Origin of the sequence: Fibrobacter sp. (assembly GCA_024399065.1) — a bacterium.
GTDB lineage: Bacteria > Fibrobacterota > Fibrobacteria > Fibrobacterales > Fibrobacteraceae > Fibrobacter.
In genome coordinates this window covers 1-114890 of record JAKSIB010000010.1, presented here as the reverse complement: position 1 = coordinate 114890, position 114890 = coordinate 1, and the positions used below count along the sequence as shown (strand labels likewise).

Here is a 114890-nt window from a genome sequence, read left to right as displayed (position 1 = left end):
CACGACCGCATGACTCAGGCCGTGTTCGCAGACCAGGCTTCCCTGGACGTTCTCTTCAGCAAGGAAGAACCGCGCCCCCTGAACATTATTCCGGTCCTTACCGAAGGCCGCGAAGCTCTCGTCAAGGCAGACAAGGCCATGGGCCTCGCTCTTTCCGCCGACGAAATCGACTACCTGGTCAACAACTTTACCGCTCTCAAGCGTAACCCCACCGACGTGGAACTGTACATGTTTGCTCAGGCCAACTCCGAACATTGCCGCCACAAGGTATTCGGTGCCGAATGGACCATCGACGGTGTCAAGCAGGACAAGTCCCTGTTCCAGATGATCAAGAACACCTACGCTCTGCACAACACCAACATCTTCAGCGCCTATAAGGATAACGCCGCTGTGATGAAGGGTGCTACCGCAGGTCGTTTCTACGCTGACCCCCGCACCAACAAGTATGATTTCCACAACGAAGAAGTGGACATCTTGATGAAGGTGGAAACCCATAACCATCCCACTGCAATTTCTCCGTTCCCGGGTGCCGCTACTGGTAGTGGTGGTGAAATTCGTGACGAAGGTGCAACGGGTAAGGGTTCCAAGCCGAAGGCCGGTCTCACTGGCTTCAGCGTTTCCAACCTCAAGCTGCCGGGTGCAGTTCAGCCTTGGGAAAAGGATTTTGGCAGTCCCAGCCGTATCGCTTCCGCTTTGGACATCATGATCGATGGTCCTCTTGGCGGTGCAGCTTTCAACAACGAGTACGGCCGTCCCAACATCCTGGGTTACTTCCGTACTTTCGAACAGGAAGTTTCTGCTGAAAAGGGTAACGAAGTTCGTGGTTACCACAAGCCCATTATGCTGGCTGGTGGTCTCGGCAACATCAAGCACGACCACATCGAAAAGGGCCACATCGACCCGGGTGATCACCTGGTAGTTCTGGGCGGTCCGGCAATGCTTATCGGCCTTGGTGGCGGTGCAGCAAGCTCTGTGGCCAACGGTGCCGGTAACGAATCTCTGGACTTTGCTTCTGTGCAGCGTGAAAACCCGGAAATGGAACGTCGTTGCCAGGAAGTGATTGACCGTTGCTGGGCAATGGACGAAGAAAACCCCATTACCTTCATCCACGACGTTGGTGCAGGTGGACTTTCTAACGCCTTCCCGGAACTCGTCAACGATGGCGGTCTCGGTGGTAAGTTTGAACTCCGTAACGTTCCTAACGACGAACCGGGCATGAGCCCCTTCGAAATCTGGAGTAACGAATCCCAGGAACGTTATGTGATTGCCGTTGCCGGTAACAAGCTGGACGTGTTCGACGCTATCTGTAAGCGTGAACGTTGCCCGTATGCCGTGGTGGGCGAGGCTATTCCTGAAAAGCACCTCACTCTTACCGACAAACACTTCGGTTCTACTCCCATCGACATGCCGTTGGAAGTTCTCCTGGGCAAGCCGCCTCGCATGATCCGTAACGAAAAGAGCCAGAAGCGTCCGCTTACGTCCCAGGTGGTTCCCGCTGATGCTACCATCAAGGATATTGCACACCGCGTTCTCGCTAACCCGACCGTTGCTGATAAGACCTTCTTGATCTCCATCGGTGACCGTTCCGTGACCGGTATGATCTGCCGCGACCAGATGGTGGGCCCCTGGCAGGTTCCTGTGGCTGACTGCGCCGTCACAAGCGCAACTCTCGACACCTACGAAGGTGAAGCCATGTCCATGGGTGAACGCGCTCCGATCGCTCTTATCTCTCCGGCTGCTGCAGCCCGCATGACTGTTGCTGAATCCCTCACCAACATGGCTGCCGCTTACGTTCCGGATATGGGCCGCGTAAACCTTTCCGCAAACTGGATGGCAACTCCTAACTACGAAGGTGATGGTGCCGACCTGTACGAAGCTGTAAAGGCAATCGGTATGGAACTCTGCCCGGAACTGGGCATCACCATTCCGGTGGGTAAGGACTCCATGTCCATGAGCACTGTATGGCAGGACGAAAAGGGTAGCCACCGCGTGACTGCTCCCATCTCTCTGGTCATCAGCGCCTTCTCTCCCTGCGCAGACGTTCGCAAGACTATGACCCCGCAGCTCATCCAGAACAAGGAAACTACCTTGATGCTTGTTGACTTGGCTCGCGGTAAGAACCGTATGGGCGCTTCCATTGCAGCCCAGGTTTACAACATGCTTGGCGATAAGGCTCCGGACGTTGATTCCGCTAAGGAACTCCGCGCCTTCTTCGAAACCATCCAGAAACTCAATGCCGACGGCAAGATCATGGCTTACCATGATAAGTCTGATGGCGGTCTCTATACCACCGTTACCGAAATGGCTTTCGCAGGCCACGTTGGTGTTACTTTGGATGTAAACGCTCTCCAGGGCAACGTCATCGACGCACTCTTCAACGAAGAACTGGGCGCTGTGCTTCAGGTTGCAAATGCAGACGTTGCCGCTGTTAAGGCTGCATTCGCCGCTGCAGGCCTGGGCGATACCGTTTCTGAAATCGGTAAACTGAACGATACTTACAACCTGGTTATCGGTGACTACGCAGAAGGCCTCTCTGACCTTCGCGCTATCTGGTCCGATACTACCCGCCGCATCGCAGCTCTCCGCGACAATCCGGCTTGCGCTGAAAGCGAATACCAGCTGAAGTTGGAACAGGATGATCCGGGTATCACTCCGAAGGTCACCTTCGACTTGGTCGCTAGTGCCAAGGTGATTAAGGACTTTGAAAGCCGTCCGAAGATGGCTATCCTCCGCGAACAGGGCGTTAACGGTGAACTTGAAATGGCCGCTGCATTTGCCAAGGCTGGTTTCGAATCCATCGACGTTCACATGACCGACATCTTGAGCGGTCGCGTTAGCCTGAAGGACTTCAACGGTCTCGTGGCTTGCGGTGGCTTCAGCTATGGTGACGTTCTTGGCGCTGGCGAAGGCTGGGCAAAGAGCATCTTGTTCAACCCCAAGGCTCGTGCTGAATTCGAAGCTTACTTCAACCGTAAGGATACCTTCACTCTGGGTGTCTGCAACGGCTGCCAGATGGTTTCCAACCTGAAGGATTTGATCCCGGGTGCAAAGCATTGGCCGCGCTTCGTTCAGAACCTCTCTGAACGCTTCGAAGCTCGTTACTGCTCTCTGAAGGTTGAAGATACCCCGGCCGTCCTCTTGAAGGGTATGGCTGGCTCTGTGCTGCCTATCGCAGTGGCTCACGGTGAAGGCCGCGCAGAATTCGCTTCCCGGGTCGCTGCAGAAGAATGTCTGAAGACTGGCCTCGTAGCCCTCCGCTACGTGGATGGCAAGCACGAATACACCGAACGCTACCCGCTGAACCCCAACGGTTCTCCCTTCGCCATCAACGGCCTCTGCTCTGAAGACGGTCGTGCTCTCGTCATGATGCCGCACCCGGAACGTGTGTTCCGTACTTGCCAGTACTCCTGGCATCCGGCTGAATGGGGCGAAGACGGTCCGTGGATGCAGCTGTTCCGCAACGGCCGTATTTTTGTAGGCTAATCCGCGCCGCCAGTTCTGCGTGTCATCCTGGAGGGCTCAAAGCGTCCGATAGGATCCAAAACATCCGCTTCCTGCAACACCTGCAGGGGCGGATATTTTTTTTGTATACAAAAATTTATACGCGTTTCGTGAATTAATGCTGTTTACAGAAGCCCGCATGTAACTCTGTTTTGACAAAGCTATATTTGCATCATTAAGAAAAGGCTTAGTGCCATTTAAGGGTTTTGAAATGAAAAGAGTTTCTACTGCATTGGCCCTCCTTCTGGGCGCATTTACGACTTTTAGTTCCGCAGCACAAGTGAATGGTTTTGTCTCGGGATTCGTTCCTGGAAAAGTTGATGAAAAGAAGATTGCAAAAGGTGTTGAAACAAATACCTCTCTGCATTCCGACTTGATGTGGAGCTTGGGTGCTGAATTCTTGGCTTTCCCTGTGGGTCCTCTCATGGCTGGCGGTGGCGTAGGCTTTATCAGCTTGCAGAAAGATGGCTCCGATTACGTTATGATGCCTGCCGTGCCCGTATGGGGTTCTGTTGGTGTGATTGCTCCTGCAACATTGGTTGCTCGTCCGTACTTTGAAGCTCGAGTCGGTTATGCAATTCCTGCTTCCCGTCTCAAAACTTGGTGGAATAAGCCGCTGAACCTTTTTGTGGAAGGCAGTGTTGGTGCCCAGTTGCCGTATCATATGGGTGTTGAACTCAACTGCACCTACTTGACCATGGACAAGTACTTTAAGCTGTCTGATGTGGAATACCGCCTGAGTTCCTTGAAGTTCGGTGGATCCATTACCGTTCATTTTGATCTGTTCGGTGGCGCAGCTGAATCGAATAACGCTTCTGCTGTAAAGCAGGAATTTGTCGTTGAACCTGCGGTTCAAGACAACTCTGGAGAAAGTTCTTCTCCTGAAGTAAGCGAAAATTCTGAAACTCCGGCTTACGAAGATCCGTATTCTGTTTATGGCGATACGTCTGCTGAACAGCCTGCAGAAGAAACTGTAGCTGAAGAAACCTCTGCAGAACCTGCCGAAGAATCAGCTCCTGAAGAAGCCGCTGCAGAAGAAGCTCCTGCAGAAGAGTCTGCTTCTGAAGAGGAAGCTTCCGCTGCAGAAGAAGCCACGGAAGATGCTCCTGCAGAAGAAGCTGTAGCAGAACCTGAGGCTCCTGCAGAAGAGCCTGCTGCCGCACCGGCTCCAGAACCGGCCCCGGCACCGAAGGCCGCCGCCAAGAAGGCTCCTGCCAAGAAGAAGGCTGCCAAGAAGGCTGTTAAGAAGGCTCCTGCCAAGAAGGCTGCCAAGAAGACAACAAAGAAGCCTGTGGCGAAGGGCAAAAAAAAGAAGTAATTCTTTATTAATTCAAAGAATAGGGGTGCCGCGTAAAGCGGCATTTCTTGTTTAAAGAGATATGGTAAATTTGATGTAAGTGTGTTATTTTATTTGTGCTGTGATTTTTAAGGTAGACTATGGATTTTGCACAATATTTACCGGTGGTTTATGGTATAGGCATTCCGTTCCTGGGAACGGTTCTTGGGGCTGCCTGCGTATTTTTCGTGAAGGGAAGCTTGCCGCCCAAGGTGCAGCGTGGGATGATGGCCTTTGCTGCAGGCGTGATGGTGGCAGCTTCTGTGTGGAGCCTGCTGCTGCCTTCCATTGAGTCCTCTGGAAATTACGGTAAGCTTGCCTTTGTTCCGCCGGTGGCTGGTTTCTGGGCTGGCATTCTTTTGCTCTTTTTAATTGACAAGCTTACGCCTCATTTGCACTTGGGCAGTGACGAACCCGAAGGTCCCCAGGTGAAGATGAAACGCACCACCATGCTTGCGCTGGCTGTAACCATCCATAATATTCCTGAAGGTATGGCCATTGGTGTTGTATTTGCTGGATGGCTTGCAGGTGCGGGCGCCCTTGTGGATGGTGCCGCGGGAGCAGCTGCTGGCGCGGTAGAGAATGCCGCAGGGATTGTATCCTTGGCGTCTGCGGTGGCGGTTTCCATTGGTATGGCTTTGCAGAACTTCCCGGAAGGAGCGATTATTTCTTTACCGCTACGTGCTGAAGGCGAAACCCGGCTTAAGTCATTTTGGCTTGGTGTTGTTTCTGCCATAGCAGAAGCGGGTGCTGCCATCATTACCATTTTCCTTGCTAGCGCTTTGTTGCCGGTGATGCCTTATTTGCTTAGCATTGCGGCGGGTGCAATGATCTACGTGGTGGTGGAGGAACTTTTGCCCGAGGCCAGCGAAGGAATTCATTTCGATGGGGTGACCTTGCTGTTTGCTTTGGGCTTCTCCTTGATGATGGTACTGGATACCGCGCTTTAATTAGCTGCAAATTTGATCTGTGAAATTTCTAGATTTGAAGTATGTCCGAACAGATTTTAACTCGTGAATCCTTGGTAGAATTCTTCGGCGCCGAAGAATACACCAGGCTGTGCCGCCATGAAGCAGGCCATGCCCTCATTGCGTTTTTGTTCAAGCGTCCTCTGGAATATGTGAAGATGACCAATTCCAAGGAACGTCCGGGCATTACCCGTATTAGCGGTAGTGAACTGGATGGCTCCGCTCATATTGCCATTGCGGGGCACATTTCCGAGTTTATCATCCGCAAGACTTTTGCTTGCGATCTAGACACAGTGCTGCGAGAACTGCCTGCGGAACTGTACAAGAGCGATGCGGACTACCAGAGTTTTCAGGCTGCCTGCTATTACTTCCAGATGTCCGAAGTCAACGTGGTGGAACAGTGTTACAACGTGCTTATGGCCTGTCAAAAACCTTTGATGGCTATTGTTGACGGCCTAGAACAGCACACTTACCTGAGCCGGGTCGATATTGAAAATTTGCTTAAGGCTTAACACATCCTTAACACGAAATTGTTCTGAATCTTGGAAACAGCTCTTTTCATGAAAAACAGATTGGTCTAAATTGCCTTTTGAGGTGCTTTATGATCGGGATGTTTTGGCGTTGGGTGGTTGTTTTTGTATGGTGTGGCTTGATGATTGCTTGTGGAGAAAACTCCGCAAGTCCAGAAAATATTGCAAACCCTGAAAATGTTGCAAGTCCAGAAAATATTGCAACCCCCGAAAATGTTACAAGTCCAGAGACTGGTGATGAAACGACTTTTGAGGAAAGCTCCAGTTCTGTGTCTGCCCCCCTGCCGAATAACGGCATTCCTTATATTCGCATTACAGTTCCCGATAGTGTCGCACTAAATGATACAACGGAAAATGGCGAGGCAATTTATAGTGAGGCTGTTATTGAGATTGCGGGAAATGGCTTGTATGGGGATGTGAAGGCTGCGGGGAAGGTGCGCTACCGCGGAAATTCTACTCGCCTGTGGTATCCTAAGAAACCGTACCGCATCAAGTTTAATGAGAAGGTGGAAGTACTGGGCCTCGCCGCAAATAAGGACTGGGTGTTGCTGGCCAATTACCGCGATCAGAGCAAGTTCATGAACGCAGTTGTTTTCGACATGGCCCGCAACATGGGAAACTTCAAGTTCGTGAATGCCAACCGTTTTGTAGAAGTAGAAGTGAATGGGGATTACAAGGGAATCTACCAGCTGACGGAACAGATTGAGCAGGCCGCCAGCCGCGTGAACATTGACAAGGCCACAGGTGTGCTGTTCAATATGGATAAGGACGATGGTCCGGAATTGAACACTTGGGAACACAATAATTTCTGGAGTAGCGTTTACAAGTTGCCCCTGGCCGTGAAGTACCCTAAGGATGTTACGGCTACCGCTTTGGAATCCATCCAGGCGGATTTCTCCAAGGTGGAGCAGGCCGTTGCAGATGGCGATTTCGCAACGTTCTCTGCCCTGATGGATGTTGCTACTTTCATGGACTACTTGATTATTCAGGAAGTGACCCGCAATGTGGAATTGGAGGCTCCCCGCAGTACTTACCTCTATAAGGAAAGCGCCGAGGGAAAATATGCCTTCGGTCCTATTTGGGATTACGATGGAGGCTTTGGCTACAGCTGGAATGAGGAAACCTTTGAATACTTCGGCGAGAATTCCTGGATCTTAAGTAGCGGCAATCCTAGCAAGAGCCCTTTCAACTGCGTTGCCGAAAACATGGGCATGTGGGGTGGGTGCAACACTGCAAATAATGGGGCAGGAGGCCGCGGCGGTATGGGGGGATTCGGCGGTTTTGCTCCGGGCGGTTCTGCTGCCGCATGGGATGGTTACGGCGAAAGCGGTTTCTTTACCAATATGTTCCGTAACGAAGAATTCCTTGCTGCCTATAAGGCCCGCTGGAACGAACTGAAGGATGTTCTCTATGATTACGCCACCGCTAATCTGGATAGCTATTTGGCGCTGTGTAAAAATGCTCTGGAAAACGATGCCGCCCGCTGGCAACCCAAGCGCAGCTACGTCGTGGATGTCGTAGCCCTCAAAAGCTGGCTGCAAAAAAGAATTGCGGATTATACGAGTGTAGTCGCCACGTATTAATTCGAAGTTTGTTTGGATAAAATTTGTTAGGGTAAAAAAAGACCAGCCTCAAAATGAGAACTGGTCTTTTTCGCATTGTTATGCTCGAATTACTTAAGCGCAGCAATGATAGCGTCGCCCATGCCGGTGGTACCAACCTTAGTGCAGCCTTCCTGGTAGATGTCGCCAGTGCGGTAGCCCTGAGAAATTACCTTTTCGCAAGCAGCTTCGATTGCGCGAGCAGCTTCTTCTTCCTTGAAGGTGTAGCGCAGCATCAAAGCGGTGGAGAGGATCTGTGCCAACGGGTTAGCGATGCCCTTGCCTGCGATGTCCGGAGCGGAACCACCTGCCGGTTCATAGAGACCGAAGGAACCTTCAGCAATAGAAGCGGAGGGGAGGAGACCCATGGAACCGGTGAGCATTGCGCATTCGTCGGTCAGGATGTCGCCGAACAGGTTCGGACAGAGCATCACGTCGAAGTCGCGGGGGCGCTTCAGGAGCTGCATAGCAGCGTTGTCCACGTAGAGGTGTTCGAGAGTCAGTTCCGGATAATCCTTGATGACTTCGTTCACAACTTCGCGCCACAGAACGGAAGTGGTCAGAACGTTAGCCTTGTCGATGGAGGCAACCTTCTTGTTGCGGAGCATGGCAGCGTCGAAAGCGAAGCGAGCGATGCGTTCCACTTCGTAGCGGCTGTACTTCATGGTGTCGAAACCGATTTCTTCCTTGGAGCCCGGAACGCCTTCGCGGCCCTTGGGCTGACCGAAGTAAACGTCACCAGTCAGTTCGCGGACGGTGAGGATATTGAAGCCGTCGCCGACGATGTCGGAGCGGAGCGGGCAAGCACCAGCAAGTTCCTTATAGACGCGAGCCGGGCGGAGGTTGCAGAAAAGCTTGAAGTGCTTACGGAGCGGGAGGAGAGCACCGCGTTCCGGCTGCAGGTTAGGAGGAAGGTGTTCCCACTTGGGGCCGCCCACAGAACCGAAAAGAATACAGTCAGAAGCTTCACCCAGCTTGAGGGTGGATTCCGGCAGTGGAGAACCGCTTTCGTCGTAAGCAGCGCCACCGACGTTGGCCCATTCTGCGTTCACGTCGAAACCGAACTTCTTGGAAACAACGTCCAGAACGCGGACAGCTTCCTTCATCACTTCCGGACCGATACCGTCGCCCGGGAGAACTGCAATCTTGTAATTCTTGCTCATTATTGAGTCCTTGGTTAAAATTTGAACGAGTCAAATGTAGTAAAATTATTTCCGGCCTAATTCTCGCGGATGGAAACTCTTGTGCTCCTGCTTGATGAATTCCTTGTCCACGTGGGTGTAGATTTGGGTGGTGCTGATGTCGGCGTGGCCCAGAAGTTCCTGCAATACGCGAAGGTCCATGCCTGCCTCTAGACAGTGGGTTGCGAAACTGTGTCTAAAGGTGTGTGGCGAAACTTGCTTGGTCAGGTGGAGCGTATGCTGTTGCACAATTTTCCAGGCCCCCATGCGACTCATGGGTTTTCCGCGAGAATTCAGTATTACGTTGTCTGTTTCCGGATGGGTGAGGGGGCGGCCTCGCTCGATCCACTCGCGTAGGTTTTCCTTGGCCTTGCTGCCTAGAGGGATCAAACGTTGCTTGTTTCCCTTGCCGATGGGCGTGAGCCATTCGTTGTCCAAATCCAGTTGTGCCAACTTGATGTTCAATGTTTCCGAAATACGGAGGCCAGCGCTGTACATCAATTCGAAAAGGGCTGTGTCTCGTAGCGGGTTCTTGCCGCGGGCGGCGCTCTCGAAAACGCTGTCAATCTCATCTCGGGTCAGGTACTGGGGGAGGTAGTGGCCGAGGCGCGGTGTGGCCAGCATGCTTTCGGTGCTGAAATCGTACTCGCCCTGGTTCTGCATGTACTTCAGGAACCCGCGAAGGCTGGAAAAATGCCTTGCGATGCTGGTGGCTGCATAAACTGCAGCGTCGTCGTTGCCGGCGGATTTGCCGTCGTTGCCTGCGCTTACCTGGCTTGCTGCCGCGGTCAGAAATTCGTCCAACTTCTGGGGTGTCAATTCCTTTAGATCAATTCCATTGACGTCTAGCCATGCGATAAAATGACGCAGATCCTCCTGGTAGCTCTGGATGGTCATGGGCGAAAGGTTTCGCTCCACTCCCAAAAAGGCCATGTAGGCGTCTAGACGATTAGAGTTGTTGCTCAAAGGATAAATCCGGTTATGAGTTGCGAATTGCAAGTTGCGAGATGTGCCGAATATATAAATGTTTACCGGTTTTTGCGTCGGTCCCTACCTGCAAATCGTGTAATTAGTAATTCATAATTCATAATTGCAAAAAATTTTCAAAAATTTTTGCTTTTCCCCTTGCCAAGTGTTCTGAATAATTCTAATATTGAGCCCGTCCTAAGCGACTATGGATGATTAGCTCAGTTGGTAGAGCAGCTGACTCTTAATCAGCGGGTCGCAGGTTCGACCCCTGCATCATCCACTAACCTCGAAAGAGGATACATACAAAAGCGACAGACAAAGCTAAGCGTTCTTCGGAAAGCGAAAGCAGACTGGCCTACGAACTTTGAAACTTCGACTTTTGATTTTTACGACCTTTATGGATGATTAGCTCAGTTGGTAGAGCAGCTGACTCTTAATCAGCGGGTCGCAGGTTCGACCCCTGCATCATCCACGAAACTCTCTCAGAAATGAGAGAGTTTTTTTTGCTTTTAGACTTTGTATTTTGTATACTACCCGTATAAAGTGCTATCTTTGTAAGACTATTACAAATTTTGTTTTTTTGGTTTTTAGATGAAAATTGTATTGCCCGTTGCTGGAAATGGTCTGCGTTTGCGCCCTTATACCGAAAATGTGCCGAAGTGCTTACTTCCGGTGGCCGGTAAGACCATTTTGGACTGGATTGTCGAAGATTCCCTTTCTTTGAAGCCGTCTGAAACCATCTTCATTACGGGCTACAAGGCCGACGTTGTCGACCAGTTCTTGACCAAGCGTCCGGCTTGGGGGGCTACCCGCACTGTGGTGCAGAGCAATCCTCAGGGTCTGGGTGAAGCAATCAGCCTTTCCTTGCCCTTTGTGAACGACGACGAACCGCTCCTGATCATTTTGGGCGATACCCTGTTCGAAGCCGACCTTTCCATTTTGAACAACGCTCAGGAAAACATCCTTTATACATTCAAGGTTGAAGACCCGAAGCGCTTTGGTGTAGCTGTAACTGACGCCAATGGTCGTATTGAACGTTTGGTTGAAAAACCCCAGGAATTCGTTTCCGACGAAGCTATCGTGGGCATCTATTACATCAAGGATGTGAAGGTTCTCAAGGAAAGCTTGAAGTACTTGATGGACAATAACATCCGTACCAAGAATGAATTCCAGCTGACCGACGCTCTGGAAATGATGCTTGAAAAGGGCTGCAAGTTCAGCACTGCTCCGGTACAGAAATGGCTGGATTGCGGCTTGGCTGAAACCCTTCTTGAAACCAACGCCCATGTGCTGAAGCGAAACGACAACTCTGCCAGTGTTTCTGCTGATGGTTGTAAGATTATCGCTCCCTGCTATATTGGCAAGAACGTGCAACTTGTGAACTGCACCATCGGTCCTAATGTTGCCATTGGTGATGGTGCCGTCATTGAAAACTGCACCCTAAAGGATGTGGTGGTCTGGGATGGCGTCAAGGTTTCTGATAAGGCCTTGAATAACGTAATCGTTCACGAATAAATAAAAAAAGAGCCCTTTCAAAAGGCTCTTTTTTTGGTCCTATCGGTAGCGCTCAGCTCCCTCCAGGATGACTCTTACTGTACGTCCAGTTGGACCTTATATGCAGGTTTGCCTTTATGCTTGGCTAGCTCGCTACGAGGTGCAGTGGTGATGGTGACGTTCTTCTTGGTCACGCCCTTTTGCTGCTGCAATGTCTTCAGAAGTTCCTGGTTGCGCTTGTTTGCCTTTTCCAGAAGTTCCTTTTCAAGAGTCTTGCGATCCAGTGCTGCGGCATGTTCCTTGGCGTAGGCAACGTAGAGGCTGTCGTCATCCTTGATTTCGATGATGCTCTTTTCATCAAGTTCGTTCAAGGTTTTCTTGCCGCTGGTGGACATGTAGTAGTCAGTCTTCAACTTGCGGGTCTTGTAGGCTTCCACAGTCTTCTTCAGCGGGAAGGACTGCACAAAGTTCAGCTTCAGCTTGGGATCCTTGACTACGGCTTCGGTCATCTTGATGGCCTTGGCGTACTGTTCGCTTTCCAGAATGTTGCTTAGCGGATCGATAACCACTTCGTCGTTCTTGCCCAGGTCCATGCCCAAGGCGTTTGCGCCGGAGGCGGCCAGGTTGCCCACCAGCTTCAGCGGGGAGAGAGCCACCTTGATAAGCAGGTTCATGACGGTTTTCCAGATAATCTTTCCGTAGGAGAATTCCGGATCCTGGACGTTACCCTTTACCGGAACGTCGAACTGGATCTTTTCATCTTTGTCCTTCAGAATGTACAGGCCAATCTTCATGGGAACGTTGAATTCCGGTTCGGAGTTGGGATCCTTGTCGCCCACGTCGATGTTGTAAATGTCGATGGTGTTCTTGCTGTCGATGTCCCACTTGTTCAGCTTGTTTTCGCTGGCGAAGGCCAAGGTGCCGGAGCTGATGGGATAGCCGGTAAAGTGGTAGCTGTAGGGGGAGAAGTGGCTCAGGGCCAGGTTCTTTACGCTGAGGTAAATGTCCATGGTGCTGATGTCAGAAAGGGCGCCCTTGTACTTGAGGGAGAGGGTGCCACCACCTGGGAAGGATGCGCCTACATTCACGGTGCAGGGGGTGTTGAAATTGATGTTGCTGCCGTTGACGTTGATGTTGCTGACGGTGTAGGAGAATGGCTTCTTGATGGTCTGGTCGTTGGCGGAAACGCTGGTGTTCTTGACCTGCAATTTCTTCAGCACGAACTTCATGGGCTTTTCTTTTTCAGCGGGCTTCTGTTCGGCCGGTGCTGCGGCCTGGGCGGAGGAGTCGGCCGGTGCGTCGGGAACAATCACCGTCGTTGTATCCAGAACCGTTGCACTTACGGTTGCACTATCTGCTGCGGTTGTGTCTGCGGCGGCTCCCTTGGGGTTCAGCAAAATATCGATGTTGGTCTTTCCGCCCTTAAGCAAATCCAGATGCGCGAAAGCGCCGTCCACTACGACGGAGTCCACGTTGAAATCATTTTCGTTGAGGTTGGCCTTTGCGATACCTACGTCTACGCGGTTTACGCCGATGGTCTTGCCGGAGGTTTCCGTAAGGACGATGTCTGAAAGGTTTACGTTACCGCTGACGTTGGAAGAGAGAACGTCGTTCACGTTACCCTGAACGTCCAGATGGATATTGAGGGCTCCACTGAAATCCTTGTAGTTGATGAAGTCCTTCAGGTAGGGCTTGATGCAAGCGAGAGCAAACTGGTTCAAACCAACGGAAACATTGAAACTCTGAGTTTCCATATTGAAGAGGACTTTTACGTTCAGGTCGCCGCCGTCGGCAAACTTGAGGGTGACGCCGATGTCGGTGTCCTGGTTGGCGAAGTAGACTGCGGGAATTTCTACGGAGAAGTCCTGAAGGTGGAACTTGGAGCCGACCTTCTGGTCCTGATAAATGATGTTGCCCTTTTCGAGAACGATGTTCTCTACGGCGATGCTTAAACCGCCCAATGCTTCAGACGGGTTCAGGTTCATGGCTTGGGCTGAGTCGGCGGCTGTGTTGTCGGCGGAAGAATCTGCGACGCTTGCGGTAGTGTCGACTGCCGAGGAGCCTGCGTCGCCACCTTCGGCTAGTTTGTCCAAGATGTCGCTGAAGTTAAAACGTTCCCCGTTCTGGATGACTCTGGTGTAGAGCCCCTTCAGGTAAATTTCGCTGACGCTGATTTCCTTGGCCAGGAGGCGTGTGGGATTCACGTTGATGCGGAACTTTTCGAAGGCTACGAAAGGCGTGGTTCCGTCCGGTTCAAGAATGGCGAAACTGTCCACTTCCACGGTGAAGGTGGTGGGGGAGAAGTTCACGCTTGCAATGTTCATCTTGCGGCCGATCAACTCTTCGGAGTGACTGACCACATAGTTCTTTGCAATGGTAGGGCCAATTTTCAACGCTGCAAGGAGGAGAATGAACAATGCAGCCAGGACTATCAGGACAATGTAACGCTTCTTCATGGTTTTAATTATAGCAAGATTGTTTTTTTATTTATTTGTAATGTCGATTAACTAGCCCGTCTCTTTGATTATTATATTTTGCTTACATTTTTTAGGAGATTTGGTTTTGAAACGTTTGCTTCCCTTGCTTCTGATTCCCGCTGCTGTTTTTGCCGGGGAATTCAGCTATTCTTTGACAACGGCTGCTGCCGATTATCTGGAACGTGAAATTGAACCTGGCGAAGACCACTTTGCTTCTGTGGCTGGCCCCTTCAATGGCGCGAAGGCCGCTACGACTTTTAACGCAAAATATACCATACCCACACCTCTTGGAACCCACTGGTTGGTGAAGGACGCCACCGTGGATTTGACCGGTAGTTTTGAACTTTCCCCCTTGTCCATTCGTCCTCAGTTGAAGGCTGAGTTTACTCCTGTGCCGTTCCTTGTGTTCAGCGCTGGAGGATCTATTGGTACGGGCTGGAATCCGTTGGGCTTTGACGGAATGAGCATCTATAATTTTAAGAAGCAGGAATACGAGGCCTTGACCCCGTTTGCTCATTACTACTATGACTTCTGGGCTTCTGCTACGTTCCAGTTTGATACAGGTGCCTTGATTGAAGGTGACTGGACCCATGTGGTGATGCTTGCCACCTACCAGTGGATCTACAAGGGCATTACCGGCGTTGACGATGGCGATATTTGGGAATGGCAGGTGATTCCTGGCGAAGCTAACGGTTGGCAGTATTATTTCACTGGAGTGCTTGGCTATAAGATGCCCTTGACCTTACAGATGGTTGGATTCATGGCAGAATTGTATGGCCACTTTGATCGCTCCGACTTTGATAAGGGTATTCGCAAAACTGGAAAAACCTTTGATGGCGAATTCATGTGGATTGACTTGAGTCTGCTTCTCGATTTCAAGTTGAACGACAAGAATGGACTTAAGGCTTTGTTCACTATCGAAGGCGATCGTAGCTTCGCAACACCTCATGAAAAATCTGATGAAGAACCGCTGCTGCTGAAGACTGGCCGCGAATGGTCCTTCTACAGAATCGCCTTGATTTGGGAACATAAGTTCTAGTTTGAAGAACGCCACGATTTGATGGCGCCTGTGGAAACTGAAGCCTCGCCTAAGGGCGAGGTTTTCTATTTTATATGCCAATGGATCAATTGAATGTTTTAATTCTTGCCGCAGGTTTGGGAACCCGACTTCGCCCGCTCACAAGCGATGTGCCGAAGCCCTTGGTTCCTGTAGTGGACAAGAGCATTTTGGAACAGCAGGCTATAAAGGCTCGTGCTATTGGCAACGTTCGTCTTCACGCCAATGCCCATTACCTTGCGGACCAGATTGTGGCCGAAGGGGAACGCCTGGGTTTTGAAAAGGTCTGGGTGGAACCTGAAATCTTGGGAACTGCCGGCCCGCTGAAACGCATTTGGCGGGAAGGTTATCGCGGTGGATTGTTGATCATGAATGGCGACGCTTATTGTGGTTTTGACCTGAAGGCTTTCGTAGAAAATGCAAAGGCCGCATTTGCTGCTGGTGCGCAGAATGGTGCTGCCCCGGGTGTGGCTTTGCTTGCCGTTGATTTCCCCAAGGTGAATACTTTCCGCGTAGGGAAGGATGGTCGCCTGAACGGTGTAGCTGGTCGCTTCGGTTTGGATGAAGGCCGTGCTGCCACATTCTCCGGCGTATCTTATTACAGCGATGAAGCGTTGGCTCACATCAAGGATGGCGAGTTCGATATTCGTGAATTCTGGAAGCAGGAAATTGCCGCGGGCCGCCCGCCCTATGTGGACATGAGCCAGCTGAATGCCACCTGGATTGACATGGGCTCTCCCGAAGGTTTGAAGGATGCCTGTGACGCCCGCCTGAAGGAGCTTGATGTGGATTCCTGGATTCATCCGGAATGCTCCAAGAGGTATCCCTTGATGTTCCTCGATGTTCCTTTCGGGAAGGGTCTGAAGATGATGCATTCCGTGATTGGAGCAAACGTGATGATTCCTGCAGGTGTTTCGCTGAACAATACGTTACTTTTTGATGGTGCAGAACTTGCACCTGGCGAAACTGTGGAAAATGAAATCCGCGGTAAGGGATTTAGCTGGAAGATTTAAGTAAACAGTGATTAGTGGTTAGTAAGCAGAAATGTTGATAGAATTCATTTTATTTTTCCTAACCACTAACCACCAACCACTAACCACTATTAGTTATGCGAAAATTTAGAGTAGTACTTGTTGAACCGGAACATCCTCACAACGTGGGCTTCGTTGCCCGCGCCATGCACTGCTACGCCTTGCCGGAACTTTGCATTGTGTACCCCAAGCGCAACGAAGTGATGGAAAAGTCCTACCACACTGCAGCCAACAGCCACGACATTCTGGACAATGCAAAGATTGTGCATACCTTCCAGGAAGCTATTGGTGACTGTGCTTGCGCTATCGCTTTTAGCCGCCGTATTTTTGGCAGTGCCATCAAGCATTGCATGGTGCAGAACCTTTCCGAAATGCTTCCTGAAGACGGAACCATCGCTCTGGTGTTCGGTCGTGAATCCTGTGGTCTCGCTCTTGAAGAAGTGAACGCTTGCACCTACCAGTGCGAAATTCCGGTACCGGGCCTCATGAGTTTGAACTTGGGTCAGGCAGTTTCCATTTCCCTTTATGAACTTTGCCGTTCTGGCGCCTTGGCTAATGGCGAAGGCCGTGCAAAGCGCGGTTCCAAGGGTGCCTGCGAAACTGCTCCCGCAACCATCGACCAGATTAATGGATTCAAGAAGTTCTTGGATCGTTATTTGACTGGTCAGTATCACGATCAGGCTTGGCGCGATAACTTCCTGAACACCTTGCTCCAGAGACTGCATCCCACCCGTAACGAACTTTCTGCTTTGTTTGGTTTGCTCCGCAATGTGGCTGGTAAGCCCGCTCGTTTGGAACAGGCTGAAGACCGTGCTGCAAAGGCTGCAGCCGCCAAGGCCGCAGAGGCTGCTGATTCTGCTGATGCAGCGAACAACGCCTCCGAAGAGAAAAAATAGAAAATCAGTTCAAGAAACGATGAAATATGGCGGAATGGGGTACTAGAGTTGTGAGAAACTGTTTTTAGTACCTTGATTTGTGAACAAAGTAATCGTTTTTTGAAGGCTTGTCGGTGATTCCGGGTACCGAATCGTGAAAATTAGCAGGGTTGGTACCCTAGTGGAATGTAGATTAGGTTCAATAAACAAGATTTTTTTTAGAATAAAGTAAAAATTGGGGTACTAAATTGCAAATAAAAAGCGTGTTGGTACCCTAAAAATGCAAAAAGGCTTCTTATGACAATGAAAATCACCATTCAATATCTCGACGATTCCATTCCTCGTTTGGAATACATCGGCGGAAAGTCCGATTGGATTGACCTTAGCGCTGCAGAAACTGTGACCTTGAAGAAGGGCGAATTCAAGCTGATTCACCTGGGCGTTGCCATGAAGTTGCCGGAAGGCTACGAAGCTCATCTGGCTCCCCGCAGCTCCACTTTCAAGAACTTCAAGATCCTCCAGACCAATTCTGTTGGCGTCGTTGATTCCAGCTACTGTGGCAAGGGCGACTGGTGGAAAATGCCGGTCTACGCCACCGAAGATGTAACCATTGAAAAAGGTTCCCGTATCGCACAGTTCCGCATTATGGAAATCCAGCCTACGCTGGAATTTGAAGAAGGCGAGTTAGCCGACAAGGATCGCGGTGGCTTCGGCAGCACTGGCGTGAAATAATAACAGCACCGGCTCAAATAAACTCTGCGATTGGATAAAAAAAGATCTCGTCTTGTGTGACGAGATCTTTTGTGTTTTTGAAACCTTTGGGGATAATGCGGGAACGAAACTGGACTGCGGTTCTGTTGCAGAAGCTTGTGCCGAAATCAAGAAACGCATGATTTCCATGCGGGTGGAAACGGTCGTCATTGAAAAATTGAAGGTGAAGGCCAATAGGGTAGGGATCCCATATCAGACCCTGGCGGCAAGTGTCCTGAAACGCTACGCGGAAGGTAATTTGGATATCGAACCCGCTTGATGACTGCAGGTGTGGCGGGATCTCGGTGAAAACTGGAAAAAACCCAAAAAATGACCAAAACACTGTTTTACGGAAAATGTAAAACAAAAAGTGTAAAAATGGTAATTTTTACATAAAGTGTAAAGAAAATGGTCGAAAATGGTGTTTTCTATCCAAAAATTGACAAAAAACTTGTGGTTTTGTTTTTCACTCTTTGTTATTTTTCAAGCGCAAAAATTAAAATAAACGATAAAAAAGCCTCTCTATAAGGACTTATTATGGCAAAAATCGCTATTCTCGGTTATGGTAACTTGGGCCGCGGCATCGAATGCGCAGTCAAGAAGACCAAGGACATGGAACTGGTTGCAGTGTTCACTCGTCGTGATCCGGCTACTGTCAAGATTCAGACCCCGAACATTCCCGTTCTCAACGTCTCTGAAATCGAAAAGTGGGCTGACAAGATTGACATGCTGGTCATCTGTGGCGGTAGCGCTACTGACCTTCCGAAGATGACTCCGGAAATGGCTGCAAAGTTCAACGTGATCGATACTTTCGACACCCACGCAAACATTCCGACCCACTTCGCAAACGTTGATGCCGCTGCTAAGGCTGCAGGCAAAATCGCCATGATCTCCGTGGGTTGGGATCCGGGTATGTTCTCCCTGAACCGCGTCTATGCAAATGCAATCCTTCCGGATGGCAAGGACTATACCTTCTGGGGCAAGGGCGTTTCTCAGGGTCACTCTGACGCTGTCCGCCGCATCAAGGGCGTGAAGAATGCTAAGCAGTACACCTGCCCGGTTCCCGAAGCTCTGGACGCTGTCCGCAGCGGTTCTATGCCGGAACTGACCACCCGTCAGAAGCACACTCGTCTCTGCTACGTGGTTCTCGAAGAAGGTGCAGATGCAGCATACGTCGAAAATGAAATCAAGACCATGAAGAACTACTTCGATGAATACGACACCACCGTCAACTTCATCAGCGAAGAAGAATTCAATGCAAACCATAGCGGTCTTGCTCACGGTGGTTTCGTGATTCGTACCGGCAAGACTGGCATGAACAACGAACACACTCATGTGATCGAATACAGCCTCAAGTTGGACTCCAATCCGGAATTCACTACCGCTGCAGTGATCGCATTTGCCCGCGCAGCACTTCGCATGAAGGCTGAAGGCAAGACCGGTTGCTTCACTGTTCTCGATGTTCCTCCTGCATACTTGAGCGAACAGAGCGGCGAAGAACTCCGCGCACACTTGCTTTAAGATTTCCGCGCGGTTCATCCCGCGCAACTCTCGAAAAAAATTTCAAAAAGAAAGACCTGGGTTTTTGCCCAGGTCTTTTTCTTGCGGTTCTATAAAATTAACGAACTAACGGAGCGTCGGGTTCCCACTTGGAGCAGGTGTAGTCCTCTTCGGTTCCGTCGCAGTGGTAGCCGAGATAGCCTGTCTTTAAGCCTTTGACAGGGACGAAGGATCTTTCATTGTTTTCATTGACGATGATAGCGACACCTGCAAGGTAGTTAGGCCAATGCCTGAACACGCCCTGGTTCCAGTCGTTATCGTAACCATTTTTCTTCACATATTCGTAGGCCTCAAAGCCGATTTTGCGGTCGGTCAAGGAAATGAGGAATGGCGTAATAAATTTATCGTGAGTTGCGACTACGGTGACATTTTGGATGTCGTCATACATGAAGTGCTTATCTATGAATTCCTTTGACTTTGCATCAACATTGTAGAAATCGTTGGAGCAGGCAGTGGTGTCGTAGGCGAATATGGAAAAGATAGCCCAGCTCGTTACACCTTTGCATTCTCCAGGAGTGCTGTTCTTCACGAACCATTTTTCTGTGTAGTCTTCACTTTTCATAAAGTGATAGCTACTGTCTTTACTGAAAACAGTGGCGCTATCTAAGAAGGTCTCGCCCTTGCCCTTAGAGATGTAAACATCGGTATTGAGGGTTCGGTAAGACTTTGTACTGATGTAATAGAATTCTTCAGAACTTTTGGCACCCATTTTTTTGCCAAGATAGGAGGACTGATCCTTACCTTGTGCGTTCAAATCGCCTGTTGTTCCCGAATCCTCTTTTTTGCGTTCGCCATGTCGAATAACGAAAACCACTTTTTCTTTAGGTAGAACGCAGTCAAATACATCTTCCAACGGGATGAACTTGTCTTGGGTGCTGCGCATTTCCAAACATTCTTCGCTGAGGGTCGGTTCCGGTTCCTCGGAACTGGAAGATTCAATTTCTTCAGAACTAGAAGAGACTGTTTCTTCGGAGCTAGAAGACTCCGATTCTTCGCTAGAACTGGATTCGTTTTGCTCTTCGCTGGAACTGGAAATTTCTTTGGCAGTGCTGCTGGAGTTTGCTGAGCTTGCCTTGACGGAAGAAGAACTTTTTGCTTCGAGGCTGCTAGAAGAAATTTCTTCGGAATCGTCTTGCTTAGGTTCGGTTGCGTTAGATGATTCGCCGCATGCGGTAATTAGCATTGCACTGATGGCGGCAAGAAATAAAAAACGGTTCATTGTTTCCTCCTTTATCAAAAATACCATAAATTTTTGAAAGTTGGAGCGGTAACGGCGAACAAAGTGTTGTTATTTTTTCCATGAATGAACAACATAAATTTGTATCGTGAAGCTATTGCGGCGCTGGACTGGGGCTCGGCTCGTTTAAACGATGGTTGCCCGGCAATTGTTATCGGCCACAAGAATCCTGACGGGGATTCGGTTATGGCCGCTATGGCGTATGCCCACCTGATGCGTGAACTGGGTTATAATGCGGTTGCGAAAATTGCTGGCCCTGCCAATAAGGAGACTGTTTTTGCTGCAAAAACTTTTGGCTTTGAATTACCTGAAGTTTTGACGTCCGTGGGGGAGGATGCTCGCCTGATTCTCGTGGACCATTCTGACTATGCCCAGGCGGTGGATGGCGCCCGTGATGCCCGAATTCTCCAGGTTGTAGATCACCACGGAATTGGCGATATAACTGAGTCGAAATTACTTTATGCGAAATATATGCCTGTGGGTTCCACCTGCAGCATCGTATATACCAGCTATTGCGAACTTGGTGTGAAAATTACGCCCGAGGTGGCCAAGGTTCTTCTGACGGGTATCTTGACGGACACCTTGAACTTGGTTAAGGTGACTTGTACTGAGGTTGATCGGAAAATTTATAGTGAACTTGTTCGTGTTCTTGCTGAATCGGAAACGAAAACCTACGAAGATAAGTTTGCTGGAATCCAGAAAATCTACAAGGGAATGTCCGAGGCGGCAAAGAATTTTGACGGCATGACTGACTTGGAAATATTCAATGCCGACGCCAAGGATTATGATATCGGGGGAGTGAAGTTCCGCTTGGGAAGTATGGACTGGGATCATCCGGAATCCATTGAAAATTTCCTGGATAGAATGCTTGCGGTGATGAAAAGTCAGGTAAGGGGAATTTCATTTTGCCGTGTGGGCTTTATGGGACATTCCTACATCCTCTATAATGGCGCCCAAACACTCGCGGAATCCGCATTTGGCACCTCTCTTCGCCCAGGAATAGTTTATTGTGAACGTCGCCTGAGCCGTAAGCTGGATGTCGTCCCTATGCTGACCGCAAAAATCGCCCTTTGTAAAGATAAATTAGAAGACAGTCTCATCTTATAAATGTAAATTCACATATATGAATTTCACTTTGAAAAAGTTTGCCTTGGTTTCCCTTTTGGCAGTAACCTCCTTTGCTGCTGAATCGGGTAGGCGTGAATATTTTGACTGCTGGCTTGAAAAGGCCTCCCGTTTGGTTCCTTCCGAAAAAGCAAGATTGGAAGCTACCGACAACGATGCAATTTGTGGCTGCTTCAAGGCTGTGGATAATGGCCCTATCACGAAGGTGTTCGGAATTCCTAGACCTCACGTGTTGCCGTGTCCCAATGGATCTTGCATGCAGGGTAGTGCCATGGAGCAGTGTACGGATAATATCCGCCAGGCAACCATGTCGCTCTCTGATTTTGTTGACGGTCATCCCATGGCTGACGCTGTTCCCCTTGGCTTTGACGAAGGCTGGGAAATGACTCCGTTTGGTGAATATTTCAACCAGCGTAGCGACCGCGCCAAGGATGTGACTTGCTTCTTGAATGTACACGAACGCCCCTGGGCTCCGAAGAAGAAGGACGCAACCGTGTTCCGCATTTCTGGACTGCCCAAGAAATTGCTCCCCGAAGCAGAACTTCGTTTTACCGACTATAGCGATATCCGCTGCCTTGATAACGGCGTCTTGACTGGTTTTGCTTTTAACGGTTATATCGAAAACGTTCGCCATGTGGACGCCGAAGGCCTTATGCAGGGCGAAGAAGTGGGCTACATGAACGATCCTTCTTATCCTGCCCGTCAGGATGACAAGTGGGGTAAGGTTCTTTGGACTGCAAACTACAAGAATGGTATGCGCGAAGGCAATGCCTACTTCTACAAGTCCAGTGTTTTTGACCGCGTTCCCGCTGGCCAGAAGGAATACTACTTCAAGCATCTTGAAGTTCCCTACAAGCAGGGTTTTGCTAACGGTACCGCACGTATGTTCAGCGAAAGTGGCTTTGTTATGGCAGACATGCCTGTGAAACGCGGTGAACTTTTCGGCAGAACCATTATTAACAACCCCTTTAAGAAAAAGAAGGTCAACCTGACTTTCAACGCAGGCAACTTGGAAGGCTTTGTGGACTTTGGTGACTTCGGTGGTGTTTTCCACGAAGGCTTGCCCAATGGTCTTATCACTTTCTGGTCTGTGAAGGATACTTGCTACGAATGGAAGCCTAATTCTCTGGTTTGCTACACAGAACGTTTGAAGAAGAAGCAGTGGGGTACCTACAAGATGGGTAAGTTCCATGGCAAGATGGAATGCTACAATGGCAAGAAGGGTGATGTCAACTTGGTTTGCTCCGACCCGATCCAGGATTCCATTAATGCAGACCCCCATGTTATTGCAAAGAAGGCTCGCGCTGCCGCAGAACTTGCTAAGTCTAAGGTTCAGCAGGCTAAGGAAGCTGTGGCTCAGGCTCAGGCAGATTTGAAGCGCGCCGAAGCCGTAGCCGATTCTATGGAAAAGATTGCTGTTAAGGCTGAAGATGCCATTAAGCCGCCTGAACCGAACTGCGATTCCTTGCTGGCTACTATCGCTGCTGACTCTGCCAACGCTGCTGCACCTGTAGTGGCTCCCGCAGACTCTGCCGCACCGGCCGATTCTATGGCTGCTGTGATTGCAAGGTGCCGCGAAAAGGTTGCTGCCGCTGCTGATTCCGCTGTTAGTGCATCTGCTGCTCCAGCAGCATCCGCCGCAAAGGCTCCAGCACGTCGCCCTGTTGACGACTGGGAAGATTAAGTCTACTGCGATTCAATTCGCCGCGGTGTCTGCCGCAAAAAATCAAAAAAGAAAAGCGAGGTTAAAACCTCGCTTTTTTTTTCGTAGAATTTTATAATCCCTCAAAAAATGTTCTTACCTGCTTGCACGTGGCCGGGCGGGGGAGGGGCGCAGGGCGAGGGGGCTGACGGCCTTCGTAACTTCGAGTGCGGGCCCCCTCCCCGCATTGAAAATTACAAAGTACAATTCTATCCAAGATTTTTAATCGTGGATCGAATTCTTGAGGCTTTCGATCAAACGTGCAAAGCTGGGATCTGTTTCCATCTCCTTCTTGATGCTCTTGATGGCGTGAACCACGGTGGAGTGGTCCTTGCCTTAAATTTGGAATCCCCCCCAAAAAAAGTGCTTGATTTTTTTGTGTTTTAAATCAATTTGCTTACTTGCAAGGTCCTGTGATGTTTATCTTAAAACGTTGCTCCAAGAAGTAGGGCTCCGCATTGTTGCAGGTAAATCCTGTCTCTAGAAATACTTGGAAGTTCTTTTTGTATAGTTTCTTTACAAAGTCGTTTCCGTGCATGTCGAGATAATTTTGAGGTATCTTGTATTCTTTGGGTATTTCAAACTTGTAAGTGGCTGGAATCATTTGCGCTTTCTTTGTCGCGCAAGATTTTCGTGCATAAAAAGATGAATCTTCTGTGCAATTTAGGGAGGCCCCTGGCTTTATTGGCAAGTCAAAGCTCGCACGCGATTGCTTTGAATAGCAAGAACATTCAATGGAGTCTGTTTCGGAAAGATAAATGACTGGGGTATCTTGGTTAATTTTACTTAATTTCAATTTTGGCTGATTGCCATGATCAACACAGTAGTTTGCTACAATTGGGGCTGACTCGAAAGCGTCATCTAAACCGTCGCACAATGATAATGAGAAAATACAAAGAATTAGCAAAATGATTTTCTTTAAATTCATATAAATGTTTACTCTTTGTTTGAACAAATTCCGGTTACTTTTACGTAAAAAGTAGTCCGAAAGTTCGTGTAAAAACCATTACAAAAAACGTACCTGTATTTTTCATGAGCGAAAGTCTTTCCGATTATATTATGGGGGAAGGAACTCATACATGCCAAATAATGTGGAATTGCTTTTAATTCATTCTGTTCAACAGATAAGTCATATCTTGATGGATAGCTACAATGATTGGAGTCATGAGATGTTTTTGAAGAATCTAAACTTGAGTGAATTGCGCAATGTATGGTGGTTGTTACTTTTTTTTCTGGGGATACATAGCGTTGTTCGCAGTGCGTTTTACGGTGGTTTTTGCGTTTGCTGATGTAATTTTCGTAATGAGCGATGCTTATTTGTGGGGTACAGCAAATGGTGCTGTTTCTTGACAACCAATAAGAATATGTGTTAGATTCTTTTTCTATTACGACGGTAGAATCAGACATGTTTACGCAGACATTAACCACCAGTGATGAATCTAAATCGGGAATGTCCAAAGATTCTACCTTTGGTTCGGATAGTTTTGACGTGCCTAGGGAGTAGACTCCTTCGCAATTATGGCTAAAACAATATGATATTGCCGTTAAAAGGGTAATGCAAAGATGTTGTTTCATCGAACTTCCCTTTTTACTCTGTTTGACAATTTTTTGAGTCAAATGCAGACTTCATTTCAGCTATTGTTTCTTGCAAGGGTATCCTGTCCCTGCATTCATTTTTGTCGTCATTATCATCAATTTTATTTTGCTCGTTTATCAGTGCTGTCAATAAATTTCGAATGCTAGGCCAAATGTACAACTTTACTTCATTACACGCTTCCATGTATGATATTCCTGCATCTAGATTATACCATTCTTCAAACACTTTCTCATTATATTTCATATATGTGTTGTAATGCTTCATTTCATGCTTTTGGAGATCTTCGTTTGAATAATTTGGTTTTTTATCTATGCTTGTAGTGAATGTTGCCGTTACTTCAGCTTTGGTGGAGCAGTTTTCTCGCTCTGTTAAGCTCATATTCAGGATGATATCATGCTTGGCAGACACATAACCTGAATTTGTTTGCAATTTTAGCATAAAACCCATGCTTGTAATGTTGTCGGTTGTTTTTTCTAAATAAGGCTTGTGATTAACATTTTTTTCATACACTCTACGCCATTTAACATTTTTTCTTATATTTCGTCCTTTTGCGTCAAAAAATTGTGATGGCTTAATGAAATCAATACTATAGGACTCGTTTGTAGAATTTGACCATTTGTAATTGGTTGTTTCTTTTGTTTGTTTTAGCAAAGCATATGGCTGATCTGTACAATTATCGCCATTTTGTGGAAGTCCTGTTTTACAATCCACTTCTATATATGTCCATGAATCATTATTGAATCCGTTAATCCAAATCCAATTTTGATTACAATCAACATTGGCTGAATTACATTTGTAACATGAACCATTTACCGCTATACATTCAGAATATGGGTTGTTGGGAATAGAATTCATAGGATATTCATAGCACTTACCAATTTTGTTGATTATTTCTTCTCCTGTTTGGCAGTCTACGGTTCTCCACCACCATGAGTCCTGGGCATTTGTACCGATAGCCCAACCGTATACACGTTCTCTTTCTGGATTAAGAGAATAACATTTTCCTTCCTCCATGTTTTGAAGTCCTTCACTAAAGATTTGTGTGGGAGTGTATTCCTGGTCTGGACCGGTGATAAAAGGTTCTGTTTTCTGTTCGGAGGAACTGCTTGCAGAAAAAAAATCTATGGAAGAAGAACTTTCCACGGAAGAACTAGAACTTTCTGTTGAACTTGAATAAGGATTTGCAGCTTCGCATTCTCCAACAACGCACCATCCACGATTGGACAAGTTTGTCTCGTAATGAGATATGCCGTATGTTATTGCACAACTATTGGCTAAATCTTTCAGAACCTCTTTTGCTTCTAATTCTGTGCCAAAACAGTCTTCGTCATGAGGAATCCACTCGTTATTACAATAAGCGACAAGCTTGTTCATGTCGGGGAATGCGGGAAGTGACTTTAGAATCGCATTTTCAAGATCCTGACGGGTTATATTTGCTGGAAATAGATGATGCATGGCGAAATAATTTGACCGATAAACTATATCATTTTCTGTTAGAGTGAGTATGACGATCATGTATCCATCTTCTATAGCAAGAAGTTGGCTACTGTCCCAAAAAGATTCTGCCCACCATGATCCATCTTGGCCGGAGTCGTCTTTGTAGTAGATTCTGAGTATTTTTCCTTGAGCGTCACAAGCTCCGTTTTCGATGCCATCACACCAATATCCTTCTGAATAACCGCATATTGGCATATCGTATGGAATATAGCCTTGCACTAGTTCCACGTTTTGTAAATCGCAAGCAACATAGCGTGAAGATTTACAGCTACAGTTTACAAGATTTATGTTTTCGGGATTTAACATGTAGGGAAGTCTGTTGTAGACATTTACATGGACATTTTTAAGATTGGAGATGGCGTCTCTATAATCGCCTCCAATTTCGCAATAACCAAAGGTTTTTTCCCCTGGATTTATTGGACCGCCACAATGGTCTCCACCTTCACCACAATCGTTGCTTTCGGAACTGTCAATATATTCTTCGCTAGAGGAAGAATCGATATATTCAGAACTCGATGATTCACTGTCAACGTTTTCTGATGATGAACTCTCTGCTACGGAAGAACTGCTTTGCGCTTCTGATGAAGATGATTCAACTGAAATTGAAGAACTTGAAACAGTACAGTTTGGTAGAGGATTCCCGCATACTTCGCCATGAGGATTTTTCTTTTTTAGTTCACCGCCCCAGAGATTTGGATAAGCTGGAGGATTGCAAACGTAATTGCTAGTCAAACAGTCTTCACGACATGAGTTTTCGATATTCTCCAATTCAAGGTTTACCCAGTCAGAAGTACAAATGTTACAAGTGAATGATTCCTTTATAAAACCTCGTTTTGATGAACTTTCACCTCCGCAACTTGAAACCCATTCAACTGAAAAGTGAAAGTCGGCTCCTTCACCTTCATTTTGACATTCGTTGTTATAATGATGGTAATCTTCAGTTTCAATCGTTTTTAATATTGATTCGATGCCCTGATTGAACATAGCCTCGTCAAGTTGATCAAGGTTAAAGCAATCTATATATGCGTGTGATATTGAGGCGATTAAAAGTAATAAAAAGGATTTTTTCATTATTCGCCCCTTTTCAAAGAATCAAGATGTCTTCTTAAAAAAGGTTTTGTCGATGGACAACCACCTTCAGGATTGTTGGTCCATGAACAATCTCTGTTTTTTCTTTTGATTTCTAGTTGTTCTTCATTGTTAATTAAACTATCAAGAATGTTGTTCTGCACAAGGCTATCAAGAATATGTTTAACGTCATTTTTGTAGGCGACAGAGTCTGTTCTGCTTGCGCATTGCCTTTCGTTGCGACAAATTCTATTTACAATTCGTAACAGTAAACTTGTATTGACAATTTTTAGACTTTGCGCTTTGAAATCTTCTGCGGCAAGTTCAAATGCGTTTATTCCGGTTCGAATAGAATCTGGTATTTCTTGGCTAATTAAAACATGGTTGTCTTGTTCATTGATTATGTTAGGTGTATCTTCTTGTTTTTTTGTACACCCAACAACAGCAACTACGCTAAAGGTAATTGCAAAAATAGCCTTAGCTCTCATATAACCCCTTTTTATTCTTTATTTAAATATAATAAAAAAAGTGGAGTTAGTGACACTTTGGCTCCAATTGCGCAAAATTTATTCTATATGAGATCCCCGTACTTAGCAACGGAAATGACCGATGTTTTGGATCAAGCTGTGATCAAATCTTTAAATAAAACGCGATACTAATCGTGGATGCTGTTCTTCAAGCTTTCGATCAAACGTGCAAAGCTGGGATCTGTTTCCATCTCCTTCTTGATGCTCTTGATGGCGTGAACCACGGTGGAGTGGTCCTTGCCGCCAAAGCGGGAGCCGATGCTCTGAAGGCTGATGGGGGAGCATTCGCGCATAAGGTACATGGCGACCTGACGGGCCTTGGAAATTTCCTTGGTGCCGCGGCCAGATTCGATAAGCTTTGCTTCGGGCACTTCGTAGTGCTTGGAAACGGTGTGGAGCACGGCGTCCAGGCTTACGCGGCGGCGGAGGGTCGGAGCGATTTCGGCAACAACCTTCTGGGCGATGCTCATGTCGATATCGTGGCTCATGAGGCTGGACTGCAAAGTCAGCTTGATGATGGCGCTTTCCAGGCAACGGACGTTGCTTGCGATGCTTTCGGCCAAGTAGTGCAGAACTTCGTCGCTGATTTCCAGGTGACGTTCCTCGGCCTTCTTGTGGAGAATGGCTTCGCGGGTTTCGACGTCAGGCGGCTGAATGTCGACGGTGAGGCCCCAGGCGAAACGGCTGACGAGACGGTCGGAAAGGTTCTTGACTTCGGCGGCGGGTGCGTCGGAGGTAAGCACGATCTGCTTGCCTGCCTGATGCAAGGCGTTAAAGATCAGGAAGAATTCGTTCTGGGTTTCGTTCTTGCCGGTCCAGTTCTGAATATCGTCCACCAGCAAGATATCAACTTCGTTACGGTAGAAGTCGCTCATTTCGGTGATGCGCTGTTCGCGCAGGCACTTCATGTACTGCTGGGAAAAATCTTCGGAAGTCAAATAGCAAACGCGCTTGGTGGGGTCTTCTTCCAGGATGTAGTTACCGATAGCCTGAAGCAAGTGGGTCTTGCCGAGGCCGGAAGAACCGTAGATGAACAGCGGGTTGTACTGAGTTCCATCGGGGTTGCGAGCTACTGCGAGAGCTGCGTTGAATGCCAGCTGGGCCTTGTCGCCCGGCACGAAGTTTTCGAAACGGAAACTGCCGGAAAGGGGAACGCTGGGCTTTACAAAATCCTTGAAGGTGTTCTGGGAGGAAGCCTGCTGAACAACAACTTCCTGCTGGGGCTGGAATTCGAATTCCATGGCGGAATCGTCGTGGGTGACTTCCTTCCAAGCCAAGTTGATCAAAGCCTTGTAGGCGGTGTAGACGGAAGCGTCCAGTCCGGAGGGAATGGAAATAACGGCATGACCGGTGGTCTGACTAACCAGTTTGGTCTGTGCGAAGTAGGTCTTGAAAACCGTGTCGGACAGCATACCGCGGAGGTAGTTTAAGCATCTTTCCCATTCAACTTGCATCTTCACATCCTTGCCAACGAAGTGGCATCACTAAGTCTATCAACAATTAGGCTACCAAATATAGAAAATTTAGCTTAATTGTTGATAAGTTTGTTCCAAAAGGGTTAAAAGTTTGTGTAAAAGAAAAGTTTACATTCTTCGTAACTAGTTGAATATCAATGGGTTAAAAAAGGACATTTGTTCAAAATTGCCGATTTTGGCTCATTAGGGGCAATTTGGGGGTTAAAACCAAATTGTTGATAAGTGGCCTTTTACGTTTTTTCTAAATTTGGCCCATATGGATATTTTCGCAAGTTTGGATTACTGGTTTTGGGTTCCTGTTTTATTTTGGATAGGCTTGTTTTTTTGGTTCTATAGGGTTTCTTATCCCACTTACCTGAAAAAATTGCTCAAAAAAGGTCAAAAATGGGTCTTTATCCCCAAATCCAAGGGGTATTGGCTCCTTGGCGACGTGACTTTTTCCCTGATCGTGGCCGTTTCTTCCGTTTTGCCTTCCATCTGGGCTTTCAATAAGTGGAACGTTCTGCCTTTGGAATACGCTCTAGCCGAAATTCCCCTGTTCCTGGTTTTGACCTTGGTGCTGAGCAGCGTGGCGAAGAAGAAAACCGTTGCCTTGTACCGTTCCGCCTATTTTTTAGCTTACCGTAAGGTTCGTTACGAATCTGATATCAAGGGTAACTTCAGAAACGAGGCCGACATTCAAAACAGGACCGTTTGGTATTTTGCAAAGAACTTGAAAAATGCCGAAGCCCACGGTCGCCTGTGGAAGTACGTGAATGCCATGGCCAAGACAAAGAAGATTCCACCCGACATTTATGCGGAGACAATGTATGGCTAATATTTTGGACCAGGTTGGGATGGGCGAGGCAGTTCTCGAAGGCAAGAAGGCTTGGACTTATGCCGAAGAGATTTTGCTTCAGGTCTCCAGAACTTTTGCGCTTAACATCAACGTGCTGAAGGGTAAACTGCACAAGAGCATTTTGCTCGCCTACTTGTATCTGCGAATTGCAGATACAGTGGAAGACGATCCGGATATGAAGGCTTCTGAGAAGGAAGTGGTTCTGGATAAGTTTGCCGAGATTTTCAGGACTGCGGAACTCCGCGACGAGGCGGTGGAAGCCTTTGAAAATTCCCTGCCCGAAAGCTGGCGCAAGTCCGAACATCCTTATATGAATTTGTGCTTGCACACCCATGTGGTGGTTCCGCTGTTGAAGGAATTGCCGGAGGTGTATGCGGCTCCTGTTCGTGACGTGACGGTTGAAATGTGCGGCGGCATGGCGAAGTTTGCTCTCCGTCAGGAAACGGCATTGAGCAGTGGCTGGTTCACTCTGGAATCGGTAGCTGACTTGGACGAATACTGCTACTATGTGGCTGGCATCGTGGGGAAACTTTTGACTCACCTTTTTGCCGCAGACACTTGCTTTATCGGTGCTGCCCGCAAGGCTGAAATGCAGAAACTTGATGTGAGCTTCGGTCTGGCCCTTCAGGTGGCTAACATCGTGAAGGACTGCCGCGAAGATTCCGAACGCCGCGTGTGCTTTATTCCCGAAGAAATTTGCAGACGCCACGGTTTTGAACATTCCTATGATATGTTCAAGCCTGCAGAAGAATTGCCTGGGGAAGGTTCTGCAGAACGGGCCGACTTCGATAAGCGTCGCGCCGCTGTAATGAACGAACTGGTGCAGAAGACTTGGAATCATCTGGCCGATGCAATCGCCTACACCAAGCTTGTTCCCAACATCAAGATGCGCACCCGCCTGTTCTGCCTGTGGCCGCTGTTCATGGCTGCCGAGAACATGAAGCTCATCGGCGACGGTTCCTCCATTTTCGCTTCTGATAAGAAGGTGAAGATTACCCGCGACACCGTGAAGAAGATTGTGAAATCTACCATGGCTCATTTCTACAGCGACAAGTGGATTGACAAGAAATTTGAAGAGGTTCGACCCTAATGAAGTTTTATAATAAATTGCCCTTTCACATTGCGATCATCGTTTTCAGCATTGTCTCTGACCAGCTTACAAAGCTTTGGGCCTTGGCTCGTTTCACCAACGATACCGGTGCACAGAATCACGAAGTCATCAATGTGGTCGGTGAATTGGTCCGTTTCCAGTTGGTGTTCAACAAGGGTGCCGCCTTCAGTAGCCGTCCCCAGGACCTGATGCCATTCTTGCCGGCATGGGTTTTCTTCCTGCTGATTTCCATTGTGGCTGCAGTGGTGTTGTTCTGGTTCTATAAGAGCATCGACAAACGTGATTACTTGAGCCGCCTTGGCATTGTGATGATTTTTGGCGGCGCCATCGGTAACTTTATTGACCGCATGCGCATGCAGATGGTGGTAGACTTTATCGATTGTGATTTCCCTGACTTTATCATGACCCGTTTTCCCACCTTCAACGTGGCGGATTCCTTTGTGACCGTGGGCGTTGCCCTGGTGATTCTTTCTCCCGTGATCCTGAAGAAACTGCATAAGCAAATCAAGGAAGAAGAAGCCGCAAAGAAGGCTGAAAAGGACGCTGCGAAGAGTGCAGCTGACGAATCTGAAAAAGTCGCCGAAGAAGCCGAGGCTGAAAAGACTGAATCCAAATAACCTTAGAGCGAAATAAACTCGAAGCTATTATGAATTTTATCGTAGACGAAAAGAAGAATGGTGAACGCATCGACAAGTTCCTTGTTGGCGTTCTTGAAAATGTTTCCCGTACCGACGTGCAGAAGATGATCGCTGCCGGCGAAGTGAAGGTGGGTGGTATTCCTACTCCCAAGAACTTCCGTGTGGAAACAGGCATGGTGGTGGTGGCCGGCGAAATTCCTGAAAAGGAAGCTAGCACCTTGGAACCTCAGGATATTCCTCTGGACATCGTTTACGAAGACGATGACATCGTGGTCATCAACAAGCCCCGCAACTTGGTGGTACATCCGGGTAACGGCGTGAAGGACGGTACCTTGGCCAATGGCCTTCTGTACCACTTCAAGGAAAATCTTTCTACGGTGAACGGCGCTCTCCGTCCGGGTATTGTCCATCGTCTGGACAAGGATACTCCGGGCTTGATGGTGGTGGCAAAGAACGATAACGCACACCGTCACCTGGCACATCAGTTGGAAACCCGTACTCTGCACCGTACTTACAATGCTCTGGTGTGGGGTCACGTTCGCGACTTGGAAGGTACTATTGATGCGCCCATCGGTCGTAACCCGAAGAACCGTTTGAAAATGGCTGTGGTGAACGGCGGCAAGGAAAGCCGTACTCATTACACCGCCAAGAAGTTCTTTAACTTCGCTACTTTGCTGGAACTTCAGTTGGAATCTGGCCGTACTCACCAGATCCGTGTTCATAGCCGCTACATGGGCCACCCGGTGGTGGGCGATCCTTTGTACGATGGTCGCGAAGGCTGCTTGAACCGCGTATCGCCCTTGATGCGTGAATATGCAGAAAAGGCTTTGGAAATTGCTCCGGCCCAGCTCTTGCAGGCTGTAAAGATTGAACTCATCCACCCCACAACGGGCAAGAAGATGAAGTTCAAGGTTCCTCTGGAAAAGTCTTTTGACAAGGTGCTGAAGCTCTTGAAGAAGGAATGCCCGGAAGACGCTCCGAAGTTCGATGACGATGAAACCGCATTCCATGAACTGGATCCGGAAATGCGTTATTACGACGAAGGCGACGACTTCGATGACGAATATGAAAGCGACGAAGTCCTGGCCCTTATGCCGGAAGAGGCTTGCCCCTACAAGGAACGTAAGACTCGTGCTGAACGTTTGGCTGAACGCAAGGAACGTGCTGCCGCCCGCAAGGCCAAGGCTGCCGAACGCAAGCTCATCAAGCAGATGAAAGCTGCCCGCCGTAAGGGTGTCGCCAAGGAAGACTTCGTGGAACCCGGTTACGAACCAACCATCGACCCGGACTTGCTTTAATTTTTGAAAGGCGCAGGAGTCGTCAAATTATGGAATCTTATTTCTTTATCGGTGTAGCTGGTGTTGGCATGAGTGCCATTGCCCAGTACTTGTCTGGCCGCGGTGTTGAAGTTCGCGGTTCCGACCGTCAGTTTGGTGAATTCCTGGCAGGCAATTGTGAAAAGCCTCGCGTCATGGAGCAACTGGAAGAATGTGGCGTCAAGTGCTTTGCCCAGGATGGTTCCGGAGTTTCCGCAGATTTGACCGCCGTGGTGGTCAGTACCGCCATCGAAGATACTAATCCGGATTTGAAGCGTGCCAAGGAACTTGGTGTTGCCGTAATGCACCGCAGTGAAATGCTGGCTAAGATTTCTAAGGAAGCAAAGACTATTGCTGTGAGCGGTACCAGCGGAAAGTCCACTGTGACTGCCATGATTTATCACATTCTGCAGTACGCCGGTTTGCAGCCTTCTGTCATGACTGGCGCTGGCCTTGTGAATTTGCAGAAGGAAGGCAAGATTGGTAACGCTGTCAGCGGCTCCGGCGAATGGCTGGTGGTTGAAGCTGACGAAAGCGATGGAACTTTGGTCCGTTACGAACCTGAAGTAGGCCTCATTCTGAATGTGGACAAGGACCACAAGGAAATGAGCGAATTGCAGGAAATCTTCGGCAAGTTCCGCAGCAACATTTTGAATAACGGCAAGACTTTGATTGTGAATGATGCCCACCCGCTGGCAAAGCCTTTCAGCCAGGATCGTCATAACGATTTTGGTACTGAAAGCTATGTGGGCGTTCAGGGCATTGACTTCCGCACCGAAGGCCCATCCATCATTTTCCGCTGCCGCCACAATAATGAACTGGTGAAGTTTACGGTGCCGCTGCCGGGCCGCCACAATATGGAAAATGCCCTGGCTGCAACCGCTGCCGCGTTGCAGGCCGGCGTAAGTCTTAGGACTTGCGCGGACGCCCTCAGCTCTTTCCCGGGTGTGTTCCGCCGTCATCAGATTCTCGGCACCTTCAATGGTGTGACCTTGGTGGATGACTTCGCACACAATCCCGCAAAGATTTCTGCCAGCATCAAGAGTGCCCAGAGCTTTACCGCTGGCCGCGTTCTCGCCTGGTTCCAGCCTCATGGTTTTGGCCCTACCCGTTTCCTCCGTAACGACCTGGTGGAATTCATCAACAAGGCTCTGCGCAATCCCTCCGCTGCAGCTGCCGGCGCACAGTCCGCAGCAGAAAATGGCGCCGCCGATTCCATGTACTTCAGCGAAATCTATTACGCTGGCGGTACTGTGGTTCGTGACATCTCCGCCGGAGATCTGGCCAACGACCTGGTGGCCCTTGGCTCAGATGCCCGCTACATTGAAAATCGAGATGAATGCGCCAAGGCCATGGTCGCCGACGCCAAGGCCGGTGACACAATCCTCCTGATGGGCGCCCGCGACCCCAGTCTGGAGAAGTTCGCCCAGAGCGTCCAAAAACTCTTGGAAAACAAGTGATTTACACGAAAAACCCCGCTATTAACACGCAAATGGCGGGGTTTCGTCTACCCAGATTTGTTTTATTGAATGCTGGAATTTATATTAATTACAAATATATTGGCGGATGATATGGAAAGTTCTTTGACAAGCATTTTTATTGCAGATGGGTTTGGTGTAGTACTGGTTGCCGTGCTTTTGGCTGGCAATCGCTGGTTGTTGCGCTCCAGATCCATTGAAAATAGAGCTTTGCTTGCCATGGTCATCCTCACGATGATCAGCTGCGCCATTGACCCGCTCCTCTTTGCCATTGACGGAATCAATAATTCCGCTCTCAGAATTTTGGCCATTGCCGGAGATAGCTGGCTCTACGTTTCCAACCTGCTTTGCGCATTCCTTTGGCTGTTCTTCTTGACCAAGTATGCCTGCGGCGGAATTTCCAAGGGACATCTGAATTTTCTTTTGGCCGTGGTGGGCTTGGGTCTTGTGGGTATTGTTGTCAATTTGTTCTACCCGTTCATTTTCAGTATCAGTGAAGAAAACCTTTACCATCGTTATGGAGGCTACTGGATTTACACCAGTGTGGATTACTTGATTACCTTGGATAGCATCGTTGTTTACCTCTGGAAGAAATCCAAGAATGGCGTGCTGAGAATTTTCCCCATTGGAGTTTACCTGTTCCCTTTGATGATTGGCACTTTCGCCCAGACCATGTTCTACGGCGTTTCCACTATCGCAGCAAGCCTTGCTATTTCTATGGCTGGTGTGCTGACCACCTTGCAGAACGACTTGATTTTCAAGGATGGATTGACGGGTCTTTTCAACCGAATTTATCTGGACCATCATTTGAAATCCGTGGCCCAGGGCCGAGATTCCGTAATCAATGCCTTGATGTTGAACATGAAGGGCCTTAAGGTGATTAATGAAAGGTTTGGCCATGCCGTTGGTGACGAAGCCCTGAAAAACTTGGCCAAGGTTCTGCAGAAATCCATGGGTGACGTGGGTGTTCCCCTCCGTTATTCCGGTGACGAATTTATTGTGCTGCTCAAAACTCAGAACAATGCGGAAATGAATTCCTGCATTCAGGCTATTGAAATCAGTCTTGAAAAGTTCAACACCAAGTCTAATGCACCTTATGAATTGGCTGTGGCTATTGGTTCTGCCCAGCAGGATTTGCGCGTGCATGGCGTCGATGGCTTCATCAACACCATCCATACCAAAATGCGTGAAAACAAGGGTAAGGTTCCCTAGTCGGATTTAAGACTGCGACGAAGAATTTTCGCAAACGTTTATAAAAAAAGCCTCTCTTTCGAGAGGTCTTTTTTTATTTGCTTTCGTGCTTGCTCATGCAGTGCAGGCTGCCGCCTTCCTCAATCACGGTACGGCAATCAATGCCGATAACCTTCAACTTGGGGAATACGCTTTCGAAATACTTCTGTGCGATGGCGTCCTTCGGGCTTTTGTACTTGGGGAAAATGAGAGCGCCGTTGGCATGAATGTAGTTCATGTAGCTGGCGGGGAGGATTTGGCCGTCGTCAAGAACGCGCTGGGGCGGGAGAGGCAAGGTGTCCACCTTGGCCTTCTTGCCGTAGTGAGCCTTCATGAATTCTTCGATGAGGAGCTTTGCTTCGGCGAGGATCGGAGTGTTGGGACTCTTCTTGGAATCTTCCCAGCACATGACCACGCGATCCTTGGCAACGAAACGTGCGACGTTGTCGATGTGGCCGTCGGTGTGGTCGCCGTGGAGACCGTGGGGGAGGACCAGCAAAGATCTGAGGCCGAATGCGTTGCAGATAGCCTTGATGACCTTGGAAAGATCCTTGTCTGCGTTACGGTTCTTGCCGATAAGGCAATCCAGAGTGGTAATGCCGAGACCGTCACCATTCACTTCAATAGCGCCGCCTTCAAAGATATAGGGAACGCTCTTGTCCATCTTGTAGCCGAAAGCGTCGGCGATGGTTTCAGGAATCTTGTCGTCGTGGTTCCACGGCGGGAACTTGGCACCCCAGGCGTTGAACTGGGTTTGGGAAATCACAGTCTTGTCGCCCTTCTTCAGGAAGAACGGACCGTAGTCACGAATCCAGATGTCGTTGGTCTTGATAAAGATGACGCTCACCGGGAAGGGACGGTCTGCGATAGCGAACTTTTCTTCGAAGGTCAGGAAGTTCTTGCTGGGAACCAGGACGTTCACCGGCTGGAATTCACTGATGGTGCGGATGAGGTTGATGTAGAACTTGCGAATGTTTACGCCACGTTCGCCGTACCAGTTCTTCTTATTGTGGGGGAAGGCCAGCCAAGTGGCTTCCTGTTCTTCCCATTCTGCGGGATAACGAATAGATGTTGCCATAAAAAACACCAGGTTTAATTATGAGTTATGAAGTATGAATTATGAGACATATAATCGCGCCTATTCCACAAAGTGGATAACGGCAACTAAGAAACAAAGTTTCAAGTTTTGTATAGGCGCCTAATTAATTTCGTAATTCATAATTCGTAAATAGTAATTGGCGAAGCCTAGTCGCACCAAACTTTCAAGATGTCGCCGTAAAGGTCTACGCGGCGATCGCGGAAGTGCGGCCACCAGCGACGATTGAATTCAGTTTCACCCAAGTCAATTTCAACAATGGATGCGCCCAGAAAATCGGTGTCGCATTTCTTGATGAGGTAGCCATCCGGTGCTGCAACAAAGCTTGTGCCCCAGAAGGTGAGTTCGCCTTCGGTACCGATGCGGTTGGCGGAAAGCACGAAGGTGCGGTTGGCGATTGCGTGGCCGCGCATGACGGTGGTCCAGCTATCCTGCTGACGGGGGTAAAGTTCTGCAGGTTCAGATTTCATCCAGCCGATAGCGGTGGGGTAGATCAAAAGGTCTGCACCCTTCAGGCTCATGATGCGGGCTGCTTCGGGGAACCACTGATCCCAGCAAATGAGAACGCCAATTTTACCTGCGGAGGTCTTGATGGGCTCAAAACCGGTGTCGCCGGGGATGAAGTAATACTTTTCGTAGAAGGCGGGATCGTCGGGAATGTGGCTCTTGCGGTAGAGACCTGCAATGCTTCCGTCACGTTCAAAGACGAAGGCGGAGTTGTGGTAGATTCCGCGGGCGCGTTTTTCAAAGAAGGGGAAAACTACAACCGCATTCAATTCCTTGGCGATTGCCTGCCATTCCTTGACGATAACGTCATCTTTTTCGATGGCCATGTCAAAGAAATCAGCGTTTTCTTCAAACGGGAAGTAGGGCGTGTGGAACATTTCCGGGAGAACGAGGATGTCGATTCCCTGGCCCTTGAGCTTGAGAGCTTCGGCCTTGTACCATTCATTATTGGACTTGGTATCTCCAGTCCACTTTCCTTGGAGAGTAGCGGTCTTAATTTTCTTCATGGTATATAATTTAGAAAACCTGCGCGGAACTTCGGCGCAGGCTTTACTGAAAATGTCCTTATCTTAAGGAGTCTCTGACGAAGCCCTTTACGGGCATTCCCTCAAGAACTTCAAAGGCGCTGGCTCCTACGACGGCGCCGTTCTTGTAGGCGGTTTCCACGCGGTACTTTCCGGGAGGAACGTTCCGCTTGTTGGAGTAGATTCTGAAGCCAGATTCACGACCGCCGTTCATTACCATACGTCCGGACGATATTTTGTCTGTAAGCTTGTACTTGCCGGTAGTGGGATCCTGGTAGTACCAGCGGAATTCTAGGCCTGCCTTAAGCTTTGCTGGAGCAAAGACGGAAGAGAGGAAATAGACTTCGTTTCCGTCAACCCTGTGGACCGTCGGAATTTCCAGGTTGAGCCTCTGGAAAATAGTGGGATAGTCTACGTCGCAGGAATAGTTCTTTTTGTCAAAGTTCTGGCAGACCATCTGCTGCTTGAGAACCAGAGGCACGGGCGGAACCCAGTTCATCAAGTAAGCCACGGTCAAAAGGATGCTAATCAAAACAGGAACCACCATCATGCGCTTGGGACGGCGTGCAATTTTCCATACCAGGAAACAGATTCCCAGGGAAACCACAGTGCTGAGGAAGAACCATCTGAAACCGATGCCATGAACAAAGTAGGGTATGGTGAAGTTCAGCACCATGGTGCCCAAAAGGCAGAACAAAGCTAGGTTCAATGCGAAACTTTCATAACGCTTCTGGAGAAATTCGTTTCCTACCAGAAGGGCTGCCAGCAAAAGCACAAGAATGAAGGATGCCAGGGAACCACTGCTCTTGAAGTAGCAGACCACTAGGGCGCTGAACATACCGCCGAAGAGGAATTGCAAAACCCAGGTGAATCGGGCTTTCCACACATCGCTCCATTCGCGGTCCAGCAACTTGTTGCGTGCTGCGATGGCGTTGCGTGCAAGGAATTTTCTTTGAGGTTCGGCAGGTTCCTCCGCGACTTGCACGATGCGGGCCGACAGGAGGATAATGAAAATCAATGCCCCGATATAGTAGGCCACCAGAAAGGCCAGGTCGGAGTCGTTGATGGACATGCCCAAGGTGATGGAATCCCAGGCAAAACCGCCCAAAAAGGCTACGGCCGGGATAAATTTCTCGATTTTCTGAACAGCAGGTTTAGCGCGAAGGTTATCAACAAATTCCATGTGTTGAAAAATACAAAAAAGGGGTTGAAAAACAGCACCTTCGGTAAAAAAGGCTGCTGTAAAATTGCTAATTTGTAGCCCGTAAATTTGTCTTATAATCCACTGGATTAAAGGAATATCATGAAACTCTCTAAGTACTTCTATGTCACGCTCCGCGAAACGCCCAGCGACGCTACCATGCCCAGCCACATCTTCTTGATGCGTGGCGGTTATATCAAGCCCGTTTCTACCGGTATCTACTCCATGATGCCTATCGGCTACCGCGTGATCCAGAAGATCACCAACATCGTTCGTGAAGAAATGAACAAGATCGGCGGTATCGAAGTGGACCTCCCGGTGGTTCAGACTGCTGACCTCTGGAGCGAATCTGGCCGTTACCAGGCCATCGGCGAAGAACTCCTCCGCTTCAAGGACCGTAACAACCACAACATGGTGCTGGCCATGACTCACGAAGAAGCCATGACCGATATGGCCCGCTACGTTCTGAACAGCTACAAGCAGCTTCCGTTCATGCTGTACCAGTTCAAGACCAAGTACCGTGACGAAGCTCGTGCCCGCGGCGGTTTGATCCGCGTTCGCGAATTCCTTATGAAGGACGCCTACAGCTTCCATTCTTCTCAGGAAGACCTGGACAAGCATTACCAGGAAGAATATGATGCATACCTCCGTATTTACCGCCGCGTCGGTATTGAACCGGTGGTGGTGCAGAGCGATACCGGCATTATGGGCGGTAAGATTGCCCACGAATTCATGCTGGACACTCCCAACGGCGAAGACTACCTGATTCTCTGTAAGAAGTGCGGCTACCAGGCTAACCGCGAAATTGCAAAGTTCACTCGCGAAACCTACAAGGGCGATGCAAACAGCGCAAGCGCCATGCCCGAAAAGGTTGAAACACCCCACTGCCCGTCTATTGAAGAACTGAGCGCATTCCTGAAGATCGACCCGAAGTCCACCGCCAAGTGCGTGTTCTTCGACTTCGAAGGCAAGCTCATTACCGTTATGGTTCCGGGCAACCTGGACGTTTCCGAAATTAAGCTCCATAACCTCCTGAAGGCCAAGGAACTTTATCCGGCAGACGACGCTCTCATCAAGTCCTGCGGCATGGTGCCGGGCTTTGCAAGCCCCATCGGCGCACACGACACCCGCATCATCGTGGATGAAGCTCTTGCCGACGCTTGTGACCTCGTTATGGGCGCAAACGAAGAAAACTATCACCTCATGCACTGCACCCCGAAGCGCGACTTCCCGGCATTCGAAGTGGCCGACATCGCTGAAGCACAGGGCGGCTGCAAGTGTCCGAACTGCGGCGAAGAACTTTCTGAAACCCGCGGTATCGAACTGGGTAACATCTTCAAGCTGGGCACCAAGTTCTCTGAATCCATGGGTGCCAAGTACCTCACTGCCGAAAAGACCACCGCTCCTGCAATCATGGGTTGCTACGGTATCGGTATTGGCCGCTTGATGGCTTCCGTTGTTGAAAACAGCCACGACGACTTCGGCCCCATTTGGCCCAAGTCCATCGCTCCGTTCCAGGTGGAAATCGTTCCCATCGGCAAGGAACCGGAACTCATGGAACTTGCAGAAAAGTTCGAAAAGGAACTTGAAGCTGCAGGCATCGACGTCCTTGTGGACGACCGTGACGAACGTCCGGGCGTTAAGTTCAAGGATGCTGACCTCTGGGGTTCTCCGGTCCGTATCGCTATCGGCAAGAAGGGTCTTGCAAACGGCGAAGTGGAATGGAAGTTCCGTAACGAAAAGGAATTCTCCATGGTCAAGGTCGAAGAAGTTGTTGCCAAGGCTCAGGCTTACTTCGCAGAATAAGTTTTATTGAAATTAGGAGATTACAAATGAAGAAGAATAAGATTGCTCTTGCTGCAGCACTTGCTTTTGCTGCTTGTAGCCAGTTGGATTCTACTCCGAAGCCGGCTGCTATTAATGCTCAGTCCACAGACGAACAGAAGTTTGCTTACATGATGGGCGCTCAGTTTGGTTCTCAGAACTTTGAAGCTATTCCTCGCCAGATGGGTGAACAGCTCCATGTTGACGTTGTTGTTCAGGCTATTCGTGATAATGCCAAGGCAGTCAAGGATACTAACAACAAGCTTCAGTTGACCACTGAACAGCTTCAGGAAATCGGTGGCAAGTATTCCAAGATCGCCCGTGACCGCATTGAATCCATGCGTCCGGATAGCGCAACCCAGGCTTCCTTTGCAGGCGATGGCGCTAAGTATGGCGCTTACATGGACTCTGTGATGAAGTCTCAGACCATTACCGAGGCTCCGAAGGCTACAGGCGCTGCTGTTGCCTTGAATGCAGAATCTGCTGATATAGTCAAGTTCTCTTACTTGATCGGTTTGCAGTTCAGCTCCAACTTCAATGCCCTCAGCAATCAGTTTGGCGCCGCTTTGGATGAAGAATACTTCGTTCTCGGTGTGAAGGAATCTGATGCGAAAATTCGTGATACCACCTTCGCAATGCAGATGCCGAAGGATTCCGTGGAAGCTGTCAGCCAGCGTTTCCAGCAGAAGCTTCAGGAAAAACGTGAAGAAGCAGCAAAGAAGTTCGAAGAAGAACAGCAGAAGCTCAAGGAAGAAGTTGCTGCCCTCAAGGGAGACACTTTGGGCAATGGCATGCCGAAGCTTATGAACTTCAAGGTGAAGGCAACTGGCATCACCGTGAAGGGTGAAGATTTGTCCGCATTCGCAGGCAAGAAGCTTCTTATGTTCTACTTCTCTGCAACTTGCGGTCACTGCGCCCATGCAGCTCCGCAGATTCTCGAAATGGCCAAGGAATTCGCTAAGGATGGCTTGACCACTCTCGCTGTTGCTAGCGGTGGAAACAACAAGTCCGGCATTCGTAAGTTCATGGACAACGCAAAGTGGGATGAAACCATCAACGTGATGTGGGATGAATCCCGCCAGTTCGGTGAACTTTACAGCGATGGCTATGTTCCCAAGGTTTATGTTGTGAACCCGGATGGTACCTATAAGCAGTATGCTGCCTTCGAAAGTGAAAAGGAAGACATGAAGAAGGACATTGCTGCTTTGCTGAAGGGTGAAAACGTTGTTTGGAATCCGGAAGCTCCGAAGACTGAAGAAGCCCCGGCTGCAGCTAAGTAACGAATGATTCTTTAGGCGCGCCTCTGTGATGATGGCGCGCCTTGTTTTTGAAACTGTTGTCTGTTTGAGTGTGTTATGAGTGCGATTCTTGCGGAATATGATGTAGTTGTCATCGGTGGCGGCCACGCCGGTATCGAAGCGACTCATGCTGCCTGGAAGCTGGGTGTGAAAACGGCTATGTTGACTATGGATATCAATGCCATCGGTCGCATGTCCTGTAATCCTGCTGTGGGTGGTGTTGCCAAGGGTCAGATCGTTCGCGATATTGATGCGTTGGGCGGTTTGATGGGTCTTTTGACCGATAAGGCTGGCATTCAGTTCCGCATGTTGAACATGAGTAAGGGTCCTGCTGTTTGGGGTCCTCGCGCTCAATGCGACATGAAGTTCTATAGCGAAGTTGCCCGCGAAGTGATTACCTCTCTTCCGGGACTTTCTGTAATTCAGGGCGAACTTGCAAGTTTTGAACGCATGCTTGACGGCCGTCTTGAATTGACCCTTTTGAACGGCGACCGTTATATCACCAAGTCCATTGTGGTGACCAGCGGAACCTTCCTTGCATCCAAGATGTTTACAGGCTTGGATACAAGTGTTGGTGGCCGTGTGGGCGAGCCTAGTTCCGATAAGTTGTCTGAATGTTTGGCTCGTGAAGGTGTGCAATTGCGCCGCCTTAAAACAGGTACACCTAGCCGCCTTGACCCGGAATCCATTGATTTCAATGAATGCGAAGTTCAGCGTGGCGATGATGTTCCGTGGCCCATGAGTGACCGCCATCTGGACAATACGGTTCCTGGTTTTGATGCCAACTATTTCTGGGGTGATCAGCAGAACAAGTTTGTCCGTAATGATTGCGTTTGCTGGATTACCCGCACCAACATCAAGACCCACGACATTTTGCGTAGCGGCTTCAAGGACAGCCCCATGTTCAGTGGTAGAATCCACGGCAAGGGACCTCGTTACTGCCCCAGTATCGAAGACAAGATTAACCGTTTTGGCGATCGTGATGGTCACCAGTTGTTCCTTGAACCGGAACAGGCGGACATTGGTCGCGTTTATATCAACGGCTTTAGCAGTAGCTTGCCGGCTGATATCCAATTGGCCGCAATCCATACCATTCCTGGTTTGACTCGCGCCCGAGTTCTCCAGATTGGTTATGCGGTGGAATACGATTCTGTGGATGCCACCCAGCTGTATCCTACCTTCGAATGCAAGAACGTTCCGGGCTTGTATTTTGCAGGCCAGGTTTGCGGTACCAGCGGTTACGAAGAAGCGGCTGGTCAGGGCCTTATGGCAGGTATCAATGCTGCCCTGAAGGTAAAGGGGGAGGCTCCTCTGATTCTTGGACGTTCCGAAAGCTACTTGGGCGTCATGGTGGATGACTTGGTCAATGTCCTTTTGGATGAACCGTACCGTATGTTCACCAGCCGTGCGGAATACCGTTTGTTCCTCCGTAGCGACAACGCGGAAGCCCGTCTCAAGGAAAAGGCTCACCAGATTGGTATGATTTCTGATGCGGATTACGCTGATTGGAAGCGTCGTCAGCAGCAGATGGCTGATGCCAAGACTCGTTTTGCGGAAGTTTCTGCTACACCGGATGAGGCCAATAAGGTTCTCGAGGCTGGTGGCCAGGCTCTTGCCACGGAACGCACCCGCTGGATTAACGTCCTCCGTCGTCCGGGGATTGACCCTGAAGTGTTCTTCAAGGTTGCCCTTCCGGCAGAAACGGTTCCTGAATTGCAATTGACCCGCCGCGATCAGTGGTATATGTATGCCGAAGAAATCTATGCAGGATTCTTTGACCGCCAGGCCCGTGAAATCGATGACCAGAAGAAGATGGAGGCTGTAAAGCTGTCCCCGGATCTGGATTATATGCAGATTACCGCCATCAGTATTGAAAGTCGCCAGCGTCTGAACGCACAAAAACCGCTGACTTTGGGCCAGGCTAGCCGTATTCCTGGGGTTCGTCCTGCCGATATTACGGTTTTGGCCCACTGGTTGGAGAACCGCTCATAGACAGCAATGTTAGATTTTATTATCTTTGCGCCGTCAAAAAATTCACAATTTTCCAAAGAGGTATATTATGGCAGAAGAAGTTAAAGAAGAAGTTAAGGCAGAAGAAGTGAAGACTGAAGTTAAGCCTCAGGAAGCCAAGTCCGAAAAGAAAGCTCCCGCTAAGAAGGGTGGCAAGCGTCCGTTCAACAAGCGTGGCCCGAAGGGTGGCAAGTTTGCTCCTGCTGCTGCAAAGAAGCCGGCTGTGTTCAGCGACTCTCTGGAAGATCGTTTCCCCGCTCTCGCAGCTAAGCTGAAGAAGCACATCGAAGACGGCATCAAGCAGAAGATCAAGGATGCTCAGAAGGACCCGAACGTGAAGAAGGCCTCTGAAAAGTTCGGTGCAAAGTAAGCCGACAACTTCTACTGGAATTTTGAACACCCTGGGTAAACCGGGGTGTTTTTTTTTAACAACACTTTTTTGTGATACCCATCACGAAATTTTGAAATTTTTCTAAACTTGTGTAAGTAGAATGTAACAAAAAGAACGAACCACCCATTCTTTAGGAGGATATTATGAAAAAGTTCTTGATGTTCTTGATGTGCGCTGCTGCATTCACTTTTGCACAGACCGAAGAAGAAACCGAATACCAGGAAGAAGAATCTACCCAGGTTGAACAGGCTGAAGAAGCTGGAGAAGCTGAAGAAACTTCTTCTGTAGCTCAGTCCGAAGCTGTAGATTACTATGCTGTTGACAGCCTTCAGGTTTACAACGATTTGGTCGAAAAGTTCGAACGTCGTGGCAACAAGATTCGTCGTCCGGGTAATCCGCTGATTATCGCTGGTAGCATCGCCCTCGGTGTTGGCCTTGTGATGGAAATTGCTGGTGCTACCGATATGTATTGTGATTCTTATGGTGAGAACTGTGTTGGCGACGGCACAACCCTTTATGCTCTTGGTTACCTTACTGCCGTGGCTGGTGGTTTGAGCCTTGCAACTGGTATTACCCTGAAGATTGTTGGTGGTACCCAGTTGAAGCGCGCAAGAATGTATCGCAAGAAGGCTGAAGATTATGCCGCTCGCAAGGATGCTGCATTCCTGCATGTTGTCCCGACAATCGACCCGATCAATGGTCGTTTTGGCACCTTGGCCTTGCTCGACTTCTAATAGTTGAAAAAAAGCTTAAAGAAAAAACGTCGGGGCGAAAGCCTCGGCGTTTTTTAGTTTTTGCGGTTGTGCGGAACATGAATCGCGCGACATGAACCGCGCGATTTGCTACGAATTAAGCCTGGGGTTCTGCGGCAGGTTCGTCCACAATGCCCATGAGCTTTTTGTGGATTGCTGTAGCAGCCTGACGACCAGTCTTCATAGCCATCACGACGGTAAGCGGGCCGTGCATGGAGTCGCCTGCGGTGTAAACCTTTTCAACAGAGGTTTCGCCGGTAGTAGCATCCTTCACCACGATGGTGCCGTTCTTGTTGGTTTCGAGACCCGGGATGCCTTCTGCTGCAACAGGGGAAACCTTGCTGCCGATGGCGATCACTGCGGTGTCGCAGACGATGGTTGCACCGTCGCCCTTCACGCGGATCGGGCGGGGACGGCCGTTTTCGTCAAGTTCGCCAAGTTCGAACATACCGAGCTTTGCCATGCAGATCTTGCCTTCTTCGTCGGCAATGAATGCTTCCGGAGTGTGGAGTTCCATGACCTTGACGCCTTCGTCCAGAACTTCCTTCAGTTCGGCCTTGCAAGCGGGCATTTCGTTCATGGTTCTGCGGTAAACGATACGGACGGATTCTGCACCCAGGCGGAATGCCATGCGGGCTGCGTCCATGGCCACGTTGCCACCGCCAGCGACGATGACGTGCTTACCGGAGTACATTTCCTCGCCCAGGTTGCCCTTGCGGAGGTATTCTTCAGCAGTGTAGACGCCCTGAAGATCTTCGCCCGGAATGCCGAGCTTCATAGGAATTGCTGCACCGATGCCGACGAATACGGCGTCGAAGCCCTGCTTCCAGAGGTAGTCGATGGTCACGTCCTTGAAGACGCGGATGCCGGTGCGGCATTCAATGCCCATCTTTTCGACGATGGAAATTTCGTAGTCCAGGATTTCCTTGGGGAGGCGGAATTCAGGAATGCCATAGCGGAGCACGCCGCCAAGCTTGGGCTGGCTTTCGAAAATCACCACTTCGTGACCCTTGGAGCGGAGGTCGATGGCGGCGCTGAGGCCTGCAGGACCGGAACCGATCACGGCAATCTTCTTGCCGGTTGCGGGTGCTACTTCAGGAACCTTCTTGCCACCCAGGTTCAAACGTTCGTAGTCTGCAACGAAGCGTTCCATGAGACCCAGCTGGAGGCCCTTCTTCGGGTCCTTGAGGCTCTTGCCCATGGCGCAGTTGGACTGGCACTGTCTTTCGTGGGGGCAGACGCGGCTGCAGATGGAGGGAATCAAGGAAGTGCCGCGGATGATGTCGATTGCACCCTGGAAGTCGCCTGCGGCAACCTTTTCGAGGTACTGGGGAATGGGCATTCCGATGGGGCATGCGGCGGTGCAGAACGGCTTCTTGCACTTCATGCAACGATTTGCTTCAACCTTGGCTTGAGCTTCGGTGAGACCAAGGCAGGTTTCTGCCATGGTGGGGCGACGTTCAATGGGGTCCAGCTCTGCGGCTTCCTGAGGCTGAATGGACAGCTTGTCCTTCAGGGTGATGGTGGGAAGGGCTGCAAGGCGTTCCAGTTCCTTTTCTGCGGCCTGGTTCAGTTCAGCTGAATCATGCATAAAATTACCTCGTTGATTCTTGTCGTAAAACACAACTAATTTGCGAGGCGCAATATAGTATTTTTACAGGTTCGGTAAAAGGTTCAAAGTTTGGTTGTACGTAAGATTTTTGTATTTTTGACCCATGGCTGAAATTAACTCTGAAGAATTCCAACTGGAAATTGCTGCCCGTCTCCTAGCCGAGGAGGACCAGCGCTTTATGCGCATGGCTATTCGTGAAGCAGAAAAGGCCTTTGAGGAAAAGGAAATCCCCATCGGTTGCGTTATCGTAAAAGACGGCGTGGTCATTGGCCGCGGACACAACCAGATTGAAATGCTGAAGGATGCCACCGCCCATGCAGAAATTCTTGCCATCGGTACCGCTGCCGCCACCTTGAACAATTGGCGTCTGGACGGTTGTACTTTGTATGTAACGCTGGAACCTTGTCCCATGTGTGCCGGCGCTATTCTCAATAGCCGTGTGGATCGCGTGGTCTACGGCTCCAAGGATACCCGCTTTGGCGGTTGCGGAACCACCATCGATGTCATTACCGGAAACGCCTTGAGAAGGACAGTTCCTGTCACTGGTGGAATCTTTGCCGAAGAATGCGTTGGTCTTCTGAAACGCTTTTTCCAGCAGATGCGTTTGGAAAAGGGCGATAGCGGTGCAAAACCTCCCCAGACCTAGTTGAAATAAGGTGCTGTTATGGTGCAAAACCCGTTTTGATTTACTGAATCAACGGGTTCTTTTTTCTATTATTCACACCATGAATTTCTTTAAATTTTGCGCCAGCTCTGCTGCTCTTTTAGTTTTGTGTGCCTGCGAAGGAAATGATTACGTTCTCTCTTTCAATACCCAGAACGTTCCTTCCCAGACCTATTCCCTCGAATCTTCCATGAATGCCATTTTGCCGATGGATACCGTGTCCGGAACTCCCGAAGCAATGAATACTCGTCTTTTTGTGCGTGCCACCAATAATTTGCTGACCGCATACGACAATGGCACCGCCAAGTTCGAAATGAAGATTGACTCCGTGGACTACAAGTCCGACAAGCGCTCTGTGGAAGAATTCCGCAGCATGGAACGCTACATGTCCACTGAACATTTCCAGTTCAAGATGGCTAAGGACGGTGTGGTCAGCGATCCGGTGATGGAAGATTCCGTCATGCTGGGTACCGAGGCCCTGGACTTGGTCCGCCTCTTCTTGAAAATCCAGCCCATCCTTCCGGGTAAGGGCGTTGCCTTGGGTGAAACCTGGGAACGTTCTGTCGAAATTCCGGGCAACGGTGGTAACACTGTGGTCTACAAGTCCTTCACCCTGCAGGACCAGTACGCACACGATGGCGTGCAGATGGCAAAGATCGGCATGAACATCAAGTACAAGGAAGCTGGCGACACCTCTTCCGACCTTCGCATGGAAAGCAAGGGCTTCATCGTTGGTACCGGTACCATCTTGTTCGACATGACTCACGGTGTGATTTCCAATGTCTCTATGGAAATTACCGGCGACCTGAGTGTTAATGACCTGGTTGCTGACAACGTCATTCCCGACATGCACGTAATCCAGAAGATCAAGTTGAAAGGTGAAATTTAATGATCGCTAAAATTCGTAGCATCATTGCCATGGCCGCCCTGGTCGCTGCAGGTTCCGCAGTGGCTGGTGAGTTGCCTTTCCCGGCAATCGAAAATGGCAAGGTCAAACTTGTCGAAGCAGATAGTCCGTACATCCTGGAACAGGGTATGGTCTTCTCTGCAAATGATACCTTGGTGGTTGAACCTGGTGTTACGGTGCTGATGGGCGAATACGCCAAGCTTATGCTCCGTGGCACGGTCAAGATTTCCGGCTCTGAAGCGAAACCTGTGGTTTTCCGCAGCGCAGATTCCAGTGGCAGCTGGAATGGCCTGCATTTTGTTTCTTCCAACCGTCCGTTTGAAATCAAGCACCTGGTGGTGGAAAACGCTTTCCGCAATACAGTTTTCCGTTCCAAGGGTATTTTCGAAAACGTGAAGTTCGTGAACAACTACTACGGACTTTGGGTGGACGACGTTCCTGAAATTTTCTTGTCCCGTTGCGAATTCGTGCGCAACCGCTTTGCCCTTTCTATTCGTGCTGGCCATGTTCTTTCTTCTGAAACGAAAATGTCCAATAACGTTTACGGCCTGTATCTGGAAGCCGGTGGCAAGTTCGATGGTGACCAGAGTTTGATTAAGAATAATCTTGAAGCAGACGTCCGTAAGGAATCTGAAGACATGGCCAAGAGCGGTAAGCGCGTGACACGTAACGTGTGGCAGCGTATCGAAACTGGTTTCTAAGAGGTTTTGGTGCAAGAGAATTTTCGCAGATCCATTCGTAAGATGACGGGCAACAGTGTCCGTCTCTCGGTGCGCCCTAACAGGTCGTCCATGGTTGCGAATTTGTCCCAGTCCATGATGGTCACCTGGTCCATTGTTCTTTACGAACATTTGGATGCCATGTTGAACGACCCTTCTGTGAACGTGGGCTCTTCGGAATTGATTTCCTATAGCGAAACGGCGTGGAAACTTGCCGACGCCAGCTTCCCTCAGATCATCGCCGACGCCAACAAGTTGTACGACGAATTCCGCGCCAAGTGGATGCAGCGTTTCTCTACAGAAGAAGTGATGCGCCTGCTCCTGGAAAGTGGCGAGTTCATGCAGCACGACGAGGAAAAGGGTTGGCTTCTCAACGTGAAGAACAACAAGCAGGACATTAACGCCTTCTATTCTGCAACTATCCATTTGCTGGTCAGCGATGCTGAACCGCTGTTTGTGAGAATGCACGGCCGCGTGATGCAGTTGCAGGAAAAGCTTTGCAAGTATTGGCACTCTGAAAGTGCAGTGGACGCCGTGTCCAAGTTGCTCCCCAGTTTGGAAGCATCCTTGCGCGACAAGGAGAACGCTATGATCGTGTCTCTCCGTAGCTCCTTGAATGTTCTGGCTAAGAAGCGCTTTGCCGCCGCCTTTGCTTCCAAGAATCCGCCCCGCTACTACAGCTCCGCTGCTAGCTGCGCACGCAATGTAGGCCGTTTCTGGAATCCCCACTACGCTTACGAAAACGGCTTCCTGGCCTTTACAGATGATTTTTGTGATTATGCCCGCGGTCTTACCATCCAGATTATTGAATGGTACCAGAGCAAGTGGGCTTTGTTCCTCCGCGGGTTCTCTCGCGGTCAGTTGAATTTGTTTGAAACCACGGCCGACCATAAGGCCTAAAATAAAACAGGTATAAAATGAAAAATGCTTTCACGACCACTTTGTTGCTCACCATCGCAGGCTTTGCGGTTCTCGTAGCCGGAGCTTGCTACTTTGGTGCTCCGCTTTTCGGCTGGGTGATTCTGTGCGCCATCTTCGCTGTGTTCTTGATTGAACAGGTGGTGGCTCTCAAGAAGTTGAAGCAGATCTCCGCTGAAACGGAAGTCCTTGATGCTTGCGAAAGCCGCGGTTCCTTTAGCGTGTCTGGTGACGGTGTGGTTGCAAAGCGTATCGCTCTTGCCCGCCAGCTGGTTTCCAAGAAGATCCGCCTGGATTCTCCCATCGCTTACGAAGTGTTGAACAGCAACGTGGGAATCTCCGTTCCCCGCAGCGCCGGTAGCACCGTGATTCTTCTGGGCCTCATGGGAACCTTCTTCGGCTTGATGTACTCCGTTGCTACAGCCGGTGGCGCCATCGACAATTCTACCACCCAGGGAACCTTGGATACCATCCAACTTCTCTTCCAGGGTATGAAGGGAATCTTCGGAACATCTCTTTGCGGTTTGTTCGCTGCCTTGATTTTGAATGCTAGCCGTACTTTGCTGAACGCAAGCCTTAACGGTTTCATGGCTCGCCTTGATGCATTGACCTTGAACCTCCAGGGTTCTGACGATGAAGTGGAACAGAGCAAGGATGAACTTGGCCGCCTCTTTGATTCCGTCGAAGAAAACTTGGCAAAGGTTGCTTCCGCTGTGCAGGAGGGCCTCAGCGGCGTAGTGGCAATGGTGGGCGAGGAACTCACTTCTGCTACTGCAAAGATTTCTGCTGAAATGTCCAATACCACAAAGTCCTTCAGCGATTCTCTCGCAACTGTGGTGAGCGGCATGAACGGTGCTGTCCAGAATCTTGGCGATTCCGTCAGTTCTTCTCTTAATGGCGCCTTTGCTCCTATGGAACAGAGCGTGAAGGCTTTGTCCACTTCTGTGGAATCCATCCCGGCAAAGCTGGACGACAAGCTGAACGGTTTGTCTTCTGCTTTGAACGCTGGCCTCGGCGATATCGCTGGTGGCGTGAAGGAAGGCCTGCAGGGCGTTTCCGGCAATGTGGAAAATGCCTTGGCTAAGGTTGCTTCCGATGTGAAGGCTGGCCTTGATGGTGTTGCATCTGCTTCCGCTGCAGCAATGTCCGGCACTACTGAAACCATCGGCGCTTCCGTTGCCGATCAGGTCAAGCAGTCCAACGTTCAGTGGAACGAATTCATGCAGCGTCTTGAAGAAAAGACTACTGCCAATGTGGATGCCCAGCGCGAAGGTCTGGAAACTCTCAAGAACGTTGCCCTTCAGGTTGCAGAAAAGGCTCAGGCCGGTTCTGCAGAACTTTCTGCTTCCGTGTCCGAAAAGCTTGGAACTCTTTCCAACGATATTCTGGCAGCTTTCCAGAAACTTTCCGAAACATCCGCGGTGCTGCTTGAAGCCCAGAAGGCTCTCACTGAAAGCATCGACAACCGCGTGGTCAAGGAAAAGGAAGCTACCGACGCTCTTGGCGGAAACATCGTGGAAACCGCAGAACTTATGCGCGTGAACCAGTCCGAACTTAGCGCCAACCTTGAAATGCTTCGCGCCGGTCTGGAAACCATTCTTGAAAAGCTCAGCGGCGATACTGCTGAACACGAAGAAGAAGAAAACTTTGTGGAACACCTCAACCAGTCTCTGGAAGCCTTCCACGAACGCGCCAGCGAAGTGCTTATGGAAAACGCCGTCAAGACCCAGGAAATCCTCCTGGAAGTCCTGGAACAGACTCAGCGCGGTACCGCCATGGCTCCGGCCGCATCCGCAGACAAGGTGGAGGGATAATCCATGCGGTTCCGCAAGGACGAAAACAACAATCCTTGGATGGCCTACACGGACCTTGGCATCGCATTGGTGTCATTGTTCATCTTGGCGTTTGTCGCCATGGCTACCCTCAAGGAACAGAAGGCCGAAGACCTTACCCGTACCGAAGAAGAAGTGCTGAGCTGTCAGGAAGAAATGCGCAAGATTGCCGCAGAGCGAAACGCCCTTCTCTCCAAGAGCTTGCAGACTTCCATCGAAGCAGGCCTTATTGCCTTGGAAGATGGCAAGATCCAGATCCAGGCAAGTTTCCTTTTCCCCATTAACGGAGCCGACTTGACTCCCGAAGGCGTCGGTGTTATCAGGGGCATCAGCAAGGGCTTGCTTGAAGCCTTGGATTCTACCGACGTAATCATGGTCAGTGGCTTTACCGATGATACTCCGGTGAAGTCCAAGACATATACCAACTGGAACCTTTCTACGGAACGTGCAGTGAACGTGGTGAAGACCTTGATCAAGGAAGGTTTCCCGCCGGAACGTCTTTTTGCTGCTGGTTTTGGCGAACATCAGCCCAAGTATCCCAACGACAGCGAAGAACACCGTCGTTTGAACCGTCGCGTGGAAATCGGTGTGACCCCGCTCCAGATGAAGGACAAGAAATAGTAGGGCTGTCATTGCGAGCAACGCGTGGCAATCGAAGCAGAGTTAAACTGAAGGTTATAAAATGCAGGAACGTTTAGAAAATCTTCGCCAGAATATCGACGCTATCCGTAAGACCGGAAAGCTGCCGCACTGGCGTATGGTCTATGCGGACAACCTGCTGAACCGCGCCGGCGAATATGTGGCTGTGGACCGTTTGCCCGAAGCTGGCATGGTGGCTGATAAGCTTGATCGCTGGATTGCAACTCACACGCCTAAGGCCGACGATTCTAGCCGCTTTGCAGAAAATCCCATGGTGTTCTGGAATGAACAAATCCTGGGTGGAATTTCTGAACAGATCAAGAAGACTCTTGCTGATAAGCGAATGCTTATTCCTAATACAGAAAGGGACACCATTCTCCGTCGCTTGAATGTGGTTGAATCCTGGGTCAAGGATGGTAACGCCATTGCCGCCCACGAAGAATTGCTTTCTTTGCGTGGCGCCTTGATTGCTCGACTCCGCCGTAGTTATCGTGCCCGCCAGGCTGCAGTAACCGCATACCAGCAGGGGGGCTTTACCCAGCCCGAAGGTACCTTGGTGGGTCCCTATAACGCACGCCACACTTTGGAAGAAACCTTCCATGTGGTGGGCGAACGCGACCCCATTTGGATCGAAGACTTCCTGGAAATCTATAATGATCTGTTCCGCATTGTGGAACGCCTCGTACCCCAAGACAAGAAATAAAAAAAGAACCGCAACCTTGAGGCTGCGGTTTCTTTTTTGTTCAAATTTCGAGGAATGTCATTGCGAGGCCCAAAGGGCCGTGGCAATCTAAGCATCCTCTATAGAAGTTACTTCTTAACGACCTTGAACTTTTTCAAGAGAGCTTCGGCCTTACCGAACTGTTGCTTTACAGACTTAGGACCGGTACCGCCTTCGATGTTACGGCGACCAACGCTGTATTCGAAAGTCAGGGTCTTCTTCATCTTCTGCACATCGGGAACGCCGGCGGCTGCCCAAGCTTCGTCGGACAGGTCGGTGAATTCCTTACCGCTGCGAGCGGCTTCGCCAACCAGGCTACCCACAACGTGGTGAGCATCGCGGAAGGGAACGCCAGCTTCCACCAGAAGGTCGGCCAGGTCAGTTGCCAACAGGGCCGGCAACATCTTTGCTTCCATCTTGTCAAAGTTGAAACGTGCAGTTTCCAGAGCTTCCTTCATGACGCGGAGGATGACCTTCACGTTGTGAACGCTGTCGAATACCGGTTCCTTGTCTTCCTGCAGGTCGCGGCTGTAGGAGAGGGGAGCGCCCTTCACCAAAGTGTACATAGCGCTGAAGTTACCCAGCATACGGCCAGACTTGCCGCGGATGAGTTCCATGGAGTCCGGGTTCTTCTTCTGGGGCATCATGGAGGAACCGCTGCTGAAGGCATCGTGCAAGGTGAGGAATCCGAATTCGCTGGTGCTCCAGTTCACGAAATCTTCGGCGTAACGGCTCATGGTGTTTGCGATGATGGCGAGGTCGGCGTTGAATTCCAGCATCATGTCGCGGTGGCTCACGGCGTCGATGGAGTTGGGGCTCACGTCCTTGAAGCCGAGTTCTGCAGCAACCAGGGCGCGCTGGTAGGGGAATGCAGAACCAGCCATAGCGCCGCTACCAAGAGGCAGCTGAGAGTGGAGTTCCAGGAAGTTGTCCAGACGCTTCACGTCGCGGCTCACTGCGAAGAACATGCTCATGAGGTAGTGGCTGAAGTAGATGGGCTGTGCCTGCTGCAGGTGGGTGTAGCCCGGCATCAGCTTGCCGAAGTACTTCTTGGAAAGGTCCAGGACCACTTCCATCAATTCAATTTCAAGAGCGCGGATTTCTGCTGCGCGGTGACGCATGTAAAGCTTGAAGTCGGTGCAGACCTGGTCATTGCGGCTACGGCCTGTGTGGATCTTCTTGCCCAAAGCGCCGATGCGTTCGGTAAGCACGCGTTCTACGGCCATGTGGATGTCTTCGTCGGAAGGCTGCCACAGGTTCTTGCCTGCATGGTAATCGTCGAGAATGGTCTTGAGACCGTCGCAAATCTTCTTGTATTCTGCCTTGGTCAAGACGCCGGATTCTACCAGGCCCTTGCCGTGACCGATGCTGCCTTCGATATCTTCTTCGATGAGTTCAGAGTCGAAGTGAAGGCTGAAGGAGAGGTCCACCATGGACTGAGCCATACCGCTAGCGAAACGGCCGGTCCACATGTTGGTCTGGGTACCGGACTTGCCGGCGGATTTCTTTTCAGCCTTTGCGGCGGGAACGGTCTTGCTAGCCTTAGCTGCAGCCTTAACGGTCTTGGTATTCTTGGACATATTAACCTCAAAAATTACTTGGCTCTATTCTTTTCGTTAGCGTGAATGTTCATGCATTTTTCCAAAGTGGTTCTCATCTGCTTACCCTTGATCATGCAGGCGGTCTTGACTTCTTCGCCCTTTACAAACTTGGTCTTGGCAAGCATCTCGTTGTTTGAGTAGAAATTGAACTGACCGTGTCTGCGACCTGCATGGCAGCGACCATCAACATGGATTTTCATGCCGTAGTCATCCACGAAATCCCACTTAGCGTTCTTCATATGAAGACCTTCGCAGACGAAAGGCTGACTCATTTGTTCTACGGTTTGGTGGTTGCTGTAGCTACCTCCGCAAGCAGAGAAAAAAGCTGCAACGCTAGAGATGGCGATAAGAATAAAAGTCTTTTTCATGCTATTCAATTTAACTATTTAGATGCTTTTGTTCAAGGACGTTTTTCATTGCGTCTGTCAATAGAATTGCACTTTTTGATGCGGGCATGTTCAAGTACTCCGCTACGGAAATCTGGGGGAGTACCTCCAACTCGTATATGTACGGATTCGTGGGATTATGGGATAGCATCTTGTCGTACTTTCTAAGACCAATTTTTTCGTTGCCACCAAAATAAACCGGCACCACGTCGCTCTTGGTGTAGATGGCAAAACGTGCGGCACCTTTCTTGAAATGCCATGGCTCTCCAGTTCTTGAACGAGTTCCCTCGGGGAAGATGATCAAGTTGTTGCCCTCGGCCATGGATTTTGCTGCCATCTCCAACTGTTCCTCAAAGGGCAACGTATTGGGTATGTACAGGTTTCGTATGATTGCTGAGATAAACTTATTGTCAATTAAGGCTCCCTTGACGATGCAGTCTGCATTGGGCACAAGGGAAATCAAAATCACCACATCCAAAAGGGATGGATGGTTTGCGATGATGACCTTGGACTTGGCTCCTTTTAAAAGATCTCGTTCCTGGACGGAAACCTTGATTGTCCCAACGAACTCCATGTACTTGACAAAAACCACAAAGGATCTTGAAATAAACTTTCGGGTAATGCGGCGGAAGCGAACTGCTGAAAAACCGGAAATCAAGTGAAGGACTGGAAAAATCGTCGAACCAAGAATGAAACTTCCTATGCCAAAAACAGCAAAGGAACTGAGTTTGCCGACGATTCTCCAAATATACTTGATTTTTGCGAAAATCATAACTCGAGAACGGACATGATAAATGCCAGGGCCTGGTCGGAAGCGGTGTTGAAATTAGCTTGCAAAAACTTGAGGTTTTGCAAAGCTAGGTTCAAATCGAAATCCTTGTAGCGCTTGTCTGCCTTGGATTCGTCCTTGGTAAGGCGAAGGGCTACGGCGCAGACTACGTTGGGGTAGGGAACTCCAGCGATGGGTGCGTACTTTTCTGGAATGAGTTCTTCGGCAAAAATAAAACTGCGATCTTCGGCGGACTCGATTTCCATGGCGGCGAGACAATCGGCAAGACCGTCGGAAAAAGCGTTCTTGCCACCGTAAACAGCGGAGTATCCGGCGGTATTCTTTTCGAGAATTGTTGCGTTTGCCACCGGGGTGTTGAATACAGACGAACTAAAATGGGATGGAGAAACCTTGCCTGTGTCAATCAGAATTTCTGCAATCTTCAGCTGTTGCGTAATTTCGCCATACTGGGATGCAAATGTAATTTTGCAGGGGGGAAGGACGTTGCCGTTTTCGTCCTTGGAAATCTTTTCGCTAGTGTAGACCACCATACGGGACAGGTTGCTTAGACGTCTGCGGGTAAGCATGGGTACGAAGGAAACGTCCGGCTTGGGCATCGCCTCGGTTGGCACGAAACTTGCGAATCGTTCTATATAAACTTTTTCCATAAACTGCGATGGGGCTGTTCTTACTTTGTGCGGAAACGCAGCAGGGAGTAGCTGTTGATGCCTACATTGTGGTGGGCTTCCTTCAGCTCGAAGCCTGCAATTTCGATTGCCTTCTTCAGTTCTTCGAAACGGTACATCTTGCTGTTACCGTTGGCAATGCAGGTAAAGTACAAAGAGGTTGCCTGCAGGGAGTAGGCGGCGGCTTCGAAACGTTGCTTGTCCCACAGGGGTTCAAGAACGTACACGTCGGTTTCGGGGGAGGCTGCAGTACGGATCTTGGTCAAAATTTTTGTGATTTCTTCCAGGGAGAAGCAGTCCAGGAACTGGCTCATCCAAACAGCGTTGGCTCCTTCCGGGAAACTGGTGGTTTCGTCTAGCACATTGCAGGGAATAGTGTCGATGCGATCTGCGAAACCGGCAGCGGCAGCGTTCTTTTCGGCAACGGCAGTCTGGCCCGGCAGGTCGATGATGGAAACCTTTACGTTGGGATTGTACTTGCAGCAGGCGATGGCCCACTTTGCAGTGTTGCCGCCAATGTCAAAGAGGCGACCTACGGACTTTTCGAAAACGATAGGCAGTGCTTCGGGGAAGGCCAGGTCGGAATAGAAATGGTCAAAGCCGAACCAGCTCTTCTTCTGCTGGTCGGTAAGCTGGGACAATCCTTGGTAAACGGTTTTCCAGTTGCCCAGATGGGGGAGACCGGCGGGCTTTCCTTCGCGGATGGATTCTTCGAGGTTCTCGGCACCGCGGTAGCAGATGTCCTGGGAAAAGTCCATGTTCACCTGGGTCATTTCGTCTTTCAGAAGGAAGAAGCCTACCTTGCCGAGAGTCAGGCGGAGGTCGTCTTCGGCAGAATCCGGATGAACCTTAAGGGCGCCCATGCCAAGACCCATTTCAGTAAGGACGCCTACGCCGTACAGGGAAATATTCAACTTCTTGGAAATTTCGGAGATGGTGATGCCCTTTTTGCGGGATTCGCTGATCAGTTCAAGAATGCCCATGTCGCGAAGAGCGCGGGCTGCCTGAAAACTGAGGGGGGCGAAGGCTATCTTCTGGGCTTCGAATTTGGCGTCAATAGCGGAAATATTGTCGTTGATATAAAAGTCGAACATGAAAGACTCTGGTTAAATTTTGGTGAAAATATAGTTTTTTATATCCGTCCAAAACGCAAGAATTTAGGGGTTCCTTTACAATAAAGGGAGATTTTGTTATTTTTTTGTAAAACAGTTTGTAAAGGTATATAATGTCCGATTTGAATAACAAGATTAAAGAACTTTTGATTAAGTCTTTGGAACTGGAAGATATCACCCCCGCTGATATCATTGATGATGCACCTATTTTCGGTACAAATGCTCAGGGTGAAGGTCTGGGTCTCGATTCCATCGACGCACTGGAACTTGGCATTGCCATCAAGGATGCCTTTGGCGTATCCTTTGCCGTGCAGAACGAAGAAACCAAGAAACATTTTGCCTCTGTAAGCGCCCTCGCTGCCTACGTTGCCGCTAATCAAAAGTAAATCGGGTTATTTGGAACATTACCATGGATAAACAGCAAATTTTTGAAAAGATGAAGTCTGCCTTGGTGGAAGACTTCGAAATGGACGAAGCCAAGATCACCCCCGAAGCCCGTCTTTACGAAGATCTGGAACTGGATAGCATTGACGCTGTCGACTTGATTGTGAAGCTGAAGTCTATTCTTCCCCGTAACATCGATCCTGAGGTTTTCAAGACCGTCCGCACCATGCAGGACGTGGTAGATGCTATCTACAACCTCATCCAGGATTCGGAAGCTAAGTAAGAGTCCTATGGCGGGAAAGGTTTTCTTTACCGCGCTGAGCGTACTTTATCCGGTTCTTGTATATTGTGGTCTCACCATGTGGGACCTTTCGCCTAGGCGCCTGAGCATTTTGCTTTTGGCGCTTGCTTTTTATCAGTTCCTGAATTTCACTCGCTCCAAGAATGCCGACGGTGGCAAGGCCAAGAATGGAATCCTGGTCCTTTTGATGTTGGTCTGCGGAACGGTGGCGCTCTTCGCGGACAGTTTGCTGTTCCTCAAGTTCTACCCGGTCCTTGTAAACTTGAGCCTGCTTCTGTTCTTTGGCGTTACCCTCTGGAAAAAGCCCAGTTTTGTTTTTCGCATGGCAAACCTTGGGGACAAAAGCATTAAAAATTCCCCCAGCCGTAACTACGTGGAAAATTACTGCGACAAGGTGACTTTTTGTTGGTGCATTTTCTTTGTTGCAAACGCAAGTGTTGCTGCCCTCACTGTGTTCGTGGGTTCCGACAGGCTTTGGTCCTTGTACAACGGGCTAATTTCCTACATTTTAATCGGATTATTTTTTGCAATTGAGTTTGTGGTTCGAAAAGTGATGCAGAGAAAGTTACAGTCCTATGTTCCCGTAAGCGAGTTGGAAGTGAACTCCCGCCCCGAAGGTGCGAAGTTCTGCTTCGATGACTCCTCGGTTACAACGTGGAAGGATTTTGTCTCTGACGTATCCAAGGTTCGAATCTTCTTGGAATCCCAGGAGAACATTCCCTGGATTCTTCACTGCGACGATGTCTACTACTTTTTAGTGGCCTTGGTGGCTATGCTCCAGAGCTGTCGTAAGGCCTTGGTTTCTGCCAACCGCCAGGACGCCTTTATCAAGGAAATCCAGAAAGAAAACTGCGGGTTCATTACCGACGAGCCTTTTGCGCCTGGTGGTGCCACCATGATCCAGGACTTGCTTAAACAGGAAACTAACGAAATACGATTTGGCAAGTTTGATATGGACAAGGCCGAGATGGTGGTGTACACTTCCGGTACCACAGGCAAGCCCAAGGCTGTTTTCAAGATGTTCTCCCAGCTGGAAAAAGAAGTTGAACAGCAGGTGAAGTATTTTGGCGACCAGTGGATGAGTCGTGAAATTTACAGTACCGTGAATCATCACCACATGTTTGGCCTGCCCTTTGCGGTGATTTTCCCGCTGGCTGCAGGCATTCCTTTCCGCAGGCGTCGGTTTGATTTCCCCACGGAATTGACAAAGCTTACTGACGCGCAGGCTGTAGTCGTTTCTAGCCCAGCGTTTTTGAAGCGTCTGGTGGTGGATCTGGAAAAGCCCCTTGATTTCAAGACTGTGCCCGTGATCCTTTCTGCGGGCGGCGTTCTGCCCGAAGATGTGGCCCAGAAGACTCATGAACTGACCGGATGCTGGACTACCGAAATCTACGGAAGCTCAGAAACAGGAATTATTGCCCATAGGCAAAGCGGCTCCGGTAACCTGTGGACTCCTTTTGAATTTTGCAAGATGAGTCTTGCTGAAAATGGCTGCCTCAACATCAAGTCCGCTGCGGTCTTGGAACCCGAAGGTTTTACCTCCGGCGACCTGGCGGAACTTCAGGCCGACGGGAGCTTTGTGCTGAAGGGCCGTGCTGATTCCATCGTAAAAATTGAGGAAAAGAGAATTTCCTTGCCCGAAGTGGAAATACGTCTCAAGTCTACTGGCCTTGTACACGATGTCCGTGTTGTGCCTATGGTAAGCAAGCGCCAGTTCCTTGCTGCAGCTATCGTGCTGAACGAAGCCGGCCGTGAAAAATTTGCCAACTGTGCAAAACTTAAAATCAACGAATTCTTTAGGAATTACCTGTGTCAGTATCTGGAAAATACGGTAACGCCCAAGAAGTGGCGCTACCTGGAGGAACTGCCCCAGGACCTTATGGGAAAAATCAAGATGAGCGATATCCAGGACCTCTTTAGCCTGCCTGAAAGCCCCAACTTCAAGATTCTGAAAATGCAGAGGGACGTAAGCTCCTTTAGAGCGAAGCTTTTGTTCCCCATCACCAGCGATTTCTACGATGGTCATTTCCCGGAATTCAAGCTGTTGCCCGCCGTGGTCCAGGTGAACATGGTCTTGTTGCTGGCCCGTACCTTCTTGAAGGTTCCTTCAGAAATCGTAAAGATCAACCGCACCAAGTTTACCAGCCCCATTTTCCCGGATACCCCTGTGGAACTCCAGTTGAACTACGATGAGGAAAAGGGTAAACTGACCTTCAGCTTTGTGGATGAAACAGGAACGAAGTCCCTTTCTTCCGGTTCCATTCTTATGAAGCTTGTAGATGATTCCGCCTCCAACATGTCATCCCGGGCGCTTGTCCTCGCTTGACGGGGATGACCCGGGATCCCCCTGATTATGGAAAAAATGTCTGAACAAAAGTTTTGTGCTGTAGTCCCTGTGTATCGTCACGAGGCTGCTTCCCGCCATGTAGCTGAGGCCCTTTCCAAGGAAGGCCTGGCTGTGATTTTGGTGGACGACGGCAATGCACCCGAAGGCCATGCCATTCTGGAAACCATCGCTAAGGAAGTTCCGAACACCTACTTGGTCACTCACGAAGTGAACAAAGGAAAGGGCGGTGCTGTAGTGTCCGGCTTGGTTGAAGCTGCCCGCCTGGGTTTTACCCACGCCTTGCAAATCGATGCCGACGGCCAGCACGATGTAAACGCCATTCCCTTCTTTATCAAGGCTTCCAAAAAGCACCCCCAGAATCTGATTTCTGCTTTCCCGCAGTACGATGGTACCGTGCCCAAGGCTCGTGAACAGGGGCGCAAGATTACCAATTTCTGGGTTTGCGTCGAAACGTTGTCCATGTCCATTCCCGACACCATGTGCGGCTGCCGAGTCTATCCATTGGACAAGGTAGTTCCCATCGCAAAGAAGATGACCAATTTGCGCATGGGTTTTGATATCGAAATTATGGTCCGCATGTCTTGGGCGGGAATCAAGATGAATTTCTATCCGATTCACGTGACCTATCCGGAAGACGGCGTTTCCAATTTCCGAGCCCTGCACGATAACATTGCCATTTCTGCAACCCACACCAAGTTGTGCTTTGGCATGATTATCCGTAGCCCGATGCTTATTGCCCGCAAGTTGTTCAAGAAGAAGTAGGGAATGATCGAAACGTCTGAAAAGCAGAGTGAAACTTCGACAAAGGACGAACACTGGTCCGAAGTGAAGGAAGTGGGCGGAAGCCTTTGGCATTTCCGTTTCATGCTTTGGATTGTGTGCCACCTGCCTTTATTCCTGGTGGAAATCCTTACGGCGTTGATTTGCTTTTTCTTCTGGATCGGGGCAATGCCTGTGCGCAAACGTTCCCGTGTCTACCTGGATCATTTGGCGAAAGTTCAGCAGAAGCGTCCGGATTTTTTGGGAACCTACAAGCATATTCTCTCCTTTGCCCTTTCCATGATGGAAAAACTCCGCGGCTTCCGCGGCTCCATCAAGTTGAATCAGCTGGAAACCCAGAACGATGATTTGGACATGCTGGTGAACCAGCTTGAAAATGGGGAAGGTGCATTCCTCCTTTGTTCTCACTTGGGCAATATGGAAATGCTACGCTCCCTGACGGGCTATGGTGAAAGACATACCAAGAATGATTTCAAGGTTTTCCCGGTGGTGGATTTCTCGGGCACTTCCAAGTTCAATGCCTTGCTTCGTGAACTGAACCCGGAATTGATGGACCAGGTGGTGGACGCCAATTCCATCGGTGTGGATTCTGCTGTATGGATGAAGGAGCGTATTGCCGAAGGTAATCTTGTGGTGATCGCTGGCGATAGAACTTCTGCCAATTCCAGAAATAGAAACGTGGAAACGGAATTTCTGGGCGAAACTGCAAGCTTCCCAGAAGGTTCCTTTACGCTGGCTGGGGTGCTAAACGCTCCCATCTATTTCGTATTTGCCATCCGCAAGAAGGATTTCGACATTCAGTCTCCTTACGAAATGCATGTGGTCCGCGCCAAGACCGATTTAAGCGGCCCTCGCAAGGAGCGTCCTGCAAAGATCAAGATGTTGCTGCAGGAATACACAGGTTTATTGGAAAAGCATTGCCTCAGGCATCCGTACCAGTGGTATAATTTCTACAATTTTTGGGAAAAGTCCGTAGACTAGTTGAGCTAAGATTATGATTAAGGAATGTGTCGAGTTTCAGGTCGAGTTTTATGATGTAGATTCCATGCAGGTTGCCTGGCACGGAAATTACGTAAAGTACATGGAGGTGGCTCGCTGTGCTTTGCTCCGAAAGATTGGCTACGACTATAACGAAATGACCAAGAGCGGTTACGTGTGGCCTGTGGTGGACATGCACGTCAAGTATTTGCGTCCCATGTTCTTTATGCAGAAGGTCCGCTGTGAAGTGACTTTGCAGGAATACGAAATTTGCTTGAAACTTTCCTACAAGTTTACCGATGCCGCCACAGGTCAGTTGCTGACCAAGGCCGAAAGCACCCAGATGGCTGTGGACTTGAAGACCAAGGAATCCCAGGTGGGAAGCCCCATGTGTTTTGTGGAAAAGGTCCGTGAATGCGAGGCCCGTGAAAAAGAAACCTCCGAAAGCAACGGCCGCGAAAATGCTTAAGAGAATTTGCGTCATTCTTTTGGTGAGCTTGTTCGCCACAGTGGGCTTCGCTGCACCAAATGCGGCTCCTGTTAATGCTGGCTCCAAGGCAGAACTGGTCAAAGCCATGTCCGCCATGACCGCACATAAGGTGACCCAGGGAAATTTCAAGCAGATCAAGACCATCAAGAAACTGAACCGCGAATTTGTCTCTACAGGCACCTTCAAGATTACTAACGGCGAAGGCATCTTGTGGAACGTTGAAAAACCGTTCCCCAGCAAATTGACCATTTCCGGCGACAAGATGATCCAGGAATCCGCTAACGGAAAGAAGATGGAAATGGCAGCCAAGGACAATGCCGTTTTTGCCGAATTTTCCAAGACCATCCAGTCTGTTTTTTCGGGCAAGGTGGATGAACTTGAAATGCATTTTGACGTGACCTTCAAAAAGTCAGGCAAGTCCTATATGGTGAATCTTGTTCCTAAGGAAGATGCGGTTCGTGCTGTGATTGCTAGCATGGTGCTGGAAGCTTCCGCCGAATTGGACAAGGTTACCTTGATGGATGGGGAAGGCAATTCCACGGTTTATGAATTCAGTAATCACAGCCATTAAGCGCAAGCCCATCTGCATCGGGATTTGGGTGGCTCTCCATGCCATCCTTTTGGTGCTTGGTTTGTTGTGCCCTTGGAATGTGGAAACGGACCTTTATTCAGTCTTGCCGGATTCCAGCGAATTCAAAAATGTGAGTGAAGCGGAAAAGGCCCTGAGCGCCCGCTCCATGCGAAACATTTCTGTGCTGTTTGGTCACGAAAATTTTGAAGTGGCAAAGAATGCCGCGATTGTTCTCGATGGCGCATTTGTCAATGACGCTGGCTTTGAAGAAACCCGCCTTCATGTAGATGCAAACGCCATGAAGGAAATGAAAAATTTCCTTTTTGAACATCGTTATGTGTTGCAGAGCCCCTTTGTTCGGGAGGCCTTGAAGAAAGGCGATCTCCAAAGTTTGCAAAACGCCGCAGACCAGAAAATTTACGGTGTTTTCAGCATGGCCGACTTAAGCAAACTGGATGAAGATCCCCTTTTGCTGGGCGAGCAGAGCTTTGACTACTTCACATTGGAATCGCCCTTGATGAGCGGCAAGTTTTCTCTCCGTGATGGAGTTCTTGCGGCTACAGATTCCAATGTAACGTATGTGATGTGGAGTGCCGTGATTTCCAATAGCACTTCCGCCATGGCAAACGATGAACATGTGCTGGGCCGCCTGTATAAAACTTTGGATTCCCTCAGCTCGGCTGTACCCGGGCTGAAAATTGCAAAGTCCGGAGTCCCCTTCCATAGCTACGAAAGTTCCAAAAATGCACAAAGCGAAATTGCTTGGATTTCCGGGATTTCCATGGTGTTGATTTTGATCTTGCTGCTGTCGGTATATCGCTCTCCTTTGCCCATCCTTTGTACTATCGGATCTATTGGTGTTGCTGCCGCTGCTGCCTTGGCTACGACTTGGCTTCTTTTTGGAAGCATCCATATCTTCACCTTCGTCTTTGGAACCAGTGTCATTGGCGTAAGCATTGACTATGCCATCCATTTCTTTACGGATTGGAAAAAGGGCGGTTCCGGCTTTGATGTTCGAAGCCATATATTGAAGGGGCTTATTCTTGGTTTCATGACGACGGAGCTGAGCTATATAGCCTTGACTTTTGCGGACTTCCCGTTGCTCAAACAAATGGCTGTGTTCTCCTTGGCGGGCCTCGCCAGCTCCTTTACCACCATCCTTCTTTTGTTCCCCTGTCTGCCAGTAAATAAGGGTGGGGTGAAGCTCCCCACAATTGTTCCGGAGAAATTCATTTCATTGTACAATGTATTTGCGAAGGGGACTGGAGCCAAGTTGCAAAACATTGTCATCGTGTTTTTCGTTGTTGCCCTCCTGCCTGGCCTTTACTTGTTGAATGTGCAAACTGATATGCGCACCATGTATACCATGAGTGACGAATTGAAGGCTTCTGAAATGCTTAGCGCAAGGCTGAACAACCTGGGCATTTCTGCAAACTACTTTATTGTGGAAGGAGAATCTGCCGAGGATGTCTTGCAACGGGAAGAATCCCTTTGTGAACGTCTGGACGCTTCAAAGAATGATTCCCTGATCAAGAATTATCTTGCCGCAAGTTCTTTCCTGCCTTCCATCAAAACTCAAAGGGAAACATTCGAAGGCATCGCTGCGGTAACGAAGGACAGTACGTTGTTTGCGAAGGATAGCTCCTTAAAAACGCCGGAATTTCTGACTGTCGAAAATGAATATCCCCAGTCCTTCAAGTCGCTATTGAACATGCTTTGGATTGGTGAAGTGAACGGCAAGTTCTACAGCGCCGTTCTGCCCTTACACGCTTCCAAGAATTTTGACATTGCGAATGTAGCCGGCGGTATGGATCAGGTGTACGCCGTCAATAAGATGGGAAACATCAACGACACGCTGACTAATCTTTCCCGAGTTGCGTTGTTTCTGGTGGCCGTCGCCTATGCAATTGTCTTTGTGATTCTTGTTTGCGTGTATCGGTTCCGCGAGGCAGTCCGTGTGATTCGCGCTCCGGTCATTGCATGCCTATTCCTGGCTTCTGTCTTTGGCTATGCAGGAATTCCATTTAACTTTTTTGCCATCGTGGGCATTATCCTTACTCTTGGAATCGGCATTGACTATGCGTTATTCTTTAAGGAAGGCGGACGCAATAATTTGACCACGGCTTTGGCGGTAATGCTTTCTGCGGCAACCACGGTAATCTCCTTTGGTAGCCTTTCCTTCAGTAGTTTTACTCCTGTGGCCACTTTTGGCCTGGCAACCCTTTTGGGAATTCTTTGTTGCTTTGCTTTATCGCCCCTTTCTGCGTTGCCCTCGAAAAAAGGTAGCCCATAGTTTTCTACCTTTTGATTCGTGAAGTATCGCTCCCTGAAATCATTCTTTACCTTACTTGCTTGCCTTGGGGTAAGCATGTTTATGGCAGCGTGCCATAAGTCCTTGGTAAAGCCCGGTTCAGCTCCGGTGTTCTATTCGGATACTCACTCTATTGCTCTTTTGCCTACGAGCGCCATGAAGACCCCCATGGATATGCCCCAGCATCTGGAAGGGACGTTTATTAAGGAAGATGGTTCCGAAACCAGTTTTGATGGGGATACCTGGGTACGAGCCAATGATTCCATTTTGTCGGTTTTCTTGTTTGGCGGATTTGGAACCACCCTTGCGGAACTGACCTACGTGGGGGACAGTGTGTCCTTTGAAAGTTCTGTAATGGATGTGAACAAGATGAAGGCCGAGTACGTACTGGCGGATTTTCAGATTTGCTTTTACCCCTTTGACGCCTTGAAGGAAAATTTTGAACGCTCCGGTTTTGAATTTAGCGAAGAACTGAACGTGAATGGTTTTGTCAGAACCCTTTCTGAAAATGGAAAGACCATTTTGAAGGTGGAAAAGAAAGGTTCCGAAATCAACCTGGTCAATGAACTACGACGCTACAAGTATCACATCACGTTAGGATCCAATTGATGAAACGACCTTTGTACATAAACGACTTTGGCTTCCATTGCATTTTAGGTGGCGACAAGAATACTGTTCTTGAAAAGCTAGCCCACGGAGAACGTGGGGAGTTTAGCCTGCTGGATGTGGATGGCGTGATGCGCCCTGCGGCAATCATTGATATGAACACTTTGCCCAAGGTGGAAAATCCCAAGTTTGACTATCGCATTAATCGCTTGAGCAATGCTGCCCTTAATCAGATCGATGATTCTGTCCGCAAGATGGTGGATAAGTTCGGTGCAGACCGCGTTGGCATTTTCCTGGGTTCTTGCGACAATGGCTCCGAAGCTTCCCTGCAGGCCTTAAGATGTCTCAAGGAAACTGGCTCCTATCCGGAAGGTTATTCCCTTGAATTCCAGAGCGTAGAGTTTCCTGCCCAGTACGTGGCGGAACGTTATGGCATCAAGGGCATGATGGAAGTGCATTCAACGGCCTGCGCCTCCAGCGTCAGCGCCTTTGTCTCTGCCCGCAACAACCTTTATGCTGGTAACTGCGACGCTGCCATCGTAGGTGGCGTTGACATTGCCGCTCTGCCTGTGATTTTAGGCTTTGCTTCTCTGGAAGCCATGAGCGACAAACCCACCAATCCGTTTAGCGCCAACCGCTCTGGCCTTACCTTGGGTGACGCTGCAGCCTATTTCGTGATCACCCGAGAATCATGCGAAGCCCTTTGTAAGGAAGAATGCCGGGGCTTGGTGGTGGAAGGCTTTGGTGAAAGCGCCGATGCCGACCATATTACTGCGCCCCGTGCCGATGGGGAAGGTGCCTACCAGGCCATGAAGGCCGCCCTAGAAGATGCGGAACTGGAACCGTCCCAGATTGACTATGTGAACCTCCACGGAACAGGTACAAAGTTGAACGACGCCATGGAAGGCCTTGCAGTCAATCGCCTCCTAGGGGAGAACGTTCCCATCAGTTCCACCAAGGCTTTGACCGGCCACACCCTGGGCGCATCTGGCGCCCTGGAAACGGCTTTCTGCTGCCTGGCTCTCAAGAACCAGGTTTTGCCGGCCCACCTCAACGATGGCGTTGTCGATCCTGAAATACCCAAGGTTCACTTGGTTACACCTGGTGAAAAACCTGCCCGCCTCAAGCGCTGCCTCAGCAATTCCTTTGCCTTTGGCGGCTGCAATGCAAGTTTGGTGATTACCGATAGTTTGGAAAAGTAATATGGAAATTGATTTGGACCTGAACAAGAAAAGCGACCTGGAACAGCTTGTTCCCCATAAGGGGAAGATGTTCCTTTTGGATCGTGTCAAGAACTACGATCTGGAAACCATTACCATAGAAACCCAGGTGGATATAAACGAGTCCAACCTGTTCTATGACGAGAACCTGGGTGGCGTGCCGGTGTGGATTTCCTTCGAGTACATGGCTCAGAGCATTTCCCTGATGTCCGGTATTTTTGGCCGTGCCCACAATGAGGCTCCCAAGGTGGGCTTCATCATGAGTGTGTCCAGTTTCAATTCCCATGTGCCGGTATTCAAGAAGGGCGATGTGGTTACCCTCAGAGTGCACCAGACCATCCGTATGGACATGGCTGTGACGTTTGAAGGTCAGGCTTTTGTAGGAACCCCTGAAAATGGCGTTCTTGCTGCAGATGGTGTTCTAAATACAGTGGAAGTTCCTGACCCAAAACAATCCCTGGGTTTGTAGTTCTTTTCCCTGCGTTTACTTAAATAATTCTAAATTTCCGCCTATATGGAAAATCAGGTTTTAATTACAGGTGCCAGTGGTGGCATTGGACAAGCTATTGCCAAGGCTGTTGCCCAGGCTGGCTATACTGTTGTTGCTCACTATAACAAGAACGCTGCTCCGGTGGAAGCCCTTGCTGAAGAAATTCGTGCAGCTGGTGGAAGCATTCGTACCCTGCAGTTCAATATTCGTGACCGCGAACAGTGCCGTGAAGTCCTTGAAAAGGATATTGCAGAAAACGGCACCTACTATGGTATTGTCACCAACGCCGGTGTCTGCGCCGATGCCGCTTTCCCGGCCATGACCGACGAATACTGGGACAAGGTTATCGATACAAACCTGAATGGATTTTTTAATGTAGTTCATCCCCTGGTAATGCCCCTTTGCCGCAAGAAGCGCGGTCGCATCATTACCATTTCATCTGTTTCTGGTGTTATCGGTAACCGTGGCCAGGTGAACTATAGTGCTTCCAAGGCAGGCCTCATTGGTGCAACCAAGGCTTTGGCTACGGAACTTGCCAGCAGAAATATTACCGTGAACAGCATTGCACCCGGTGTCATCGAGACCGAGATGATCAAGGATGCTCCCCTGGATATGATTCTGCCTGCAATTCCCATGAAGCGCGTGGGTAAGCCCGAAGAAGTTGCCGCCACAGTCGTGTTCTTGCTGTCTGAGGGCGCTGCTTATATTACTCGTCAGGTAATTTCTGTAAATGGAGGTTTGGCATGAACCGTAGAGTCGTAGTTACAGGCGGATCCTGTATTTCCTCTCTTGGCTCAGAAATCGATGAAGTCTTTGAAAGTCTTCATTCCTTGAAGAATCGTATTGTCCGCATGAGTGACTGGGACAAGTTTACCCAGATGAACACTCGCCTTGCCGGTCCAATTCTTTACGATTTGCCTGAATATCCCCGCAAGAAAATTCGCGGTGCTGGTCGCGTAGGTGTTTTGGCCCTGGCTTCTGCCGACAAGGCAATGCAGGTTGCGGGCCTTACTGAGGATCCTGCACTTTTGAAGTCCGGTCGCGTGGGCGTGGCCTACGGCTCTTCCATGGGTAGCGTAAATCCCTTGATGGATTTCTTCTCCATGTTGAATCCGCCCTACGATTGCTCCAAGATTACCGCAACTACTTATATCCGTTCCATGCCCCAGACTTGCGCCGTGAACATCAGTGTGTTCTTTGGCATGACCGGCCGACTGATTACAACGAATACAGCCTGTACCAGCGGCAGCCTTTCCATCGGTTATGCTTATGAAGCCATTAAGTACGGCATGCAGGATGTGATGGTGGCTGGTGGTGCCGATGAACTGGATCCCACGGAATCCGCTGTGTTTGATACCTTGTTCGCAACCAGCGTCAAGAACGATACCCCGGAACTCACACCTGCCGCCTACGACAAGAACCGCGACGGCCTCGTGATTGGCGAAGGTGCCGGCACCCTGGTTCTGGAAGAATATGAACATGCCAAGGCCCGTGGCGCAAAGATTTATGCAGAACTGGTTGGCTTTGGCCACAATACCGATGGTGACCACATTACCCAGCCCAAGAAGGAAACCATGCAGGTTGCCTTGGAACTGGCCTTGAAGGATTCCGGTCTTTCTCCCGAAGCTATCGGTTACGTCAATGGTCACGGCACTGCAACCCATCATGGCGATGTTGCCGAAAGCTGGGCAACCTACAATGCCTTGCAGGGTCGCGCCGTTCCCCTGTCCAGCCTCAAGAGCTACATCGGTCATACCTTGGGCGCTTGCGGTGGCATCGAAGCATGGCTTGCCATCCACATGATGAACAAGGGCTGGTTTAGTCCGAACCTGAACTTGAAAAACGTTGATCCGGAATGTGCTCCTCTGGACTACATCACGGGCTCCGGTCGCGAAATGGATGTGGAATACATCATGTCCAACAACTTCGCCTTCGGTGGAATCAATACGTCTTTGATCTTCAAGAAAGTCTAGTTTTTCATTCAAAAGCAATGAGGTTAGGAAAATGAAAAAACTGATTGTTGTTCTTTTAGCGTTGGTAGGATTTACCTCTGCTGCGACATCCTACACCGTGAACTACGAAGGCGCAGAAGTGGAAACTAGCGTCGCCACGAAGCAGTCGGAGAAAAAGTGGGAAGAGGTCGAAAGGAAGGGTTTCCGTAATGCGTTCTTCATGAGGGCAACATCTGGCATGTCCCTTGTAGATATTGATCATGATTCCAGAAACTTCACAGATGGAGCCATGGAAAATTGGTCTGGCATTGTCTATGACATGGACTTGAGCCTTGGTATCAGCTTCAAAAGATTCTGCGCCTTTTATGTAGGTATAAGCGCCGCTGCTGGTGATGGTGACTGGACTCATGATGCCGAGGGTTCTCGTGACGACGTTACCTTGGTGGCTGGGCTTGAGGAATTCTACTTTGACATAGGAGTCCTGTTCTACCCGTTTAGAGAGACTCCGCATTTGAAGGAACTCTTCATTGGCTTTGAAAATTCTATTGGTATTGAGTATGGTACTATAGACGATAATGAAGATTACTACGACGTTATCAATATGCTGTTCATTGGCACTAAGGTTGAGGTTGGATATGTTTGGGATGTTTCCAAACATACCAGTTTAGGTTTGGTTGCCCATTGGAAATATGGCTGGATGGGTGGTACCTATGATGTTTCGTCTTTCGGCTTGGCATTTACCGTTATGAGACGTTAATTTGAAAAAAGGGAATTAAAGGAAAACAAAAATGAAAAAGTTGATGATGGCAGTCCTTTTGGCTGCAGTGGCTGTGTCCCAGTCCTTTGCAAAAACCACTTACAGTGTTTTTGAAAGTGCAGGAACTGCGGAAAATGCATCCTATGTTGATAACAAGTCTGACAACGGCTTCCGCAGCAGTTTCTTCTGGAGAGCCAATACAGGTTTCAGTTCCGAATTCTTTGAAATCTATCATGAAACCAATAGCTCTAGTTATACAGGTGAATTTTCTGGCATTGGCGAGTATGTTTCTGCCGAATTTGGTGTTAACTTCAAGAGATTGTTTGCTGTCTTTTTTGGCATGGATTTCACTATTGGTAGCGGTGATTTCTGTGTTCGCTCTAGTTGCTACGACGCGTCGTTATCAAAGTTTGATATCAACTTGGGTACACTTTTTTATCCCTTTAGAAGTTCTTCCGCATTAAAGGGCCTGAATTTCGGTTCGACCATTGGCTTTGTGGGTGAATTTATCACCTTGGACAGAGATAACGAGAATGTTGCCGATGAACCGGGTATAAGCCTTAAGTTTGAAGTTGGCTATGTATGGGATGTTACTCGTCGCATCAGCCTTGGTGTTGAATTCTATTATACCATTAACGCGATGTTCTCCACAGAAGATTACGATTATTACGAATACGAAGAAAGCAGTGGCGCCACTGTAGGCCTTCTGTTTACCGTCATGAGACGATAATTTTCTTTAAAAGCTTTGTTTTGCGTGTAGTAATTTTGTAAGTTATTCGCAAAATAAATCTTTTGCTAAAATAGGGGGACTATATGAAAAAATCATTTTTAGCTTTGATTCTCGCATCTTTCGCCTTTGCTCAGTCGGCTCTTGCCCTTGAGTATAAGACTTACTACGATGAAACTGCACCCGAGGAAGTGCAATCCACTCTTCCCGAACATTTGTTGACTCGAAACAGCTTCTATGTGGAAGCCTCTGTTGGTGCCTTGGCTCAATCTGTCAGCGGATCTTTTTCTGGAAGCAGCGATGAAATTTCCAGAGCCTCCTTTAGCGGAACGGGACTTTTGCTTTCCCTTGACCTTGGCATGAATTTCAGGAGGTGGTTCGCTACATACATTGGCTTCGACTACGCTGGTGGTAGCAGCCGCATGTCCTTTAGCGGTTCTCGTGATAAAATCAAGGATTTTGATTCCTATACCTTTGATTTCAATGTGGGCTTCAAGGTCTTCCCCCTCAGAAATACTCCGAACCTCGACGGTATGTTCTTTGGTATGGAACTTGGCATTGGTTCATCTGATGCAGATCATGAAGATTACAACTACTACTACACCGAAGACTTTGTCAGTGTAAAGGTCATGGTTGGTAATATCTGGAGGCTTAACGACCGCTGGGGCGCCGGTGTAAAGGCCTTTGTTTTGTTCCAAAGCTTTGATGACGAATATTACGATTACTACAGCAGTAGACGACTGGGCGGTATTTCCGGTACTGCAGTTGGCTTTGCTGTGAATTTAATTCGTCGATAGTTTATAGTCATGAAAAAGTGCCTGTTCCCTGTTCTTGTTGCGGTCTTGAGCCAGTTTGCGTTTGCTGGAATTCGTTATGCAGATGTAGATGTGGAAATCAAGGCTGCAGAAGATCGAGAACCAAGGGCGAAATCCTTTGTTCAAGGTTCTTTTGCAGTAGAACTTCCGCGAATTAGCGGATATGAATATTTTAAAGATTTAGAGGATTACCAGGATCTTTACTTCAGTGGAAAAGTGTCCAGGTTTTCCGTTGACTTGGGAAGAATTATCCCGAAGGGCTGGGTTGCCTATTTTGCTGGCATAGACATTGTGTTTGGTTCCGGTGACTGGCACTTTGAAGATTCTCGCAAAAAGAATGGTACGGCGACTTACTTGGAACTAGGCATTCATGCTGGTGCTAAATTCTATCCCTTGACCCAGAAACCTGCCTTGGAAGGCTTGTTCCTTGCTGCTCAGCTTGGTATTGGCTACTTAGGATGTGAAGGGCTTGCAGACGATGAAGTCTTTACCTGGAAAATTGAATTCGGTGATGATTTCATTTCTACACAAAGTGTAGATGTTGGTGTTGCGGGTTTCGTTACTTTCAAGAATTTAAGTGGTGTGGATGCCAATGAAACCTACGAGGTCAAAGGGCGTGTGGGAATGTCGGCGGGCATTCAGCTGTCCATTGCTTTAAAGAGATAAAAGGAAAGCTCTGCGGTTGCAGAGCTTTTAATTTTTAGTCGAGGCTTTCGTGGAGATTGTCTCGTAATTTTTTTATGCTTTGCTGAGAAGTTCTTCCACGGTGGCGATAATCTTGTCTCGTTCGCCGCACCAGTTGGGCGCGATGAGCATGTCGCTGGGGCTTTCTCCACTGAAGCGTTCGATGGCGGTTTCTGTGCCGATAATCTTGATCATTTCGGCGACGGCTTCGCAGTATTGCTCAAATTCCAAAAGCTTGAATTCGCCTGCGATAAAGTCCTGGGCCATGGCGGTGCCTGTCACAATGTGCAGCGGGTGAATCTTGACGGCGGCCAGATTCAGGTCGCGGACCACCTGGGCGGTGCGCTTGAAATCTTCCATGGTTTCACCGGGGAGGCCCACGATCACGTGTGTGGTGACGGTGAGGCCTACGGACTGGCAACGCTTTACGGCATCTTCGAATTCTGCCAGAGTGTGACGGCGGTTGATGGCTGCCAAGGTCATGTCGTTGGCGGTTTGCAAACCGATTTCCACAATCACCGGCTTTTCCTGGTTTACTTCGCCAAGGTAGGCCACCTTGTCGCTTTCAAGACAGTCCGGGCGGGTGCCGATGGCAAGGCCGGCAATTTCCTTGTGCCTGATGATGGGGTTGATGATGCCCATCAGGTGTTCCAGCGGTGCGTGGGTGTTGGTATAGGGCTGCAAGTAGGCCAAGATGCCTGCGTTAGGATACTTGTCGCGAAGCTTGGGTACGAATTCGTCCAACTGTTCCTGGATGCTGACCTTTGCCAAGTCGTACACCGGGCTGAAACTGCGGTTGTTGCAGTAGCTGCAGCCAGAGTAGCTTTTGGTTCCATCCAGGTTGGGGCAGCTCATGCCTCCGTTCAACGGAAGCTTACGAACCTTCAGGTAGTTCGGGAAAACTTTAAGCAATAAATCGCGATAAGGTGTATAATGCATAGCTTTAATATATAATCGTTTGCTTAAAAGTCAAAATAGTGAATTGCGCTAAATTAGGCTTGCAGAGGCCAGTTCTTCGCCGGTGTCCAGATGGTGGATGCTGAACTTGCCGTTGTCATAGAGGCCGAAGGTAGGCGGGTTGCCGCCCTTGGGCAGGCTGGTGGATCCGGGATTCACCATGAGCACGCCTTTGAAGTTTTTCTTCAGGTCGTAAATGTGGGTGTGGCCGTAAAGGTAGGCATCGATGGGGCGTTCTTCCTTGATGCCGGGCTCCAGCTGGCTCATTGCATTGGCGGGGAAGCATTCCGGCATAAAGATGTGCCCGTGGCTCAGGAACATGCGGACGATTCTTTGCTCGCCCGCGGCGTTCACAATGGCGTCTTCAACCAAGGCGTATTCGTTCTCGATAAGGAAATCCAGCATCATCAGGTCCACATCGGCGTCGCAGTTGCCGCGGGCGGCGATGATCTTGTCCTTGTAAGGCGTGAGCGCCTCTACGACGCCCATAGGGCCGTGCCCCGCGGGAAGCGGATTACGGGGGCCGTGGTAGAGGGTGTCTCCCAGCAGGAAAATCTTGTCGCAGTGGAACTTCTCGAAGTAGGCGAGGGCAGCTCGGGCTGCGGCAGCAGAACCATGAATATCAGAAAGAATTAAAGCTCTCATAGAATGTTGTAAGAAGTATTTTTTTATGTCATTGCGAGGAACGTAGTTATACGACACTTGAGGCTTTGCCTCTTAGTGGGAGTTATCCACTTTGTGGAAACGAAGCAATCAAAGCAAAACCTTGTGAACGTGTGAAAGGATCTTCTTGGACTGCTTCGACCTAAAGGTCTCGCAGTGACATTGAAATTGTAGAAATTTTATGCGCAGAGTGCTACGACGCCGCTAATAGCCATATACACGTACACGATTTTCTTCAAAACCTTGTGGGAAATCTTCTTGAACACCTTTCCGCCGATTGCCGTCCCGATGATTACCCCAACGATGCCGCAGCCGTAGGCGATTCCCACAGAAGTTGTCACGAATCCGTTTCCGGCTCTGAAGAATGTCATCATCAGGTTTCCTAGGGCGAAGTACACCTGGCTGTGGGCGATGTACTTCTCCTTGGTTTCGCAGGAAGCCAAGAAGTAGAGCACCGAGGGCGGCCCCTGCATGGCGAAAAGCCCTCCCATGATGCCGGACAATGTTCCCAGCCCGACCTGCGCAAGGAGGGTCGGTTTCAGCTTGATCTTTTCGCTGATAAAGAAGAAGTAGATGCTGATGGCAATGAGGATTGCCCCAAGGATATGCTTCAGGAACTTGTCATCGAAACTTGCCACGGCCCCTACAGCAAAGAAACTGACCACCGTAAAGACGGCGAGGATAGGTAAAACTTCCTTCCAGACGATGTGCTTTCGCATGCGGTAGGCCACCACCAGGGACATGGAACAGGCCAGCATTCCCGAAAGGGCGGTTGCTTCGCCGTAGCTAGGCAAAATGTGGGGGAAAACGGTCATGACAAAGATGCCGAACCCGAATCCGCTGACCCGCTGGATAAAACTGCCCATGCAGCTCATTCCAAAAAGTATGTCAATTACTGTAAATTCCATTCCTTGTGTTATCTCGGTATTCGTGCCGGGACCCCTTTGCACCACAAATTTAGCTAATCGTCCTCCAAACGGTATCCTTTTGTTTGTTATACTTGACATTGAATAAATTCAAGAGGGAAAAATGAAATTATACAGCAAGTTTTTTGTAGCCCTGTTCTCCACATGTGCTCTTTTGATGACCGCTTGCGGAGAAGACTCCTCTAGTGCTAAGGAAAATGCAACTCTTACGGTGGTTTCTTCTAAAAGTGACTTGAAAAAATGTGACAAGTCCAAGGAAGGAGCCATCGCTTATATTACAGGTACTGGCGAATTGATGTTCTGTCTGGATAAGGAATGGCAGGCCTATGGCGTAGGCGACATTCCCGTTTACGAAGGCAGCGATGGTGCGGATGGAATTGATGGTAGCAACGGTTCTGACGGGAAAGACGGGGTTGACGGTAAGGACGGTACAAGCTGTACTGGGGAATACCTGCCTGATAGTTCCGGCATAAACCTTTACTGTGGTGGAAAACTTGTAGGAACCATTATGAATGGGTCCAATGGCCTGTCCGGTGGCAATGGCGGAACCACGGCGGATATTGAATTCAATACGGCTGAATATGTGGAAATTGGAGATACCGTATGGAGCTATTCCGATTCCCTGCTCATCCGTATTAGCGATAACGATATCCTGGCTAAAAAGGATACCGTTGAAGTTTCGGTAACCAGTACCTCTGATTCTAAGGGTATTGTCCTGACAGCAAAACTCAGGGATGGTTACTACTATACCACGCTGTTCTTCACAGAAAAGAGTTCTGTCGCTCAGGCAATCAAGGTGCAGGATGGGGATAACGTGGTAGTCAGCTACAAGGATGAAAACCCTGAAAGAGTCATTAAACGCAATGTAGCCTTTATCCTAGCTTCCAAGGGTGAACGAGACTTTATCTCCCTGGATAAACCTTGGTATTACGGGGACAGCGCCGAAGTGGTTGTTACCGTTAATGATAAGAATGCCGAAGGAGATTCCATACAGGTATCCATGATTTTGTGCTATAACGACGGCTATGAATGTCATTATACAGAAAATGAGGGCGGCTTCGGTACCTATGACGCCCATCTCAAGCTTGCTGGTGCAGGTGGCCTTTATAAAGGAAGTTTCTTTATTGTGAATGAAGGTAAGAATCACGATAACTACTTCTATTCTGATCCTGCGAAAATTTTGACAGTTGATGTGCGATATACCTTTAAAGATGAAAAAAAGACATTTGAAAACGTAACTGTCTACTGGAAGAAAAATGCCGATAGCCGAGTGGAGTTTGATGCGGATCGATATAACCAAGCCTCCAAGGGACATTTCTATGTCTATGACGAAGGTTGCGGTAAGGACTCCGTAGAGGTGACGATCTCCAGTAAGGTAAAAGGCGATGAAATCCGCGCTGTTGCTTACAGATATAAGGATTACTTCTATGGAGAATTCCTTATGAATGGCCTCAAGAATGATGGTGTTCTGGCCATTGATGAAAAGGACACCATTCTTATCCAGTATAAAGACGCAACGTTAGGGACTGTATCAAAGGATATGGCCAAGGCTGGATTTGCTCTTTACGCAACGGTATCTTTCGGTGATTCCTTGTATATGGATGTTACTGACAAGGCCGTCTTGAAACTGGTGGATGAGAGCCTTACCGAAAACGATGCGGTGACCATCCGGGTTTCGTCAGAATCTGATTTTTATGGTGTACTGGTTGATATGTACACGGTTCCTGGTGGAGATGGTACGGAGCGTATCGGTTACGTTGAATTCACGAAGGATCCCGAGGTTGTAAATGTAGAGAACTTCGAGAAGAAAGTCTTTGTGAAGGATAAGGAAACTCTCCGTGCGTCCTATTCCACCAATCGATTGGCTTCCTCGACCAAGTGGTTTGAGGCTAAGGCCTTCTGGGCCGACAAGAATACGTGCTTTATAGACAAGCGTGATGGCAGAGCCTATAAATTCGTTACCATGGGAGACCAGGTGTGGATGGCAGAAAACCTTGCGTACGGAGATGGAAAATTCTACGATAACGATTCTATCAGGTACAGTTCTTACGGAAAGCTTTACACCTGGGCGCAGGCTTTAGATACTGCAGAAGCGATTTGTGGGGTGAGTCGTTGTAAAATAAAACGTCCGTATAAGGGTGCTTGCCCTTCTGGTTGGCATTTGCCGAGTCTGGATGAGTTCAAAACCCTTTTTGGTTTTGTGAGTGGTTTCTCGGAATATGGTTCAACGCCATCTCTCCTGAAGACATCCGATGGATGGACCTATTATGCAGGCGTAGAAAGTGGCAAGGACCGCTGGGGCTTTGGCGTTTTCCCCATAGGGTATTATTCCAGTTCATCAGATTTTAAAGGCAAGGGCGAGCGTGCGTATTTCTGGCTGGATGAAGATGCCTCTTCGACTACAGCCAAGACTATGTATTTCTCTAATTATTCGGACGTAATTCTTGATACGGAAGAGTATAAGACGTATGGCTACTCTATTCGATGCGTCAAGGATGAGTAAATTGAGCCTCCAGGGGCAGTTTGCCCCCTTTTCAGTTTCGTCTAAATGTGCTATATTTAGGACGTAAATTTTTCAACACCTTATTAAGGAAGGTAAAATCATGGCAAGAAAGAAGATTGCACTCGTTGGTGCTGGTCAGATTGGTGGTACTATGGCTCTCGTCCTCGCTCAGAAGCAGCTGGGTGACGTGGTCCTCATCGATATTCCGATGACTGAAGGTATGCCGAAGGGTAAGGCCCTCGACATTATGGAAGGTCGCTCCGTTATGGGCACTTCCTGCAACCTCTCCGGTTCCACCAACTACGACGACATCGCTGGTGCAGACGTCGTTATCGTTACCGCTGGTGTTCCCCGTAAGCCGGGCATGAGCCGTGATGACCTTCTTGGCATCAACTGCGGCGTGATCAAGGACGTTGGTCTCAAGATCAAGGAACTCGCTCCGAACGCATTCGTTATCGTTATCACCAACCCGCTGGACGCAATGGTGTACAACATGCAGAAGGTTACTGGCTTCGATTCCTCCAAGGTGATCGGTATGGCTGGTGTTCTCGACTCTTCTCGTCTCGCTTGCTTCGTTGCAATGGAACTCGGCGTTTCTGCTGAAGACGTTAAGGCAATCGTTATGGGCGGCCACGGTGACACCATGGTTTCCCTCTATGACTGCGTTTCCGTCGGTGGCATTCCTCTGCCGCAGCTCATGAGCAAGGAAAAGTTCGACGAACTTGCTGCTCGTACTGCTAACGCTGGTGGCGAAATCGTTTCTCTCCTCGTTCGCGGCTCCGCTTTCTACAGCCCGGCAACTTCCGCTATCAAGATGGCAGAAGCTTACCTCCTCGACAAGAAGAGCGTTCTTACCTGCGCTGTTAAGCTCAACGACGAATACCAGGGTAAGGGCAAGGGCCTCTACTGCGGCGTTCCCTGCGTGATTGGCGCAAACGGTGTCGAAAAGATCTTCGAAGTGAAGATGAACGACGCTGAAATGGCAGCTTTCGAAAAGTCTATCGAAGCTTGCAAGAAGAACGCTGAATGGGTTGACGCAAACACCTAATCAGATTAGGAAGGGCTACGCCCTCCCTAAAACTCTCCTTAGAAAAAGACCTGTCGCAAGACTGGTCTTTTTCGCTATAATGGCTTACGCAAAAACTAAATAACCTACGACGTTACTCCTTTTTGCTCACAATTAGACGATGGAAGGGGTTTCGCCCCTTATGGTATTTATTTTTTTTGCTTGTTAACCAAAGTGTTAACTAATATCATTGATTTTAGCGGATAAACGCCATCATTAGTTAACCAAATCGTTAACAAGTGCTGAAAGAAGTTTTCTGAACCGACTCCTAGAATTAGAAACGCTTTTGTTGTATCTAAAAAATCATCATATTTTTTTATGAAAGTTTCCCTTTTGAAAAATCTTGAGATAGATTTCCTTAAAAAGGAGTTCTTATGACTGCTGTGATGATTATTCAGCTGTTGATTGTGCTTGCTGCCCTTTACGTGGGTTCACGTTACGGCAGTCTTGCCTTGGGTGCAATTTCTGGTATTGGCCTTGCCATCTTGGTGCTGGGCTTTGGCATGGCTCCGGGTAAGCCGCCTACCGATGTTATCTACATCATTATCGCTGCCGTCACCTGCGCCGGTATTATGCAGGCTGCGGGCGGTATGGATTGGCTGATCCAGATTGCGGAAAGGCTTTTGCGTAAGCACCCCAACCAGATTATTTTCCTGGCTCCGCTTTGCACTTTCTTCCTTACGGTTCTTGTGGGTACCGGCCATGTGGTCTACACTCTCATGCCCATTATCTGTGACATTTCTTTGAAGAAGGGCATCCGTCCGGAACGCCCCTGCGCCGTGGCATCTGTTGCTTCCCAGGTGGGTATCACTTGTTCTCCCATTGCGGCTGCGGTGGCTTCCTTCGTGGTGATTTCCAATGCCAATGGTTTTGAAATCAACAACCTGCAGGTGATTGCGGTGACCATTCCTGCTTGCCTTTGTGGCCTGATGGCTGCCGCCGGCGTCAGCTACAAGCGCGGTCTCGATCTGGAGAAGGACCCTGTGTTCCAGGCAAAGCTGAAGGACCCGCAGCAGCGCGAATACATGTACGGTAACACCGCCTCTGTGCTGGACATGAAGGTCTCCAAGGAAGCAAAACGCTCCGTGTACATCTTCCTTGCAGCCCTTGCTGTGATTGTGATGTTCTCTCTGTTCCAGATTGCGGGCCATGATATTCGCCCTGTTGTTCCTACAGGTAAGATTGTAGATGGTGTTGCCCAGATGAAGCCCATCGGCATGAACATCATCATCCAGATTGTGATGATTTCTGCAGCCGCCTTCATGATTATATTCTGCAAGGCTCAGCCCAAGAAGGCTGTGGCAGGGGCTGTTTGGCAGTCCGGTATGGTGGCTGTTGTGGCTATCTACGGTATCGCCTGGCTTGCCGATACCTACTTCGCCAACTACATGGATGTGATGCAGGGTGGTCTGAAGGATATTGTGCAGCATTATCCCTGGGCTATTGCCTTTGCCTTCTTCGCAGTTTCTGTGCTGATTAACTCCCAGGGTGCCGTAGTGGTGGCCATGCTTCCGCTGGCTTACAGTCTGGGTATCGAAGGCGCTGTGCTTCTGGGTGTGCTTCCCAGTGTCTACGGTTACTTCTTCATTCCCAACTACCCGTCTGACATTGCAACTGTGAACTTCGACCGCTCCGGTACAACGGTGATTGGTAAGTACCTGCTGAACCACAGTTTTATGTTGCCAGGCCTTACCAGCGTCATTGTTTCTACCATCGTGGGTAGCCTCATCGTGAAGGTTTTCTTCTAAAAAACATTTACGGAAATTTTCAAAAAATCCCTTGGTCATTCCGAGGGATTTTATTTATTATATGGACATGGAAAAGAGAACAAAAGTTGTTTTAGCATTATCAATCGTAGGTGTTCTTGCGGTTGCATTTTTTATTCGCGACTGGTACGTTTTTTACAAGTGCGGAGCCGTAGAGCAGTGCCTTGTAGATTCAAGCCACTTTCAAAATTACGCCAAGTTTGCGGTGACCACCATTGTAACCATTGTGGCTTTGATCATCGGCAAATCAGCCCTTTGTAAACGGGACAAACGCTTTTTGCAGGCCGGGTTCATTATGGCGTTGTGTGCGGATTTCTGCCTAAAGATTTTGCATAACGCCACAAGCCTTTTTGAGCATAGCTCCGATTACACCTTGTTAGGCATTTGTTTCTTTATGGTGGTGCAGGCTCTTTTTATTTTTAGGCACTCCCGTATAAGCGATACCGACAATAGCGTTCCTTGGATCATTTGCATCCCCTTCGTGGTCATGTTCATTTGCAACGCACTTCACCTGTTCGGTATTTTCGAAAGCCCCACCATTCCCATTGTGGGCACCTATGCGACCTTCTTGATTTGCTCTGTGGTGGTGGCTTGGCAGGCTCCGAAGAAAGGCTATTTCCCGGCGGAAAACGCCAAGGATATCAAGCGGGGGATGATCTTGTTCTTTTGCTGTGATGCCTGCGTGGGAATTTCCCTGGCTACGGGCCCGGATCACAGCACCCAGGAGATTGTGGCTACGGTTGCCAACAATTTTGTGTGGTACTTCTATACCCCGGCTTTGGTGCTGTTGGCTTTGAGCGGGTACAGGCATAAGTAGCTTGTAGATGTATTGCCGAGAGGTTGTAGAATTTTTAATTTTGGGTCATGATTAAAGTCAATGGCATCGCCATCGAAAAGAACGGCGAAATTGTGCCTAAGGCCAAGTATGGCGAAACCCTTCTTGCTGAAGGGGACTCTCTGGAAGTAGTCAGTTTTGTGGGAGGCGGCTAATGTCCGCTGGGTGCGAAAGTTCTGCAGTTGGTGAACTGCGCACTCCCTCTCGGGAAGAGATGCTTGCCGCCCTTGTGGAACGACAAGGTGCTGAGAACGTCCAGAAATTGCAGGCTGCCACGGTGGCTGTCTGTGGTCTGGATGGTCTTTGGGTCCAATGTGGCTATCGCTTTGGCTCGGGCCGGCGTAGGCAAGCTCATTCTCATTGACTTTGACTGCGTCGACGTTACCAATTTGCATCGACAGCAGTACAAGGCAAGTCAGGTGGGTGAGGCGAAGGCTGTTGCCCTGCCTGAAAACTTGCTTTTGAATTGGTAATATAAGAGCCTGCTGAAAAATGCAGGCTCTTTTTTGTTGTTTTGAAAAAGTTGTTTTAGGCTAACTTTTGCTATATTTGGTTATGATGAAAGTCATTGATGTTGTTCTATTGTTGGTTATTCTTGCCGTTTCCATTTGGATGATTTTTCGTTCCATGTCCGCTTCTGGGGATAGAATTGTGGTTCATGCTGCCGACCGGATGTATGAATTTAGCCTGAAAGAAGATGGATCCTACAAGATCCCGGGACCTTTAGGTGAAACCACCGTACAGGTCAAGAATGGTCGCGCCCGCATTGTAGAATCTCCTTGTCCGAACAAAATCTGTATTCGTCAAGGTTTTGCAAAGCCTCTTGTGTGCCTTCCCAATAAAATCATCGTAGACGTTGAAGATTCGGAGGGCTTTGATGCGGTTGCGCGATAGAAACTATATCGCCTATCTTGGGGCGTTGACTCTTCTGTTTTCGTATGCAGAAATGTTCCTGCCTCGAACGGTCCCTTTCTTTAGGCTGGGCCTTGGAAATACGGTGGTCTTGCTGGCGTTCGGTCTTGATTTCCCGGCGTTTGTTGTCTTGCTTTTGATCAAGGCGATTGCATCGTCCTTAATGGCTGGCACCTTGTTCTCTCCCTTCTTTGTAATGTCTTTGGCCCAGTCGGTGGCCTCTGGCATTGTAATGTATGGACTTTTCTACGGAACAAGACGAATTCAAAAACTTATTGGTCTGTATGGAATTTCCATGGTGGGTGCGGTGGTAAGCACTATGGTACAGATTCTTTTGGCAAGTTTGTTTTTGGGGCAGGGATCTTTCGCCTTGCTTGGTCCCATGATGCTATTCTCCCTCTTTGCTAGCATCCTTACGGCGTTCTTGGCGTTGCATTTGCATATTCCTGAACAGGCTCCCATTATTCAAAGCTCCAAAGCTGAACTGAAAACTAGTTCGCCCTATCGGATCTGGGGGATTGTTTTTGCTATTTGCGCCATGGCGGTATTTACCCTGATGCAAAGTGATTTGAAGGTACTTGGTGTTTGCCTTGTTTTGAGTTTTGTAGCGCAAAAGATTTCCGGTCGTCGCATTCTCTTGATGCCTCATGTGACTTTATGGATTTTTGTGTTGATTGCAAACGTCCTTTCCCCATCGGGGCTGGTTCTTTATTCTGTCGGGGAATTTAACTTGACGGAAGGTTCTCTGGTAAATGGTGTTTGTCAGGCCATGAAACTTTCTGCAGTTTCTGCCTTGTCGCAATGTGCTGCAAACTTGCGACCTCAGGGAAATTCCTTGATTGCCTTGTCGCTTAAATATTTCAGAGGATTAAGTAATGTCTTGCGCAATTCCTCTGGCAATATTTTCAAGAAGATTCGTACAGCTTTGGCTACCACTGAAATTACGGATTAGATAAATCAGAAATAAAAAGAACCTCCCGCCAGGAGTACTCTTTAAGTTGGCAGGAGGTTCTGTTCTCGATTCGTAATGTATTAGAGTTTATTCTTCGCCGGTGGAGGGTGCTGCCGGTGCGGCTTCGAATTTGACCTTTGTAGTTACGGTTGCCTGTAAGCCACTTGCATCTTCAAACTTGAAGGTGAATTCGCCACCAGCTGCCGGGAGAATGCTGGAGTCGAATACAACGTAGAGTGAAGAGGTGGAGAATGTACCGCCATTGCTGATGTCGGTGTAGGTAACGTTACGGCCCGATGCTACGCCATAGGCGGTAAGCTTCAGAGATGAGGCGTTGCTGATTGCATCGGCGTTGAAGACTACGGTGTCGCCGACAGTGAATGTTACATCTTCAGTGGTAAAGTCGCTGATGGTTGTGGTGTTGCCGCGTGCGCCTGCGGTGACGGTGACCTTAGCCTTGCCTGCAGTAATGTTTGCGCGGAAGGGGAGGAACAAGTCGGTATTCAGGGCGACGTTGTGGTTATCCTTTACGAAGTAGGTAACCTTGGTAATACGCTTGCCTCCAATGCCTTCGAACTGCTCGTAGGGAGAAGTGTTGCCGTGGGATTCGGTGTGCTTTTGGACGCTGAATGCAAATTCGCGGGGTTGCATCCAAACGTGTGCATTGGGAATCAAACCGTACTTGTCACCGAATTCATCTTCGATCACGACGGCCTGAAGGTTGGCTGCGGTAACTTCGAAAATGTCTGTGGCGGTGAAGTCCACCATGTAGTTACCCCAGTTGGAAGTGGTGCTGATGCTTGCGGTGGCGGGAGTACGGTTTGCTACCGAGCCGTAGGTCTTACTGACGGAGCCGTCGGCATTGATGACCTTGTAGTTTACGGGAGCGCTTGCGGATTCAGACCAGGTTGCTGCCTTGATCAACTTGTAAAGATCGCTGGCGTCGCTTTCGGAACCGTTGGCGATGGCGTCTTCGTAAAGAGCCTTGTTGATGGCCACGTCTACATTGGCGACGCCCTTGTAAATTGCCTTACCGTCGGCGACTTCGGCATCAAGCTGCTTGAAGTTGGCGTACTTGCTGGTGGTGGCACTGGTGAATGCGTCGTAGCCTTCCATTACAGCGGATGCACTGGGGGAAGCGTAAACGCCCTTGACCGCATTCTTTTCGCCTGCCACGTCATTGATTTCACCATAGAAATATTGGGCGTAGCTAAGGGCGACAGTACCGTACATCAAGTCTTCAACGGGAGCTTCCCTAATGACTTCCACGCTGATGGTGTCGTGGATGGTGTCCTTGACAACGATGGTTGTCTTGACGGTATCAATAGTCTTGATCACTTCAGTTGCGGAAACGGTGTCATAGACGGTTACCACTTCGGTAACCTTGACGGTGTCTGGGACCTTGATGACTTCGGAAACTTTAATGGTGTCCTGTTCCTTCACAACTTCCGTTACAAGCAAAGTGTCGATTACGGAAATTTCATGTCCATCGGAATCATAGTACTTGGTAACTTCGTCACCGCAAGCAGTAAGACCGAATGTAATGGCAGCAGCAAAGCCTGCCATTCTAAGGGATAGATGGCTCTTTTTCATTTTTTCTCCTGATGTGTTTTTTTTGATTGTTAGTTTTTGATAATTGCTTTCTTTTTGACGGGATAGGTTATGGTCAAAATGTCTTGGAGTCCTTCTGTGTAGACCAGGGTTTTATCATTCATTACAAGAATCATCTGGAATTTTTCATGATTCTTTTTATAAAAGTCAATGGCCTTTTCTTTACCCATTACAAACAGGGTCGTAGATAAGGCGTCGGCGTACATGCCGGATTCTGCGATTATGGTAACGGAGGCAAGATCGTTATCTACAGGCTTGCCAGTTTTGCTGTCAAAAATATGGATGTATCTTTTCCCGTTTTCCTCGAAATAACGCTCGTATCCACCGCTGGTTATGACAGCCTTGTTGCAAATGGCGATTCCGCCAATAGGGGCATCTCCCCAGGGATTGGTAATGCCTACTTTCCAAGGGCTTCCATCAGGCTTGCAGCCTAAAGTCTGAACGTTTCCGCCTAGGTCCATTATGGCGGATGTTATTTCCTTTTCCTTCAATAATTGAATGGCCTGGTCTCCTGCGAAGCCTTTGCCTATGGCTCCCATGTCCATCATCATTCCGTTTTTCATGGTCACGATTGCCGAGTTGTTGTTTTGATATGAAAGGGAGACCTTGTTGAAATCGGTGGCGGTAAGGGCTTCCTTGATTTCCGTATCCGAAGGAACTCTATATTTTTCGGTGGTGAATCCCCATAAATGGATGATGGGGAATAGTGTTGGATTGAAGGCCCCGTCCGTTTCTTTGGCAATGCTTAAAGAAAAAGAAATCAGGTTGGCGATCTGCGCGGGTGTTTCTACGGATTTTTCTTCGCCTTCGTTAAGGTGATTGAGTTTATAGATGTAGCTGCCCTCTTTTGTGGTGGATATTTGCGTTTCTATGTTTGCGATCAGGGCCTCTACGGCATCGTTGGCTTTTTCTGGGTCTGTACCGAAACTTTTTAGCGACATGAATGTGTTCATGGCCTCAAAGGATTTTGCGGATTCCGTTGATTTTGGTGTGTTGGCAGAATCGTCTTTTTGACAGGCGATGAAAATCAAGAAACAAAGGCTTATAAAAAGGAATCTTGCTGGAATCATAATTTTAGACTAAGCTAATATAATAAGTTATGGCTAACTTTTAAAGGGGTTTGCGAGAAAAAAGTTAAAAAAGGCTAACTTTGGAGCGGGGTATGCTGAATGGGTCTGTTGGTTTAAGTTTGGTTGCCGTCAAAAATCAAATTTTTTAATTTTGTGCCATGATTAAAGTCAATGGCATTGACATCGAAGCCGATGGAACCGTGTTTGCGGGTAAGTCCGTAGCGGATTACTTGGCTACTACAAATTATGACTGCAAGCGTATCGCTGTAGAATTAAACGAAAACATTGTGCCCAAGGCCAAGTACGCCGAAACCATGCTTTCCGATGGGGACTCCCTGGAAGTGGTCAGCTTTGTAGGAGGCGGTTAACTTGGAACCGCAAATTCCATCCAAAGAGGAAATGCTCTCAGCCCTGGAAACTCGCCAGGGTGCTGAAAACGTTGCAAAGTTGCAGGGTGCGACTGTTGCTGTTTGCGGTTTGGGTGGGCTTGGCTCCAACGTGGCCATTGCGCTGGCTCGTGCCGGCGTAGGTAAGCTTATTCTCATTGATTTTGACTGCGTGGACGTGACCAACTTGCATCGTCAGCAGTACAAGGCCTGCCAGGTGGGAATGCCCAAGGCTGTTGCGCTGCCTGAGAATCTACGGGAGATTGCGCCCTACATCGAACTGGAATCCCATCAGGTTCGCGTGACAGAAGAAAATGTTATGGAACTGGTAGGGAAGGCCGACGTAGTTTGCGAGGCTTTTGATAATGCAGAAGCCAAGGCTATGCTGGTGAATGCCGCCTTGGAAAATGGCAAGGTGCTGGTGGCGGCCTCCGGGATGGCTGGCTTCGGTGATGCAAATTCCATCCAGACCCGCCGCGTGTCAAAGAATTTTTATTTGTGCGGCGATGGCGTCAGCGACGTGAATGCTGGAATCGGGCTGGTGGCCCCTCGCGTCATGGCTTGCGCCGCCCACGAAGCCCAAACTGTAGTGCGCTTGATCTGTGGAATGGTAACGTAATTGTAAAATAATTGTTCGTCTTGAGGCTTTAGCCTCGGACCTCGAACCTCAAACCTCAAAGCGCCTTTGGCGCGCCCTAAGATATGGAAAACGATAAACTTGTTCTTGGCGGTCATGAGTTCAACTCCCGCTTTATTCTCGGTTCTGGCAAGTACTCCCTGAAGCTGATTGAAGCTGCGGTGCAGTATGCCGGTGCAGAAATTATTACCTGCGCCGTTCGCCGTGCCAATACCAAGGAACATGAAAACATCCTGGATTACATTCCCAAGAGTGCAACCCTGCTGCCCAATACTTCTGGCGCCCGCAACGCCGACGAAGCGGTCCGTATTGCACGCCTTGCCCGCGAACTGGGCTGCGGCGATTTCGTAAAGATCGAAATCATGCGCGACTCCAAGTACCTGCTGCCGGATAACTACGAAACCATCAAGGCTACCGAGATTCTTGCCAAGGAAGGTTTCGTGGTGCTACCTTACATGCACGCCGACCTGAACGTTGCCCGCGACTTGGTAAACGCAGGTGCCGCTGCCGTAATGCCTTTGGCGGCTCCCATCGGTTCTAACCGCGGTCTCTCTGCCAAGGATTTCATCCAGATTCTCATCGACGAAATCGAACTTCCCATTATCGTAGATGCTGGTATCGGTAAGCCGTCTCAGGCTTGCGAAGCCATGGAAATGGGTGCCGCCGCTGTTATGGCAAACACCGCCCTTGCTACCGCCGGTGACTTGCCTCGCATGGCCGCCGCCTTCAAGTCCGCCATTGAAGCTGGCCGCAACGCTTACCTCTCCGGTATGGGCCGCGTGCTGGTTCGTGGTGCCGCCGCCAGCGATCCCCTTACAGGATTCCTGCGAGATTAGTTTTTAGTAGACAGTGATTAGTGGTTAGTAAACAGGGGATGCAGGTAAAGAACGTTTCCGACATCACTAACCGTCAATCACAAATCTCTAACCACTAGCCACTAACCACTAGCCACTATTATGAACTACAACGACGAACGATATTTTATTGATTCCGACACTTTGTCTCCCGAGGCCTTGGAACGCAAGCACCGCATCGAGACTGATCCTTCTGCCCGTTCCAACCATATGGAGTACATGAAGGGCATGGAAATCATCAAGTCCGACATTCACGACAAGGTGATGAGCCATGTGGATTCCGTGGACTTTAGCAAGTACACCGCCCGCGATGTGCTGGCCGCTCTGGACCACCACACCTGTACTGTAGAAGATTTCAAGGCGCTCCTTTCCCCGGCAGCCACTCCCTACTTGGAAAAGATGGCCCAGAAGGCAAAGCTGGAAACCAGCAAGCACTTTGGCAATACGGTGTATTTCTTTACTCCGCTGTACATCGCCAACTACTGCGAAAACTACTGCGTCTATTGCGGATTCAACTGCTACAACAAAATCAAGCGCATGCAGCTGACCATGGAGCAGATCGAGCACGAGATGAAGGTCATCGCCGACAGCGGCATGGAAGAAGTGCTGATCCTTACCGGTGAGTCCCGCGCCAAGAGCAGTGTGGAATACATCGGCGAAGCCTGCAAGATTGCTCACAAGTATTTCCGTATGGTGGGTGTTGAAGTTTACCCCATGAACACTGACGAATACAAGTACCTCCACGAATGCGGGGTAGACTATGTGACGGTGTTCCAGGAAACCTACGACAAGGTTCGTTACGAACAGCTCCATTTGCTGGGCCATAAGAGAATTTATCCGTACCGTTTTGATTCCCAGGAACGCGCCCTCATGGGTGGCATGCGTGGCTGCGGTTTCTCCGCACTGCTTGGCCTTTCCGACTTCCGCAAGGATGCCCTGGCCAGCGCACTTCACGTGTTCTATCTGCAGAAGAAGTACCCCCATGCTGAAATGAGCCTTTCTTGCCCCCGCCTCCGTCCCATTGTGAATAACGACAAGATCAATCCTCTGGACGTTCACGAAAAGGAATTGTGCCAGGTGCTTTGCGCCTACCGTATCTTTATGCCCTTCGTTGGCATTACCGTCTCCAGCCGCGAAAGCAAGGAATTCCGTAACGGCATCGTAAAGATTGCTGCTACCAAGGTTTCTGCAGGCGTGTCTACTGGCGTTGGCGACCACGAAGAAAAGTACAAGAAGGACGACGGTCAGGTCACGAAGAATTCCGAAGTGGATGAAAGTGCCGGCGGTGATGAACAGTTCGAAATCAACGACGCCCGCAGTTTCAACACCATGTACAAGGACATCAGCGACGAAGGCCTTCAGCCTGTTCTGAACGATTACCTTTACGTTTAGTATGTCATTGCGAGCCCGGAAGGGCGTGGCAATCGAAGCAGAAAATGCCTGAAAATAAAAGCTTCGTTTGCTTCGTCGATTCTCTCCTCGCAAAGACATTGTATTTCTTAAGCTTAGAGTTTTTATGCAGTTAGATACAACACTTTACTTTATCACTGATAGTTCTACGGTTCCTGCCGAAAAGTTCCTGCCTTCTGTGGAGGCTGCCTGCAAAGGTGGCGCCACCATTATCCAGCTTCGCGAAAAGAACAAGTCTACCCGCGAGTACATGGAACTTGCCGCAAGTGTCCACGAAATCACTAGCCGCTACAACGTGCCTCTGATTATCGATGACCGTGTAGACGTTGCCCTCGCCATTGGTGCCGAAGGTGTCCATGTGGGGCAGAGCGACATGCCCGTTGCCATGGCCCGCAAGCTCATGGGACCGGATAAGATTATTGGCGCTACCACAAAGACGGTGCCCCAGGCTCTGGAAGCCTACGAACAGGGCGCGGACTACTGCGGTGTCGGTGCCATTTATCCCACCACCACCAAGGTGGTCACCATCCTCACCAGCGTGGATACCTTGAAGGAAATCGTAAAGGCAGTTCCTATTCCCGTGAATGCCATCGGCGGGTTGAACAAGGACAACATCCATGTTCTGGCTGGTTCCGGCATCAAGGGGATTTGCGCCGTGTCCGCCATCCAGAAGGCCGCGGATCCCGAAGCCGCCACCCGCGAACTGAAGGCAGCCTTCCTGGCGCTGTAAAAACTATTTACTTCCTTTTAATCTGTGACCAACTCGCAAGGGTTGGTCTTTTTTCAATCCGTTGATTCTGCAGACGGCGTCTTCGGAAATGTAGAAGTAGTTGGCCACGTCCTTAAGGGTGTCGCCGGCCTTTACAATGTAGAGATTTTCTTTCTTTAGTTTGTTCTGCATGTTATAGTGGGCGGAGACAATCTTTTTCTTGGACATGCGTTCTACGCCGGGCTGAAGTTCCCACTTGGGGAAGTTTACTACAGAGGCCGGGTTGATGTTGATGTCCTTGTAGCGGATTTCAAAATGCAGGTGGGCGCCGGAGGATTTGCCGGTGTTGCCGGCAAGGCCAACGATATCGCCTGGGAAAACAATGTCTCCCACACGGACGGCGCGTTCCGCCAGGTGTCCATACAAAGTCTGTAACCCGCCTTCGTGTTCCACAACAACGTAATGGCCGTATCCGCCCTTGTTGTACTTGGACACCACCACCTTTCCGGGGTAGGCGGCAAGCATTGGTTCTCCCTTCTCCACGTGAATGTCTACGCCGCGGTGCAGACGGTGGTCGCGGATTCCGTAGGGGGAGCCCAAGCGGGATTCGTGGGTCACAGGAACAAGCATGGTGGAAAAGTCGAAGTAGTCGCCCTTGTCAAAACCGATCTTGGGAATTTCCTTCTTGGCGGCCTTGGCGTCGACAATCTCCACCTCGACACCTTCTTTTTCGTAAAGTAGTGCCTTGGTGAATGCCTTGGGGTCGTCGGACTGGATGGTAACTTTCTTTGTTGTAGAATCTGCTGGGACGGCTTCTGTTGCGGTGTCGTCTGTTTGTGCCGGTGCCACGTCCTCTACGTCAATTTCGTCGGAGGCTGTATCATCGTAACTGGACTTGTGTTTGAACTTGGCCTTTTTGACGGGCTTCTTTTTGTCTTGAACCTTTTTCTCGGTCTTCTTGGGCTCGGCCTTTTTAGTTTCTTTCTTCTTGTCGTCAGCCTTCTTGGATTCCGGCTTTTTCGTTTCAGCCTTCTTGGACTCCGCTTTTTTCTTGTCGGCCTTGGTGTCCTTGGCCGGCTTTTCCTTTACTGTTTTTTCCTTGGCGGGCTTTGACTTTGCGGTAGAGCTGCTTGCGGCGAGTACAGGACTGCTGCAACACAACAGTGCTGCAACAATGGCTGCGAGGACGAACCTCCATTTATTTTGCCCAAACAAACTCATGCGAAATTGAATAACCTACTTCAGGAATGCAAAGAATACCGCGGCGATAATGCAGATGAAGGCCACGATGTGGTTCCATTGCAAGGTCTCCGTGTGGAAAACCGTCACGGCAATGGTGGTGAAGACTGTCAGGGAAATGGCTTCCTGGATAATCTTCAGCTGCATCAGGCTGAAGGGTCCGCCATTGATGCGGCTGCCGATGGAGTTGGCGGGAATCATGAAGCAGTATTCCAGAAGTGCCAGGCCCCAGCTGGCAAGAATCACGAGAATCAGCGGCCAGTCGGTGCTGATGTGCATTTCCTTCAGCTTCAGGTTGCCGTACCAGGCAAATGTCATAAAGATGTTGGAGATGCAAAGAAGTAAAATTGTAAAAATTCCGGCATGCATAATAGTGAATAGTGAATAGTGAAGAGTGAATAGTGAATAGTGAAGAAATGTCTTTAACCTTTAATCTCGCGCCTCGAACCTCGCGCCTCGAACCTCGCACCTCTTATTGTAGGGACGTCCGGTGCTGTGCTGGTAGGCCAGTCGTGCGCGGACTTGTTCAAGATATTTCACGTAGGGCTCGCTTTGGTAATCTCGGTAGGTCCAGTCGAAGGCGTGGAAATGTCCGTCCTGGAAATACAGGGTGGGTTCCACAAAGATGCCCCGCTGCATGTACACGCGCTGGCGCTGGTCCTTGGTGGTGGCCAAAAAGAACTGGCCCAAGGTCATGTAGCCCGGATCCAGGTTCACGGGGCGTAGTCCCGGGGTGCCCGCGGCTTCGGCGATGGAAAGTTCCACGTCGTTGGTCCAGAGCTTGATATCCACGATTTCCTCACGGTCCACCAAAGTTTCATAGCTGAAGAACGCGCGCACGGGAGCGTCGCCGATTTCTTCCTTGTAGTAGTTGGTGAATGTGAAGGAGAAGGGGGCGAGGTTCAGGTCTTCTTCGCCGAAACGGTTTTTCAGGGTTTCGCGCACAGACTCCACAGCCTCGGCGTCCTTGGCCAGGATGCCGACAATGATTTTAACCTTAGCTGGAGTGCGTAATTCGCCCATGGGGGCAAATCTAGTATAATTTTCCCGAAATGATACACGTAAGTCCTAAATACTCAACGATTTACGAACATTTAGCGTGTAAGAAATGCGTAAGTTTTGTGGGGGCCTTTCCTTGGTTAATAAATCTCTAAGATGCTATATTTATAATAGATATTGATGTACCAATGGCGAAAGAAATGTCTTTTTTGAAAACGATTTTTGGTTTGTCTCTGGCTTTGGCGTCTGCATTGTTTGCAGAGGCTCCCCGAGAGGTGCCTGTGATTGTGGATTCCATTCCTCATGACCAGAGCCATTTTACCCAGGGTTTGTTCTTTGATGGTAAGGATTTGATTGAAACTACGGGACTTTACGGAAAGTCCGGTTTGTACCGCCGTACCTTGGATGGCAAGGTTTTGGATTCCACCCGCTTGGCTGACCGCTATTTTGGCGAGGGCTCCATTGCGGTGGGCGACGATATTTTCTACCTGACTTGGAAGGCACACAAGGCATTTATCTATGACCGCAGAACCTTTAAGTGGAAGAGTGAATTCCGTATTCCTACGGAAGGCTGGGGGCTTACCTATTGGCGCAGCGCTTTGCTCATGAGTAACGGCAGTAGCGAACTTTTGCAGCTGGCCATGGGCGGCTTCTATGTGGTGGGAACCATTCCAGTTCGTGATGGGGATCGCCCAGTGAACATGCTGAACGAACTTGAGGTGGTTGGCGACACCCTTTATGCAAACATTTGGCAGACCGGCTTGATTGCCGTCATTTCCCTGCCTTCTGGCAAGGTGGTCAAGTACCTTGATTTTTCCAAGAAGGTTTCTGAACTGCTTCGCAAGTATCCCGATATGGACGTACTGAACGGCATTGCCTACGATGGCAAGAACCTGTGGGTTACAGGAAAACTCTGGCCCTGGATTTATAAGCTGAAAAATTAGCGGAAAAAAGATGGTTAGGAAGGTTTCAATTGTTGTACGTTAGGACGTAGGCCGAAGTTATTTAGTTGCCGAAGGTCCAGACGATGCCATAGGCGAAGCGGAGGCCTTCCGGGGTGTAGCCGGATTCAGGCATATAGATGCTGTGATTGAAGTTCTCGATTCGGCTGTAAAGTTCGAATTGGAGGATCTGCATTCTGGCTTCGAAATCCAATGCCAGGTAATGTTCCATCTTTTCAAGTTCTACGAAACCATTGTTGATAGTGCAGTCGTAGCGGTCGCCGAACCATTGCCAATCCACACGTACGCTTACGCCAAGGCGGTCGAACACGAATCGATTCTGCCAGTGGATGCTTCCCTTGTAGTAAAGTTCCGGAGTGTCGATGAGTTTCTTGCTGCGTTCCAAGGTTTCGCCGCGTTCCAGATAGAACTTCCAGTTGCCCAGGCGGAAACCTACTTGGAACATCCAGTCAATGGATTTGACGTTGTCGATATTCTGCCATTTGAATGCTTCGTCGATGGTGGTTTCTGCGTCGACGAAACCGTTGTACAGCCACTGTCTGCCCACCTTGACCCAGTTGGGCTTAATCAGGTTGTCTGCGTTTTCGAAGCGGAATCCGAGACCGTAGAAAACGTCGCGTTTTTGCCAACCCAAGTTCATGGTGGCTCGGTCACGCTCTTCGAAATTCAGCTCCTTGTTAGGAACTGCCAGACGGCCGGTTTCGTAAATCTTCAGCTGGTTTGCGTCAGGGAACTTGTTGTCGTGGCGGTAGGATCCGCTAAGGCGCAAGCTATAAGGCAGCAAGGCCAACACGTCAGCAGAGAAAGCCGGGGCGAAGTCCACAATGTTCAATAGGGAACTGTTACGCTGCATACCGCCCTGGGCGCGGAACATCAGTGCTCCGAACAAAGTGTCAGAAACTTCTGCGTAACCAACTTCGCGGTCCTGGAAATATTTGCTCTTGCGTTTGTCGTTACCGATTTTTTCGGTGTTCAGGAATTCGTAATTGAATTTCAGTGCGGGGTTCAGGAAGGTGTTGTAACGGGCTCCGAAACTTCCAAGAATTGTTTCGTAGTTTGTCTTCAGAATTGTGTCTTGGTAAGTATAGTCGGAATGGGCTATGCCGTTTGTATCAGTATAATTGTTCACGCTCTTGGTGAACTTGGGCAGGGAATCTTCCTTGATTTCATGATTGCCGTAGGAAATGTCGGTGCTCAAGGTCAAGTTCTTGATGGGGTAGAATTCAGCCCCTGCGCCGTAGGTACGGGTTTTCATGTCGATGACGTAGTAGTTTGTCTGGAATTTACGGATGGAAAGATCTAGGGAGTCGATGATAACCTTGTGGTTGGTCTCGTCGGCATTCCTCAGGTCCATGTAGTTCATCTTGGCGTAGGCCTTACCGAATCCGAAACGCCAGGTGAGCATGGGCTGAATATGCATGCTGTTCATGGCGATGTTTCTACCGCCAAAAGGAATCTGGGTGGAGTCACGACCTAAGGCGAAGTAGGGGGAGTGGGCCACATTGACGTAGCTGTACTCCTTGGAGTTGATGGTGGAATGGCTGGAGACTCCCAGGTCCAAGGTCACAGAGTCCGTAATCAGTCTGCGAAAGTCCAGGCGCAAGGCATTTCCGCTGAAGGCGGGCCGTTCCCAGTTTATGTCTACCACGGGGGTGTCTACAGCAACGCCCTTACGTTCTTCAAAAAGAATCCCGTTCTCGCCGTTCAGGGTGAGGGTGCTACCGTCATAGCCCAGGCGGGTGGTGTAAAGCCCGGCCAGCTTGCTGGGATAGCGGCGGGTGAGCTGGCTGATTCCCATGACGAAGGGATCCAGTTCCGGGTTTCCCAGAATCGATGTTCCCAAAAGCCATTCGGATTTCTGGCCGGAGATGTCGTAGGTGCGCTGCATGACCTCGTGGAGGGGGAGCACCCAACGGCCGGCGTCGGTTTCCCGGGGGGCGGGGTCGATGGTCCAGGGGGACTGGAAAACGGAATCCTGTGCCGCCGGCAGCTCGTACTTGTTGGGCTTTTGGATATCTGCGAAAACGCTTGTTGCTAAAAACAAGCTAATGGCCATGACGACGAACATCAGGGGATTCTTTTCAGAAGCGACGTTCATTGGCGGTTAGTACCATTCTGCGCGGGACTTCTCGCGACGTTCGCGAAGTGCCTGTACCACGGTGTAGGGCATCTTGGTGCAGTTGGGAGGGTAGGTGCCGCTCTCGGTGTGGAAGTCGGAACCGCCGGTGCCCACCAGGCCGTAGTGCTGGGCCATTTCCTTGTACTTGCGGCCCACGGCGCCCTTCTGGGACGGGGTGTAGATTTCCATGCCCTGCACGCCCCATTCCACCATTTGTTCGATGAACTCGTCGCTGACCCCGGACTTGTAGGGGTGGGCGAGTACGGCAATGCCGCCTGCGTTTTCGATGAGACGGATGGTCTGCTGGGGGTTGAGGCCCTTCTTTTCCACGAAGGCTACGCAGCCGTCGCCCAGGTACTTGGTGAATGCCTCGGAGAAACTTCCGATGTATTCTTCGTCCACCAGGGACATGGCGATGTGGGGGCGGCCGATGACTTTACCCTTGCAGTAGCTCAGCACCTTTTCGAAGGTGATGTCGATACCTAGGGCGTTCAGCTTCTTGATGATGGCCTTTACGCGGGTAATGCGCTGCTTGGTAAAGTCCTGAAGTTCCATGTTCAGGGCCAGGTTGGTGGGGTCGCAGTAGTAGCCCAGAATGTGGATGTCCTTGCCCTGCCAAACGGAGGAAATCTCGATGCCGGGAAGGATTTCAAGGCCCAAGGCCTTGGCGGGTTCCACGGCCAGGTTATAGCTGTCCAGGTTGTCGTGGTCCGTAATGGAAATGCAGCGAAGGCCCTTGCGCTTGCAAAGGGTGAGGAGTTCTTCCACTTCAAGGGAACCATCGGAAAGCTTGGTATGCAGATGCAAGTCTGCATAACCTCCGTTTTCGGTGATGATTGTGGAGAAACCTTTCTGCATTACTTGACTCCGTAATACTGGGTGATCAAGGCTGCTTCGGAAGACTTGTCGGGGTGGAGACTCAGGTTAAGGAACGGATAGTTGTTCTCGCTGCAGAATCCGATTCTGCAGGGAGCGCCACTGACCTTGGCCAGGTAAAGTCTAGGAAGGAAGCTGTTGCCCAGGTAGATGACCACCTGGGGTGCGTAATCCTTGATCTTCTGTTCCATTTCCTCGAAAACCTGTTCGCCGTAGCGGCATTCCAGGTCGCTGTAGTAGATGGCCTGGGCGCGCTTGGCAGAAACCAATGCGTGCATGGATTCGTGGGCGAGGAGCAGGGCATTCTTGAAGAATGCGTCGGGCATGGCGTGGGTAAATGTGGCCACGTGTTCCATTTCCCGGGGGAGGATCACCAAGGTCTTGGGGTTACCCTTCAGCGCTTCTGGAAAATTGAAGGGGGCGGAATCGTCACCGGCTTTTTCTGCAAACCACTTGAACAGCGATTCCTCTTTGCTGAATCGCTTGAAAAAGTACTTGAAACGGTCTGTAAAATACGGTGATGGCTTCACTATGACTCCGCGGGCAAATATGGGCAAAATATACTAAATTTGAAATATGGCAAAGCAGAAGTTCTACGCGATCAAGACCCCTACCGAAAGTAAAATCGTTACCACCTGGGACGAGTGTGAAAAACTGACCCACGGTGTGAAGGGTGTTCTGTTCAAATCCTTTGGAACGAAGGCTGAGGCGGAGGCTTGGATTTCCGGCATGGCCGTTCCCGCTCCTGGTGGAATCCGCGTGTTTGTGGACGGGTCGTTCTCTCCGGGATTTCCCTATTCCGGCTGGGCTTTTGTTGTGACAGAAGATGACAAGGAAATCGCCCGAGGAAATGGTCTGACCGCCTTTGAAGCCGAGAGCCGTAATATCGACGGTGAAGTAATGGCTAGCTACCAGGCTATGCGTTGGCTAGATGCCAACAACAAGAATGGCGTGATTTGCCATGACTACGAAGGCATTGCCCGCTGGGCCAAGGGCGAATGGCAGGCTAAGAGCAATATTGCCAAGCGCTATGTAAGCGCTGCTCAGCCCTATCTGCACCGTGTGAAATTTGAAAAGGTGGCTGCACACACTGGCGTCAAGTGGAATGAACTTGTGGACCAGTTGGCTAAGGAAGCCATTGCCGCCGGTAAAGCCCAAGCTAAAGAAAAGGCAGAAGAAAAGTAACGCTCTGTTTCAACTGTCATCCCGTGCTTTGACAACTTTGACCACTTAGTGCTTTTATACGAAACTTGAAACTTTAGTTTCTTAGTTGAGTTATCCTCTTTGGGGAAGCATTTACGTGGTCATGATCCCCGAATGGGGACGGGATCTCCTTTAATCGCATTCGCTAACGATTACCGCATCTAATTTATGTGTTAAAATTTGGTTTTGAAGGCTATCGCCTTGGCAATTAAACGACGTTCTCCATTCCAATATAATCGGTTTTCCAAAAAATTGAATAATCTCCTTTTTTGAGGATATACCCGTTGCATAATGAATTTGTTTTCCAATAGAAGACTCTGTTTCAAATGTTGGGGGTGTGGGCATAACTTTTTTTTGAATACCGGTTTCTCCGACGGATGAACAAACTGCAAATGAAAAGAATGGAAGAGACTCTCCAGGTAGACCTTGTAGTTGGTAAGTCGGAGTTGTCCAAGATGAACATTCGCAAAATATCGAATCAGGCAATGAACTGTGTGGTAAATTGTATGAAGGTGCAAGATTCTTTATGTGAATAGAGTAAGCTGTTGGTTCGTTACTTTGATTCTCTTTGCAAACATTACTTTTAAAGGATACGCACAATTCTATGGCAGACTTTTGTGCATATGTCAAATTGATTAGAAATGTTATAATTACTAATCCCTTTTTAATGACATTGTTGGGCAAACCAGATTACCTTTTGTTGAGCAATTGCAGTGTTGACGTCTATTCTTTCGTGGCTGATGTTATTTGAATCTTCGTCATCCCATTGATTTTGTTTGTTTAATGAGTTGATTTTTTATGATAGTTCCTTCGCAAAAGTTGCAACCAATAATGGATTTTATATAGCTTTTTTAGATCCGGTATTTCCATTACATGTTTTTACCCATTCTCCAGTATAGCTAAATGGCGTAATCATCAAGATCTTCACAGAATATTGTAGCTGAGCTTACTGTATAAAAGATGAGAAAAAGGATGCCGAAAATAATTTTGTTCATTTTTTATCCCCCCAAAATCTTCTTTGTTAATAGTATTCTAATCACACCTTCCGGACTTGGAGGTAAAGGTGCTTTTGGGGGTAGTGCATTCTTTGTTAGTGAATCAATTTTTTTTGAATGTTCATCCTTCTGGGCTTTGTAGTCTGCTGTTTGAAATATGCTGTCTAGTTGGTGCTGAATGGTTGCATTTAATGAGTCAATGCATGAATGAACCGCATTACTGTTCTTTCGTTCACAAAACCGCTCTACCAATTTTTCTGGTGGAGTTTCGTCTTGAAGACTCTGTTGTGTTATTTTGTGAACATTTTTTTTTGCTTGGTCAAATTGTTTGACGTCTTTGTTTTCTGAACAGCCCCAAAAGATGCTTGTGATCAGTAAGGTTGCTAAGATAATATTAGTATTCATTAACTCCTCCTAACAGACGTACAATATAAAAAGAAAAGATTGTGTGTAAATGGGAAAACAAACGCTTAATCACATTTTTTGCGGTTCTGCCAGGTGCTTTCGTTGAAAAGCTGACCTTCGCTTAAACCGTACTTTTCCTGAATTCCCGCTTCGCGGATGGCGTCTTCAATAGAAATCTTTCCCTGAATTGCCTGGGTGTAAATCAGCACCTTGCGGCGGACTGTTTCTGGATCTTCGTTCAACATCTCCAGGCGGAAGTGGTTTACGCCTGCGGTACGGAGCTGCGGCATGAGCTTCAGTGCGGACTGAGGATGGCCTACGAACAAAGTGTTGCGGCATTCTGCATCGGATTGCAGGAAGTGGCGTTCGCCCTTGTGGTCCTGAATTTCAACCTTGTGCTGGGTGCAGATCTTTCCGCATTCCGGGAAGCGGCGGCCCGTGGTGAGGCTGCGTGCGAATGCGCAGTATTCAGAATGGAAGGCGGGCATGTACTGGTGAAGTGTCAGTTCCAAGCGGCTTCCGTCGATGCTATCCAGCAAGTCGAAAAGCTGGGTGCTGTTCAAGTCCCAGGAAGGGTGAAGCGTTGTGAGGCCTTGGTCCAGGAGCCATTCATAGCTGGCGGAGTTGGCTGCGTTCAAGCTGTAGTCACCTGTGAGCGGGATTCCGCTGTCCTTAAGAACGGAGAGGGCGCCCAAGTTACGGACCAAAGCGAAGTCGGGGCAAAGTTCCAGAATCTTTCGGAGGTAATGGTTTTCGCCGGGCTTGTGGACGCGAAGGGTTGCCATGCCCGCCTTGAAACCGAGATCACGAATCTGCTGGAGGGGTTCGTCGTATTTAACACCCCAGTCGAAATCCATAATGACGTTGTCGATGGCGAGGCCCTTGAGGGCGGAAATCTGTTCAGGATTACGGACCAGAACAGAAATAACCGGCTTTGCAACGTTTGCGGTGACGCCGAAGTTTTCTGCCTTCTGGGTGGAGGCGTTCTGAATGTTCTTCTTGGCGAGGGCCGCCGCGGCCTTGAACTTTATTGTGATATTCTGCAGGAACTTCTTGCCATCGCGGGCGCTTGGGTTCAGTTCCTTCCACTGCAATTGGACTTCTTCCAACTGCTGGGTGGCGGCCTGGCGCATGTTGCGCAGCACCTTTCCAGGAACGAAAGGTGCGCCGTCCACTCGGACCATCAGCGTTCCAAGTTCATAAGGCGTGGAGGCGAGGCCGCCCAGTTCCTTGCGGGCCAGCGCTTCGATTGCGGCGGGATCCGCCGCGTTCTTCGCCGCTTCCAGAACGTTTTCGCTTTCCACAATGGCTGCCTTGTCCGCCCCCTGCATCAGGGTAACGCCAGCGAGCCAAACCTTCAGGGTCAGTTTTTCACCCACCGCTCCCGTCAATTCCATATTTACGGGGCGCTTCGTTTCTTGACTGCGGTCCGTGAACGTCTTACGCAGCTCTTTTTCTAGGGCAGGGGAGTCGTTGCGGAACACGTCCATATTGCGGCCGATGTCTCGCATGTCGAAGTCCCTGCCGAAATCCAGGCGCAACATGGGTCCCTTCCCACGCATTCCGTCACCACGCTTCGTGTGGGGATTCTGCACCATCTGGGCGCCGTACAAACGGCTACCAGTGCTTACGCCGAAGGTGGCGTCTTCAAACAAGATGCCATCGCCTGCGCAGGGAACGCCGATTTCCTTGGTGTCGTCCAGAGCAACGAAAACAGAACCGCGTTCCACCTTAACAACCTTACCCAGGTACATACCGTGGTGATTGCTGAAGGTTCCGTTCACAAGTTCCTGATGGTTGTCGCCGTCCAGCCAGCCAGTGGAAAGACCGCGGGAGAACAACACTTCCAGCGGTTCCTTGTCCTTGTAATCCAGACCAAGGTCCGCGCGGTCACTAGCGTTGCCCAGGTTATTCAAAGCTTTCCTATATGCCCTAGTCACTGCAGCCACGTATTCGGGGCTCTTCAAGCGGCCTTCCACTTTCAAAGACTCGACCCCAGCCTCCCGCAGTTCCGCCAATTTAGGCAAGGCGCACAAATCCCGGGTGCTGAACAAGTACTGCGCATTGGTTTCTGTGTATTCCTTTCCGTCCACGAAAATGCGGTAGGGAAGGCGGCAACTCTGGGCGCATTGCCCGCGGTTTGCGGAACGTCCACCGAAGTTTTCGCTGGTGAGGCACTGTCCCGAATAGGAGACGCACAAGGCACCGTGTATAAAGACTTCAATTTCCAAGTCGGTGCCTGCCTTTACGGCGGCGATCTGCTTTGCAGAAAGTTCACGACTCAAGACGGCGCGGTTAAATCCGATGGGCTTCACCAGGTTTACGCCCTCGGCGCTGGCCAAGGTCATTTGGGTGCTGGCGTGAATTTCCTGGTTGGGACAAATGGCTCGGATCAATCGGGCAAGACCGATGTCCTGGATAATAAATGCATCCGGTTCCAACGCAATAATCTGTTCCAAGAATTCCGGCAACTGCTGAAGTTCACGTTCAAACACGAGAACGTTCATTGCCAAAAAGCTACGGACTCCGTGGGCGCGTGCATAGCGGATCATTGCTCCCACATCTTCGAAGGAGAAGTCCTCGGTGCGGCCGCGGGCATTCCAGTGGGGCACACCAAAGTAAACGGCATCGGCCCCGTTCTTGACGGCGGCTTCCAACATGTCCCAGGTTCCCACAGGAAGTAGCAATTCTTGATTATTCATATCACGTATTTTTGTAGAACACAATTTTTATTCTCCGTCAAAAGATAAAAAATTCTATTTTATCTCCTAAATCAGGGCTTGCACTTGCTTGTGCATATAGGAGGTTTTTATGAAGAATATTTTTAGTCAATATTTTTGTAAGGCTGTGATGTCCTTGGCTGCCTTTTTCTGGGCGGGATGTAGTGATGATCCTGAAATAAAAGGACTCCAGGGTGCGAAGGTGGATGTGAATAAGGCTTTGTCTGATGTTCAGCTCATGGATACAACGGGTCTTCTAGGAAAAACGGTTTCCGCCGATGGTTATTGCAGTATTAAGCGGAAAATGAAGTATACAAAGTCTAGCGAAGAAGTTGACAGAATTATTTCTCAAAAAAAAGAAGCCTTCCGTAATTCTTACGCTTACGTCAATCTATCAAAAGAGGAAAAGTCTTGCTTTGAAGGAGAGGATGATATTTTTACGAGTTCAACTTATGCCTTGTACGGCGTTATACCTTGTAGGGGTCCCTATGTAACAATTGATGAGGACCTTGTGGAGGAAATTCTTGAATGGAATGAAAAATATTTGGACAACATTCGGGATGGATTGACGAAATACAATAATATGATTGACGATTGTGATCAACAATGATTTTTACTAAAATTGATCCTATGAAAACGTTGAAGAAAATCTGCGCCCCCCTTTTCACTTTATCCTTTATCCTTTCCGCTTTCACCTTCATGGGATGCTCCGATAAGGAAGCCGAGGCAGAAATTGGTCGCCTGACCCAGGAAAATGCCTCCATGCAGCATTCCATCGATTCTCTCCAGCACACCTTGGACTCCCTGAACGCCTACGCAGATTCAGTGAAAAAGTCCCTGGACAAGCTGGATATGGGTCGATAATCGGCCAAAACGACCTGAAATTCGCGAATTTAACTTAAACCGCCACCCCCAGTCCGTCGGATTGGGGGATTTTTTGTGAATAAACTTGGGATTAAACCCCGAAAATTATCTATATTTGGCGCGTGACTGCTAGGTCCGCCGCTACGGTGGGGACCCTAAACCCGCTTCGCTGGCCCAATTATTGCCCGAAGCCCTTTGCCGTCAAGCCTCTAGGAGGCGTAGCCTTGTTCAAGGCAATTAAGATGGCCCCTTAACTAAACACAGCAAGTCACACCGGCCTATGGGTTTATTTCCAGCCTGTACGCACGGTTAACCCTTACTTATGAGGTGCCCCGAATGGAATACATCGCAATCGCACTGTCTCTCGTAGCAGTGATTCTGTGCATTGTTATCCTTTCTAAGGTTAACAAGCTCCTTACTATGCTTCGTACCCCGATTTTCAAGAAGCTCACACCGGACATGAACTTGAAGCCGAACTCCCGCCGCCCGATCAACGGCCAGGAAATGGCTCAGCGCGGTGAAAAGGCTAACAAGGAAAATCGCCAGAACAACAACGGTAAGGATCGTCCTGCAAAGGAAAACCGCGAAAAGGCAGCTCCTGCTCAGCAGCAGTCCGCAAATCGCAACAACGAACAGCGTCAGGATCGTGGCAACCGCCGCGACCGTCGCGAAGGCCGTCCCGAACGTCCTCGTCGTGAAAACAACAACGTAGAAGCCCAGGCTGCAGCTCCCGCAGCACCTGCCGCTCCTGCAGCAGCACCCGCAGCCGCCGAAGCACCTGCCGCACCCGCAGCAGAACGCCGCCCGCTGGCTCCGCGTATTCCGGTTGAAACTCCGGCCGCTCCCGCCGCCGCACCCGCAGCACCTGTTGCTCCGGTTGTCGCTGAAGACGATGTCGCCCCGGTTGAAACCACTTTCGATCCGTCCAAGGTTCGCTACGGCCGCCGCAACGTGATCAAGAAGGCTCCGGAACTCTCCGACGAAGAAGCTTAATAGCTTAGAGCTTAAAGCAAAAAAAGTCCCTCGCAGAAATGCGGGGGGCTTTTTTTAATTACGAGGTACGAATTACGAAGTATGAATTATTAGACTAAGCTAGGCGGCTTTGCCGCGATTTTTTTTTCGTACTTCATACATCATACTTCATAATTATTCCTGGGTATAGAAGCGTTCCAGGCGGGGGCTGCACTTGATGAAAGCATCCTGCAGCTTGGGGTCGAAGTGGGAGCCCATGGAATCCATGATAATCTTGAAGGCTTCGTCGAAGGAGAACTTGTCCTTGTAGCAGCGGCGGCTCACCAGTGCATCGTACACGTCGGCCACGGCCATGATGCGTGCTTCCAGCGGAATTTCGTCGCCCTTGAGGCCCTTGGGATAGCCGCTACCGTCGTAACGTTCGTGGTGGTAGTTGGCCACGTTCTTTGCGATGTTCACGAAATAGGGATCTTCGATGGTGGAGAGGAGGTTCTCCACGATGGCGGCGCCCTTTTCGGCGTGGGTCTTCATGGTGTTGAATTCGTCCGGGTTGAAACGGCCTGGCTTACGAAGAATCAAGTCATCGATGGCGATCTTACCCAGGTCGTGCATCGGGGCTGCCTTGACAATAGCTTCGCAGAATTCCGGGGTCAGTTCCATGGTGTTCTGTCTGAGAATTTCTTCCACGAGAATCTTCACGCACACGCTGGATCTTCTGATGTGTCCGCCGGTATTGCTGTCTCGGCTTTCCACCATGGTAGCCATGTTCACGATCATCTGTTCCTGGATGGCGTGAATATGCATGTTCTGGTTATTCAGGCTTTCCTTCAACTGGTCGTTGCTTACGCCAAGCTGGTTGATGTATTCCTGGGTCTTGGTGTCGTCTTCGATACCGAAGAGGTAACCATTCTTGATGCTGGAATAATCGATGCTGTGGAGGCTTGCCTTGAAGTGCTTGTCGCCCACGTTGATGTAGAAGGTTTTCTTGTTCGGATCCTTGCTGATCTTATCGATCCACTTCAGGATAGTCTGACTGGTGTAATCGGAATCCGTAAGTTTGGTGTCGATACGGTGGGACTTCAGTTCCGGCAGCATTTCCAGGGCCTGGTCGTTTGCGCCCAGGAACTTCTTGCGCTGGGATACGTAGACGAAGCCTGTGGTGTTGCTGGACTGCAGGGAATTGACGATAGCGTTATCCAGGTCGTATTCTTCACCTAGGGAAATGATGGTAAGGAAGATCAGTTCAGAGATGATGTAGACGGCGGGCATCACCAGTGCGTCGCTGTCCATGGCTCTGGAAATAAAGAAGGAGATGATGTCCACGATTTCCAGAAGGCTCAGGAGCAGGAGGGTCTTCATGGAAACGTTCTTCTTGGTGGTGGCGGAATAGATGATGACGAAAATGTCTGCCACAACGAAGAAGCCGAGGAAAATGTTGAACAGGAAGTGGGCGGGGCCGTAGGCTTCCACACCGAAGTTGCCTACACCCATGACCATTCTATAGAAAGGGTTTACATAGTAGATGTCGCTGAAGCCAGCGGTGGAGGCGAGAATAAATATGAGGGTACAGAAAACGGCGAGGATTGCCTTGATTCGGGAACTCAACTTGATGTTGCAAATGGAGAGGAACCCGAAGAACACGAACAGGGGCAGGTAGCTTGCGCCGAAGTAGGAAATTTTGTTTGCCAGGAGGGCTTCTTCTACATTGGTGGACAAAGCGAGAAACAGGTCGCCAAGAATGCCGACGGGGATTGTAACGAATATTGCGGGGTAGTAAAAATTGGTGGGCTTCTTATAGGTGTAAAGCAACAGGCCACAGTTTACTAATGCCAGAAACTCCATTATAATCAGATAACTGATTACATTCTGATCCATCGTTGATGCTCCTTATCAATCCTCATCTAGCCTAATCCTGTTTCCACCTGAACCCAATTTAGATTATTTTTTCAATTATTAAAAAAAAGATACATTATTCTGTATACAATTGTTTTCAAATGTATGTTTTTTACACGCAATGTGTTGTAAATGTATAAACAGTGCCGTTTTTTGCGGTACTTAAGAAAAGTTTTTACACGAAAGTGTCTTTTTTGAAACAAAAAGGGCGACCTTGACGGGTCACCCTCAATTTTTAGAATTCGATGAGGCCCTTTTCGGCGTCGGCAAGGATCACCTTGGTAGCCATGCCGATGAAGAGGCCGTGGCCAACGATACCTACGATGTGTTCCAGGTCGCGAGCCAACTTGTCGGCATCGGCGATGGGCGGGAACTTGGCGTCGGCGATGAGGTTGCCGGAGTCGCTGATGACGGGGCCGTCCTTGCCGGGGGCGCCCATACGGACCTTGAGCTCGCCACCCAGCTGCTTCACCTTTTCGGTAACAACGGCGATGGCGCCCGGGATGATTTCCAGAGGAACGGCGAACTTGGTGCCCAGGACGTCTACCTTCTTGCCGCTGTCTGCGATAATCACGTAGTTGTCGGTCATGGAGGCGACAATCTTTTCAAGCAGGTGTGCTGCACCGCGGCCCTTGATGAGGTTGCGGTTGTTGTCGATTTCGTCGGCGCCGTCAATGACCATGTCCAGATGGGAGACTTCGCCCATTTCCTTCAGGGGAATACCGAGGGCGCGGCACTGAAGGGTGGTGCTCCAGCTGGTGGAAACGCCAACGACCTTGATGCCTTCGGTCTTGATGCGTTCTGCAAGACGATTCACCATGTGGGCCGCGGTGCTGCCTGTACCAAGACCGACGGTCATACCGTCCTTGATCATGTCCGCAGCCTTAACGCCAGCAGCCTTCTTCAGTTCGTCCATGGATGCCATTAGCGCCATCTCCTGTTGAAATTATCGGGATTGTGTCCGAAGTCGCTGCCGAAAGAGTCGGCGTCGTCTTCAAGATCGTCAAATTCGTCGCCTTCCTTGTCCGGGAATCCGGATTCCAGCTCCGTGAAACTAGGTTCCTCGATGGCAACGACCTTCACGTCGAAAGTGAGGTCCTTGCCTGCAAAGGGGTGGTTGCCGTCGACAATGACGGTATCCTTCTTGATTTCCTTGATGATATAGACCCCGTCGGATTCCTCGTTTTCGCTTTCGCTGTCGTCGCTATCGAGGTTAAGGCCTGCGATGAAGTCGTCGGCGTTGTCGGGCAGCTGGAATTCGCGGATATCATCGTCCTGGGTCATTTCCAGCTCCATTCCCAGCCAGATTTCGCCAATGTCGCTGAGTTCCTCCTTGGGAACTTCCAGAATCATGTCTTCGCGATAGGGGCCATAGCCCAGCATGCAGGGTATGTCTACAGTGAAAAATTCGTTGAGGTGACGACCGTTCAAGGCATCTTCCAGTCCAGGAATGATGTTGTTGAAACCGTGAATGTAGGTGAAAGGGTGCGTTGCGGGCACTTCTTCCAGGATTTTCCCGGTCTTTTCCTTGAGCGTATAGGCAATGCTGACTTTCAGCTTGTCTTGAATCGTTTCCATACAGGCCCAAAGATAGAAAAAAAACGAAAAAAAATGAAAAATCTCTCGTCTCTCGTCTCTCGTCTTTCGTCTAATAATATAAATTAAGCCCATGCTTTACGGAATTTGTTCTGATATCCACTCCAACGCTGTGGCCTTCGAGGCTGTTTTGCAGTCCATGAAGGATAACAACGTGGACCGTAGGATTTGTCTTGGTGATTTGGTTGGCTATGGTGTAGATCCCGACGAATGTGTTCGATTGGCCCGTGAAAATATGGATGTATGTATTATAGGTAACCACGATAGCGTTGCCATCAAGTACGAATCCAGTGCTGGCTTCAACCCCTATGCCAAGCAAGCCATTGAATGGACTCAGAATCATCTGTCCAAGGAATCCGTGGAATTCATGCGTTCCTTGCCGTACATTCACGAAGAAAACGATATTTGCTTTGTCCATGCGTCTCCCTTGAGCCCGGCAGACTGGGTCTATGTGACTGAACTTGAAGACGCCCTGGACGCCTTTGACCACTTTACTGGCCGTTATTGCTTTGTGGGCCATACCCACAGTCCCGTTATCGTGGCAAGCCGCCCCATGGCCATTCCCAAGATTCTGGACGAGTACGAATATACCATCGAAGACACCGAGCGTCTTCTGGTGAACGTGGGTAGCGTGGGTCAGCCCCGCGACCGCGATCCTCGCTCCTGCTGGTGCCTGCTGGATACGGAAACCAAGTGCATCCGCCTGATCCGTGTGGACTACGATGTTTACGAAACCCAGGAACGCATGCGTAAGCAGGACATGCCCAACTTCCTCATTGACCGCCTGGCTGTCGGTCGCTAGCGCGACCAGTTATAAAGTACGAATTACGAAGTATGAAGTATGAAATTTATAATCGCGGCTTAGCCGCCTAGTTTTTATCTCGTAAATCGTAATTCATAAATCATAATTATCGAAGATCATGAAATGGGTTTTAGCAGTTTTTGGTAAGGCTGGTTCGCCGTACATTGCCGACGAGGTGGACAAGTACGTGAAGCGCCTCCGTGGGGGAGCTATCCCTCTGGAAGTTGTGGAATTGAAGGAATCCAAGCTGGATGACCGCCTGCAGTCCCTGGCCCAGGAAGCGGCCCTCTTCGAGAAGAAGTTCCCCAAGGGTGAATTCAAACGCGTTATTTTGTCTGAAGAAGGCAAACTGATGGATACGGTAAAACTGTCCGACACCTTACGTGATCGCTTTCCTGGGAATGTGGTTTTCTTGATTGGTTCCGCCTACGGCATTGATGAAAATTTGAAGAAGTCTGCGGACATGCTTTTGAGCCTGTCTCCTTTGACTTTCACCCATGACCATGCCCGCATTATTACGGCGGAACAGCTTTATCGCGTGCAGATGGTGATGCAAAACCATCCTTATCACCACCGTTAGTGCTAGACTCGGGCTAGTTTCATCTGGCAGGCACAAACGCTCGCTTTGATAAAAATCACAATCGTTTTGTCGGCAAAAAAAGTTTGAACGCGGCGAAAAAAAATATCTATACTTGAAGCGTATGGATGATATTAGCAAACTTCACTTTGAGTACTTTCTCAGAAACCACGAAAAAAGGGTTAACCATTTCTTCGGGTACGTTCTTTGGTTTTGCTGCCTTGTAGGTCCCGCCATTGCCGTAGGAGTCTTGCTAGGCGCGTTTCCTGATGTAACGTTGTCCTCGTGTCTGCAGACGCTCCTGATCGCACTTACCTTTGCAGGTGGGCATGCGATTCTTTATAAAAAGATTCCTGAAAGTGCTGTAATCAAATATGTGGGCCTTTTTGGAACGCTTTTCACCATCTATACCATGTGCATAGATCACATTGGCATCTACTTGTCCTACTTCTTTGTTCCCATGACCAGTTTGCTGTACTGCCGTCGCCGTACATTCCTTTCTGTTTGTGGAGTCTCCTACTTAGTGCTGCTGATTTGCAACTGGCAGATTTCCGACTACATGGCAGGACTTCGTTCAGATATTGACGCCGTTCCTTGGTTTGTTGGTATCGTAGGTGGTGAAACCATTGAATTCCTGATAATGATGGTCAGTGGCTTGTTTATTAACAAAGTAATGCAAGAATACTTGCACACCATGTACAGTAATGAACTTACAATCAACAAGAACGAGATCGCCTCGTATACCGATGAACTTACCGGCCTTTGGAACCGCCGCTACATGGAAAAGGCTTTCGACAAGTACATTGTTGTGCAAAAGAACCTTGGTGCCATGATGGTGGTGGATCTTGATTTTTTCAAAAAAATCAATGATGACTACGGCCATTTGGAAGGCGATAAAATTCTCAAGCGCTTGTGTGAAACACTTCGCAATACGTTCTTCGGCGACAATGTTTCCATCTGCCGCTTTGGTGGTGATGAATTCGTCCTCCTGTTGCCCAGCGTTCAGACATTTTCCGAACTGTCTGTGAGCATCAGCAAGTTGTTCGCCAAGGCGGATGAATTGTTCTCCTCGGATCCAAAGTACAGCGTCCTTTCTCTATCCGTTGGTGCAGCCTTTGTCAAGGAAGAGGAAGTGAACTTTGAAAAGGTCTTTGACCGCGCTGATAAGGCCTTGCTCCAGGTAAAACGCTCGGGTAGAAACGCATTCCAGATCTATGTGGATGAGCCGGAAAATCCCTAGATTGGTTCACGGTTTGCCCTGATGTGGCGCAGCATTTTGTGAAGACTGCCGATATGCTCGGCGGTCTTTTTCTATCTTTTGCCCCGAAAAATTGAACCTCGAGCCTCGTGCCTCGAAACTGGAACCTCGAGCCTCGAACCTGGAGCCTATATATGAATCCGGAAATTGAAAAACGCCGTACTTTCGCTATCGTTAGCCATCCTGACGCCGGTAAGACGACCATTACCGAAAAGTTCCTGTGGTACGGTAACGTCATTCGCGAAGCGGGCCATGTCCGCGCCAAGTCCAACCGCAGCTACACTGTTTCCGACTGGATGAAGATCGAACAGCAGCGCGGTATTTCCGTTTCCAGCTCCGTGCTGAACTTCCCCTTCGAAGGTTGCATGTTCAACCTGGTGGATACCCCGGGGCATCAGGACTTCTGCGAAGACACCTACCGCGCCCTGACCGCCGTTGATGCCGCTCTCGTTCTTATCGATAGCGTGAACGGTGTGGAAAAGCAGACCATCCGTTTGATGAACGTCTGCCGTATGCGCCACACACCCATCATTACCTTCATTAACAAGATGGACCTGGACGGCCGCCATGTGCTGGACCTGCTGGATGAAATTGAAAACATCCTGAAGATCAAGGTGGCGCCTTTCACTTTGCCCATTGGCGTAGGTAAGCTTTTCAAGGGTGTGTACTCCATCGCCGACAATACTTTCCATACCTTCAACAAGGAAGAAGGGGAGCAGCAGCTCATCCAGATGACCGGCCCCGACGATCCCCGCCTGGTGGAAATGTGCGGCGAGAACTGGGTGGAACAGTTCAAGGAAGAATATGAAATGGTCACTGGCGCCATGGATCCCTTCGACCACGAAAAGTTCCTGAAGGGGGAGATGTGCCCCGTGTTCTTTGGCTCTGCCGTGAACAACTTCGGTGTGCGTCAGCTGCTTAACGCCTTTGCCAACCTGGCCCCGCCGCCGCTGGTCCGTGATACGGACAAGCGCCCTGTGGACCCCGGTGAAGAACCTTTCAGCGCCTTCGTCTTCAAGATCCAAGCCAACATGGACCCCAAGCACCGCGACCGTACCGCCTTCCTGCGTATCTGCTCCGGAAGCTTTACCCGTGGTGAAAAGGTTTTCCATGTGCGTACCGGCCGTGAAATCCGCCTTGCTGCACCGACCGCCTTCCTCGCTAAGGATAAGGAAGTCATCGACCACGCGTGGGCTGGCGATATCGTGGGTATTAACGACCCGGGCCTGTTCCGCATTGGCGATACCCTTACCGATGGCGAAAAGATGAACTACACCGGCATTCCTGACTTCGCTCCGGAACACTTCGCCCGCGTAACCCTCTTGAACCCGCTGAAGTCTAAGCAGATGGCCAAGGGCCTGGCTGAACTTTCCGAAGAAGGTGCAACCCAGCTTTACGAACCCATGAAGTCCGCTATTCCTGTGATCGGTGTGGTTGGTGAACTTCAGTTCGACGTGCTCAAGTTCCGCCTTCAGAGCGAATATGGCGCCGACGTCTCCCTGGACCGCGTTCCTGCCCACGGTATCCGCTGGGTCTCCGGCCCCGAAAAGGATGTGTCCAAGTTCGCCGAGGAATACGCCATGGACTGCATGTTCGACAAGGAACGCAACCTGGTTTGCCTGTTCCCCAACGAATATCGCCTGAATTTGGCCATGAAGAACTACGAAAACCTGACCTTCGCAGAAACTTCCCAGGGCTAAAGAAGTCGCCATTATATATATTTCAACTTAACTAACGAAACTTTGGGGGCAAACTGCACCCCTCGGTTAAAATCAAAGGATGAACATGAAAAGTCTCTCTATTGTTGCTATGGCTATTTCCGTTGCCGGCCTCATGGCTTGCAACCAGGCTTCTGCCGGTGGTTCTTTCAACCAGCAGGCTAAGATCGAAACCCTCGAAAAGAAGGTTGCCGAACTGGAATCCAACGTCGAAGCTGTCGCCTACATTCTCGAAAAGCGCGCTGGCATGAGCATCGAAGATGCCAAGAAGGAAATGGAAGAAGCAAACAAGGTTTGGGATATTCCTGTTGATGATTCTCCGGTCTTTGGTGCTGAAAACCCGAAGCTCACCATCGTCGAATTTACCGAATTCCAGTGCCCGTACTGCAGCCGTATCGCTCCGACCGTCAAGGACCTCATGGCTAAGTACCCCAACGACATCAAGTTCGTTTACAAGCACTTCCCGCTTTCTTTCCACCCCAACGCACGTCCGGCAGCTGCAGCTTCCATCGCTGCTCAGAAGCAGGGCAAGTTCTGGGAATTCCGTTATGCCCTCGCACCGCACAGCAGCCGCCTCAGCGACTCCATCTACGTGGAAGTTGCTAAGGAAGTTGGCCTGAACATCGAACAGTTCAACAAGGATCGCGAAATGACCGACGAAATGAACGCTCGCATCCAGAAGGACTTCGACCTCGGTGCCAAAGTTGGCGTTCAGGGTACTCCGAACTTCTACATCAACGGCAAGCGTCAGGATCGCTTCAGCCCGGATCTGGTTGAAAAGCTCCTGAAGGAAGCCAAGTAATTGGTTCAATCTGTGTACGCGAAACCTGTTCGCGTACGCATTTTTTGCACTGAAAAGATTTAATTTAAACTCAAACTAAACACAAACAAAGGATGCGATATATGATGAAGCGTACATTGACTGCTGCTACCATCGCTGCTCTCAGCTTTGGTGTCACAGCTACAATGGCTCAGCCGAAAGCACCCCGCGTAGTTCCTTACAAGTTCTTCGACGATTCATATCGTCCGGGTGGCTTTGACTACGCATACGGCGGCAAGAGCAAGGGTATCACTGTAACTAAGGACGGCGGCTATAAGTCCAAGTCTGCCTTGAATATCAAGCTGGACCCCAGCGAATATTCCGGCGCTTCTGTTTGCCTTTACAACGAAACCTTCGACCTCAACAAGTTCATGCTTGACTCCAAGCTCGAATTCATGATCAAGGGTAAGAAGGGCGGCGAAACCGTTAAGATCGGTCTTATTGACGAAGAAGTTACCGACGGCAAGAAGACCCAGGTTGTTCTCCCCATGAACAAGTACATCCAGGGTGGTGCTGTTACCACCGATTGGAAGAAGGTCTCTATTCCTCTCGTCGACTTCCCGGACCGTGGTCTCTACTGGGACAACACCCGTAAGTCTGAATTCCCGGCTCGTATCGACTGGGACAAGATTGCTGAAATCCGTTTCTCCATCGACAAGAGTGGTGAAAAGGATTTCGAAGTCTGGGTTGACAACATCGAAATCGTGAAGGGCAACAAGAAGGCTGCTCCGAAGAAGAAGATTGTTTACTGGGACGAAAACGAAGACGTTATCGACGGCCCGAAGGACGCTGCTAAGCTCGACGGTAAGGTTAAGCCGGTTGCTAACGGTGTGTTCTACTCCGATGGCCTGAAGGGCTTCAGCTATAGCTACGGTGGTCTCTCCGCACAGCGCGAAGCTGACTCCAAGACTCCGGGTAACAAGAACGTTCTCGCTCTCTACATCGATAATAACGACTGGTCCGGTGTGACCTACTCCCTGGGCGAAGGCAAGTACATTGACTTGTCCAAGGTCCGTAACAAGGGTGGTCTCTACTTCTGGATCAAGGGTAAGCTCGGTGGCGAAAAGGTATACGTTGGTATCCTGGACAACCAGGGCAACGACATCAAGAGCCAGACCAAGATTAGCCTTAACGACTGGATCGAAGGCTCCAAGGTGGGCACCGATTGGAAGCTCGTTAAGATTCCTCTGAAGAAGTTCGGTGACAAGGGTAAGGCTTGGGATGCTAACAAGCAGGCCGAAGTCGCCAAGGATATCCAGTGGAACAAGATTCAGGAAATCCGTTTCTCTGTTGGCAAGGGTGAAAACCAGGGTGAACCGGGTAAGCCGGCTCCTGTGACCATCTTCGTTGACCAGATCACCTTCACCGAAACCATCGACTGGGTTGACCCGGATATCAAGTGGGACAACTGGAAGTCTAAGGCTCCGGACATGGTTATCTCCGACTTCGAAGGCAAGTTTGCAAAGGATAAGTGGGAACCGTCCTTCGGTCCGAAGTCCAAGGCTGAAATTGAAATGCCGTACAAGACTTCCAAGCTGGATGGCAACTCTCTCTTCATCAAGCACTTCGAAATGTCCGACTGGGTTGACTTCGTTCTCGACTTCACCAAGAACGGTGCTGCTCACGACGCTAAGGCTCGTGACTGGACCAACCACTGGGGCATTATGTTCGACGTCTACTCTGAACGTGCATGGCAGTCCATCACCGTCCAGATCGGCGACGCTGGCAACGAACTCTTCGTTTCCAACACTGGTGTACCTCGCGGTCGTTCCACTGTGATCGTTCCGTTCCGTACCTTCAGCAAGTTCCCGTACTATCAGCCGCCTACCGCTAAGGAAAACGGCGTGTTCGACCTGAAGGGTGT

General features: G+C 49.4%; 108 protein-coding genes and 2 tRNA genes. 75 read left to right on the top strand and 35 right to left on the bottom strand.

Features of this window, described 5'->3' with window-relative positions; translation table 11 throughout:
• The 5 genes from purL to MJZ25_07005 all read left to right on the top strand — a co-directional run.
• Positions 1-3483 (top strand): phosphoribosylformylglycinamidine synthase (gene purL / locus MJZ25_07025; GenBank protein ID MCQ2123922.1); only part of this gene is annotated, 3483 nt, incomplete at its 5' end.
• A gap of 229 nt (positions 3484-3712) precedes the next feature.
• Complete coding sequence (locus MJZ25_07020) at positions 3713-4819, top strand: hypothetical protein (protein ID MCQ2123921.1); 1107 nt, start codon at positions 3713-3715, stop codon at positions 4817-4819.
• A gap of 119 nt (positions 4820-4938) precedes the next feature.
• Positions 4939-5787, top strand: a complete 849-nt coding sequence (locus MJZ25_07015; protein ID MCQ2123920.1) for a ZIP family metal transporter — start codon at positions 4939-4941, stop codon at positions 5785-5787.
• Positions 5788-5828: 41 nt separating this feature from the next.
• The gene (locus tag MJZ25_07010) at positions 5829-6317 is read left to right on the top strand and encodes a hypothetical protein (protein ID MCQ2123919.1); all 489 of its coding nucleotides are present in this window, start codon (positions 5829-5831) and stop codon (positions 6315-6317) included.
• An 89-nt stretch (positions 6318-6406) separates the two neighbouring features.
• The gene (locus tag MJZ25_07005; protein ID MCQ2123918.1) at positions 6407-7918 is read left to right on the top strand and encodes a CotH kinase family protein; all 1512 of its coding nucleotides are present in this window, start codon (positions 6407-6409) and stop codon (positions 7916-7918) included.
• 89 nt (positions 7919-8007) lie between these two features.
• Here MJZ25_07005 and leuB read toward each other — a convergent pair whose 3' ends face one another.
• Positions 8008-9099, bottom strand: coding sequence for a 3-isopropylmalate dehydrogenase (leuB, locus tag MJZ25_07000; GenBank protein ID MCQ2123917.1), 1092 nt, complete (start codon positions 9097-9099; stop codon positions 8008-8010).
• A gap of 45 nt (positions 9100-9144) precedes the next feature.
• Positions 9145-10083 (bottom strand): tyrosine recombinase, encoded by a 939-nt coding sequence (locus MJZ25_06995; GenBank protein ID MCQ2123916.1) that lies wholly within the window; start codon positions 10081-10083, stop codon positions 9145-9147.
• A gap of 210 nt (positions 10084-10293) precedes the next feature.
• Between MJZ25_06995 and MJZ25_06990 the strand changes: the two genes are divergently transcribed.
• From MJZ25_06990 to MJZ25_06980, 3 genes are all read left to right on the top strand, one after another.
• A tRNA-Lys gene (locus MJZ25_06990) sits at positions 10294-10366 on the top strand.
• Between the two features lie 119 nt (positions 10367-10485).
• Positions 10486-10558 (top strand) — tRNA-Lys (locus tag MJZ25_06985).
• 119 nt (positions 10559-10677) lie between these two features.
• Positions 10678-11601 carry an NTP transferase domain-containing protein gene (locus tag MJZ25_06980; protein ID MCQ2123915.1) on the top strand — a complete coding sequence of 308 codons (924 nt, stop codon included), beginning with the start codon at positions 10678-10680 and terminating at the stop codon, positions 11599-11601.
• Positions 11602-11675: 74 nt separating this feature from the next.
• Here MJZ25_06980 and MJZ25_06975 read toward each other — a convergent pair whose 3' ends face one another.
• Positions 11676-14036: a DUF748 domain-containing protein gene (locus tag MJZ25_06975; GenBank protein MCQ2123914.1), complete on the bottom strand. Its 2361-nt coding sequence runs from the start codon at positions 14034-14036 to the stop codon at positions 11676-11678.
• Between the two features lie 106 nt (positions 14037-14142).
• Between MJZ25_06975 and MJZ25_06970 the strand changes: the two genes are divergently transcribed.
• The 6 genes from MJZ25_06970 to MJZ25_06945 all read left to right on the top strand — a co-directional run bounded on the left by MJZ25_06970 (position 14143) and on the right by MJZ25_06945 (position 19291).
• Complete coding sequence (locus MJZ25_06970) at positions 14143-15096, top strand: hypothetical protein (GenBank protein ID MCQ2123913.1); 954 nt, start codon at positions 14143-14145, stop codon at positions 15094-15096.
• An 80-nt stretch (positions 15097-15176) separates the two neighbouring features.
• Positions 15177-16127: a nucleotidyl transferase gene (locus MJZ25_06965; GenBank protein MCQ2123912.1), complete on the top strand. Its 951-nt coding sequence runs from the start codon at positions 15177-15179 to the stop codon at positions 16125-16127.
• A gap of 95 nt (positions 16128-16222) precedes the next feature.
• On the top strand, positions 16223-17041 hold the full coding sequence (locus tag MJZ25_06960; GenBank protein ID MCQ2123911.1) for an RNA methyltransferase: 819 nt from the start codon (positions 16223-16225) through the stop codon (positions 17039-17041).
• A 276-nt stretch (positions 17042-17317) separates the two neighbouring features.
• The gene (locus MJZ25_06955; protein MCQ2123910.1) at positions 17318-17752 is read left to right on the top strand and encodes a dUTP diphosphatase; all 435 of its coding nucleotides are present in this window, start codon (positions 17318-17320) and stop codon (positions 17750-17752) included.
• Between the two features lie 52 nt (positions 17753-17804).
• Positions 17805-18050, top strand: coding sequence for a BrnA antitoxin family protein (locus MJZ25_06950; protein ID MCQ2123909.1), 246 nt, complete (start codon positions 17805-17807; stop codon positions 18048-18050).
• A gap of 257 nt (positions 18051-18307) precedes the next feature.
• Entirely contained in the window at positions 18308-19291 is a 984-nt protein-coding gene (locus MJZ25_06945; GenBank protein MCQ2123908.1) for a diaminopimelate dehydrogenase, read from the top strand.
• Positions 19292-19388: 97 nt separating this feature from the next.
• On the opposite strand, the gene MJZ25_06940 is transcribed toward MJZ25_06945, so the two are convergent.
• Entirely contained in the window at positions 19389-20549 is a 1161-nt protein-coding gene (locus tag MJZ25_06940) for a histidine phosphatase family protein (protein ID MCQ2123907.1), read from the bottom strand.
• 84 nt (positions 20550-20633) lie between these two features.
• Here MJZ25_06940 and MJZ25_06935 point away from each other — a divergent pair, with 84 nt between their 5' ends.
• Both MJZ25_06935 and MJZ25_06930 read left to right on the top strand, forming a co-directional pair.
• The gene (locus MJZ25_06935) at positions 20634-21674 is read left to right on the top strand and encodes a DHH family phosphoesterase (GenBank protein MCQ2123906.1); all 1041 of its coding nucleotides are present in this window, start codon (positions 20634-20636) and stop codon (positions 21672-21674) included.
• A gap of 16 nt (positions 21675-21690) precedes the next feature.
• Entirely contained in the window at positions 21691-23376 is a 1686-nt protein-coding gene (locus MJZ25_06930; protein MCQ2123905.1) for a hypothetical protein, read from the top strand.
• A 415-nt stretch (positions 23377-23791) separates the two neighbouring features.
• On the opposite strand, the gene MJZ25_06925 is transcribed toward MJZ25_06930, so the two are convergent.
• The 4 genes from MJZ25_06925 to dnaA form a co-directional block, all read right to left on the bottom strand.
• Positions 23792-24322, bottom strand: a complete 531-nt coding sequence (locus tag MJZ25_06925; protein MCQ2123904.1) for a hypothetical protein — start codon at positions 24320-24322, stop codon at positions 23792-23794.
• A 660-nt stretch (positions 24323-24982) separates the two neighbouring features.
• Positions 24983-27559, bottom strand: coding sequence for a hypothetical protein (locus tag MJZ25_06920; protein MCQ2123903.1), 2577 nt, complete (start codon positions 27557-27559; stop codon positions 24983-24985).
• Entirely contained in the window at positions 27559-28044 is a 486-nt protein-coding gene (locus tag MJZ25_06915; protein ID MCQ2123902.1) for a hypothetical protein, read from the bottom strand. The genes MJZ25_06920 and MJZ25_06915 overlap by 1 nt, the downstream gene beginning before the upstream one ends.
• 167 nt (positions 28045-28211) lie before the next feature.
• Positions 28212-29537 (bottom strand): chromosomal replication initiator protein DnaA, encoded by a 1326-nt coding sequence (gene dnaA / locus MJZ25_06910; protein ID MCQ2123901.1) that lies wholly within the window; start codon positions 29535-29537, stop codon positions 28212-28214.
• A 385-nt stretch (positions 29538-29922) separates the two neighbouring features.
• On the opposite strand from dnaA, the gene MJZ25_06905 reads away from it, so the two are divergent.
• From MJZ25_06905 to MJZ25_06880, 6 genes are all read left to right on the top strand, one after another.
• Positions 29923-30375: a hypothetical protein gene (locus MJZ25_06905; GenBank protein MCQ2123900.1), complete on the top strand. Its 453-nt coding sequence runs from the start codon at positions 29923-29925 to the stop codon at positions 30373-30375.
• Entirely contained in the window at positions 30368-31486 is a 1119-nt protein-coding gene (locus MJZ25_06900; protein MCQ2123899.1) for a squalene/phytoene synthase family protein, read from the top strand. The genes MJZ25_06905 and MJZ25_06900 overlap by 8 nt, the downstream gene beginning before the upstream one ends.
• Complete coding sequence (lspA, locus tag MJZ25_06895; GenBank protein ID MCQ2123898.1) at positions 31486-32124, top strand: signal peptidase II; 639 nt, start codon at positions 31486-31488, stop codon at positions 32122-32124. The genes MJZ25_06900 and lspA overlap by 1 nt, the downstream gene beginning before the upstream one ends.
• 29 nt (positions 32125-32153) lie before the next feature.
• Positions 32154-33443, top strand: coding sequence for an RluA family pseudouridine synthase (locus MJZ25_06890; protein ID MCQ2123897.1), 1290 nt, complete (start codon positions 32154-32156; stop codon positions 33441-33443).
• Positions 33444-33472: 29 nt separating this feature from the next.
• Entirely contained in the window at positions 33473-34921 is a 1449-nt protein-coding gene (locus MJZ25_06885; protein ID MCQ2123896.1) for a Mur ligase domain-containing protein, read from the top strand.
• 111 nt (positions 34922-35032) lie between these two features.
• Positions 35033-36151, top strand: coding sequence for a GGDEF domain-containing protein (locus MJZ25_06880; protein ID MCQ2123895.1), 1119 nt, complete (start codon positions 35033-35035; stop codon positions 36149-36151).
• 73 nt (positions 36152-36224) lie between these two features.
• Here the strand turns inward: MJZ25_06880 and MJZ25_06875 are convergent, their stop codons facing one another.
• From MJZ25_06875 to MJZ25_06865, 3 genes are all read right to left on the bottom strand, one after another.
• Complete coding sequence (locus tag MJZ25_06875) at positions 36225-37247, bottom strand: agmatine deiminase family protein (GenBank protein MCQ2123894.1); 1023 nt, start codon at positions 37245-37247, stop codon at positions 36225-36227.
• Between the two features lie 167 nt (positions 37248-37414).
• A complete protein-coding gene (locus tag MJZ25_06870; GenBank protein ID MCQ2123893.1) occupies positions 37415-38278 on the bottom strand; it encodes a carbon-nitrogen hydrolase in 864 nt (287 codons plus the stop codon).
• Positions 38279-38336: 58 nt separating this feature from the next.
• Positions 38337-39479 carry a DUF2914 domain-containing protein gene (locus MJZ25_06865; protein MCQ2123892.1) on the bottom strand — a complete coding sequence of 381 codons (1143 nt, stop codon included), beginning with the start codon at positions 39477-39479 and terminating at the stop codon, positions 38337-38339.
• 120 nt (positions 39480-39599) lie between these two features.
• On the opposite strand from MJZ25_06865, the gene MJZ25_06860 reads away from it, so the two are divergent.
• From MJZ25_06860 to MJZ25_06840, 5 genes are all read left to right on the top strand, one after another.
• Entirely contained in the window at positions 39600-41303 is a 1704-nt protein-coding gene (locus MJZ25_06860; protein ID MCQ2123891.1) for a proline--tRNA ligase, read from the top strand.
• A gap of 26 nt (positions 41304-41329) precedes the next feature.
• Positions 41330-42601: a redoxin family protein gene (locus MJZ25_06855; protein ID MCQ2123890.1), complete on the top strand. Its 1272-nt coding sequence runs from the start codon at positions 41330-41332 to the stop codon at positions 42599-42601.
• A gap of 75 nt (positions 42602-42676) precedes the next feature.
• Complete coding sequence (gene mnmG, locus MJZ25_06850; protein MCQ2123889.1) at positions 42677-44611, top strand: tRNA uridine-5-carboxymethylaminomethyl(34) synthesis enzyme MnmG; 1935 nt, start codon at positions 42677-42679, stop codon at positions 44609-44611.
• Positions 44612-44678: 67 nt separating this feature from the next.
• Positions 44679-44999, top strand: coding sequence for a hypothetical protein (locus tag MJZ25_06845; protein ID MCQ2123888.1), 321 nt, complete (start codon positions 44679-44681; stop codon positions 44997-44999).
• A gap of 164 nt (positions 45000-45163) precedes the next feature.
• Positions 45164-45754: a hypothetical protein gene (locus MJZ25_06840; GenBank protein MCQ2123887.1), complete on the top strand. Its 591-nt coding sequence runs from the start codon at positions 45164-45166 to the stop codon at positions 45752-45754.
• A gap of 115 nt (positions 45755-45869) precedes the next feature.
• On the opposite strand, the gene MJZ25_06835 is transcribed toward MJZ25_06840, so the two are convergent.
• Positions 45870-47363, bottom strand: a complete 1494-nt coding sequence (locus MJZ25_06835; protein MCQ2123886.1) for an NAD(P)-dependent oxidoreductase — start codon at positions 47361-47363, stop codon at positions 45870-45872.
• Between the two features lie 124 nt (positions 47364-47487).
• On the opposite strand from MJZ25_06835, the gene tadA reads away from it, so the two are divergent.
• The 7 genes from tadA (at position 47488) to MJZ25_06800 (ending at position 53766) form a co-directional block, all read left to right on the top strand.
• The gene (tadA, locus tag MJZ25_06830) at positions 47488-48030 is read left to right on the top strand and encodes a tRNA adenosine(34) deaminase TadA (protein MCQ2123885.1); all 543 of its coding nucleotides are present in this window, start codon (positions 47488-47490) and stop codon (positions 48028-48030) included.
• A gap of 79 nt (positions 48031-48109) precedes the next feature.
• The gene (locus MJZ25_06825; GenBank protein ID MCQ2123884.1) at positions 48110-48937 is read left to right on the top strand and encodes a hypothetical protein; all 828 of its coding nucleotides are present in this window, start codon (positions 48110-48112) and stop codon (positions 48935-48937) included.
• Positions 48937-49656 (top strand): hypothetical protein, encoded by a 720-nt coding sequence (locus MJZ25_06820; GenBank protein MCQ2123883.1) that lies wholly within the window; start codon positions 48937-48939, stop codon positions 49654-49656. Before MJZ25_06825 ends, MJZ25_06820 begins: the two co-directional genes overlap by 1 nt.
• Positions 49657-49665: 9 nt before the next feature.
• Positions 49666-50574 (top strand): hypothetical protein, encoded by a 909-nt coding sequence (locus MJZ25_06815; protein MCQ2123882.1) that lies wholly within the window; start codon positions 49666-49668, stop codon positions 50572-50574.
• A gap of 17 nt (positions 50575-50591) precedes the next feature.
• Positions 50592-52406, top strand: a complete 1815-nt coding sequence (locus MJZ25_06810) for a fimbrial protein (GenBank protein ID MCQ2123881.1) — start codon at positions 50592-50594, stop codon at positions 52404-52406.
• Positions 52407-52409: 3 nt separating this feature from the next.
• Entirely contained in the window at positions 52410-53045 is a 636-nt protein-coding gene (locus MJZ25_06805; GenBank protein ID MCQ2123880.1) for an OmpA family protein, read from the top strand.
• A gap of 61 nt (positions 53046-53106) precedes the next feature.
• Positions 53107-53766, top strand: coding sequence for a hypothetical protein (locus tag MJZ25_06800; protein ID MCQ2123879.1), 660 nt, complete (start codon positions 53107-53109; stop codon positions 53764-53766).
• 107 nt (positions 53767-53873) lie between these two features.
• Here MJZ25_06800 and argH read toward each other — a convergent pair whose 3' ends face one another.
• The 5 genes from argH to MJZ25_06775 are packed head-to-tail and all read right to left on the bottom strand — an operon-like array spanning position 53874 to position 58320.
• Positions 53874-55364, bottom strand: a complete 1491-nt coding sequence (gene argH / locus MJZ25_06795) for an argininosuccinate lyase (protein ID MCQ2123878.1) — start codon at positions 55362-55364, stop codon at positions 53874-53876.
• Positions 55365-55378: 14 nt separating this feature from the next.
• Positions 55379-55753: a hypothetical protein gene (locus MJZ25_06790; protein MCQ2123877.1), complete on the bottom strand. Its 375-nt coding sequence runs from the start codon at positions 55751-55753 to the stop codon at positions 55379-55381.
• Between the two features lie 10 nt (positions 55754-55763).
• Positions 55764-56543: a 1-acyl-sn-glycerol-3-phosphate acyltransferase gene (locus MJZ25_06785; GenBank protein MCQ2123876.1), complete on the bottom strand. Its 780-nt coding sequence runs from the start codon at positions 56541-56543 to the stop codon at positions 55764-55766.
• Positions 56540-57208, bottom strand: coding sequence for a beta-ketoacyl synthase chain length factor (locus MJZ25_06780; protein MCQ2123875.1), 669 nt, complete (start codon positions 57206-57208; stop codon positions 56540-56542). The genes MJZ25_06785 and MJZ25_06780 overlap by 4 nt, the downstream gene beginning before the upstream one ends.
• 20 nt (positions 57209-57228) lie before the next feature.
• A complete protein-coding gene (locus MJZ25_06775) occupies positions 57229-58320 on the bottom strand; it encodes a class I SAM-dependent methyltransferase (GenBank protein ID MCQ2123874.1) in 1092 nt (363 codons plus the stop codon).
• 131 nt (positions 58321-58451) lie between these two features.
• Between MJZ25_06775 and MJZ25_06770 the strand changes: the two genes are divergently transcribed.
• The 17 genes from MJZ25_06770 to MJZ25_06690 all read left to right on the top strand — a co-directional run bounded on the left by MJZ25_06770 (position 58452) and on the right by MJZ25_06690 (position 73733).
• Positions 58452-58724, top strand: a complete 273-nt coding sequence (locus MJZ25_06770) for a phosphopantetheine-binding protein (protein MCQ2123873.1) — start codon at positions 58452-58454, stop codon at positions 58722-58724.
• 23 nt (positions 58725-58747) lie between these two features.
• On the top strand, positions 58748-59005 hold the full coding sequence (locus MJZ25_06765) for an acyl carrier protein (GenBank protein ID MCQ2123872.1): 258 nt from the start codon (positions 58748-58750) through the stop codon (positions 59003-59005).
• Between the two features lie 7 nt (positions 59006-59012).
• Positions 59013-61349: an AMP-binding protein gene (locus MJZ25_06760; GenBank protein ID MCQ2123871.1), complete on the top strand. Its 2337-nt coding sequence runs from the start codon at positions 59013-59015 to the stop codon at positions 61347-61349.
• 36 nt (positions 61350-61385) lie between these two features.
• Entirely contained in the window at positions 61386-62132 is a 747-nt protein-coding gene (locus MJZ25_06755; GenBank protein MCQ2123870.1) for a glycosyltransferase family 2 protein, read from the top strand.
• A gap of 3 nt (positions 62133-62135) precedes the next feature.
• Positions 62136-63131 (top strand): lipid A biosynthesis acyltransferase, encoded by a 996-nt coding sequence (locus MJZ25_06750; GenBank protein ID MCQ2123869.1) that lies wholly within the window; start codon positions 62136-62138, stop codon positions 63129-63131.
• 13 nt (positions 63132-63144) lie between these two features.
• Complete coding sequence (locus MJZ25_06745; GenBank protein ID MCQ2123868.1) at positions 63145-63597, top strand: acyl-CoA thioesterase; 453 nt, start codon at positions 63145-63147, stop codon at positions 63595-63597.
• A complete protein-coding gene (locus tag MJZ25_06740; protein ID MCQ2123867.1) occupies positions 63590-64189 on the top strand; it encodes an outer membrane lipoprotein carrier protein LolA in 600 nt (199 codons plus the stop codon). The genes MJZ25_06745 and MJZ25_06740 overlap by 8 nt, the downstream gene beginning before the upstream one ends.
• On the top strand, positions 64164-66482 hold the full coding sequence (locus tag MJZ25_06735) for an MMPL family transporter (GenBank protein MCQ2123866.1): 2319 nt from the start codon (positions 64164-64166) through the stop codon (positions 66480-66482). Before MJZ25_06740 ends, MJZ25_06735 begins: the two co-directional genes overlap by 26 nt.
• Before the next feature lie 18 nt (positions 66483-66500).
• Positions 66501-67109, top strand: a complete 609-nt coding sequence (locus MJZ25_06730; protein ID MCQ2123865.1) for a DUF3261 domain-containing protein — start codon at positions 66501-66503, stop codon at positions 67107-67109.
• The gene (locus MJZ25_06725; GenBank protein ID MCQ2123864.1) at positions 67109-68308 is read left to right on the top strand and encodes a beta-ketoacyl synthase; all 1200 of its coding nucleotides are present in this window, start codon (positions 67109-67111) and stop codon (positions 68306-68308) included. The genes MJZ25_06730 and MJZ25_06725 overlap by 1 nt, the downstream gene beginning before the upstream one ends.
• A 1-nt stretch (position 68309) precedes the next feature.
• A complete protein-coding gene (locus MJZ25_06720; protein ID MCQ2123863.1) occupies positions 68310-68795 on the top strand; it encodes a thioester dehydrase in 486 nt (161 codons plus the stop codon).
• Between the two features lie 45 nt (positions 68796-68840).
• The gene (gene fabG / locus MJZ25_06715; protein MCQ2123862.1) at positions 68841-69563 is read left to right on the top strand and encodes a 3-oxoacyl-ACP reductase FabG; all 723 of its coding nucleotides are present in this window, start codon (positions 68841-68843) and stop codon (positions 69561-69563) included.
• Positions 69560-70789 (top strand): beta-ketoacyl-ACP synthase, encoded by a 1230-nt coding sequence (locus MJZ25_06710; GenBank protein MCQ2123861.1) that lies wholly within the window; start codon positions 69560-69562, stop codon positions 70787-70789. Before fabG ends, MJZ25_06710 begins: the two co-directional genes overlap by 4 nt.
• A gap of 31 nt (positions 70790-70820) precedes the next feature.
• Complete coding sequence (locus tag MJZ25_06705; GenBank protein ID MCQ2123860.1) at positions 70821-71525, top strand: hypothetical protein; 705 nt, start codon at positions 70821-70823, stop codon at positions 71523-71525.
• Positions 71526-71556: 31 nt separating this feature from the next.
• Entirely contained in the window at positions 71557-72255 is a 699-nt protein-coding gene (locus MJZ25_06700; protein ID MCQ2123859.1) for a hypothetical protein, read from the top strand.
• Positions 72256-72338: 83 nt separating this feature from the next.
• Entirely contained in the window at positions 72339-73049 is a 711-nt protein-coding gene (locus tag MJZ25_06695) for a hypothetical protein (protein MCQ2123858.1), read from the top strand.
• Positions 73050-73058: 9 nt separating this feature from the next.
• Positions 73059-73733 (top strand): hypothetical protein, encoded by a 675-nt coding sequence (locus tag MJZ25_06690; protein ID MCQ2123857.1) that lies wholly within the window; start codon positions 73059-73061, stop codon positions 73731-73733.
• Between the two features lie 72 nt (positions 73734-73805).
• Here MJZ25_06690 and MJZ25_06685 read toward each other — a convergent pair whose 3' ends face one another.
• From MJZ25_06685 to MJZ25_06675, 3 genes are all read right to left on the bottom strand, one after another.
• A complete protein-coding gene (locus tag MJZ25_06685) occupies positions 73806-74690 on the bottom strand; it encodes a TIGR01212 family radical SAM protein (protein ID MCQ2123856.1) in 885 nt (294 codons plus the stop codon).
• Positions 74691-74738: 48 nt separating this feature from the next.
• A complete protein-coding gene (gene yfcE / locus MJZ25_06680; GenBank protein ID MCQ2123855.1) occupies positions 74739-75353 on the bottom strand; it encodes a phosphodiesterase in 615 nt (204 codons plus the stop codon).
• 197 nt (positions 75354-75550) lie between these two features.
• On the bottom strand, positions 75551-76279 hold the full coding sequence (locus tag MJZ25_06675) for a sulfite exporter TauE/SafE family protein (GenBank protein MCQ2123854.1): 729 nt from the start codon (positions 76277-76279) through the stop codon (positions 75551-75553).
• A 121-nt stretch (positions 76280-76400) separates the two neighbouring features.
• Here MJZ25_06675 and MJZ25_06670 point away from each other — a divergent pair, with 121 nt between their 5' ends.
• The 5 genes from MJZ25_06670 to thiS (MJZ25_06650) all read left to right on the top strand — a co-directional run bounded on the left by MJZ25_06670 (position 76401) and on the right by thiS (MJZ25_06650) (position 82622).
• Positions 76401-78800: a hypothetical protein gene (locus MJZ25_06670; GenBank protein ID MCQ2123853.1), complete on the top strand. Its 2400-nt coding sequence runs from the start codon at positions 76401-76403 to the stop codon at positions 78798-78800.
• Positions 78801-78900: 100 nt separating this feature from the next.
• Positions 78901-79848, top strand: a complete 948-nt coding sequence (gene mdh, locus MJZ25_06665) for a malate dehydrogenase (GenBank protein ID MCQ2123852.1) — start codon at positions 78901-78903, stop codon at positions 79846-79848.
• Positions 79849-80240: 392 nt separating this feature from the next.
• Positions 80241-81614: an anaerobic C4-dicarboxylate transporter gene (locus tag MJZ25_06660; GenBank protein ID MCQ2123851.1), complete on the top strand. Its 1374-nt coding sequence runs from the start codon at positions 80241-80243 to the stop codon at positions 81612-81614.
• A 67-nt stretch (positions 81615-81681) separates the two neighbouring features.
• On the top strand, positions 81682-82449 hold the full coding sequence (locus tag MJZ25_06655) for a lysoplasmalogenase family protein (GenBank protein MCQ2123850.1): 768 nt from the start codon (positions 81682-81684) through the stop codon (positions 82447-82449).
• A 47-nt stretch (positions 82450-82496) separates the two neighbouring features.
• Positions 82497-82622 (top strand): sulfur carrier protein ThiS, encoded by a 126-nt coding sequence (gene thiS / locus MJZ25_06650; GenBank protein MCQ2123849.1) that lies wholly within the window; start codon positions 82497-82499, stop codon positions 82620-82622.
• Here thiS (MJZ25_06650) and MJZ25_06645 read toward each other — a convergent pair.
• Positions 82619-82780: a hypothetical protein gene (locus tag MJZ25_06645; protein MCQ2123848.1), complete on the bottom strand. Its 162-nt coding sequence runs from the start codon at positions 82778-82780 to the stop codon at positions 82619-82621. The two genes, thiS (MJZ25_06650) and MJZ25_06645, sit on opposite strands and share 4 nt — an antisense overlap.
• 1 nt (position 82781) lies before the next feature.
• Here MJZ25_06645 and MJZ25_06640 point away from each other — a divergent pair, with 1 nt between their 5' ends.
• From MJZ25_06640 to MJZ25_06630, 3 genes are all read left to right on the top strand, one after another.
• The gene (locus MJZ25_06640; GenBank protein ID MCQ2123847.1) at positions 82782-82940 is read left to right on the top strand and encodes a ThiF family adenylyltransferase; all 159 of its coding nucleotides are present in this window, start codon (positions 82782-82784) and stop codon (positions 82938-82940) included.
• Positions 82941-83022: 82 nt separating this feature from the next.
• A complete protein-coding gene (locus tag MJZ25_06635; GenBank protein ID MCQ2123846.1) occupies positions 83023-83361 on the top strand; it encodes a NusG domain II-containing protein in 339 nt (112 codons plus the stop codon).
• The gene (locus MJZ25_06630; GenBank protein ID MCQ2123845.1) at positions 83345-84331 is read left to right on the top strand and encodes a Gx transporter family protein; all 987 of its coding nucleotides are present in this window, start codon (positions 83345-83347) and stop codon (positions 84329-84331) included. Before MJZ25_06635 ends, MJZ25_06630 begins: the two co-directional genes overlap by 17 nt.
• An 87-nt stretch (positions 84332-84418) precedes the next feature.
• On the opposite strand, the gene MJZ25_06625 is transcribed toward MJZ25_06630, so the two are convergent.
• Together MJZ25_06625 and MJZ25_06620 are read right to left on the bottom strand one after the other, a co-directional pair.
• Positions 84419-85924 carry a hypothetical protein gene (locus MJZ25_06625; GenBank protein ID MCQ2123844.1) on the bottom strand — a complete coding sequence of 502 codons (1506 nt, stop codon included), beginning with the start codon at positions 85922-85924 and terminating at the stop codon, positions 84419-84421.
• 29 nt (positions 85925-85953) lie between these two features.
• Positions 85954-87012: an FAD:protein FMN transferase gene (locus tag MJZ25_06620; GenBank protein ID MCQ2123843.1), complete on the bottom strand. Its 1059-nt coding sequence runs from the start codon at positions 87010-87012 to the stop codon at positions 85954-85956.
• A 158-nt stretch (positions 87013-87170) separates the two neighbouring features.
• On the opposite strand from MJZ25_06620, the gene thiS (MJZ25_06615) reads away from it, so the two are divergent.
• The 5 genes from thiS (MJZ25_06615) (at position 87171) to thiE (ending at position 91029) form a co-directional block, all read left to right on the top strand.
• Positions 87171-87380 carry a sulfur carrier protein ThiS gene (gene thiS, locus MJZ25_06615; GenBank protein MCQ2123842.1) on the top strand — a complete coding sequence of 70 codons (210 nt, stop codon included), beginning with the start codon at positions 87171-87173 and terminating at the stop codon, positions 87378-87380.
• Position 87381: 1 nt separating this feature from the next.
• Positions 87382-88017 (top strand): thiamine biosynthesis protein ThiF, encoded by a 636-nt coding sequence (gene thiF, locus MJZ25_06610; protein ID MCQ2123841.1) that lies wholly within the window; start codon positions 87382-87384, stop codon positions 88015-88017.
• 83 nt (positions 88018-88100) lie between these two features.
• Positions 88101-88871 (top strand): thiazole synthase, encoded by a 771-nt coding sequence (locus tag MJZ25_06605; protein MCQ2123840.1) that lies wholly within the window; start codon positions 88101-88103, stop codon positions 88869-88871.
• Between the two features lie 120 nt (positions 88872-88991).
• Positions 88992-90281 (top strand): 2-iminoacetate synthase ThiH, encoded by a 1290-nt coding sequence (gene thiH, locus MJZ25_06600; protein ID MCQ2123839.1) that lies wholly within the window; start codon positions 88992-88994, stop codon positions 90279-90281.
• A 124-nt stretch (positions 90282-90405) separates the two neighbouring features.
• Positions 90406-91029 carry a thiamine phosphate synthase gene (gene thiE, locus MJZ25_06595; GenBank protein MCQ2123838.1) on the top strand — a complete coding sequence of 208 codons (624 nt, stop codon included), beginning with the start codon at positions 90406-90408 and terminating at the stop codon, positions 91027-91029.
• A gap of 3 nt (positions 91030-91032) precedes the next feature.
• On the opposite strand, the gene MJZ25_06590 is transcribed toward thiE, so the two are convergent.
• The 3 genes from MJZ25_06590 to MJZ25_06580 all read right to left on the bottom strand — a co-directional run bounded on the left by MJZ25_06590 (position 91033) and on the right by MJZ25_06580 (position 93270).
• Positions 91033-92229 (bottom strand): peptidoglycan DD-metalloendopeptidase family protein, encoded by a 1197-nt coding sequence (locus MJZ25_06590; GenBank protein ID MCQ2123837.1) that lies wholly within the window; start codon positions 92227-92229, stop codon positions 91033-91035.
• A 15-nt stretch (positions 92230-92244) separates the two neighbouring features.
• Positions 92245-92565 carry a DMT family protein gene (locus MJZ25_06585; GenBank protein MCQ2123836.1) on the bottom strand — a complete coding sequence of 107 codons (321 nt, stop codon included), beginning with the start codon at positions 92563-92565 and terminating at the stop codon, positions 92245-92247.
• Between the two features lie 111 nt (positions 92566-92676).
• On the bottom strand, positions 92677-93270 hold the full coding sequence (locus MJZ25_06580) for a DUF4416 family protein (GenBank protein MCQ2123835.1): 594 nt from the start codon (positions 93268-93270) through the stop codon (positions 92677-92679).
• Between the two features lie 164 nt (positions 93271-93434).
• Here MJZ25_06580 and MJZ25_06575 point away from each other — a divergent pair, with 164 nt between their 5' ends.
• A complete protein-coding gene (locus tag MJZ25_06575) occupies positions 93435-94190 on the top strand; it encodes a glutaminyl-peptide cyclotransferase (protein MCQ2123834.1) in 756 nt (251 codons plus the stop codon).
• Positions 94191-94251: 61 nt separating this feature from the next.
• On the opposite strand, the gene MJZ25_06570 is transcribed toward MJZ25_06575, so the two are convergent.
• Genes MJZ25_06570 through MJZ25_06560 form a run of 3 tightly spaced genes read right to left on the bottom strand, consistent with a single transcriptional unit; the run spans position 94252 to position 97733 of the window.
• Complete coding sequence (locus MJZ25_06570) at positions 94252-96306, bottom strand: hypothetical protein (GenBank protein MCQ2123833.1); 2055 nt, start codon at positions 96304-96306, stop codon at positions 94252-94254.
• A gap of 6 nt (positions 96307-96312) precedes the next feature.
• Positions 96313-97185 carry a PHP domain-containing protein gene (locus MJZ25_06565; GenBank protein MCQ2123832.1) on the bottom strand — a complete coding sequence of 291 codons (873 nt, stop codon included), beginning with the start codon at positions 97183-97185 and terminating at the stop codon, positions 96313-96315.
• A complete protein-coding gene (locus MJZ25_06560) occupies positions 97185-97733 on the bottom strand; it encodes a hypothetical protein (GenBank protein ID MCQ2123831.1) in 549 nt (182 codons plus the stop codon). Before MJZ25_06560 ends, MJZ25_06565 begins: the two co-directional genes overlap by 1 nt.
• Positions 97734-97779: 46 nt before the next feature.
• Between MJZ25_06560 and MJZ25_06555 the strand changes: the two genes are divergently transcribed.
• Positions 97780-98388 carry a ribonuclease H family protein gene (locus tag MJZ25_06555; GenBank protein MCQ2123830.1) on the top strand — a complete coding sequence of 203 codons (609 nt, stop codon included), beginning with the start codon at positions 97780-97782 and terminating at the stop codon, positions 98386-98388.
• Between the two features lie 150 nt (positions 98389-98538).
• Here the strand turns inward: MJZ25_06555 and MJZ25_06550 are convergent, their stop codons facing one another.
• The 3 genes from MJZ25_06550 to MJZ25_06540 form a co-directional block, all read right to left on the bottom strand.
• Entirely contained in the window at positions 98539-99036 is a 498-nt protein-coding gene (locus tag MJZ25_06550; GenBank protein MCQ2123829.1) for a hypothetical protein, read from the bottom strand.
• Positions 99037-99404: 368 nt separating this feature from the next.
• Positions 99405-99806 carry a hypothetical protein gene (locus tag MJZ25_06545; protein ID MCQ2123828.1) on the bottom strand — a complete coding sequence of 134 codons (402 nt, stop codon included), beginning with the start codon at positions 99804-99806 and terminating at the stop codon, positions 99405-99407.
• 65 nt (positions 99807-99871) lie between these two features.
• Positions 99872-102508: a U32 family peptidase gene (locus tag MJZ25_06540; protein ID MCQ2123827.1), complete on the bottom strand. Its 2637-nt coding sequence runs from the start codon at positions 102506-102508 to the stop codon at positions 99872-99874.
• A gap of 109 nt (positions 102509-102617) precedes the next feature.
• Between MJZ25_06540 and MJZ25_06535 the strand changes: the two genes are divergently transcribed.
• The 3 genes from MJZ25_06535 (at position 102618) to MJZ25_06525 (ending at position 104383) form a co-directional block, all read left to right on the top strand.
• Complete coding sequence (locus MJZ25_06535) at positions 102618-103136, top strand: hypothetical protein (protein MCQ2123826.1); 519 nt, start codon at positions 102618-102620, stop codon at positions 103134-103136.
• A 20-nt stretch (positions 103137-103156) separates the two neighbouring features.
• Positions 103157-103390, top strand: a complete 234-nt coding sequence (locus MJZ25_06530) for a hypothetical protein (GenBank protein MCQ2123825.1) — start codon at positions 103157-103159, stop codon at positions 103388-103390.
• 336 nt (positions 103391-103726) lie between these two features.
• Positions 103727-104383: a hypothetical protein gene (locus tag MJZ25_06525; protein MCQ2123824.1), complete on the top strand. Its 657-nt coding sequence runs from the start codon at positions 103727-103729 to the stop codon at positions 104381-104383.
• Positions 104384-104536: 153 nt separating this feature from the next.
• Here the strand turns inward: MJZ25_06525 and MJZ25_06520 are convergent, their stop codons facing one another.
• From MJZ25_06520 to MJZ25_06510, 3 genes are all read right to left on the bottom strand, one after another.
• Positions 104537-106237 carry an HD domain-containing protein gene (locus MJZ25_06520; GenBank protein MCQ2123823.1) on the bottom strand — a complete coding sequence of 567 codons (1701 nt, stop codon included), beginning with the start codon at positions 106235-106237 and terminating at the stop codon, positions 104537-104539.
• A gap of 253 nt (positions 106238-106490) precedes the next feature.
• Entirely contained in the window at positions 106491-107180 is a 690-nt protein-coding gene (gene rpiA, locus MJZ25_06515; GenBank protein ID MCQ2123822.1) for a ribose-5-phosphate isomerase RpiA, read from the bottom strand.
• The gene (locus MJZ25_06510) at positions 107180-107833 is read right to left on the bottom strand and encodes an FKBP-type peptidyl-prolyl cis-trans isomerase (protein ID MCQ2123821.1); all 654 of its coding nucleotides are present in this window, start codon (positions 107831-107833) and stop codon (positions 107180-107182) included. The genes rpiA and MJZ25_06510 overlap by 1 nt, the downstream gene beginning before the upstream one ends.
• A gap of 91 nt (positions 107834-107924) precedes the next feature.
• Here MJZ25_06510 and MJZ25_06505 point away from each other — a divergent pair, with 91 nt between their 5' ends.
• The 6 genes from MJZ25_06505 to MJZ25_06480 all read left to right on the top strand — a co-directional run.
• Entirely contained in the window at positions 107925-108653 is a 729-nt protein-coding gene (locus MJZ25_06505; protein MCQ2123820.1) for a metallophosphatase family protein, read from the top strand.
• 118 nt (positions 108654-108771) lie between these two features.
• Positions 108772-109233, top strand: coding sequence for a 23S rRNA (pseudouridine(1915)-N(3))-methyltransferase RlmH (locus tag MJZ25_06500; protein ID MCQ2123819.1), 462 nt, complete (start codon positions 108772-108774; stop codon positions 109231-109233).
• 121 nt (positions 109234-109354) lie between these two features.
• On the top strand, positions 109355-110470 hold the full coding sequence (locus tag MJZ25_06495) for a GGDEF domain-containing protein (GenBank protein MCQ2123818.1): 1116 nt from the start codon (positions 109355-109357) through the stop codon (positions 110468-110470).
• A 152-nt stretch (positions 110471-110622) separates the two neighbouring features.
• Positions 110623-112188 carry a peptide chain release factor 3 gene (locus MJZ25_06490; GenBank protein MCQ2123817.1) on the top strand — a complete coding sequence of 522 codons (1566 nt, stop codon included), beginning with the start codon at positions 110623-110625 and terminating at the stop codon, positions 112186-112188.
• Positions 112189-112273: 85 nt separating this feature from the next.
• Positions 112274-113008 (top strand): thioredoxin domain-containing protein, encoded by a 735-nt coding sequence (locus tag MJZ25_06485; protein ID MCQ2123816.1) that lies wholly within the window; start codon positions 112274-112276, stop codon positions 113006-113008.
• A gap of 101 nt (positions 113009-113109) precedes the next feature.
• A partial coding sequence (locus MJZ25_06480) for a carbohydrate-binding protein (GenBank protein MCQ2123815.1) occupies positions 113110-114890 on the top strand: 1781 nt, incomplete at its 3' end.

Bases quoted from the DNA above. Each gene is read 5' to 3' on its own strand.
- MJZ25_07020 (MCQ2123921.1), top strand. From the start codon at position 3,713: ATGAAAAGAGTTTCTACTGCATTGGCCCTCCTTCTGGGCGCATTTACG.
- MJZ25_07015 (MCQ2123920.1), top strand. From the start codon at position 4,939: ATGGATTTTGCACAATATTTACCGGTGGTTTATGGTATAGGCATTCCG.
- MJZ25_07010 (MCQ2123919.1), top strand. From the start codon at position 5,829: ATGTCCGAACAGATTTTAACTCGTGAATCCTTGGTAGAATTCTTCGGC.
- MJZ25_07005 (MCQ2123918.1), top strand. From the start codon at position 6,407: ATGATCGGGATGTTTTGGCGTTGGGTGGTTGTTTTTGTATGGTGTGGC.
- leuB (MCQ2123917.1), bottom strand. From the start codon at position 9,099: ATGAGCAAGAATTACAAGATTGCAGTTCTCCCGGGCGACGGTATCGGT.
- MJZ25_06980 (MCQ2123915.1), top strand. From the start codon at position 10,678: ATGAAAATTGTATTGCCCGTTGCTGGAAATGGTCTGCGTTTGCGCCCT.
- MJZ25_06975 (MCQ2123914.1), bottom strand. From the start codon at position 14,036: ATGAAGAAGCGTTACATTGTCCTGATAGTCCTGGCTGCATTGTTCATT.
- MJZ25_06965 (MCQ2123912.1), top strand. From the start codon at position 15,177: ATGGATCAATTGAATGTTTTAATTCTTGCCGCAGGTTTGGGAACCCGA.
- MJZ25_06960 (MCQ2123911.1), top strand. From the start codon at position 16,223: ATGCGAAAATTTAGAGTAGTACTTGTTGAACCGGAACATCCTCACAAC.
- MJZ25_06955 (MCQ2123910.1), top strand. From the start codon at position 17,318: ATGACAATGAAAATCACCATTCAATATCTCGACGATTCCATTCCTCGT.
- MJZ25_06945 (MCQ2123908.1), top strand. From the start codon at position 18,308: ATGGCAAAAATCGCTATTCTCGGTTATGGTAACTTGGGCCGCGGCATC.
- MJZ25_06940 (MCQ2123907.1), bottom strand. From the start codon at position 20,549: ATGAACCGTTTTTTATTTCTTGCCGCCATCAGTGCAATGCTAATTACC.
- MJZ25_06935 (MCQ2123906.1), top strand. From the start codon at position 20,634: ATGAACAACATAAATTTGTATCGTGAAGCTATTGCGGCGCTGGACTGG.
- MJZ25_06930 (MCQ2123905.1), top strand. From the start codon at position 21,691: ATGAATTTCACTTTGAAAAAGTTTGCCTTGGTTTCCCTTTTGGCAGTA.
- MJZ25_06925 (MCQ2123904.1), bottom strand. From the start codon at position 24,322: ATGAATTTAAAGAAAATCATTTTGCTAATTCTTTGTATTTTCTCATTA.
- MJZ25_06920 (MCQ2123903.1), bottom strand. From the start codon at position 27,559: ATGAAAAAATCCTTTTTATTACTTTTAATCGCCTCAATATCACACGCA.
- MJZ25_06915 (MCQ2123902.1), bottom strand. From the start codon at position 28,044: ATGAGAGCTAAGGCTATTTTTGCAATTACCTTTAGCGTAGTTGCTGTT.
- dnaA (MCQ2123901.1), bottom strand. From the start codon at position 29,537: ATGCAAGTTGAATGGGAAAGATGCTTAAACTACCTCCGCGGTATGCTG.
- MJZ25_06900 (MCQ2123899.1), top strand. From the start codon at position 30,368: ATGGCTAATATTTTGGACCAGGTTGGGATGGGCGAGGCAGTTCTCGAA.
- lspA (MCQ2123898.1), top strand. From the start codon at position 31,486: ATGAAGTTTTATAATAAATTGCCCTTTCACATTGCGATCATCGTTTTC.
- MJZ25_06890 (MCQ2123897.1), top strand. From the start codon at position 32,154: ATGAATTTTATCGTAGACGAAAAGAAGAATGGTGAACGCATCGACAAG.
- MJZ25_06885 (MCQ2123896.1), top strand. From the start codon at position 33,473: ATGGAATCTTATTTCTTTATCGGTGTAGCTGGTGTTGGCATGAGTGCC.
- MJZ25_06880 (MCQ2123895.1), top strand. From the start codon at position 35,033: ATGGAAAGTTCTTTGACAAGCATTTTTATTGCAGATGGGTTTGGTGTA.
- MJZ25_06875 (MCQ2123894.1), bottom strand. From the start codon at position 37,247: ATGGCAACATCTATTCGTTATCCCGCAGAATGGGAAGAACAGGAAGCC.
- MJZ25_06870 (MCQ2123893.1), bottom strand. From the start codon at position 38,278: ATGAAGAAAATTAAGACCGCTACTCTCCAAGGAAAGTGGACTGGAGAT.
- MJZ25_06865 (MCQ2123892.1), bottom strand. From the start codon at position 39,479: ATGGAATTTGTTGATAACCTTCGCGCTAAACCTGCTGTTCAGAAAATC.
- MJZ25_06860 (MCQ2123891.1), top strand. From the start codon at position 39,600: ATGAAACTCTCTAAGTACTTCTATGTCACGCTCCGCGAAACGCCCAGC.
- MJZ25_06855 (MCQ2123890.1), top strand. From the start codon at position 41,330: ATGAAGAAGAATAAGATTGCTCTTGCTGCAGCACTTGCTTTTGCTGCT.
- mnmG (MCQ2123889.1), top strand. From the start codon at position 42,677: ATGAGTGCGATTCTTGCGGAATATGATGTAGTTGTCATCGGTGGCGGC.
- MJZ25_06845 (MCQ2123888.1), top strand. From the start codon at position 44,679: ATGGCAGAAGAAGTTAAAGAAGAAGTTAAGGCAGAAGAAGTGAAGACT.
- MJZ25_06840 (MCQ2123887.1), top strand. From the start codon at position 45,164: ATGAAAAAGTTCTTGATGTTCTTGATGTGCGCTGCTGCATTCACTTTT.
- MJZ25_06835 (MCQ2123886.1), bottom strand. From the start codon at position 47,363: ATGCATGATTCAGCTGAACTGAACCAGGCCGCAGAAAAGGAACTGGAA.
- tadA (MCQ2123885.1), top strand. From the start codon at position 47,488: ATGGCTGAAATTAACTCTGAAGAATTCCAACTGGAAATTGCTGCCCGT.
- MJZ25_06825 (MCQ2123884.1), top strand. From the start codon at position 48,110: ATGAATTTCTTTAAATTTTGCGCCAGCTCTGCTGCTCTTTTAGTTTTG.
- MJZ25_06820 (MCQ2123883.1), top strand. From the start codon at position 48,937: ATGATCGCTAAAATTCGTAGCATCATTGCCATGGCCGCCCTGGTCGCT.
- MJZ25_06810 (MCQ2123881.1), top strand. From the start codon at position 50,592: ATGAAAAATGCTTTCACGACCACTTTGTTGCTCACCATCGCAGGCTTT.
- MJZ25_06805 (MCQ2123880.1), top strand. From the start codon at position 52,410: ATGCGGTTCCGCAAGGACGAAAACAACAATCCTTGGATGGCCTACACG.
- MJZ25_06800 (MCQ2123879.1), top strand. From the start codon at position 53,107: ATGCAGGAACGTTTAGAAAATCTTCGCCAGAATATCGACGCTATCCGT.
- argH (MCQ2123878.1), bottom strand. From the start codon at position 55,364: ATGTCCAAGAATACCAAGACCGTTAAGGCTGCAGCTAAGGCTAGCAAG.
- MJZ25_06790 (MCQ2123877.1), bottom strand. From the start codon at position 55,753: ATGAAAAAGACTTTTATTCTTATCGCCATCTCTAGCGTTGCAGCTTTT.
- MJZ25_06785 (MCQ2123876.1), bottom strand. From the start codon at position 56,543: ATGATTTTCGCAAAAATCAAGTATATTTGGAGAATCGTCGGCAAACTC.
- MJZ25_06780 (MCQ2123875.1), bottom strand. From the start codon at position 57,208: ATGGAAAAAGTTTATATAGAACGATTCGCAAGTTTCGTGCCAACCGAG.
- MJZ25_06775 (MCQ2123874.1), bottom strand. From the start codon at position 58,320: ATGTTCGACTTTTATATCAACGACAATATTTCCGCTATTGACGCCAAA.
- MJZ25_06770 (MCQ2123873.1), top strand. From the start codon at position 58,452: ATGTCCGATTTGAATAACAAGATTAAAGAACTTTTGATTAAGTCTTTG.
- MJZ25_06765 (MCQ2123872.1), top strand. From the start codon at position 58,748: ATGGATAAACAGCAAATTTTTGAAAAGATGAAGTCTGCCTTGGTGGAA.
- MJZ25_06760 (MCQ2123871.1), top strand. From the start codon at position 59,013: ATGGCGGGAAAGGTTTTCTTTACCGCGCTGAGCGTACTTTATCCGGTT.
- MJZ25_06755 (MCQ2123870.1), top strand. From the start codon at position 61,386: ATGTCTGAACAAAAGTTTTGTGCTGTAGTCCCTGTGTATCGTCACGAG.
- MJZ25_06750 (MCQ2123869.1), top strand. From the start codon at position 62,136: ATGATCGAAACGTCTGAAAAGCAGAGTGAAACTTCGACAAAGGACGAA.
- MJZ25_06745 (MCQ2123868.1), top strand. From the start codon at position 63,145: ATGATTAAGGAATGTGTCGAGTTTCAGGTCGAGTTTTATGATGTAGAT.
- MJZ25_06740 (MCQ2123867.1), top strand. From the start codon at position 63,590: ATGCTTAAGAGAATTTGCGTCATTCTTTTGGTGAGCTTGTTCGCCACA.
- MJZ25_06735 (MCQ2123866.1), top strand. From the start codon at position 64,164: ATGAATTCAGTAATCACAGCCATTAAGCGCAAGCCCATCTGCATCGGG.
- MJZ25_06725 (MCQ2123864.1), top strand. From the start codon at position 67,109: ATGAAACGACCTTTGTACATAAACGACTTTGGCTTCCATTGCATTTTA.
- MJZ25_06720 (MCQ2123863.1), top strand. From the start codon at position 68,310: ATGGAAATTGATTTGGACCTGAACAAGAAAAGCGACCTGGAACAGCTT.
- fabG (MCQ2123862.1), top strand. From the start codon at position 68,841: ATGGAAAATCAGGTTTTAATTACAGGTGCCAGTGGTGGCATTGGACAA.
- MJZ25_06710 (MCQ2123861.1), top strand. From the start codon at position 69,560: ATGAACCGTAGAGTCGTAGTTACAGGCGGATCCTGTATTTCCTCTCTT.
- MJZ25_06705 (MCQ2123860.1), top strand. From the start codon at position 70,821: ATGAAAAAACTGATTGTTGTTCTTTTAGCGTTGGTAGGATTTACCTCT.
- MJZ25_06700 (MCQ2123859.1), top strand. From the start codon at position 71,557: ATGAAAAAGTTGATGATGGCAGTCCTTTTGGCTGCAGTGGCTGTGTCC.
- MJZ25_06695 (MCQ2123858.1), top strand. From the start codon at position 72,339: ATGAAAAAATCATTTTTAGCTTTGATTCTCGCATCTTTCGCCTTTGCT.
- MJZ25_06690 (MCQ2123857.1), top strand. From the start codon at position 73,059: ATGAAAAAGTGCCTGTTCCCTGTTCTTGTTGCGGTCTTGAGCCAGTTT.
- MJZ25_06685 (MCQ2123856.1), bottom strand. From the start codon at position 74,690: ATGCATTATACACCTTATCGCGATTTATTGCTTAAAGTTTTCCCGAAC.
- yfcE (MCQ2123855.1), bottom strand. From the start codon at position 75,353: ATGAGAGCTTTAATTCTTTCTGATATTCATGGTTCTGCTGCCGCAGCC.
- MJZ25_06675 (MCQ2123854.1), bottom strand. From the start codon at position 76,279: ATGGAATTTACAGTAATTGACATACTTTTTGGAATGAGCTGCATGGGC.
- MJZ25_06670 (MCQ2123853.1), top strand. From the start codon at position 76,401: ATGAAATTATACAGCAAGTTTTTTGTAGCCCTGTTCTCCACATGTGCT.
- mdh (MCQ2123852.1), top strand. From the start codon at position 78,901: ATGGCAAGAAAGAAGATTGCACTCGTTGGTGCTGGTCAGATTGGTGGT.
- MJZ25_06660 (MCQ2123851.1), top strand. From the start codon at position 80,241: ATGACTGCTGTGATGATTATTCAGCTGTTGATTGTGCTTGCTGCCCTT.
- MJZ25_06655 (MCQ2123850.1), top strand. From the start codon at position 81,682: ATGGAAAAGAGAACAAAAGTTGTTTTAGCATTATCAATCGTAGGTGTT.
- thiS (MCQ2123849.1), top strand. From the start codon at position 82,497: ATGATTAAAGTCAATGGCATCGCCATCGAAAAGAACGGCGAAATTGTG.
- MJZ25_06635 (MCQ2123846.1), top strand. From the start codon at position 83,023: ATGATGAAAGTCATTGATGTTGTTCTATTGTTGGTTATTCTTGCCGTT.
- MJZ25_06630 (MCQ2123845.1), top strand. From the start codon at position 83,345: ATGCGGTTGCGCGATAGAAACTATATCGCCTATCTTGGGGCGTTGACT.
- MJZ25_06625 (MCQ2123844.1), bottom strand. From the start codon at position 85,924: ATGAAAAAGAGCCATCTATCCCTTAGAATGGCAGGCTTTGCTGCTGCC.
- MJZ25_06620 (MCQ2123843.1), bottom strand. From the start codon at position 87,012: ATGATTCCAGCAAGATTCCTTTTTATAAGCCTTTGTTTCTTGATTTTC.
- thiS (MCQ2123842.1), top strand. From the start codon at position 87,171: ATGATTAAAGTCAATGGCATTGACATCGAAGCCGATGGAACCGTGTTT.
- MJZ25_06605 (MCQ2123840.1), top strand. From the start codon at position 88,101: ATGGAAAACGATAAACTTGTTCTTGGCGGTCATGAGTTCAACTCCCGC.
- thiH (MCQ2123839.1), top strand. From the start codon at position 88,992: ATGAACTACAACGACGAACGATATTTTATTGATTCCGACACTTTGTCT.
- thiE (MCQ2123838.1), top strand. From the start codon at position 90,406: ATGCAGTTAGATACAACACTTTACTTTATCACTGATAGTTCTACGGTT.
- MJZ25_06590 (MCQ2123837.1), bottom strand. From the start codon at position 92,229: ATGAGTTTGTTTGGGCAAAATAAATGGAGGTTCGTCCTCGCAGCCATT.
- MJZ25_06585 (MCQ2123836.1), bottom strand. From the start codon at position 92,565: ATGACATTTGCCTGGTACGGCAACCTGAAGCTGAAGGAAATGCACATC.
- MJZ25_06580 (MCQ2123835.1), bottom strand. From the start codon at position 93,270: ATGGGCGAATTACGCACTCCAGCTAAGGTTAAAATCATTGTCGGCATC.
- MJZ25_06575 (MCQ2123834.1), top strand. From the start codon at position 93,435: ATGGCGAAAGAAATGTCTTTTTTGAAAACGATTTTTGGTTTGTCTCTG.
- MJZ25_06570 (MCQ2123833.1), bottom strand. From the start codon at position 96,306: ATGAACGTCGCTTCTGAAAAGAATCCCCTGATGTTCGTCGTCATGGCC.
- MJZ25_06565 (MCQ2123832.1), bottom strand. From the start codon at position 97,185: ATGCAGAAAGGTTTCTCCACAATCATCACCGAAAACGGAGGTTATGCA.
- MJZ25_06555 (MCQ2123830.1), top strand. From the start codon at position 97,780: ATGGCAAAGCAGAAGTTCTACGCGATCAAGACCCCTACCGAAAGTAAA.
- MJZ25_06545 (MCQ2123828.1), bottom strand. From the start codon at position 99,806: ATGAATACTAATATTATCTTAGCAACCTTACTGATCACAAGCATCTTT.
- MJZ25_06540 (MCQ2123827.1), bottom strand. From the start codon at position 102,508: ATGAATAATCAAGAATTGCTACTTCCTGTGGGAACCTGGGACATGTTG.
- MJZ25_06535 (MCQ2123826.1), top strand. From the start codon at position 102,618: ATGAAGAATATTTTTAGTCAATATTTTTGTAAGGCTGTGATGTCCTTG.
- MJZ25_06530 (MCQ2123825.1), top strand. From the start codon at position 103,157: ATGAAAACGTTGAAGAAAATCTGCGCCCCCCTTTTCACTTTATCCTTT.
- MJZ25_06525 (MCQ2123824.1), top strand. From the start codon at position 103,727: ATGGAATACATCGCAATCGCACTGTCTCTCGTAGCAGTGATTCTGTGC.
- MJZ25_06520 (MCQ2123823.1), bottom strand. From the start codon at position 106,237: ATGGATCAGAATGTAATCAGTTATCTGATTATAATGGAGTTTCTGGCA.
- rpiA (MCQ2123822.1), bottom strand. From the start codon at position 107,180: ATGGCATCCATGGACGAACTGAAGAAGGCTGCTGGCGTTAAGGCTGCG.
- MJZ25_06510 (MCQ2123821.1), bottom strand. From the start codon at position 107,833: ATGGAAACGATTCAAGACAAGCTGAAAGTCAGCATTGCCTATACGCTC.
- MJZ25_06505 (MCQ2123820.1), top strand. From the start codon at position 107,925: ATGCTTTACGGAATTTGTTCTGATATCCACTCCAACGCTGTGGCCTTC.
- MJZ25_06500 (MCQ2123819.1), top strand. From the start codon at position 108,772: ATGAAATGGGTTTTAGCAGTTTTTGGTAAGGCTGGTTCGCCGTACATT.
- MJZ25_06495 (MCQ2123818.1), top strand. From the start codon at position 109,355: ATGGATGATATTAGCAAACTTCACTTTGAGTACTTTCTCAGAAACCAC.
- MJZ25_06490 (MCQ2123817.1), top strand. From the start codon at position 110,623: ATGAATCCGGAAATTGAAAAACGCCGTACTTTCGCTATCGTTAGCCAT.
- MJZ25_06485 (MCQ2123816.1), top strand. From the start codon at position 112,274: ATGAAAAGTCTCTCTATTGTTGCTATGGCTATTTCCGTTGCCGGCCTC.